The sequence below is a fragment of the Allobosea sp. NPDC055594 genome (assembly GCF_053618995.1).
Genome location: NZ_JBSHIO010000011.1, coordinates 54,687 through 141,541 on the forward strand (window position 1 = coordinate 54,687; position 86,855 = coordinate 141,541).

An 86,855-nucleotide genomic window follows, 5' to 3' on the forward strand; every position below is an offset into this window, starting at 1 on the left:
ATGGCGAGCTGCTCGCCAGGCAGGGTCGAAGCGCCGTGCTGGACCGCGCCGGCCATGTTGTAGTCCTGGCGGCAGATGGTCGAGATCGTCTTGAGCAGCTCGTAATCGACATTGACTGCGGCCAGCGTGCCGTCCGGCAGGACCTTGCCGCCGTGATAGGTGCCGGAATTGATCGAGATCTTGCTGACGATCGGCAGGTCGGCGCCGCGCTTGGCCATCTCCTCGAGATAGACCTTCATGAAGGAGCGCAACTCCTCCGGCGTGGTGTTCTCGTGACCGACCTCGCCGATCTCGGCGCCGAGCGAGATGGTGATGCCCTCCGGCTCGATACCGCGCACGAACTGCGTGAAATGCGCGGTCAGCTCGGCATTGACGCGCTGCTGGTCCTCAACCGTCGCGAGCGAAAGGTCGACCACCGTCGAGGCGTCGATGTCGATGCTGTAGAGCCCGGCCGCGACCTGCTCGCGCATGATGGCCTCGAGCTTCCGCACCTCGGCCTTGGGATCGGCGAGATAGGCCTTGGCGTTGATCTGGTCATGGTCGGCCTGCAGGAAGACCGGGCCGACATGGCCCTCGCGCAGGGCCGCGGCGAGCACGCCGGCGGCATATTCGAGCGGCGGCTGCTGGGCGTAGAGCGCCTCGCCGACGGCCTGTTCGAAGATGAAGAGCTTGGAATCGAGTTCCTTGGCGGCCCGGAACACGGCCCGGCAGGTCTGATAGGTCCAGCCGCGCAGGTTCATCGCCGGCACGGTCTTGCCCGCCCATTTCCCGGCGGCGCAGGCGAGATAGAGCTCCTGCACCGAGGAAGGCACGATGCCGGCGGCGAGCGCCGCCTCGCGGATCGCCCAGATCGCGACCGAACGCGCCTCCGGCTCGGCGATCGCCGCCGTCTCGGCCCAGCGGTCGATCATCGCATCAGGCGGGCGCTGGCTCTTCGAGAAATCGGGGGTCGGGCCCGACAGGTCGACCTTGATCGCCTTCAGGTCCGCGAGGAGTTCGGAGAGCGAGCAACACGCCATGGATCACCATTTCCTTAGCCGGCGACATTCACGATAGTGGACGCGTCGCGGGCCGGATGCCGGGGAGCGTCCCAAGGACTGATCTGTGCCCGGCGACGCCGGCACGCCGAAGACGCACCGGACCAAAGCCGCAGCGGCTGGGCACGAAGCCGCGCGCCCGAAAATCAGCCCGCGCCAGCGTCACACCCGTCGAAGATGAAAGATCGAAAGAGCTGCCTCCCGAGTTTTCTTCTTTTGTGCAAGCATTGATGCACGCACGTTTCGCTATCGCAAGAGATATTTTCGTTTTCGTACATCGACGGCTCTGAACTCCTCTCCGATGCGCGGCCCGGACGCCCCGGGATCAGCATTGCCGAACACCGGAAGCGCGCGCTCGCGAGCGCTGAGCTCACGCCCTCTCAATGCGGGTGGACGGCCCCTGTCGCCAGCATGGTCTCGATCGCCGCGCGGTCGCCCATGCCGTCCCAGCCGCGGCCGCGCTGCGCCTTTACGGCTGCTGCGGCCGAGGCGAAGCGCGCCGCCGCAAGCGGCGGACGTCCCTCGCTCAAGGCCAGCGCATAGGCGCCGTGGAACGTGTCGCCGCAGCCCGTGGTGTCGGCGACAGCGACCTTGAAGGCCGGCACGGCGACGATTTCGCCATCGATCAGCCAGAGGCTCCCGGCGGAGCCTCGGGTCACCGCGACGATCTTGCCTCCGGCACCGGCGCAGTGGCGCAGTTGCTCCGCGGCACCGCCCTCGCCGGCATGGTCACGCAGGCCCTCGCTGGAAAAGACGACATGGTCGGCCCGGTCGATCAGGGCCTGATTGTCGTCGGCCGCGCCGCCATCGGCGTCGAGCACGGTGACGACGCCGGCAGCGCGGGCGCGATCGAGCGCGATCAGCGCCCCGGCCGGCCAGCGGCTGTCGACGAGGACGGCTCCGGCAGCATCGAGCGGATCGTTCGGCAGCACCGAGCCATCCAGGGACAGGCCGTGCCGGTCCGAGACGATGCTGCGCTCGCCATGATTGTCGACCATCACGATGGCGCGCAGCGTCCGGCCTTCCGACAGGACCGCGACACCGCTGCAATCGACGCCGTGCCCGCTCAGCGCGGCGATCCCGGCCTCGCCGGCAGCGTCGTTGGCGACGCGCCCCCAATAGGCGGCCGCGCCGCCGAGGCGGCAGATCGCTACCGCCGCCGTCGCCGCCGGGCCGCCATAGCGCTTCTCATAGCCGAGCACCCCGGTCTTGATGCCGGAAGCCGGCAAGGAGGCAACCTGGAAGACCTCGTCGAGGACGAGGTTTCCGACGCAGACGATCTTGCGCTTCATCGAACCGGCTTTCCGCTTGCGGCGACCGCCGGGCCGGCGCCGGCCAATCCCGGATGCTCGACGGACAGGTCGACCAGAGTGGCGACGGCCGCGGATGATGCAGCAATCTTTCCTTTTCGCAACAGAGATATTCGAAAACGCGCATTCCACTTGACGCCGGGCACAGATGTGCTCCTTAGGCCAGCCATGGCCCAATTGAGCAAACGCCACAGCGAGATTCTCGATATCCTCTCCCGGCGCGGCTATGCCGCGATCGAGGAGCTGGCGGCGACGTTCAACGTCACGCCGCAGACCCTGCGGCGCGATCTGCAGGATCTTTCCGATCGCGGCTTCCTGCGCCGGCACCATGGCGGAGCGAGTGCCAATCTCAGCACCGTCAACGCCGATTACGACCTGCGCCATGTCGAGACCGCCTCCGAGAAAGCGGCGATCGCGCGCGCCGCAGCTCAACTGGTGACCCCAGGCAGCTCGCTGTTCCTGACACCGGGCACGACGGTCGACGCACTCGCCAAGGCGATCGCCGAGCGCCGCCCCCGCGGCCTGCGCGTCGTCACCAACTCGACCGCGGCTGCCTCGATCCTCGACAAATGCCCGGAGATCTCGATCCTGATCACCGGCGGACACTGGCTCGGCCAGAACCGGGCGATGGGCGGAATGCACGCCGCCGCCTTCATCGAGAATTATCGCTGCGACCTGCACATGACCAGCATCGGCGGCATCGATACCGAGGGGAATCTGCTCGAATACCGCGACGACGAGGCGGTCGTCGGGCGGGCCATGCTGCGCAATGCGCGGCGCGCCGTGCTGCTCGCCGACCACAGCAAGTTCAGCCGCGCCGCTATGTCCAGGCTGGGGCATCTCAGAGAGTTCAATACGCTCGTCACCGACCGCCGACCGGCGGGCGGGACGATGCAGATGATCCGCGAAGCCGGCTGCGAATTGATCGTCGCCTCCGAAACATGAAGACCTGCGGCTGCAAGCGCAGCCGGTCAGGCGAGGAAAGGTCCAAAACCCCGGTGTACAAGCTCGCGATCATCGATTTCGACGGCACGATCTGCAGCACGCATGATGCGGTCCGCCATGTCATCGACCTGACCTTCGCGTCCTTCGACCGCCCGGCGCCCGACGCGACCAAGGTCGAAAGCGCGATCGGCAGCGGCGCTGTCGCCAGCGATCTCTTCGGCGGCCTGCTCGGGCTGGAGCCGGACGATCCCGAGCGCGCCGCCTGGGCAGGCCGCTATCGCGAAATCTACAATGGCGGCGAGGGCCTCGCCCTCACCGAACTATTCCCCGGCGTGCGGGAGGGGCTGGAGAGCCTTGCAGCCGCCGGCTGCCGCAGCATCGTGCTCTCCAACAAGGGCGAGACCTCGCTCGCGCCGGCCCTGCGCCATTTCGGCATAGACGAGCATTTCGAGATGGTGATCGGCGATGCGCCCGGTTTCGTCAGAAAACCGCGCCCCGACAGCTATCACACGCTTATCGCGCCGCGCTTTCCAGATATCCGTCCCGAGCAGACCTTCATGCTCGGGGATACCGAGACCGATATCCGCTTCGCCCGCAATATCGGCGTGCCCGCCTTCTGGGCCCGCTACGGCTTCGGCAATGCCGAAACCTGCGAGGCGCTGAAGCCGGAGCGGACGCTCGACGCGTTCAACGAAGCGGCGGATTTCGCGACGGCCGCGAGCTGAAGCCTTTTCAGCGCCGCCCGGCCGCAAGCACCGCGTCGATTTCGGCCGCCGTCGGCAGGGCGGCGCCGCGGCGCGAGACGGTGATCGCCGCCGCCCCGGCAGCATAGCCCAGCAGTTCCTCGATCTCCGACAGCTCGAGCGCCGCGATCGCCTCGCGACGCAGCCTTCCGCTGCGCGAAAGCTGTGCCAGCAGCGCCGCGTGGAAACTGTCGCCGGCGCCGACCGTGTCGCGCACCGCAGCGGGCCGCGGCGTGACAGCGATGCTGCCGGCGCAAGAGAAGCCGAGCGCCCCTTCGGCGCCGCAGGTGATCACCACCAGCGCCGCACCGCAAGCGAGCCAGTATTGCGCGGCATCGGCGAGCGAGAAACGGCCTTTCCAGGCGAGCCGGACATCTTCATCGCTGGCCTTGACGATGGTGGCGCTGCGATAAAAGCGTTCGCCCATGGCGCGCCAGCGTGCCATGTCGGGCTCGACACCAGGGCGCAGATTGGGATCGACGCTGATGACGCGCCGCCCCGCCTCGCGTTCTGCGAGGGTGGCAAAAGCCGAAGCTCCGGGCTCGGCGACCATCGAATAGGAACCGAAGGTCAGAGCCTCGACCTCGGCAGACAGGGATTGCGGCAGCTCGGCCGGCATGAGCGAACGGTCGGCTGCGCCCTCGCCATGAAAGGCGTAGCTTGGCTGGCCATCGGCGCCGGTGGCAACGACCGAGATCGTCGACAGCCGCTCGCTGCGAACGAGGAAGCCTGTGTCGACGCCCTCCTTAGCGAGGCGCCCGGCCAGCATCTGCCCGAAATGATCCCGCGACAGGCCGCCGAGGAAGCCGGCCGCCACGCCGAGCCGCGCGAGGCCGATCGCGACATTGAAAGGCGAACCGCCAGCGACGGCGCGGGCCGGCATCTCGCCTTCTTGCGGTGCATCGACGAAGAGATCGACCAGCGCCTCACCACAGACCAGAATCATCGTAGCCCTCGCTTCGTCACGCTACCGCTCGATCCTCGTCGACAGAATGATCGAGGACATGGTGCGCTCGACGCCGTCGAGCGCACCGATCCGGTCGATCAGCGCGTCGAGCTCGCCGATGGACGGGGCGACGACGACGGCGATCATGTCGAAATGACCGCTGACGGAGTGCAGCGTGCGCACTTCGGGGATCCGGCGCAGCTCGGCCTCGACCCTGGCGGCGAGCTTGGTCACCGCCGTGATCAGGATATGCGCCTTGACCTGCCCCTTCTCGTAATCCTCCGACAGCCGCGCCGTGTAGCCGCCGATGACGCCCCGGCGCTCCAGCCGCTCGATCCGGCTCTGCACCGTCGTGCGGGAGAGGCCGAGCTTGCGGCCGAGCTCGGCCACGGGCGCGCGGGCGTTCTCGGTCAGCAGGATCAGAAGCTGTCGGTCGGTCTGGTCGATCGGCATAATGTCTAAAGCTTACGGCGTATCGCCGAAAAAACCTATATGAATCGTCGCGAAGCCTACTTCTATCTGACGAAGGCACCGGCCAAGCTTGGTACCGAAATTCGTCAGGAGAAGTCTCATGAAGAACGTCGTCGTCATCGGCGCCGGCAAGATCGGCGCGACCATCGCCGACCTGCTGGTCGCCACCGGAGATTACCGGGTCACCGTGGCGGACCGTTCCGAGGAACAGCTCGCGGCGATCCCGGCCGGCGCCGCGCTCGCGACCCGCAAGCTCGACATCACCGATCCCGCCGCCCTGCGGCAGGCGCTCGCCGGCCAGTTCGCCGTGCTCAGCGCCGCCCCCTACGATCTGACGACGCGGATCGCCGAAGCGGCGGCCGAGCTCGGCGTGCACTATCTCGACCTGACCGAGGACGTCGCCTCGACGCGCCGCGTCAAGGAGCTCGCGGTCGATGCCAAGGCGGCGCTGATCCCGCAATGCGGACTGGCACCGGGCTTCATCTCGATCGTCGCCGCCGATCTCGCCCGCGATTTCGAACAGCTCGACAGTCTGCGCCTTCGTGTCGGCGCCCTGCCGCAATACCCGTCCAACGCGCTGAACTACAATCTGACCTGGAGCACGGACGGGGTCATCAACGAGTATTGCGAGCCCTGCGAGGCAATCGTCAACGGCGAGCGCATCCTGGTGCCGGCAATGGAGGAACGCGAGGAGTTCTCGCTCGACGGCGTCACCTATGAGGCCTTCAACACCTCCGGCGGGCTCGGCACGCTCTGCGACACGCTGGCCGGCAAGGTCCGCACGCTGAACTATCGTACCATCCGCTATCCCGGCCATTGCGCGATCATGAAGGCGCTGCTGCAGGACCTGCGCCTCGCCGACCGCCGCGACGTGCTGAAGGACATTTTCGAGAACGCCCTGCCGAGCACGCTGCAGGACGTGGTCGTGATCTTCGTCACCGTCAGCGGCAGGATGAACGGCCGGCTGACCCAGCAGACCTATGCCAACAAGGTCTATAGCGGCGTGGTCGGCGGCAAGATGCGCTCCGCCATCCAGATCACCACCGCTTCGGGCATCTGCGCCGTGCTCGACCTGCTCGCCCAGGGCAAGCTGCCGCAGAAGGGCTTCGTCAGGCAGGAGGATATCGGCCTCGACGCCTTCCTCGCCAACCGCTTCGGCCGCGCCTATGCCCGGCCCGAGGATGCCGGCCAGCAACTCGACGCGGCCTGCGCCGCCTGAAGCGCGCGCAGCAGGATCGGCGCAGACCCACCAGCGGGGCAACGCTGGGGAAACATCACGGGTTCGGGCTGGCAACGGCCCGGACCCACGCTACAAAAAAGAAAATCGGTCCAGGGGGGACGAAGCCGGAATGGCCAAGCGCGTTCTGATCGCGGAGTTCATGCACGAGACGAACACGTTCAGTGTTCAGCTCACGGATGAGGCGGTGTTCCGCCATCACGGCGTCTTCCGCGACAATGAGGTGCCGACCGCCTTCCAGGGCACGCGGACTGCGATGGGCGCGGCCTTCGAGGCCGCCGAGAAGTTCGGCTGGAGCCTCGTCCACCCGCTCGTCACCGGAGCCAATCCCTCAGGCCGTGTCACCGACGCGGCCTTCGATGTCTTTGCCGGGATGATCCTTTCCGCCTGCGAGCGGCTCGACGGCGTGCTGCTGCACCTGCACGGCGCGATGGCGACCGAAAGCTCCGACGATGGCGAGGGCGAGCTGCTGAAGCGCATCCGCGCCAGGGTCGGCGAGGATGTGCCGATCGTCTCGGTGCTCGATCTGCACGCGACACTGACGCAAGCCATGGCCGACAACGCCAATGCGCTGATTTCCTACCGGACCTATCCGCATATCGACCAGTATGAGCGGAGCTGGCAGGGCGCCGAACTGCTGGAACGGGCGATGCAGGGCGAGATCCGGCCGCGCGTCGCAGTGGCGCGCCGGCCGATCCTCTACGCGCTCGATGGCGGGCGCACGACCTCGCCGCCGTTCATGGAGCTGCTACGCCGCGGCGACGCGCTGGAGGCCGCCGGGGAGGCGCTCGTGGTCAGTGTCCAGGCCGGCTTCTCCTCGGCCGATGTCCACGATATCGGCCCCTCCATCGCCGTCACCCATGACGATCGCGGCAAGGCGCAGGCCATCGCCGAGGAGCTGATGGATTATGCCTGGGAGCAGCGCCGCTTCTCCTCGATCCACTTCACCCCGCTCAAGGAGGCCATGGCCAGCGCCAAGGCAGGCGAAGGTACGCTCGGGCCGGAAGCCGGTGGCAAGCCGCTGGTGATCTCCGACTATTCGGACAATCCGGGCTCGGGCGCCTATGGCGACGCGACAAATCTGCTACGGGCCGTGCTCGACGCTGGGCTCAAGAATGTCGGCTTCCACGCGATCCGCGATCCGGAAGCCGCGCTTGCGGCGGAGGCGGCCGGCGTCGGCAACCGGGTGAAGCTCAAGCTCGGCGGCAAGGTCGATCCGACGACGGGCGGCGGTCCGCTCGACCTCGACGCCCATGTCGTGGCGCTGACCGACGGGCATTTCATCTGCTACGGGCCGATGGGTGGCGGCGTCTGGCGCAATTACGGGCTCTCGGCCCTGCTGCGCGTCGACGATGTCGAGATCATCGTCATCACCCATAACGGCCAGGCGACCGATACGGCGCAGTTCACCTCGCTCGGCGTCGAGCCGACGCGGAAGTCGACCCTGATCGTCAAGTCGATGCAGCATTTCCGCGCCGCCTTCGAGCCGATCGCGCGCGAGGTGATCGAGGTCGACACAGGCGCGCTCTCGACCAAGAATTTCAAGGAGCGGCCTTATCGCAAGGTGCGCCGGCCGATCTTCCCGCTGGACGACATCTGAGCAGGCTGCAAGGTTTCGTGCCGACCGGCCGCAAAGCGCCGGCGGCGACAGGACGGAGGAACGCATGAAGGCAATCGGGAGCAGGCTGGCGGCGGGAGCTGACGCATGAGCGTCAAGGCCGATATCGTGCTGCGCGGCGGGCCGATCTGGTGCGGCCGGGAGGAAGGCGTGGTCGAGGCGCTGGCGATCTGGGGCGACAAGGTGCTCGCCGCCGGCAGCGAAGCCGAGATCGCCGGCCTCACCGGAGCGCAGACCAGGATCATCGACCTCGCCGGCCGGCTGGCGACGCCGGGGCTGAACGATTCCCATCTGCACCTGATCTCGCTCGGCATGACCATGGACTGGGTCGATGCCCGCCCGGCCAATGCGCCGACGCTGGCAGCCCTGCTCGGCGAGATCGCGACACGCGCCGCGAGGCTGAAGCCCGGCGAATGGGTGCTGGCGCGCGGCTACGACCAGACCAAGCTCGACACCGGCCGCCATCCCTATCGCGAGGAGCTCGACCGAGCCTCGCCGGACAATCCGGTGATGCTGGTGCGAACCTGCGGCCATATCTCGATCTGCAACTCGCTGGCGCTCAAGCTCGCCGGCATCGACGAGACCTCGCCGACGCCGCCCGGCGGGCTGATCGAGCAGGCGAACGGCAAGCTCACCGGCCTGCTCGCCGAGAATGCCCGCGCTCCGGTCAGCGCCGTGATCCCGCCGCCGACCGAGGAGGCCCTCGTCTCCGGCATCGAGCGCGGCGGCAACTACCTGCTCTCGCTCGGCATCACCTCCTGCATGGACGCCGCCGTCGGCCAGAAGGGCGGCTTCGGCGAGATTGCCGCCTATCATCGCGCCAAGTGCGATGGGCGCCTGCCGGTCAGGACCTGGCTCGCCTTGCTCGGCGACGAGGGCCGCTCGATCGTGCCGCAATGCCATGAAGCCGGTCTGATCTCCGGCACCGGCGACGAGATGCTGATGGTCGGCGCGGTCAAGATCTTCCTTGACGGCTCGGCCGGTGGGCGTACCGCCTGGATGAGCGAGCCCTATCTCGGTGAGGACCGGACCACGGGCGTGCAGATGCTCTCGAACGAGGATCTCGAGCGCCAGGTGATGGACGCCCATGCCAAGGGCTACCAGCTCGCCTGCCATGCGATCGGCGATGCGGCGATCGAGCAATTGATCACCGCCTATGAGAAGGCTCTGGCGGCCCATCCCGATCCCGACCGGCGCCACCGTATCGAGCATTGCGGATTCTCGACACCGCAGCAGCATGAGCGGATGCTCAAGGCCGGGATCTATCCCTGCCCGCAGCAGGTCTTCATCCATGATTTCGGCGACGCCTATGTCAAGGTGCTCGGCGAGGAACGGGCGCTGCCGAGCTATCCGTTCCGGACCTGGTTCGACCTCGGCCTGAAGCCGGCGACTGGCAGCGACGCACCGGTCTGCGACCCGAACCCGTTCCCGAATTTCCACACCATGCTGACCCGGCAGACCTGGCGCGGCACGGTGATGGATGAGCGCCAGCGCGTCTCGATCGAGGAAGCCCTGCAGGCCTACACCGAATACGGCGCCTTCTCGCAGAAGCAGGAGGGCGTAAAGGGCAAGCTCGCTCCGGGCTTCCTCGCCGATGTCGCGGTGTTCTCACGCGATCTCCTGACGGCTTCACCCGAGGAGATCCTGGAGGATACGCGCTGCGACCTCACCATCCGCGGCGGCAAGGTCGTCTACGACCGGGCAAGCGCCAACTGACGGCACTCCGCAAAGAGAAGGGGGAGACAGCGGCCGAAAGCCAGCTATGGTTCGTACACAAATGGTTCGTGCAAGAAGCGGGCACCAAGCCGGACAAACCGGCAAGCCCGACGCGATTTCAACCGGAATTTGGGAGGATTTTACGTGTTGAACAAATGGTTTCTGACGACCGCGCTGACGCTGGCGGCCTTCACCGTGCAGGCCCAGGAACAGCCGCGCCGGGGTGGCACGATCCGCTTCACCGCGCCCTATGCGACCTCGTTCACCAGCAATGACAGCCATGTCTCGCCGCAGATCCAGGACGAGATCTACACCTATGCGCTGCACCGTTCGCTCTATCGCTGGAACGCGGCCGAGAACAAGCCGGAGCTGGAACTCGCGACCGCCGTCAGCAAGTCGGCGGACGGGCTGACCTGGACCTTCAAGCTGCGTGACGACGCGCTCTTCCACAATGGCCGCAAGATGACGGCCGACGACATCATCTGGACCTATACGCGGCTGATGGACGGCTCCAAGAGCTTCCCCGGCGCGCGTTATATCCGCCGCATCAAGGGGGCGATCGAGGTCGAGAAGGGCCAGGCCAAGGAGATCTCGGGCCTGAAGAAGATCGACGACCAGACGTTCGAGATGACCCTGGCCGAGAAGGCCGATCCCGGCTTCTTCCTCTATTATGGCCAGACCTCGATCTATCCGGCCAAGGAGGCGCAGGAGCCCGATTTCTTCAACAAGCCGATCGGCCTCGGCCCGTTCAAATTCGTTGAGCATGTGCCGGGCTCGCGCATGGTGCTGGAGCGCTGGGAGAAGTACTTCAAAGCCGGCAAGCCCTATGCCGACAAGGTGGTGATCTCGCCGATGGGTGAGGCCGCGTCGCGCGACATCGCCTTCCGCAACAAGGAGATCGACGTCTCGATCCTCGGGCCGACGCAATATGTCGCCTACCTGGCCGATCCGAACCTGTCGAAGGGCATCTTCGAGGTCGCCGAGGTCTTCACCCGCAATATGGGCATGAATCCGACCTTCAAGCCCTTCTCCGACAAGCGCGTGCGCCAGGCGATCAACCACGCGATCGATTCCGATCTGATCATCAAGCGCCTCGTCCGCGACAAGGCCTATCGCGCCACCGGCTGGCTGCCGCTCTCCTCACCGGCCTATGACAAGAACATGAAGCCCTATGCCTTCGACCAGGAGAAGGCCAAGAAGCTTCTGACCGAGGCCGGCTATCCCGATGGCTTCGAGTTCGAATGGACGGCGACCCCGAACGAGAGCTGGGGCGTGCCGATCGTCGAAGCGGTCATCCCGATGCTCGCCAAGGTCGGCATCAAAGTGAAGATCAAGCCGATCGAGGGCTCGGCGCTCGGCGCAACCGCCCAGAAGGGTGACTTCCAGGCCTATATCTGGTCGAACCTGACCGGGCCGGACCCGCTGACAATCCTGAAGTGCTTCCACTCGGCGACGCCGCAGAGCGCCTGCAACTACACGACCTACAAGAATCCGGAAGTCGACAAGCTGATCGACGAGGCCGGCAATACCGACGATCCGGCCAAGCGGATCGAGCTGCTGAAGAAGGCCAATGCGATCATCTATGAGGACGCGCCGGTCTGGTTCTTCAACTACAACAAGGCGGTGATGGCCTATCAGCCCTGGCTGAAGGGCCTGCAGCCGAACGCGACCGAGCTCGCCTTGCAGCAATATGACGAGCTCTGGGTCGACGCCTCCTCGCCCGCGGCGAAATAGGCCGAACCTGCACGCGCCAAGTCCGGCGGCTTGCATGCCGCCGGAGCCCCGCCAGAGAGCGCCTCGTCGCTCAGATCGCTCGATCTGAGCGGATCCGGCTCCAGGAACCCGGCATGCTGCAATTCGTCTTCCGGCGCCTGCTGCAGGCGATTCCGATCCTGCTCGCCGTCGCGGGCCTGATCTTCCTGCTGTTCAGCGTCATTCCCGGCAATTTCGCCTCGACCCAGATCTCCGATGGCCGCGCCGTCATGGACGCCGAAGCGGTCGAGCGGATGAACCGGCAGTTCGGCCTCGACCAGCCGCTGGCGACGCGCTTCGCGACCTATGTCGGCAAGCTCGCGACGCTCGATCTCGGCACCTCCTTCCGCACCCGCCAGCCGGTCTGGCATCTGATCGGCGAGCGGCTCTGGCCGACCATGCAGCTCGCCTTCGCCTCGATGATGTTCGCGATCCTGATCGGCGTGCCGCTCGGCTTCCTCGCCGCGCTGCGGCCGGGCGGCGTCGTCGACACAGTCTCGATGGTGACGGCGGTCTCCGGCCTCTCCTTGCCGAAATTCTGGCTCGGCCTGATGCTGATGTACCTGTTCGCACTGCAGCTCGGCTGGCTGCCGAGCTTCGGCTATGGCGACGGTGCCTTGCGCAATCTGATCCTGCCCTCGATCGCTCTCGGGGTCGCGCCGCTGGCGCTGCTCGCCCGCACCACCCGCGCCGCCGTGCTCGAGATCATGAACGCCGATTTCGTCCGCACCGCCCGCGCCAAGGGCATGAGCGAGCGCCGCGTCGTGCAATGGCATCTCGCCCGCAACGCGCTTGTCATCGTGCTGACCACGGTCGGCCTGCAGTTCGGCTCGGTGATCGGCCAGGCGGTTGTGATCGAGAAGCTCTTCGCCTGGCCGGGGCTGGGCTCGCTCCTGGTCGACAGCGTCTCGCTGCGCGACATCCCGGTGGTCCAGGGCTGCATCCTGGTGATCGTGCTGTTCTTCCTGGTCGTGAACATGCTGGTCGACGTGCTCGCCGCGATCATCGACCCCCGCATCCGCTATAGCTGAGGCCTGCGATGAAGCTCAGAGCCAATCTCGTGATCGGGGGAGCGCTGTTCGCGACCGTGGTCGTCGCCGGCGCCCTCGCTCCTTTCCTCGCCCATACCGACCCGGTGATGGACGCCAATCTGATGAATGCCGAGGTCGCGCCCGGCAGCGAGTTCTGGTTCGGAACCGATGCGCAGGGGCGCGACATCTACAGCCGCGTGCTCTATGGCGCGCGCATCTCGCTGACCGTCGGCATCGTCTCGCAACTGATCAACACGGTGATCGGCGTCTGCCTTGGCCTCTCCGCCGCCTATTGGGGCGGCTGGTGGGATGATTTCGTCAACGGCCTGACCAATCTGATGCTCGCCATCCCCTCGCTGATCTTCGCGCTGGCGATCATGGCGATCCTGACGCCGGGGCTGACCAGCCTTCTGATCGCGCTCGGCCTGACCAACTGGTCCTATACCTGCCGGCTGTCGCGGGCCTCGGCGCTCTCGCTCAAGAGCCAGGGCTATGTCCAGGCCGCCAAGGTGCTGGGCTATGGCGACATCCGGATCATGCTGACCCAGATCCTGCCGAACATCCTCGGGCCGATCATCGTCATCGGCACGCTCGGAATGGGTGGCGCCGTGCTGGCCGAGGCCTCGCTCTCCTTCCTCGGCCTCGGCATCCGCCCGCCCTTCCCGAGCTGGGGCTCGATGCTCTCGGACGCCCGCGACCAGATCACCACGGCGCCCTGGATCTCGATCTTCCCGGGGCTCGCCATCTTCATGACCGTGCTCGGCCTCAACCTGCTCGGCGATGGCCTGCGCGACATCCTCGATCCCCAGTCGCGGGCGCGCACGGCATGAGCGGCGAGGCACTCCTCCAGGTCGAGAACCTCCGGCTCGATCTCGTCGTCGGCAGCCGCCGCTTCGGTGCGGTCAAGGATGTCAGCTTCAGCATCGGCCGCGGCGAGACCTTCGGCCTGGTCGGCGAATCCGGCTGCGGCAAGAGCATTACGGCGCTCGCCCTGATCGGCCTGCTGCGCCGACCGCTGGCATTCGGCGGCGGACGCATCCTGTTCAAGGGCCGCGAGATCCAGAACCTGCCGGGCAGCGAGATGCGCAAGCTGCGCGGCAATGCGATCTCGATGATCTTCCAGGAACCGATGACGGCACTCAATCCGCTCTCGCCGGTCGGCCGCCAGATCGCCGAGATGTTCGTACTGCACAAAGGCGCGACCTGGCACGAGGCCGAGCGCAAGGCTGTCGAGGCCCTCGCCGATGTCCGCGTGCCCGCCCCCGACCGGCGGGTGAAGGACTACCCGCACCAGCTCTCCGGCGGCATGCGCCAGCGCGTGATGATCGCGATCGCCCTCGCCTGCCGGCCTGACCTCCTGCTCGCCGACGAGCCGACGACGGCGCTCGACGTCACCGTGCAGGCCGAGATCCTGGAACTGATCCGCGACCTCTCGGCAGCGCAGGGCACGGCCGTGTTGATGATCAGCCATGATCTCGGCCTGATCGCCAATATGTGCGCCCGAGTCGGCGTGATGTATGCCGGGCGCCTGGTCGAGGAGCGGGCGGCGCAGGAGGTCTTCCGCGCCCCGAGCCATCCCTATACCGGCGGGCTCGTCGCCTCGCTGCCTTTGCTCGGTGCCAGGGCGAGCCATGGCCGCAGCCGGCTGAAGGAGATTTCCGGCGTCGTGCCGGCGGTCACCGCCTTCCCCGAGGGCTGCCGCTTCAATCCGCGCTGCCAGGCGCGGACCGAGATCTGCATCGCAGAGGACCCCGAAGAGACCGCGCTGCCGCGCGGCGGCAGGGTGAGGTGCCACCACCATGCCTGAGACCGACCAGATGATCCTCAGGGTCGAGGACCTCGCCGTGCATTTCCCGCTCGGCGGCGGGCTGCTCGGCGGCAAGCGGCGGACCGTCCATGCGGTCGACGGTGTCGATCTCCACCTCAGGAAGGGCGAATGCCTCGGGCTGGTCGGCGAATCCGGCTGCGGGAAGTCGACGCTCGCGCTCTCGATCCTCGGCCTGCAGGAGCCGACGCGCGGCCGCGTCCTGCTCGACGGGGTCGACATCGCCGCGCCCGGTGTCGACCGCAAGGCGCGCGCTCGCATCGTGCAGATGGTCTTCCAAGACCCCTACTCCTCGCTCAATCCGCGCCAGACCGTGCGCCGGACGCTGGAAGACCCGCTGCGGCTGCACGGGATCACGGACAAGTCCGAGGTCGACGGCCGGATCGAGGAGATGCTGCGCCATGTCGGCCTGCGGCCCGAGCAGGCGGCGCGCTATCCGCATGAATTCTCCGGCGGCCAGCGCCAGCGCATCGGCATCGCCCGGGCGCTGATCCTGAAGCCGAAGATCGTGGTGCTCGACGAGCCGGTCTCGGCGCTCGACGTCTCGATCCGGGCGCAGATCATCAATCTGCTGCTCGAATTGAAGGAGACGATGGAGCTCTCCTACATCATGATCAGCCATGATCTCGGCGTGGTCGAGCATATGAGCGACCGGGTCGCGGTGATGTATCTCGGCCGTATCGTCGAGACCGGCGATTGGCATTCGATCTTCACCGCCCCGCGCCATCCCTATACGCGCGCTTTGATCGCGGCGATCCCTGACCCGTTCGGCGAGCGGCCGGGCGTCAAGATCTCCGGCGAACTGCCGAACCCGCTGGAGCCGCCATCGGGCTGCCGCTTCCACCCGCGCTGCCCGGAGGTCCGCGACATCTGCCGCAAGCCGCCGACGCCGGCGCTCGGCGAGGTCGCGCCCGAGCACGAGGTACGCTGCCTGCGCGCCGCGGAGTTGGCGTGATGGGCCAACCGCTTAGAACGAGAGACCGACCTTGACTGCCATCGACCTCGACGACGGGCCGCTCGAAAGCGTGCGCTTCACCGGGCTGAAACCCGGCCCGAAGCTGATCGTGCTCGGAGCCGTTCACGGCAACGAGCCCTGCGGCCCCACCGCGATCCTGCGCGCCGTCGACGATTGCCGCGCCGGGCGGCTCAAGATCCTGCGCGGCGAGGTCACCTTCGTGCCGGTCGCCAATCCCAAGGCCTTTCGGCAGAAGACACGCGAGGGCGACCGCAACCTCAACCGCGACCTGCGCGAGAAGCCCCTCGCCAACGATTACGAGGACCGGATCGGCAACCCGCTCTGCGCGCTGCTGCGCCAGCACGATGCGCTGCTCGACATCCACTCCTTCCGCGGCGAGGGCGAGCCCTTTGTCTTCTTCGGGCCGCAGAACAATCGCGGCGAGCTCGAACCCTTCGCGCGCGCCGAGGAGGAGGCGGCGCTCGCCGGCTGCCTCGGCGTCGCCATCGGCATCCATGGCTGGCTCGACAACTATGCCAGGCTGCTCGCGATCCGCGCCCGCCTCGACGTGCCCCGCCTCGCGGTGACCGAGGGCTATGGCACCACCGAGTTCATGCGCTTCTGTGGCGGCTATGCGGTGACGCTCGAATGCGGCTCGCATGACGATCCCGAGGCTGGTGAGATCGGCTATGCCGCGATCCGCAACACGCTGGCGCAGTTGCAGTTGATCGACGCCGCCATGCCGGCCCTCGCCCTCAAGGACGTGATCGAAATGGTCGACGTCCTGCTCTGCGAGACGCAAGGGGACGCGGCCGAAGGGCCGTGGCGGACCGGCGATGCCGTGCCGGCCGGCGCGATCATCGCCCGCCGCGCCGACGGCACGCCTGTCACCGCGCCACGCGACGGCTTCGTGATCTTCCCGAACAAGGCGCCGAAGCTCGGCGAGGCGATCTGCCATTTCGGCATTCCCGGCAGCCGCGCCCCGGCCGCCTGACGCCGGCTCCTACCCACAGAACAGGCCGCTGTTCAGCGGGGCGGGAGCTCGGCGAAATCGTCGCCGTCCCAGCTCAGGCGCTTATGACAGGGCTGGTAGCCGGCGCGGTCGCAGAAGCTGCCGTGCAGGTTCAGCACGAGGACGGGCTTGCCGCCGGCGCGCGCGATGGACCAGGAGCGGACATTGTCGCCATAGACCTGGCGATAGCCATCGGCGCCCGACATGAAGATGTCGAGCGTGCAGCCGCCTGAGCCGCAGAAGCGGTTGACCTTGCTGCCCTCGACGCAGACGACCGCACCGTAATCGAGCAGATAGTCGGGCCGGCCATCGCCGTTCAGATCGGCCTCGCTCTGGAAATGCGGCTTGAAGCGGGCCTTTCCGCCGCATTGCTCCAGAAGCGCTTCGCGGACCGCGGCCACCTCGGCCGGGACCGTGGCAGTCTGGGCCATGGCCCCGCCACCCGCCAGCAGCATCGCGGCGAGCGACAGGACGACGAATCGCACGGGCATGGAAGACTCAAACTGGGAGAGGAAGACCGGCTCATCTTGCCGCTCGCCGGACCGAAGACAAGGAGCGGCGAGCGGTTGTCCGCAGGACGAATGTCGCAGGTGGCTGATCCGCGAGAGCGCCGTTTCATGGCCGCTTCGGGATCTCCAGACCGCGCTGGACGGCCGGCCGCGCCAGGCCTCGCTCGAGCCAGGCCGGAACACGCTCGAGCTTGTCGTATTCGACGAGCTCGCCGGCGCCGTAGAAGCCGACGAGATTGCGGACCCAGCCGAGGGTCGCGACATCGGCGATGCTGTATTCGCTGCCCATCAGCCAATCGCGGCCGGCGAGTCTGGTCTCGAGCACGCCGAGCAGGCGCTTGCTCTCGTTCGCGTAGCGGTCGCGCGGGCGCTTATCCTCATATTCGCGCCCGGCGAACTTATGGAAGAAGCCGAGCTGGCCGAAAATCGGGCCGATCGCCGCCATCTGGAAGAACACCCATTGCAGGGTTTCATAGCGCTGCGCTGGATCCTTGGGCAGCAGCTTGCCGGTCTTCTCGGCGAGATAGACCAGGATCGCGCCGGATTCGAACAGAGCCAGCGGCTTGCCGCCGGGACCGTCGGGATCGAGGATCGCCGGGATCTTGCCATTGGGGTTGAGGGAAAGGAATTCCGGCGTCCAGGTCTCGTTCTTGCCGATGTCGATGGTGTGTGGCTCGTAGGGCAGGCCGATTTCCTCGAGCATGATCGAGACCTTGACGCCGTTCGGCGTCGGCAGGGAGTAGAGCTGCAGGCGGTCGGGATGCTGCGCCGGCCAGCGCTGCACGATCGGGAAGGCGGAGAGATCGGACATCGGGGAATTCCTCGGAAGGCAGATGGCGGGCATGGCGGCCGCGCGGGCAGGATACCGCGGAGACGAGCCGCGGCCCCGCCGTCAGCTTGGTTCGGCCGCGAGAGCAGCGCAACCGCCATCACCGTGCAGAAATGCCAGCGCCTGCCGGCATGAACGAGAACGCCGCGCCTCGGCGACGCTCCAGGGCGTAGTAAACGCCGAGAGCGACGCGTTAACCGGCGCTTAACGCCAGCGCCAAACTTAATCCGGCCGTGACTTCCCGGCCGCAGCCGGTCAATAAACCGTTCATCCAACGCCTCGCATTTGAATGGTCATGCGTCGCGTTCATCTCGCCCTTCTCACGCTTGGCGTCATCGGTGTCGGACTTGCCGGCTGCGGCAAGTTCCAGAAGCCCCAGCGTGCCGCCTGGCGTGACCAGGCCGAAGCCCAGTGCCTAGCCTCGCGCCAGGTCCAGTTCTCCTCCTATGTCAGCCTGCGCGAGAAGGCGATCGACGGCCCCGGCACCTGCGGCATGGAAAAGCCGATCAAGGTCGCGGCCTTCAGCAATGGCGGCATCGGCCTGACCAGCAATGCGACGCTGGCCTGCCCGATCGTCGCCACCACCGACAAATGGCTGGCGGAGGTGGTGCAGCCGGCGGCGATGAACGTGCTCGGCGCGCAGGTGATCGAGCTGCGGGCCGGCTCCTATTCCTGCCGGGCGATGAACAACGGCACCGGCACAAGGCGCACCTCCGAACACGCCTTCGGCAACGCCGTCGACGTGTTCTCCTTCCGGCTGAACGACGGCCGCAACATCACCGTCAAGGATGGCTGGCGCGGCGCGCCCGAGGAGCAGGCCTTCCTGCGCGAGGTCTTCGTCGGCGCCTGCCAGATGTATTCGACCGTGCTCGGCCCCGGCGCCGACGCCTTCCACTACGACCATTTCCACATCGACCTGGCGCGCCACTCCAAGGGCCGGCAGATCTGCAAGCCGGTCATCAAGTACACGCCGAATTACGACCTGCCGCCGCCCGACCCGGCGCGGCCGGACCGCATGGCACTGCAACAGCAGCAGCCTTCCTCGCGCCATGCGCTGCCCCCGCCAATGGTGGCGAGCAGCTCGGGTGGGCTGCTGCGCCAGCCGAGCACGGGCCTGCGTCCGCCCGGATCCGTCAATGGCGGCTATTCCGTCGCCCATGGCCAGGGCCAGGGCGGGCTCGAGGCGCAACGGCGCTATATCGAGGAGCGGCCGCAGCAACCGCGCTCACCCTACCAGCCGCCGCCGACTCCGAGTCAGATGGGCGGACCGCTGATGCTGCCGGGTTCGATGCCGCCGACCGAGGAGGTGATCCTCGGCGACGAAGAGGGCAACGGCGTGCTCGACGAGATGCAGCAGGGCGAAGGCGAGACGGGGATCACCCCGCGAAACGACCCGTTCGCCTACCGGCCGGGACAGCAGACCGGCTCGATCCGGCGCTAAAGGGCAGGCCTGGGCTCAGCCGTAGCGCCAGGCCCTTCTGGCGCTATGGAGCATCCGTTCACGGGCAGCAGAACCCGACGCTCTTCCACGAAGTTCAGCGCGAGACCAGCACCTGCCGGCACTCCTGCGGCAGCGCATCGAGCGACATGGGCGGCTTGGGCTTCGGCTTCGGGCCGGGCTTCGGCTTGGGCGGGTTGAATATCGCCTTGTGCTGACGCTCGATCCAGCCGGCGAGCTCCTCGCCGCAACCATCACCGAAATTCGGCGGCTCCTGGCCGGCGCAACCCTCGACGCCCGGCGGGCAACTCATCCTGATGTGGAAGTGGTAATTGTGCCCCCAGATCGGCCTGACCTTGTTGAGCCAGCTCCGGTCCGAGCCGGCCTCGCGGCAGAGCGCGACCTTCAGCGCCGGATTGACGAAAATGCGCTCGACCCGCGGCTCGCTGGCGGCCGCCTTGATCAGCCTCGTATGCGCCGGCGTCCAGTTCTTCGGATCGACGTCGCGCCAGTCGGCCCGGGCCATGTTGACTGCCGGCATGTTCTCGCGGTCGTCGGCATCGAGACGCTTCCTCGGCATCGGCGTCAGCCAGATATCGGCATCGAGGCCGATCTGATGCGAGGCATGGCCGGTCAGCATCGGCCCGCCGCGGGCCTGCGAGATGTCGCCGACCAGCAGCCCGGCCCAGCCGGTGAGCTTCGGCACCTCGCGCGCGAAGCTTTCAAGATAGTCGATCAGCTCCGGGTGGCCCCAATTGCGGTTGCGGGCCCGGCGCATCACCTGCCAGCTCTCGCCATCAGGGGCCAGCGCCTTCCCTCCCGCGAGGCAGCCACGCGCATAGGAACCGATGGCGCGAGCCTTCATCGCCGCAGCCGGGGTGGTCTTCTGGCCAAAATGGGCGCGGGCGGCATCGGGGAAAGCGGCGATGTTAGCGGCGCGGCGCCTGGCCTCGTCCTCAGCGGTGGACTGAGCACGCGCCGCTCCCGCCAGCAAGGCGAGCGGCAGCAGAATCAGCAGGGCGATACGAGAGGAGCGTGACATCGGCGCAGACTCGCAAGCTCCGCGAGGAAAGGTCAAGCGCGCCGCTTGCAGCCAGGCGCTGCCGAGGCGTCAAGGTCCCGGTGCCCCGCCCTCGCACCGGAGACGGAACCTCCTCCGCGCGCCTGACGTTCTTCGACTGCGCTCCCGTCGAATGGCGACGGTGCCGCGCTGATCCGAAGGAGGCGCATCATGTCCACCGTCCTGATCATCGTTTTGCTGATCGTCCTGCTCGGCGGCGGGTATTACGGCCATCGCAGCTATGGCGGCGCCGGCCTCGGCGGCGTCCTCGGCCTGGTGCTGGCGATCGTCCTCGTGCTCTGGCTGCTCGGCGCGCTCGGCGGTGCACCGGTGCGCGTCTAGATCACCGCGCGCCCGTTCGGACGCGGTCACGGGAATCTATCTCAGTGTTATCGCGTCGGAGTTTTCCGAAAAGCGGAGTCCATTTTTCGGTCCGATGCTATAGGCGTCGGCGCCCGACGCTCACGGAAGGCGTAGCCCGCCTTCCGCCGCTAGCCCGGCAAGCCGGACAGGCGTTCAGTTGGCGAGCTGCCAGACCAGGATGGCTGCGGCCAGATCTTCGAGCGCCGTCCCCACCGACTTGAACAGGGTGACGTCGTCGCGCTCGGCAGCGGTCTCGTATTCGTCGCTGCAGAGCCCGGTCAGCGTGCCGGCGACCTGCTCGGCCCGATAGGCGCCGGCCTTGATCGCGACGGCGACATCGCCGCCTTCATGCAGGGCCGCCTCGGTATCGATGAAGACATGGGCGCGCTGCAGCGCCTCGTCATCGGCCTCGCGCATCGCCATGTTGAAGGCGCCGACCAGATCGAGATGAGCGGTGCGCTTCAGCCAACGCCCCTGAATGATCGGCTCGCGCGACAGCGTGGCGCAGGAGATCAGATCGGCCTGGCGCGCCTCGGCCTCGAGATCCTCGGCGACGCGCGCCGCGATGCCATCCGCAGCCAGCTCGGCGACGATCTCGGCCGCGGCTTCCGGCCGGCGGGCCCAGATCGCGACGTCCTCGAAACTGCGGACGCTGCGATGCGCCTTGACCAGGAAGGGCGACAGCGCACCGGCCCCGACCATCAGCATGCGCTTGCTGTCCGGTCGCTCCAGCATGCGCGAGGCGAGCGCCGAGGCGGCGGCGGTGCGCCACAAGGTCAGGCGCGTGCCGTCGAGCGCCGCCAGCGGCTTGCCGGTGGCGCCGTCCATCAGGAGATAGGTGCCCATCACGCTGGGCAGGCCCTTGCTGGCATTGCCGGGATAGACCGTCGCGACCTTGGTGCCGAGATAGGCCGGGGAGATCTCGGGCCCGGTCCAGGCCGGCATCAGCAGGAGCGTACCGGTCGCGTCCGGGCGCGCGACTTCATGATGATGCCGGACGGGGGTGACGATATCGCCGCGAAAGGCGGCGCCCAGGGCATCGACGAGCGCAGGAAAGGTGAGCAGGCCGTCGATCTCGGCGGCGGAAAAGAATCGCATAGGAAGAATCAGACTCGGCTGGTCAGCGCAGGCAGCGCGGAATCGGGAACGGCGGCGCGCAATGATTGCGCCTCGCCGCGCAACTTCTCGGCCTCGCGCCGGTTGACGCGGGCCGCCTTGCGGTGCTTGCCCTGCGTCAGCCAGGAGGCGCAGCCGCCGATCAGCACGCCGAGGGCTATGGCCGCCAGGATCACGGCAAAGAGCGGCACGTCGAAGGCCAGAACCGGCAGGTCCCGGCTGATCGGATCGAAGGAGACGCGAACCGGCGCGCGGTTCGCGACCGAGAACAGGACGATCAGCAGCGCCACCGGGACGAGCACGAGCGCCTTGAAGAAAGCCTTCATTCGGTAACCTCCGCTCGTGCCGCTCAGGCCTTGCCGTTCAGCCGCAGGCGCAGCTCCTTGCCGGTCTTGAAGACCGGAACGAGCTTCTGGTCGACCTCGACGGAATCGCCGGTGCGCGGGTTGCGGCCGACCCTGGCCTCGCGCTGCTTGGTCGAGAAGGCGCCGAAGCCGCGCAACTCGACCCGGTCACCGCGCGCCAGCGCTTTGACGATCTCGTCGAGGATCGAGCCGACGATATTCTCAATGTCGCGCTGATACAAATGGGTGTTGCGCTCGGCAATGCGCTGGACGAGTTCAGATTTTATCATGGCGCCAATATAACCGCTTGTAAGATCGTCATTTTTCGCCGGCAGGCTGCCAGAGCGCCAAGGGCGCGTCAAGCCGCAGGCCGGTGGGCTGCTCCGCGGCCCGGGCGATCAGCACGGCCAGGCTCTCCAGCCCCGCCGCGCGCGCCAGAGCCTCGCCCGCGCTCCAGATTCCGAAGGAGGAGCTCTCGCTGCGGCGGCGCCAATCGCGCACCGGCAAGGACTTGCCGACGCCCTTCTCGCGCTCGAGCCAGGCGATGGCCTCGCTTTCACCGCCGATCTCGTCGATCAGCTTGAGCCCGACCGCCTGGCGGCCAGAATGGACCCGGCCATCGGAGACCGCGGCGAGCTCGGGATCGTTCAGATGGCGGCGGTCGCGCACCAGCCGCTTGAACCAGTCGTAATTGTCCTCGACCACGCGGCGGAGTGCGGCGATCGCCTCCGGCGAAGCCGGTTCAAAGGCATTGGGCGCTGCCTTGAGCGGGCTCGATTTCACCTCCTCGACCTTGACGCCGATCGTGTCCATCAGCTTGGCGAGGTTGGGGAACTGGAAGAGCACGCCGATCGAGCCGACGAGCGAGGTCTGGCGGGCGACGATGCGGTCGCTGCCGAGCGCGACGATGTAGCCGCCGGACGCGGCGAGCCCGTCGACCACGGCGACCACCGGCTTCTTGGCGGCGAGCTTGCGCACCGCCTCATGCACCGCTTCCGAGCCGGTCGTGGTGCCACCGGGGCTGTCGATCCGCAGCATCACCGCGCTGGCGCGGCTGTCCTCCAGCGATTTGAGCAGGTCGAGGGTGCGCCTGTCGCCGGAGATGAAGCCGGAAATGGTGACGCGGGCGATATGGGCCTGAGCGGTGCTGCCGGGCAGGCGCCCGCTCCAGGCGAGCGCGGCGCCGACGAGCATGACGACGCCCCCCGCCAGCGCCAGCAGGCGCCAGAGCGACAGCTTGCGTCTCAGGCTGCGGCGGTCGGCGAGCAGATCGGCGTCAGTCGACATGTCGGCGGCTCCGGTAGGCAAGGCCAGTGGTGTAGCCGCGCCATGGCAGGCGGGCAAGGCGGCAAATGCCGCATGGCCGGCAAGGATCGGTTCAGGCGGCGATCTCGGCCCGGTGCCGGTCGAGCGCATACAGGGCGAGCCCGCTCGCCACCGAGCGGAAGGCATCGCCGATATGGATGCGCTGCGCCCCGAAGCGCCGGTCGAACAGCGCCCTGACCGCGGGGACATGCGAGGTGCCACCGGTCATGAACACCGCCTCGATGCTTCCGGCCTCGATGCCGGCCTTGGCCAGCGCCTCGTCGAGTGCCTGCTCGATCGCCGCGACATCCTCGGCGATCCAGCCCTCGAAGGCGGCACGCGTCACGCTGCGATCGATCTCGACACCCATCTGGCTGAAGCTCAGCCGCGTTTCGTCCTGGCTCGACAGGGCGATCTTGGTGGCGGAGACGGCGCGGTAGAGCTCGTAGCCGAGATCGTATTCGATCACCGTCATCAGATCCTCAAGCCGGCCCGGCTCGACCGCGTCGCGGATCAGGGCCTTGAGCTCGGCCATGGTCTCGCGGCTCTTCATCAGCGAGAGCCGGTGCCATTGCGCGAAGGCGGCGTGATAGTGCGCCGGAATCGGCAGGCGCTTGCCGAAAGACAGATAATCCGTGCCCTTGCCGAGGCGTGGCGACACCGCATGCTCGATGATGCGATAGTCGAAGGTGTCGCCGGCGACGCCGACACCGGAATGCGAGAGCGGGATGGCCTCGAGGCGCCCCGTTCCGCCGGGCTCGAAGCGCATCACCGAGAAATCGCTGGTGCCGCCGCCGAAATCGGCGACCAGCATGGTCTGCGCCTGCTTCAGCTCGCGCGCATACCAATAGGCGGCGCCGAGGGGCTCGAAGGCGAAGTCGACGCGCGGCATGCCGGCCTTGGCATAGGCGGCCGAAAGCCGGCCGAGCGCCAGCTCCTCGTCCGGGCGCTCGCCGGCGAAGACCACAGGGCGGCCGGAGATCAGCGGGCGCTCGGCGAGTCCGTCGAGCCCGGCCGAGAGATCGCTCAGGAAGACCGCGATCAGGTCCTCGAGCTTGAAGAGCTTGCCGAAGAGCCGGGTCTCCTGGAAGGCGCGGCTGGAGAGATGGGTCTTCAGCGACTGCAGGAAGCGGTGCTCAGTCGTCATGCCAAGCGCCATGTCGAGCGCGTCGGGACCGCTGACATGGGCGACATGGGTGTTGGGCGGCCGCCCCTCGCGCCAGAACATCAGCGCCGAGCGATAGGCGTCGACCGCGCCCTGCTTCGTCGCGAAGCTGCGGGTCGAGACGCTGCCATCGGCGCGCGCGAGGGCGACCACGCTGTTGGTGGTGCCGAAGTCGATGCCGATCGCCGCGTGGTCCATGGTCGCTTCCTTATCAAGCTGACTGCCAGCCCTGTCTCGAACCCTCGGCGTCATCACGGACCAGCCGCGTTTGCGGAGCGCCGGGATGGCGGCGGAGATTCGGGCCGTGGGCTCGGCCGAAACAAAAGCCCGCGCGGATCTCTCCGCGCGGGCCGGTGGTCTGGTCAGGCCGCGAAACGCGGCCCGAGGATCACTTCTTCTCGGTGTTGGCCTTCTTGAGGGCCGCGCCGAGGATGTCGCCGAGCGAGGCACCGGAATCGGCGGAGCCGTACTGGGCCATCGCCTCCTTCTCCTCGGCCATTTCCAGGGCCTTGATCGAGACCTGGATCTTGCGGGCCTTCTTGTCGAAGAGGATGACGCGGGCGTCGACCTTCTCGCCGGCGGCGAAGCGCTCAGGGCGCTGCTCGGCACGATCACGCGCGATTTCGGCGCGCTTGATGAAGGTGGTCATGTCCGTGCCGGCGATCTTGACGTCGAGACCGCCTTCCTTGACGTCGATGACCTCGCAGGTCACGACCTGGCCCTTCTTGAACTCACCGGCATCCACGAAGGGATCGCCGCCGAGCTGCTTCAGGCCGAGCGAGATACGCTCCTTCTCGACGTCGACATCGAGAACGACAGCCTGGAGCATGTCGCCCTTCTTGTACTCCTCGATCACCTGCTCGCCCGGACGGTTCCAGTCCAGGTCCGACAGATGGATCATGCCGTCGATGTCGCCTTCCAGGCCCAGGAACAGGCCGAACTCGGTCTTGTTCTTGACCTCGCCCTCGACCACCGAACCGGACGGATGCTGCTCGGCGAAGACCTCCCACGGATTGCGGAGGGTCTGCTTGAGGCCGAGCGAGATGCGGCGCTTGACCTGGTCGACCTCGAGGATCGCGACGTCGACTTCCTGGGAGGTCGAGACGATCTTGCCGGGGTGGACGTTCTTCTTGGTCCAGGACATCTCGGAGACGTGGATGAGGCCTTCGATGCCCGGCTCCACTTCGACGAACGCGCCGTAGTCCGTGATGTTGGTGACGCGGCCCTTGAGGCGCGCACCGACCGGGTAACGGGCGGCGATGCCATCCCACGGATCGGCCAGCAGTTGCTTGATGCCGAGCGAGATGCGGTGCGTCTCCTGGTTGATCTTGATGATCTTGACCTTGACCGACTGGCCGATGGTCACGACCTCAGACGGATGGTTGACGCGGCGCCAGGCCATGTCGGTGACATGGAGCAGGCCGTCAATGCCGCCGAGATCGACGAACGCACCGTATTCGGTGATGTTCTTGACGACGCCGTCGATGACCTGGCCCTCTTCGAGCGAGGCGACGAGCTCGGAGCGAGCCTCGGCGCGGGTCTCTTCGAGGACGGTGCGGCGCGAGACGACGATGTTGCCGCGGCGACGATCCATCTTGAGGATCTCGAAGGGCTGCGGCTGACCCATCAGCGGGCCGACGTCGCGGATCGGGCGGATGTCGACCTGCGAACGCGGCAGGAAGGCGACGGCGCCGTCGAGATCGACGGTGTAGCCACCCTTGACCGTGTTGAAGATGTTGCCCATGACCTTCTCACGGGCCTCGAACGCCTTCTCGAGCTTGACCCAGCTCTCTTCACGGCGGGCCTTGTCGCGCGAGATGACGGCTTCGCCGAGCGCGTTCTCGATCCGGTCGAGATAGACCTCAACTTCGTCGCCGACCTTCAGCTCCTGGTCGCGACCAGGGCCGGTGAATTCCTTCAGGGCGACGCGACCTTCGGTCTTCAGACCGACGTCGATGATCGCCATGTCCTTCTCAATGGCAACGACCTTGCCCTTGATGACGGTACCTTCGAGGGCCTCGTTCCGGGTGAACGATTCCTCGAGCAGAGCGGCGAAATCCTCGCGGCCCGCGTGATAGCTTTCGACAGCTGACATAAGTGCTCCTGAACGCCGGCCGCGTATCCCGCGGATGTCCGGCTGGGCGCCGATTGGGTTGGTGTTGCGATCCGGATCGAACCGCGCGGTGCTCCGCTCACGGAGCTTGCCGACCTTTTCAAGGACGGCGGCGCCTGGCCGCAGGGGCCGATCCGCATCCAAGAGGCCGCGCCAAACGCAAAACGGGAGCTGGCCGGTTCGACCGCCCCCGGCTGTGATCGATCACGGCCCTTCGGACGAGCCGGATTTAGTCGATCCCTGGTCTCGGGACAAGAGCCGACAGGGCCTTTCAGCCCGGAAAAACCGCATCGCGGCGGCGAATCCCCCTTGCCGACCCGAGGTACCCCGTTCGGATCAGGCCGCCTGCTTGCCGCTAGGTCATCCGCATGTCAATAAACCGGCCTTGACGCGCGGCTCGCCAGCCGCCCGTCACTGCCGCCCGTCGTCGCGAATACTGCTCTGAGCTCGCCATCCGTCGTGATCGGCCGCGCCCCTTGCGTGCGCCAGACCAGGAGTCATCGTCGATGCATAGCCCCCTCCCCCGTCTCGCCTTCCTCGCCGCCGCCCTGTTCGCAGCAGCGACCAGCGCCAGTGCCGACAGCGCCCCGCCGAAAGAAAGGGTCCAGCGCGGCGAATACCTCGCCGGAATCATGGATTGCGGCGGCTGCCATACGCCCGGCGTCTTCCTCGGCAAGCCGGACAAGGCGCGCAGCTTCGCCGGCTCCGAGGTCGGCTTCCAGATTCCCGGCCTCGGCACCTTCTACCCACCCAATCTGACGCCCGATCCGGAGACCGGTCTCGGCAAATGGAGTGAGCTCGACATCATCAAGGCCGTGCGTACCGGCGTCAGGCCCGACGGGCGGATGCTGTCGCCGGCCATGCCCTATGAAAGCTACCGCAAGCTGAACGATGCCGACGCGCTCGCGCTCGCGACCTATTTCAAGAGCCTGAAGCCGGTGAAGAACGCGGTTCCCGCGCTCGCCGGCCCGAGCGAGAAGCCGAGCGCGCCCTATCTCGCAGTCGTCTCGCCGCAATAGGGCGCAGCACCGCCCCTCGCCGGGAGCCGGTCGCTCATGCGTGCCGGCGCCCTTGCACGGGCGCGCCGCGGAGCCAATCTGCAGAGCGAATGCCGGCTGGCCCGGCGCGCTCAAGGGATCGGCCGCATGCTTCCCCTCTCCATCCTCGACCTCGCCTTCATCACCGAAGGCGCGACGGCCGCCGACGCGCTGCACAATAGTCGCGATCTCGCCCGTCATGCCGAAAAACTCGGCTACACCCGCTTCTGGCTGGCCGAGCACCACAACATGACCGGCATCGCCAGCGCCGCGACCTCGGTCGCGATCGGCTATGTCGCCGAGGGTACTTCGACAATCCGCGTCGGCGCCGGCGGCATCATGCTCCCCAACCATTCGCCGCTGGTGATCGCCGAGCAGTTCGGCACGCTTGAGGCGCTCTATCCCGGCCGCATCGATCTCGGCCTCGGCCGCGCGCCGGGTACCGACCAGCGTACCTGGCGGGCGCTGCGGCGCGAGGCCGATTCAGCCGAGCGCTTCCCCCAGGACGTGCTCGAGCTGCAGGCTCTGCTCGGCCCGCTCCAGCCCGACCAGGTGATCCAGGCGGTCCCCGGTACCGACAGCAATGTGCCGCTCTGGATCCTCGGCTCGAGCCTGTTCGGCTCGCAGCTCGCGGCGATGCTCGGCCTGCCCTATGCCTTCGCCTCGCATTTCTCGCCGGATGCGCTGATGGACGCGCTTTCCGTCTATCGCGAGCGTTTCCAGCCCTCGGCCCAGATCGACAAGCCCCATGCCATGGTCGGCTGCAATGTCGTCGTCGCCGAGACCGATGCCGAGGCGCGATACCTGTTCACCTCCGTGCAGCAGCGCTTCGCCGACATGCTGCGCGGCAAGCGCGGCCTGCTGGCGAAGCCGATCGACGATATCGAGAGCTACTGGTCCGGCCCGGAGAAGGCGCAGGCCCAGCGCATGCTCGCCTGCTCCTTCGTCGGCTCGCGCACGACCGTTCAGGCGCAGCTGCAGGCCTTCGTCGAGAAGACCAGGGCGGACGAGCTGATCGTCGCCTCGGCGATCTTCGATCACGCGGCCCGCAAGCGCTCCTATGAGATGCTCGCAGAAATCCAGCCCGCGCTCGGCCCCGCGATGGCCCAGACCTAGATCGCCGCGCGTCCGTTCGGGCGCAGTCATAGCGATCTATCTTATTGTTATAGCATCTATTTTTTCCGAAAAATGGATTCCACTTTTCGGTCCGATGCTATAGCCTCGGCAGGACAGGCGCGCCCTGGCTACCGGCCGACCACGCGGTGGGCGAAACCTCGCCAGACACCGACAATGCGCTGCCGGTGAATTCGGCCGGCTGCTTCCCCTGCATCGGCCTTCATGCGAGGTTGCGCCAGTTTCGCCGGCGCCGGAGGAGAACGCCATGGGTTGGGCCGTCCTGGGACTGATCGTCGTCGTCGTGATCTATCTGATCATGACCTATAACGGGCTCGTGGCGATGCGGCAGCGCGTCAACCAGGCCTTCGCCGACATCGACGTGCAGCTGAAGCAGCGGCATGACCTGATTCCCAATCTGGTCGAGACCGTGAAGGGCTATGCCAGCCACGAGAAGGAAACCTTCGACGCCGTCATCAAGGCCCGTAACCAGGCCCAGGCCGCGGCCGGCCCGCATGACCAGGCCGTGGCCGAACAGCAGCTCACCGGCGCCGTCGGCCGGCTGCTCGCGCTCGGCGAGGCCTATCCCGACCTGAAGGCGAGCGCGAACTTCCAGCAGCTCCAGCAGGATCTCGGCAATGTCGAGGACAAGCTGGCCGCGGCGCGGCGCTTCTTCAACAATGCCGTCAGCGAGTTCAACACCGCGATCCAGGCCTTCCCGGCGGTGTTCTTCGCGCCGCAGATGGGCTTCACCCCGCGCGAGTTCTTCGATGTCGGCGAGCAGACCAGGGCACAGATCGAAGTCGCCCCGAGCGTGAAGTTCTGACGAGGCGCGCGAGCGCGGAGCCGCTGTGATGCCGGGGGAAGCTTTCGGGCTCTACACCCACCAGCGCAACAACCGGATCAGGTCGAATTTCCTGCTCGTCGGGCTGTTCCTGCTGGTCTACCTGACCGTCTGGGGCCTGCTGCTGGTCGCCTACGGCTATGGCGGCGTGCCGCGCGGCCACAGCGCCTTCAGCGAAGCGGGACGAACCTTCCTGTCCTGGCTGCCGGTGATCACGCTCGCCACGGCCGCCTGGATCTTCATCGGCTTCCGGATCAATGTCGCGCTGATCGGCGCGGTGTCCGGCGCCAGTGGGATCAGCCGTGAGGAGAATCCCAAGCTCTACCGGATGCTTGAGAACCTCTGCATCTCGCGCGGCATGGTGACGCCGAAGCTCGCGATCATCCAGAGCGACGCGCTCAACGCCTTCGCCAGCGGCGTCAACGACAAGCAGTTCACGGTGACGCTGACCACCGGGCTGATCGAGCAGCTCAACGATGCCGAGCTCGAAGCGGTGATCGCCCATGAGCTCACCCATATCCGCAATGGCGACGTCCGGCTGATGGTGATCGCGATCGTCATCGCCGGCGTGATCTCCTTCGTAGGCGAGGTGATGTTCCGCGGCCTCACCCGGCGCAGCATCCGCTATTCCTCCTCGTCCTCCGACGACAAGAAGGGCGGCGGCATCGCGATCCTGATCGGCATCGCCGTGATCGCGATCTCCTGGTTCCTGGCGATCGTGGTCCGGCTATCGCTGTCCCGGGCGCGCGAATATCTCGCCGATGCCGGCGCGGTCGAGCTCACCAAGAATCCGGACGCGATGATCTCGGCCCTGCTCAAGATCTCCGGCCGCGCCGATATCGAGGGCGTGCCGTCGGGGGTGATGGACATGTGCTTCGAGAACGACCCCGATGATTTCGCCGATTTGTTCTCGACCCATCCTTCGGTGACCAAGCGGGTGCAGGCGCTGGTGCAGACGGCCGGCGGTCGCATGCCGCTCGAGGCGCCGCTCGGCCCGCCCAAAGTCGCCGAGCGCCAGCCTCTGCCGGAAATCGCCGAGACCTCGGCCGCTCACGGGCCGTGGAGCCGCAAGCCGCCGGGCTGAAGCCCCGCCTCGGCTCAGCGGCCGTCCTTCGCCCAGGTCAGCGCTTCCTCGAGCCGGTCGTCGCCCCAGAACAATTCACCATCTTCAGTGACGAAGGTCGGCGCGCCGAAAATGCCCAGCGATTTCGCCAGCTCGGTCTCGGCCTTCAGCCGGCCCTTGACCTCCTCGCTGCGTGCCAGCGGGAAGGCGAGCGAGGGATCGGCTCCGGCAGCGCGCAGCGCGGCGGTCAAGACCGCCTCCTCGGCGATGTTGCGACCCTCGCAGAACTCGGCCCGGAACAACGCCCTGGTGAAGCCCGGCAGCCAACCGGCATCGCGGCCGGCAAGTGCCAGTCTCGCAGCGACCAGCGAGTTCTGCGGAAAAGCCTCCGGCTTGACGATGCTGAGCCCAGCTCGGCCGGCGCGGCGCGCCACATCGCGCCACATATAGCGGCCCTTGCTGGGGTAGAGGTTGAAGGGTGAGCTGTTCCAGCCCTGCGCCGCGAAGATCGGCGCGAGCAGGAAGGGGCGCCAGCGCAGATCGACCCCGGCGGCCTCGGCAGCGGCCTCGATCCTGAGGGCAGTCAGACAGGAATAGGTCGAGGCGAACTCGAACCAGAAATCCAGAACAGGACGTTTCGTCATCAGCCCCCCCGGCGGTCCGAAGCCGGTCCGCCACATCCACCACGGCGCGGGCGGCACGCCCGTCGATCATCATGCCGGTCCCCCGGCCCGGACCGGCCGGAGCCGATCCATCACCGGAAGACGCCACATCGATCAGAAGGTTCCGATTGCGTCGCCCGTAGCCCTGCGATAGTGCGCCCTTACGTCCGAAATGCGGCCGCCGCGGCCGCATCCGTCTCTCAGGCATGAGCGTGTCTCATGCAGCCTCAGCAGGAAGATCAGCCGATGGCCGAAAAGCGCGTGAACAAGGTCGTACTCGCCTATTCCGGCGGCCTCGACACCTCGATCATCCTGAAATGGCTGCAGACCACCTATAATTGCGAGGTCGTGACCTTCACCGCCGATCTCGGCCAGGGCGAGGAGCTCGGACCGGCGCGCGACAAGGCGCTGCTGCTCGGCATCAAGCCCGAAAACATCTTCATCGAGGACCTGCGCGAGGAATTCGTGCGCGACTACGTCTTCCCGATGTTCCGCGCCAATGCCGCCTATGAAGGCGTCTATCTGCTCGGCACCTCGATCGCCCGGCCGCTGATCGGCAAGAAGCTGATCGAGATCGCCGAGAAGGTCGGCGCCGATGCCGTCTCGCACGGCGCTACCGGCAAGGGCAACGACCAGGTCCGCTTCGAGCTGACCGCCTATGCGCTGAAGCCGGACGTTCATGTCATCGCGCCCTGGCGCGAATGGGATCTGCGCTCGCGCGAGCAGCTGATCGCCTTCGCCGAGCAACACCAGATTCCGATCGCCAAGGACAAGCGCGGCGAGGCGCCGTTCTCGGTCGACGCCAACCTGCTGCACGCCTCCTCGGAGGGCAAGGTGCTGGAGGACCCGGCCGTCGAAGTGCCGGACTATGTCTATTCGCGTACGATTTCGCCGGAGGACGCGCCCGACAAGCCGACCGTGATCACCATCGATTTCGAGCAGGGCGACGCGGTCGCAATCGACGGCCAGAAGCTCTCGCCGGCGACGCTGCTGGCCAAGCTCAACGAGCTCGGTCGCGACAATGGCATCGGCCGGCTCGACCTGGTCGAGAACCGCTTCGTCGGCATGAAGAGCCGCGGCATGTACGAGACGCCCGGCGGCACGATCCTGCTCTCGGCGCACCGCGCCATCGAGTCGATCACGCTCGACCGCGGCGCCGCCCATCTCAAGGACCAGATCATGCCGCAATATGCCGAGCTGATCTATAACGGCTTCTGGTTCTCGCCGGAGCGCGAGATGCTGCAGGCGCTGATCGACAAGAGCCAGGAATTCGTCACCGGCCAGGTGCGGCTCAAGCTCTACAAGGGCGGCGTCCACGTCATCGGCCGCTCGAGCCCGTATTCGCTCTACGACCAGGACCTCGTCACCTTCGAGGAAGGCGCCGTCGCCTATGACCACCGCGACGCGGCGGGCTTCATCAAGCTGAACGCGCTGCGCCTGCGCACGCTCGGCCAGCGCAAGAAGAAGCTGGGGCTGTGAGAGGTTCAAGGCGGCTGAGCCGCAACGGCTAACCTTCTCCCGGGTCGGAGGAGGTGGTGCGGAGCGCCTGATCAGGGCCCGCCCTCACCCACAGAATGGCGCTGCATCGCCCTCACGATCAGCGGCAGTCCCTCACCCCCTACCCCTCTCCGATCCGGGAGAGGGGTTTTTTGTGTCTACTCAGTACGCCGCCCGGCTTACTTCACGAGCTTGCCGAGGACGAAGAACTGGGTCTCGCCGGAGGAGTCGTCGACACCGTCATTATCGGTGACGACGAAGAGCTCACCGGCCTTGTCGAGCGCCATGCCCTCGACCTTGTCGAGCCCGTAGCCGCCGCGCTTCATCAGCTCCGGCGTCAGGTCGCGCAGCAGCGTCTTCTCGACCGTCGGGATGTCGGAAGCGCCGAGCGGCGCCGGCTTCATCCCTCTCACCGAGAAGCTCTGCAGCGTCTTCACCGCCCCGGCACCGAACTGGTTGTCACGCTCGATCACAGCGAAGCGGTCCTCGCCGAGATAGGTCAGCTCCGAAAGCCCCATCCAGGCACCGGCAGCCGGCGCGCTCAGCGGATAGTGCAGCACCCCCCAGCTCTTGTCGGCGGGCCTGTAGCTCAGGATCTTGGCCTTGCCCTTGGGATCGTCCTTCCATTCGCGCTGGACAGCGAGCCAGACGGTTTCGTCCGCGCCCGTGCCGGTGACAGCGACGCCCTCGAAGCCGAAGCGCGTGGCCTGCTTCTCCAGCGCCTCCGGCAGGAAGATTTCCTCCTCGACCTCGCCCTTGGCGGAAACGCGCAGCAGGATGTTCTTTGTCGGCTTCTCCTTGTGCTCGGGATTGCCTTCCGAGGCGAGCCAGAAGCCGCCACCAGGACGCGTTGCGATGCCTTCGAGGTCGTAGGCGGCGGGCTTGCCGTCCTTGCCGAGCGTCAGCGCGCCGGTGATCGTCGCCGGCTTCGCCGTCGCGTCGATTTCGAGGATGCGGGAGGGCGAATAGGCGCTGTCGGTGACGGCGAAGAGCCGGCCGGTCAGGCTCGGATGGGCCGCGAGGCCCGAGAGCGCCCCCCAGCCGAGCGGCACGCCACCGACATCGGCGGACTGAATGGCCGGATAGGCGGCCTGGGCCGCGCTGCGCTCGTAGATCGTCACCGCCGAGCGCGGCCCGCCCTTGGCACCGAGATCGGCCTCGGAGGCCGAGACGAAGAGGTTGCGCTGCGGGATGGCGAGCAGGCCCTCGGGAGCGATCCCGCCCGGCAGCGCCTGGAGATAGCGCGGGGCACGGCCAGCGCCCTCGTCCTTGAAGACGAGCACGAGGGAGGCCCGCTCCAGCCCGACGAAGATCAGCTGGTCCTCGCCATAGGTTCCGACCTCGATGCCCTCGGGCTCGCTGCCCTTGGCCGCCGAGCGGCGCTCCGGATAGTGTCCGAGCCTGATGGCGATATGGTCGACCAGTGCGCCGGAATCGAACTCGACCGTGCCGTCCTTGCGGAAGATGGTGAAGCCGCGCGAGCCGCCCTTCCAGTCGCCCTCATTGGCGGTGACGAAGCGGTCATTGTCGAGCCAGCGCACGGCATCGGGCTCGCGCGCCACCCCTTTCAGCTCCTCGACCGGACTGATCTGGCCGTCGCGGGTCTTGTCGATGCTCTTCAGATCGACCGCACCGGCCGGAAAATGGGCAACGAGCTTGCCGGTCCCGGTGTCGACGATGGCGAGGTGGTTGTTCTCCTGCAGCGTCACCACGGCGAGTCCGTCCTGGTTGACGTCGACGAATTCGGGCTCGGGGTCGGTTGGCTCGACGGCGGTGATGCCGGTGAGGTCGACGACTTGCTTCGAGGCACAATCAGCTTCGCCGTCCTTGAGGCCGATCAGGGTGAGGTTGCCGGCCGGCAGCTGCGGCAGCGCCCCCTTGTCCAGTTTCTCGTCACGCTCGTTCTCGATGGCGATGACTATCTTGCGCTTGTCCTTGCTCAGCGCGATCGAATCCGGCTGGCCGCCGAGCTCGCATTTCGCCGTGACCTGCTTCGTCTTCAGATCGATGGTGGCGAGATGCCCGGTCGGTTCCTTGAAATTGTCGCCGGAGGTGACGATCGCGGCGAAGGCCCGGTCACCGAGGACGACCACCGAGGTCGGCTCGCCTTCGACGGACACGAAGCCCGCCGGCTTCGGCGCGCTGGCGGCGGCGATGTCGATCAGGCCGATGCCCTTCTGCTCGGCATCGGTATAGGCGAGCAGCGTGCCGGCCTCGTTGGCGGCGATGATCTCGGCGACGGTCTTCTGCTTGGGGTCGCGGCCGGCGGGGAGATTGCTGGGCACGGAGAAGGTCGCGATACGGTTGAACATCGGTTCGGCCAGAGCCGTACCGCCGAGCAGGACGGTCGCGAGGGCAGCGAAGGCGAGCGGTTTGCGCATCGGACGGGTCCTGTTCCGCAAGGCTTGAGAGAACGGCGGACCCTTCGGCTAATCAGTGCGGGCAACAGTTTCGTGACAGCTGAAACGAGATCGCCCCGCTTCCGGCTCGCCGGAAGCGGGGCGATCTCTGCCGGGGCATTCAAAGCCGGAGGGCAGCGGCCTCAACCTCGACCGGCGTCGACTTTTTGAGCCCGATCACCTCCAGCTCGGTGACGACCGCGACCACCGCGGCCTGAGCCAGGACGAAGGCGATGCCGAGCGCGGTCGGCTGAAACCAGCCGGAGACCAGGATCAGGATGCTGTCGGCGACCCAGAGGATGTTGATGCCGATCACCGGATGGCAAGCCGCGGCAGACGCACCCGACTGGCGAGGAAGGCGAGCACCGCGGCGCAGGGCAGCAGCACGATCCCGGCGCCGCGCAGGAACTCGGCCGGGAAGCCGAGCAGGCCGGCAAGCGCTCCGGCTCCGAAGCTGAGCAGCAGGCCGGTGGCGGCACAGGCGGCGGCATCGAGGACGAGGACGTTGCGCAGGAAGCTGGAGGACTGGATGTAGGCCATGGCTGTTCTCCGGTTTGGCCACCGTTCCGGGCGGCGCCGTTGTTGATGGTGGCCATGCTGACGGATGCCCGGAGGTCGGTCGATTAAGCCGGAGGTAATTGGAAGCCGGTCCGACCGGCGCTAGCTTGCCCCACATGAACCAGCACCAGAAACCTACGGTCGGCCATCTCATCCGCGACTGGCGCCAGCTTCGCCGGCTCAGCCAGCTCGACCTCGCCCTCGAGGCCGAGATCTCCCAGAAGCATCTCAGCTTCATCGAAAGCGGCCGCTCGGCACCGAGCCGGGACATGGTCCTGCACCTCGCCGAAAATCTCGGCGTGCCCCTGCGCGAGCGCAATGCGCTCCTGCTCGCCGCCGGCTATGCGCCGGTCTATCTCGAACGCTCGCTCGAGGATCCCGGCCTGCAGGCGGCCCGCAGTGCGATCGACCTCTTGCTGAAGGGGCACGAGCCCTATCCGGCGCTGGCGGTCGACCGGCACTGGACGCTGCTCGCCGCCAACGCCGCGGTGGCGCCGCTGCTCGCAGGCGTGACCGAAGCGGAGCTGCTGCGTCCGCCGGTTAATGTGCTGAGGCTCAGCCTGCATCCCGGCGGCCTCGCACCGGCGATCGTCAACTTCGCCGAATGGCGCAGCCATCTGATCGCCCGGCTGCGCCAGCAGATCCGCGCCACCGCCGACCCGGCGCTCGCCGAACTGCTGGCGGAGCTGTTGGGATATCCCACGCCGGACCTGCCGGCGCGCAAGGGCAAGGCTGGCGAAGACAGCGAGCCGCCGGTCGTCGTGCCGCTGCAAATGCGTTTCGGCGACAAGATCCTCTCCTTGATCTCGGCGACGACGGTGTTCGGCACGCCGGTCGACGTCACCTTGTCGGAACTCGCGCTCGAAACCTTCTTCCCGGCCGATCAGGCGACGGCGGAAGCACTGAGGGCGATAGCCGGCTCGTAGCGCGCAGCGTGCCGGGAACCTTCTTCGCGCCCGGCCGTTCCTTCGTCATCGCCGCTACGGCGGCACATGTTCGAGCGAGGAAACGACCGATGGGCAGCACAGCCGACAAGATCAAGGGCATGGCCAACGAGGCCGCCGGCAACATCAAGCAGGCCGCCGGCAAGGCGCTGAACAAGCCCGGCCTCGAGGCCGAGGGCTTCGCGCAGGAGCGCAAGGGCGAGGCCCAGCAAGCCGTCGGCAATGCCAAGGATGCGGTCAAGAAAGTGATCGACAAGGCCTGATCATCGCATCAGGTCCCGATCAAGAAGCGGGCGCCGAAAGGCGCCCGCTTTTTCGTATCCAGATCATTCGGCCGCAGCGACGCGTAAGGCCGGAATGGGGCTGCCAGCAGGGCGCCTCAGGCGGCGCCGCCGAGGCCGCCGAGGAAGTCCTTGACCCGGCCGAAGAAGCCGGCGCTTTCCGGATGGGTCGCGCCGGAGCTCTCGCGCTCGAATTCGAGCAGCAATTCGCGCTGACGGGCGGTGAGCTTCTGCGGCGTCTCGACCAGGACCTGGATGTAGAGGTCGCCGGAATCGCGCGAGCGCAGCACGCTCATGCCCTTGCCCTTGAGGCGGAACTGCTTGCCGGTCTGCGTGCCCTCCGGGATCTTCACCCTGGCCTTCTCGCCATTGAGGGTCGGCACCTCGATCTCGCCACCGAGCGCCGCCGAGGTCAGGCCGATCGGCACCCGGCAGAACAGGTCGGCGCCGTCGCGCTGGAAGATGGCGTGCGGCTTGATCGAGAGGAAGATGTAGAGATCCCCCGCCGGACCGCCGCGCAGGCCGGCCTCTCCCTCACCGGCGAGGCGAATGCGTGTGCCGTCCTCGACACCGGCCGGGATGTTGACCGAGAGCGTGCGCTCGCGGGTGACGCGGCCGGAACCATGGCAGCCATTGCAGGGATCGTCGATGACCTCGCCACGGCCGCCGCAGGTCGGGCAGGTGCGCTCGACCGAGAAGAAGCCCTGATTGGCACGAACACGCCCATGGCCGCCGCAGGTCGCGCATTGCCGCGATTTCGAGCCGGCCTTGGCGCCGGTGCCGCTGCAGACCTCGCAGACCACCGAGGTCGGCACGCGAATGGTCGCGTTCTTGCCGGCATAGGCCTCCTCGAGGCCGATCTCGAGGTTGTAGCGCAGATCGGCGCCGCGCTCGCGGGCATTGGCGCCGCGCGGACCACCACGGCCGCGACCGTCGCCGAAGAAGGATTCGAAGATGTCCGACATGAAGTCGGACATGTCGGCCGGACCGCCTCCGCCGCCCTGCTCGAAGGCCTGATGGCCGTAGCGGTCATAGGCGCCGCGCTTCTGGCCGTCGGAGAGGACCTGATAGGCCTCGTTCAATTCCTTGAACTTGGTCTCGGCCGCCTTGTCGCCAGGATGCCGATCCGGATGGCACTGCATGGCGAGCTTGCGGAAGGCGCTCTTCAGCTCCGCTTCGCTGGCGGTCTTCTGCACGCCGAGAATTTCGTAGTAGTCGCGCTTGGACATCAAACAGCAGCCCTTGCGCCCTCCTGCACCTCGCGGCGCAGGAGGGCGAGCTTTCCCTTCACAGGCCATTCCGCGAATGCAATGGCCGGGTCAAGCCCGGCCATCACGTTCTGCGGGGCGGCGAACGCGCTCAGGCGCTCTTCTTCTTGTCGCCCTTGTCGTCGCTGACATCCTTGAAGTCGGCGTCGATGACGTCGTCCTTCTTGGCGTCGGCTTCGTCGGCGGCGCCATCGGCGGCCCCGGCCTCGGCCTGGCTGGCGGCATACATCGCCTCGCCGAGCTTCATCGAGGCCTGCATCAGCTCATTGGTCCGCGAGGCGATGGCCTCGGAATCATCGCCGGCCAGCGCCGTCTTCAGAGCGTCGAGCGCCGTCTCGATCGCGGTCTTGTCGGCGGCCGAAACCTTGTCGCCATAATCCTTCAGCGACTTCTCGGTCGAGTGCACGAGGCTCTCGCCCTGGTTCTTGGCCTCGACCAGCTCGCGGCGCTTCTTGTCCTCGGCAGCGTTGGACTCGGCGTCCTTGACCATCTTCTGGATCTCGGCCTCGGAGAGACCACCGGAAGCCTGGATGCGGATCTGCTGCTCCTTGGCGGTCGCCTTGTCCTTGGCGGTGACCGAGACGATGCCGTTGGCGTCGATGTCGAAGGTCACCTCGATCTGCGGCATGCCGCGCGGGGACGGCGGGATGCCCATCAGGTCGAACTGGCCGAGCATCTTGTTGTCGGCAGCCATCTCGCGCTCGCCCTGGAAAACCCGGATCGTCACCGCCTGCTGGTTGTCCTCGGCGGTCGAGAAGACCTGGCTCTTCTTGGTCGGGATCGTGGTGTTGCGGTCGATCAGGCGGGTGAACACGCCGCCCAGCGTCTCGATGCCGAGCGAGAGCGGAGTCACGTCGAGCAGCAGCACGTCCTTGACGTCGCCCTGCAGCACGCCGGCCTGGACCGCGGCGCCGATGGCGACGACCTCGTCCGGGTTGACGCCCTTGTGGGGTTCCTTGCCGAAGAACTGCTTCACGACCTCCTGGACCTTCGGCATGCGGGTCATGCCGCCGACCAGGACGACCTCGTCGATGTCACCGGCCGAGAGGCCGGCATCCTTGAGGGCCTTGCGGCAAGGCTCGATCGTGCGCTGCACGAGATCGTCGACCAGACTCTCGAACTTGGCGCGCGAGAGCTTGATGGCGAGATGCTTCGGACCCGAGGCATCGGCCGTGATGTAGGGCAGGTTGATCTCGGTCTGGGCCGTGGTCGAAAGCTCGATCTTGGCCTTTTCAGCAGCCTCCTTCAGACGCTGGAGAGCGAGCTTGTCCTTCTTCAGGTCGATGCCCTGCTCGCGCTTGAACTCGTCCGCCAGATACTCGACCAGGCGCATGTCGAAGTCCTCGCCGCCGAGGAAGGTGTCGCCATTGGTCGACTTCACCTCGAAGACGCCGTCGCCGATCTCGAGGATCGAGACGTCGAAGGTGCCGCCGCCGAGGTCGTAGACCGCGATGGTGCCGGTCGACTTCTTGTCGAGGCCATAGGCGAGCGCAGCCGCGGTCGGCTCGTTGATGATGCGCAGCACCTCGAGGCCGGCGATACGGCCGGCATCCTTGGTGGCCTGGCGCTGGGCGTCGTTGAAATAGGCGGGAACGGTGATGACCGCCTGCGTGACCGGCTGGCCGAGATAGGCCTCCGCCGTCTCCTTCATCTTCGTCAGCGTGAAGGCGGAGATCTGCGAGGGCGAGTAATCCTTGCCGTCGGCCTCGACCCAGGCGTCGCCCGAGGGCGCCTTCTTGATCTTGTAGGGGACGAGATCGATGTCCTTCTTGGTCATCGGATCGTCGAAGGTGCGGCCGATCAGGCGCTTGATCGCGAAGAAGGTGCGCTCCGGATTGGTGACGGCCTGGCGCTTGGCCGGCTGGCCGACAAGCCGCTCGCCGTCATCGGTGATGGCGACGATCGAAGGCGTGGTGCGCGCGCCTTCCGAATTCTCGATGACCTTGGGCGTCGAGCCCTCCATCACTGCAACGCAGGAATTGGTCGTGCCGAGGTCGATGCCAATAACTTTACCCATGGAAGGGATCCCTTTCGATTTAGCAGATCGCCGGACTGCCGCGCCGTGGCGCGGCCCTCCGGCCCATGGCCCCGACCCGTCCCCACCTTCTGCGGCGAACGAATGCGGGATATCCACGTCTGGCAGGCGCTTCCGGATCCTGGGCTTGCGCCCGGGCCCGGCCATCGTCCGCCGGTTCAATAAAGCGAACCGGGAATCCGCCAAGAGCTTGGGAGCCATGGCATTCCGGTTCCGGCCGTGGCGAAAACCACCGCTTCGCGGCGTATATAGGGAGGGTGCCGCCCCCCTTGCAAGGCGCGAAGCCGGAATAAGAGCCAGCTCCCCGCCGCGCCCGGCGCGGTCTTCGTCGCCCGGCATGATTAACGCCTGGTGTTGCTCCCGCGCCCTTGCGCGCGGGGCCGTGTCATTCCATTCAGAAAGACCGTCCATCGCCGAAAAGGACCCGCCGTGACGCCGACCCGCCGCTACGCCGCAAGCCGCCTCGCCGTCACCGGCGCCGCGCTGGCCTGGTTCGGCTGCACGGCCGCGGCGCAGCCTCTGCAACTGCCCGGCGCCCAGCCGTTCAGCGCGCCCGGCACACAGTATTCACCACCGGCATCGAGCGCACCGGCGGCGCCGCGCCCGCGGACGATGCCGGCCATCAAGATCCCCGGCGAGGAATCGCTGCTCGGCAAGACGGTACGGCGCAATGGTGGGGCCGGCGAGGCCGTGCTGGAAAAGACCGCGACCGGCTATGGGCTGAAGCTCCGGGCCGAGGGCTTCCAGGCCCAGAACCTGGTCGAGCCCTGCGCCATCTCCTTCGGCGACACGGCTGTGCCACTGACCTTTCTCGGCAAGCCTGCCGGCCTGCCGCGCTACAAGCTCGAGGCCTCGGTCTGTCCGATCGTGTTCGACGTATTGGAAGGCGGCTTCCTGGTGGTCGAGCCTGCCGAGCCCTGCGTGATCGAGGCGGCCGCCTGCCGGATCGACCCCCGAGGCGTCTGGGGGCCGGATGCGCGCACGCTGGCCGCCCACGCCAAGGAGATCGAGGCCGAGCGCGGCAAGGCCGAGAACGCTGTGCGCGAAGGCTACCGGGCGCTGTCGGCCAAGGCCGAGCTTCCGGAGCAGCGCAGCATCGCCCGCGAGCAGGCGGCGTTCTCCTCCGAGCGCGCCCAGATCTGCCGCGATTTCCAGAGCGAGGGCAGCCACGGCTTCTGCGGCGCGCGCATCACCGAGGGCCGCGCCGCCTCGATCCGCGCCCGGCTGGGCCTGCCCGAACCGAAGCCGGAAGCGACCAAGCCGCGGCCGGCCACGGCGAAGCGGACAGCTCCCCCCGCGGCGCCGCCCACCCAGGCGATCCAGTAATATCGGCTGCGATTGTCACCAGTGCCGTCGTTCCGGGGCGCTGTGCAGCAACGAGCCCGGAACGCGTGAACCTGACGGGCAGAGAACATGAAGGCCGAGAGCCGCTCCCTCCGTTGCGACTTCGGTGTTCGTGGGGTCCGGACCTTCGCTGTGCGAAGTCCTGGAATCACGACGGCGCATCCACCGCGCCCCTTCGTGCCTGCTCAGATCGCCTGACCGCCCGATACCTGCCCGGCTTCCCAGCCAAGGATCGCGCGCTTACGCGTCAGCCCCCAATGATAGCCGGTGAGCGCGCCGGACTTGCCGATGACGCGATGACAGGGCACGACGAAAGAGATCGGATTCTTGCCGACCGCCGCCCCGACCGCACGCGCCGCCGAGGGCTTGCCGATATGGTCGGCGACATCGCCATAGGTGGTGGCGCAACCGACCGGAATCCTCAGCAGCGTCTCCCAGACGCGCACCTCGAAATCGGTGCCGATCAACACGACACGCAACGGCGTCTGCGCCGACCAGCGCTCCGGCTCGAAGATGCGGCCCGCATAGGGCTTGGTCGCCTGTGGATCGAAGCGGTAATCGGCATGCGGCCAGCGCCGCATCATGTCGGCGAGCGCCTCGGCCCGGCCGCCGACGACCGTGCCGCCATCCTGGCCGTTCGAGACCCAGCCGAGCCCGGCGAGGCCGCGCTCGGTGACCACGATCAGAGCCTCGCCAAAGGGTGAGGGGTGGAAGCCGTAGGAGAGCCGCAGGCCCTCGCCGCCGGTCTTCCATTCGCCGGGCGACATCGCCTCATGGGTGACGAAGAGGTCGTGCAGCCGGCCGGGGCCGGAAAGCCCGACCTCGTAGCTGGTGTCCAGGATGCTGGCCGAGGAGGCCAGCAGCCCCTTGGCATTGTCGAGCGTGATCGCCTGCAGGAAGGCTTTCGGCGTCAGCCCGCACCAGCGCCGGAACAGATGATGGACATCGGTCGGCGTCGTGCCTGCGGCTTCGGCGATCTGCTCGATCGTCGGCTGCTGCCGCCAGTGCTCCGTGATATAGGCGAGGATGCGCCGCACCGTATCATAATCCGAGCCAGGCGCCGGCGCCGGAAAATCGGCCTCCGAGGGAATGGCCTCGGTTGCGCGGGCCAGTACGGCATTGGAGAGATTGATCGGTTTCATCGCAGTTCGGAAGCCGGAATGAGCATTCATCGTTCTATCCTCGCGATCTGATCTCATGTCCGCGAAGCTACTCATGCCAGCATGCCTATCCCACCCGAAAGCTGGCAAGCTCGCTCTCCCCGACGCCGCCATCTAGAATCCAGCGGATGACCGATTCTGCCGCCGCGATCGTCTCGCTCTATGAGCGCCATGCCGCCGCCTACGATGCGCTGCGCGGCCGAAAGCTGATGGAGGTGGCCTGGCTCGAGCGATTCTGCGCGCTGCTGCCGGCCGCGCCGTCGGTCCTCGACATCGGCTGCGGCATGGGCGAGCCGATCGCCCGGCATCTGATCGAGCGCGGCTGCGCCGTAACCGGCGTCGATTCCTCCGGGCCGCTGATCGGGCTCTGCCGCGAGCGCTTCCCGGAGCAGTCCTGGCAGGTCGCGGACATGCGCGATCTCGCGCTCGGCAGGCGTTTCGACGGGCTGATCGCCTGGGACAGCTTCTTCCATCTTCGCCATGACGACCAGCGCCTGATGTTCCCGCTCTTCCGGCAGCATGCGGCGGAAAGCGCCGCCCTGCTCTTCACCAGCGGCCCCGGCCATGGCGAGGCGATCGGGACGTTCGAGGGCGAGCCGCTCTACCATGCCAGCCTGGCACCGGAGGAATATCGCCGCCTGCTCGGCGAGAACGGCTTCGTCGTCATCGACCATGTCGTCGAGGACGCGGCCTGCGGCGGCCACACGGTCTGGCTGGCGCAGCGGCACTGACGCCTCAGGCCAGGATCGGCCCCGAGAGGAAGCGCCGCAGCTTCTCGCGCGTCAGACGCTGATTGTTGCGATGCCATTCGTCGTTGGTGGCGAAGACCGGCGAGGTCTCGTCCCAGCCGCTGCAACTGAAATCCGATTGCTCGGCGAAGAAGGCGACGAACTCTTCCTTCGACGCCCATTCTGCGATCGCCTGGCCGCCGTGATAGCCGTCCAGGATGTCGCAGAGCTTGATCCCGGCCCCAGTGCGGATCAGGCCATGGCCGCAGAAATCGCGGTGGAATTCGTGGATCAGGCCGCGGTCGACGGGGTGCTGCATCAGCTTGTCCCAGACCTCTCCCGCCAGCACGGGCCCGAACAGGGCGTGATCGAGCCGGTCGCGCAGCTGGAGCGCATAGGCGCGGCGCGAGGCTTCGCCGCCATCCTGCGGCGGCAGCTTGCCGCGCGGGCCGCGATTGGCACGCATGGCGGCGACGAGCACGAAGATGATGACGGCCAGCGCGATCAGCGGAATGATCGTCGCGGCCATGCGCGTCAGGCGGGCTCGAAATCGGGGCCGCGCCGGGCTTTGGCCAGCGCGGCGGAGAGCGCCGACGCGAAGCCTTCGCGCTCTTGCGGCGACAACGCCGCGGCGACCGGCACCTTGCGGCCGCGCGAGACCAGCGCCAGCCGCAGCAGCCCGTAATCCTCGTCGTCTTCACGCTCGAGGCGGGTCCAGGCCGGGTTGGAGCGCCAGATCGCCTCCTTGCCGCGATGCGAAACCTGGCGCAGCAGGACTTCGAGCGGCGTCACCACGATGCGCTCGAAGGCGCGCGCGGCCTTGAAATTGACCTTGAAGGCGATGAACAGCGCCAGGATGTCGAGACCGAAGAAGCCGGCCACCGGCCAGGCCCCGAGCAGCAGGAAAGGCACGGAGGTCACGAGGCTCGTCAGGCAGACCAGCGTCATCACCAGCCGGAACCCATCCGCGCCGAGCGAGCGATGGGGCGTGATGGTGGCGTCGAAGACCGGCCTTTCCGCAACGATACCGGCGGCTGCGGCGGCGCTCTCAGGGGCGGGCTTGCTCAGGCTCATACGCACAGTATAACGCCGCGATGAGCCCGCCGAACAGTGGCAAGACGCGCGCACCCACGCGCCGACAGCCTGCCGTCCCCAAAGCCCGAAACGCTGCCGAGATCCGCGAGATTTTCACGCGTTTCCGAACGGCCCGGCCGGAGCCGAAGGGCGAGCTCGACTATGTCAACGCCTTCACGCTGCTCGTCGCGGTTCTGCTCTCGGCGCAGGCGACCGATGTCGGCGTCAACAAGGCGACGAAGCGGCTGTTCGAACTCGCCGACACGCCCGAAAAGATGCTGGCGCTCGGCGAGGATCAGGTGCGTGAGCTAGTCAAGACGATCGGGCTCTACCGCACCAAGGCGAAGAACGTCATCGCGCTCTGCGAAAGGCTGATCGCCGACTTCGGCAGCGCCGTGCCGACCTCGCGCGAGGCGTTGGAGAGCCTACCCGGCGTCGGCCGCAAGACCGCCAATGTCGTGCTCAACATCGCCTTCGGCGAGATCACCCACGCCGTCGACACCCATGTCTTCCGCGTCGCCAACCGCCTGCGCATCGCGCCTGGCAAGAACGTGCTGCAGGTCGAGCTCGGGCTGGAGAAGGCGATCCCGGCCGAGTTCGGCCGGCATGCCCATCACTGGCTGATCCTGCACGGGCGCTATACCTGCAAGGCCCTGCGCCCGGCCTGCGAGAGCTGCATCGTCGCCGATCTCTGCGACTCCGCGGACAAGCGGATCGCCTGAGCGCGCCTCAGCCGAAGACCCAGAGCCCGGCAAGCCCGGCCGAGCCGACCACGATCCGCCACCAGGCGAAGGGCGTGAAGCCGCGCTTCGAGACGAAATCGAGGAAGGAGCGAACGACGATCAGCGCCGAGAGGAAGGCGGTGACGAAGCCGATGCCGATCAGCAGCGTGTCGCTGGCGGTGAGATCCTTGTAGTTCTTCATCAGATCATAGGCGAAGGCGCCAGCCATGGTCGGCATGGCCAGGAAGAAGGAGAACTCGGCCGCGGCACGCTTGTCGGCGCCGAGCAGCATGGCGCCGACGATGGTCGAGCCCGAGCGCGAGACGCCCGGGATCATGGCGAGGCACTGGATCAGGCCGATCTTGAAATACATCGTCAGCGGGAAAGCCGTGGCGTCGTGGTGCTTCACCTCGAGTTCCATTTCGTCGACGACGAGCAGGACCAGCCCGCCGGCGATCAGGGTGGTGCAGACCAGGAAGGGGTTGAACAGCACGCCCTTGATGAAGCCATGGGCGAGCGCGCCGATCACCGCCGCCGGCAGGAAGGCGACGAGCACGCCGATGACGAAGCGGCGCGCCGCCGGGTCGGTGCGCAGGCGCCGGGCGATGTCGAGCAGCCGATGGAAATAGACCAGCAGGATCGCCAGGATCGCGCCGAGCTGGACCAGGATCTCGAAGGATTTACCCTTGGATTCGAAGCCGAGGAAATGGCCGAGCAGCAAGAGATGCCCGGTCGAGGAGACCGGTAGAAATTCGGTCAGCCCCTCGACGACGCCGAGAATGGCGGCCACCAACAGGTCACTCATCGGAAGGTCCTTCTCAGCCGGCAGGCGCGACGCAACCAAGCGGCGCCGCGGGCGTTAAAGCTATGGCGCAGGCTCTTTGCGAATTGGTTACCAATTGGCGAAGGAAACGCGCCGAATCCGCCGCATGCCCGATAGCCGGGTTGTTAGCCACCGCAGCCGAGCCTATACGGATTTTGCCTCCGCAAGGCCCGCGACCGCGCTTCAGGCCGCATTTCCAGCCCAATTCTCCGTTTCAAGCGACCGATGGCAACCCTTCACCATTATCCGCTCTGCCCGCATTCGCGCTTCGTCCGGCTGGTGCTGGGCGAATTCGGCCTCGACGCCGCGATGGTCGAGGAGCGGATATGGGAGCGCCGCCGCGAATTCCTCGAGCTCAATCCGGCCGGGACGACACCGGTGCTGCGCGAGGATAGCAGGCTCGTCATCCCCGGCCCCGGACCCATCGCCGAATATCTCGACGAGACGCGCGGCCTGGCCCTCGGCGAGCGCCGGCTGCTGCCGGAGGGCCCCGGCGAGCGCATCGAGGTGCGCCGGCTGCTCGACTGGTTCAACATCAAGTTCAACGAGGAAATCACCGCGCCGCTCGTGCTGGAAAAGGTGATGAAGCGCTTCATGAGCCGCGACGAAGGCGGCGGCCCGCCAGAAATGAGCGCGATCCGTGCCGCCCGCGGCAATGTCCGCTATCATCTGCGCTATATCGCCTGGCTGACGGCGAAGCGGAACTGGCTCGCGGGCCCGGTTCTGAGCTATGCCGATCTCGCCGCCGCGGCGCATCTCTCCTGCGTCGACTATCTCGGCGACGTGCCCTGGGAAGAGGACGAGGCCGCCCGCGCATGGTACGCCATGATCAAGTCCAGACCGAGCTTCCGGCCGCTGCTCAGCGACCGGATTCCGGGCATGGCGCCGTCGGCCCATTACGACGATCTGGACTTCTGAGCGGCGAGAAGCTCAAGAAAGTCGTGCTGGCCCGGGCGGAAAGCGAAGGCTTCTCTGCCGTGCGCGTCGCCTCGGTCGATTCGATCCCGCAGGCGCCGGCGCGCCTCGCCGGCTGGCTCGACGCCGGCAATCATGGCGACATGGCCTGGATGACCGAGCGCACCGCCGAACGCGCCGCGCCGGGCGTGCTCTGGCCCGAGGCCCGCTCCGTCGTGATGCTCGGCATGAGCTATGCGGGCGAAGGCGACCCGCTGGCGGTTCTGGGGCAGCGCGACCGCGGCGCGATCTCGCTCTATGCCCGAAGGCGCGACTATCACGACGTCATCAAGGGCAAGCTGAAGAGCGTCGCCGGCGTGCTGGCAGCGCGCGGCGAGGTCGACGTCAAGGTCTTCGTCGACACCGCACCGGTGATGGAGAAGCCGTTGGCACAGGCCGCCGGACTCGGCTGGCAGGGCAAGCACACCGTGCTGGTCTCGCGCACCCACGGCTCCTGGCTCTTTCTCGGGGCAATCTACACCACCGCCGAACTGCCGCCTGACGCGCCCGAGCACGACCATTGCGGCTCCTGCACGCGCTGTCTCGACATCTGCCCGACCGCCGCCTTCCCCGCCCCCTACCAGCTCGATGCGCGGCGCTGCATCGCCTATCTGACGATCGAGCATCAGGGCCATATCGGCACCGAATTCCGCGAAGGCATCGGCAACCGCATCTTCGGCTGCGACGACTGCCTCGCCGTCTGCCCCTGGAACAAGTTCGCGCAGGCGGCAAAGGAAACCCGCCTCGCGCTCAAACAGGAGCTCGAGGCCCTGCCGCTCGCCGAGCTCGCGGCGCTCGACGACGCCGCCTTCCGCAAGCTCTTCGCCGGCACGCCGATGAAGCGCACCGGCCGCGACCGCTTCATCCGCAATGTGCTGATCGCGATCGGCAACAGCGGCGAGCCGACTCTCGCTGCAAGCGCGGAAGCGCTGCTCGACGATCCCTCACCCCTGGTGCGGGCGATGGCGGCCTGGGCGCTGCTGCGGCTCGTCCCGGCGCGGGCAGCGGCACTCGCGCCGGCCAGGCTTGCCTGCGAGCCCGATGCCGACGTCAGGGCCGAATGGACGCATCCCGATCTCGGAAAGCTGGAACCCGCATGAAGCTCGTCATCCTCGGTCTCGGCTATTCCGCCGGTTTCTTCGCGCGCGCCGCGCTGGCACAGGGCTGGGAGGTCACCGGCACGGTGCGTTCGGCCGAGAAGGCCGCGAGCCTGAGTCGGGACGGCCTGCGCACGCTCGTCTTCGGCGGCTTCGCCGTGTCATCGCCGCTGGCCGCCGCGCTGGCGGAAGCCGATGCCCTGCTCGTCTCGGTCCAGCCCGACGAAGACGGTGATCCGGTGCTGCGGACGCTGGCCGACAAGCTCGCAGCCGTCCCCAATCTGCGCTGGATCGGCTATCTCTCGACGATCGGCATCTATGGCGATCATGGCGGCGCCTGGATCGACGAGACTGCCGAGGCACGTCCGACCAACCGGCGCTCGCGCCAGCGCCTCGAAATCGAGCGCGATTGGCTCGCGCTCGGCGAGCGCAGCGGTAAACCGGTGCAGATCTTCCGCCTCTCCGGCATTTACGGGCCGGGCCGCAACGCCATCACCAAATTGCGCGCCGGCACCGCCAACCGGCTGATCAAGCCCGGCCAGGTCTTCAACCGCATCCATGTCGACGACATCGCCGGCGTGCTGCTGGCCTCGCTGGGCAAGCCGCAGCCTGGTGCGGTCTACAATGTCACCGATGACGAGCCGGCGCCGCCGCAGGACGTGATCAGCTTCGCCGCCGAACTCGTCGGGCTGGCGCCACCGCCGGAAACGCCCTTCGACGCAAGCAAGCTCTCGCCGATGGCGGCGAGCTTCTACAGCGAGAACAAGCGGGTCTCGAACGCCCTGGTGAAACGCGAGCTCGGCTACGCCTTCCGCTATCCGGACTACCGGCAGGCGCTGCGCGACCTCGCCGCGAGCGGCGAATAGCGCAGGCTCAGGCGGCGTAGCGCTCGCCCTCGCCACCGAGATAGTCGAGATAGCGCTGGTCGATCGCGGTAACCGGCACGATCACCAGCACATCGGTCGTGCCGAACTGCCGGTCGATCACGGCCCCGGCGCCGAAGCGGGCGCCGAGGCGCAGATAGCCCTTCACCAGCGGCGGCAGGCTCTTCAGCGCCGCCTTGGCGTCGATCATGCCGGCCGGCAGCCGGTCCATGGCGACATGGCGCTCCGGCTTGGCGGTGACGCGCCATTCACCCTGCGCCGTGGCGTGGTGGTGCAGGAAGGAGAGCGGCAGCGCCAACAGGTCCGGCTCCGTACCGTCGAAGCTGGCGCAACCGAACATCGCATCGATGCGGTGATGGCGGACATAGGCCCAGATGCCGTGCCAGAGCAGCTCGACCGTCTTCTTGGTGCGATAGGGCTTGAGCACGCAGGAGCGGCCGAGCTCGAGGAAGCGCAGCTCGGGATGGCGCGCGATCATCGGCTCGATGTCGAATTCCGACTGGCTGTAGAAGCCGCCGAGCCGCCAGGCGGCCTGCTCGCGCATCAGCCGGTAGGTGCCGACGACCTTGGGCTTGATGCCACCGAAGCGGCCGCGCGCAGCGTGGTCGATGACCAGGAGATGGTCGCAGGAAGCATCGAACCGGTCGGCATCGCGCCGGAACATCCGCGAGACGACATCGGGCTTGGCCGACATCTCCTGATAGAAGACGCGGTAGCGCAGGCGCTGCGCCCGCCAGATCTCGCGCGGGCCACGGGCCAGACGAACCTCGAGCGAGCCGGAGCGCCCGAGCGTTCCGGACAGCGCGTCGGGCCCCGGATAGGCGAAGACGCCGCGCGGCCCGGCGCCGACCATCAGCCCGAAGGGCGAGAAGCGCGGGCGCTGCGACAAGGCTCCCAGCTTCTGCTTTGCCGGCTGTCTGAGACCTAGGAGAACGTCGAACGCCATTTGCGGTCTTATCCCTGTGAGGCCTCGGCCAGGCGCATGACACCACTGCGCCGAACGTCTTACGGGATCGCGACAGAACTACGACAGAGATATGACCAAGAGATAGCCGATCGGCCGCGCGATGGCGAGCCCCTTCAGGCATGGCGATCCGCGGCGGACAGCCTCAGGCGGAGCGCGCGGCGGTCTTTGCCGCGCCGGCAAGCCTTTCCACCCAGACCCGCAAGGCATCGCGCGAAAGCGGCTTAGCCAGGCAATCATCCATCCCGCCTGCGAGCGCCGCGCGCCGATCCTCCTGCGAGGTGTTCGCGGTCACGGCCAGAAGCGGCAGACGCGCGGCACCACGCGCCTGCTCTTCCGCTCGAATGCGCCGCGCCACGGCGATGCCGTCGAGCTCCGGCATGCGGATATCCAGCAAGGCGAGGGCAAAGGCGGGCCGCTGCCCGGCCAGCGCCGCCTCGACCAGGCGAACCGCCTCGCCGCCATCGCGCGCCCAGACCGGCACGCAACCGAGGCGCTCCAGCGTCCGCGTCGCCAGCAGGGCATTGATCTCGTTGTCCTCGGCCACCAGCACGTGCAGGCCGGCCCCGACCGCCGGCGGCGGCGCAGCACTCTCCACCTCGGCGGAAACGGCCGGGTGCCTGTCTCCCTCAAAGCGTTGCTGCAGCGAGCGCCCGCGCACCGGCTTGACCAGGAAGCCGGTGAAGCCGGCTGCGAAGGGAGAGCCATAGCCGCGCCGCTCGGCCGGCGAGAGCATGATGACGATCTCGGAGACACCGGCCTGCCGGGCCGCCGCCGCCAGACCTTCGACATCGCCACCCGGCAGCGCCCGGTCGACGAGCAGCGCCGTCAGCGAACCCGCCTCCCGCAGGCAGGCGAGCGCCGCCTGCCGATCGGCGGCCAGCAACACCTCGGCGCCGCGGCGCCGTGCCTGCTCGGCGAGATGGCCGGCACTGAAAGGCGTGCCGCTGGCGATCAGCAGGCGCTTGCCCGACCAGTCGAGTCCCGGGTCGGCAGCCGCCGCTCCGGCAGCGGCCCGAAGCGGCAGGCGAAGCCGGAAGATGGCGCCCTGCCCTGCCGGGCTTTCGACGGAGATCGTCCCGCCCATCGCCAGCGCGAGTCGACGTGCGATCGCAAGGCCGAGACCGGTCCCGCCGGAAGTCGACATGTTCGGGGTCTCGACCTGCTCGAACTCCTCGAAAATGCTCTCCAGGCGCTCGGCCGGGATGCCCGGCCCGGTATCGGCGACCGCGACGAGGATCGCCTCGCCGTCACGCTCCGCCCGGATGCCGACGCCGCCCCGTTCGGTGAACTTCACGGCATTGCCGATCAGATTCAGCAGGATCTGGCGCAGGCGCTCGGCATCGCCGCGGATGAGCGCCGGCAGGTCGGCGGCGAGCAGCGCCGAGACCTCGATGCCCTTGGCCTGGGCGCGCGGCGCCATCAGTTCGGTGACGTCCTCGACCAGCAGGGCAAGATCGAAGGGTTCGTCGACGAGTTCGAGCTTGCCGGCCTCGACCTTGGCGAAGTCGAGGATGCCGTCGACCAGGCCGAGCAGCGCCTCGCCCGAGGTCCGCAGGGCGCGCACATAGGTCGCCTGCTCCGGGTCGAGCCTTGTGTCGCCAAGGAGATCGGCCATGCCGAGAATGCCGTTGAGCGGCGTACGGAACTCATGGCTGACGGTTGCGAGGAAGCGCGATTTGGCGGCGCTGGCTTCCTCCGCCCGGCTGCGCGCCTCCTCCAGCGCGCGCTCGCCCGCCATGCGGGCGCTGATGTCACGACCGACCCGCTGCAGCACGGCCTGACCGACCACGACAGGCACGACCGTCTCGACCCAGGCGATCCAGCGCTCGCCGTCGGCGGTCTCGATGCATTCGTCGAAGACGCGGGCGCCGTCGGCCAGCGCCTGAACCGGCCGCGTGACCCGGACCTGCGGCATGCGCAGGCTGCCGACGACCTGCCCTTCGGCAAGACCGAGCAAGGCCGCATAGGCGCCGTTGGCATAGACGATCCGCCCCTCGCTGCGGCGGACAATGAGATCACCCTGCGCCTCGATCAGACTGCGGTAGCGCTCCTCGCTGTCGGCGAGTTCCCAGAGCCGGTCGTTCAGGCGCTCGACATCGCCGGCGATCGAAGTCGCCTGCCGCAGGACGCGGCCGCGCTCGCGCAGCAGCCAGAACGTCGCCAGGCCGCAAAGCGCGGCGAGCAGCGAGGTCGCGATCGCAATGAGGACAGGCGGGGAAGGCCAGAGCTCCATGGTCCTGTCATAGCACGCCGAGATTGAGGAAAGGTTCGCAGCACTGCGGCCATGGCGTCGTGATTTGAATGATCTTGTTAACCTCCCGGCATGGATCTGCGGGCCTCCTCCGGCAGGAACGCCCCGAACCTACGCCGCCTGCGCTGCCTGATCGATGCGCGAGCGATAGGATAGCGCCTCGGCGAGATGGATGCGCCCGAGCTGCTCCTCGCCGTCGAGATCGGCGAGCGTGCGTGCCACCTTGAGCACGCGATGATAGCCGCGCGCGGTCAGCCGCATCGCCTCGGCCGCATTGCGCAACAGGGCAAGCCCGGCTGCATCCGGGCGGGCGACCTCGTCGAGCGCCGATGAGGGGCAGCCGGCATTGGTCGTGACGCCGGCGAGACCAAGCCGCTCGAAACGCGCGACCTGCCGCGCTCGCGCCTGCGCGACCCGCCGCGCCACCTCGACAGAACCTTCCGCCGCCGCTGGCAGGATCAGATCGGAGGCGGTGACCGGCGGCACGTCGATGGTGATGTCGATCCGATCGAGCATCGGGCCGGAGATGCCGGCCTGGTATTGCGCCATGCAGCGCTCGTTCGGCTGGCGCCGGCAGGCATAGCCGGGCTCCGTCGCCCTGCCGCAGCGACAGGGATTCATCGCCGCGACCAGCTGGAAGCGCGCCGGGTAGACGGCCCGGTGATTGGCCCGCGAGATCAGCACCTCGCCGGTCTCCATGGGCTGGCGCAGCGCGTCGAGCGCCTGCGGCTGGAACTCCGGCAATTCGTCGAGAAAGAGCACGCCATGATGGGCGAGCGAAACTTCACCCGGCGTCGCCTTGATGCCGCCGCCGACCAGCGCCGCCATCGAGGCCGAATGATGCGGCGCCCGAAACGGCCGCCGGTCGGTCAGCGCCCCGTCGGCCAGCTGTCCGGCGACGGAGAGCACCATCGAGAGCTCAAGCAGTTCGCGCGGGTTGAGCGGCGGCAGGATCGAGGGCAGTCGGCTCGCCAGCATCGACTTGCCGGCTCCGGGTGGGCCGTTCATCAGCAGATTGTGCCCGCCGGCAGCGGCGATCTCGAGCACGCGCTTGGCGCTTTCCTGGCCCTTGATCTCGGCGAGATCCGGCAGCGGACCGCTCTGACGCGCGACGGAAGGCTGTGGCCGCGCCATCACCTGCGTGCCCTTGAAATGATTGGCGAGCTGGATCAGCGAGCGCGGCGCGAGGATGTCGAGATCCTGCGCCGCCCAGGCCGCCTCCGCCCCCGAGGCTGCCGGACAGATCAGGCCCTGGCCGCGGGCATCGGCGGCGATCGCCGCCGGCAGCACGCCCGCGACCGGGCTGATCGAGCCATCGAGGGCGAGCTCGCCGAGTACCGTGTAGCCGGCGAGCGCGTCGGCCGGGATGGCGCCGATCGCCGCCATGACGCCGAGCGCGATCGGCAGATCGTAATGGCTGCCTTCCTTGGGCAGGTCGGCCGGAGCGAGATTCACCGTGATGCGCTTGGCCGGCAGCGCAAGGCCGGAGGCGATCAGGGCGGCGCGAACGCGCTCCTTGCTCTCGCCCACCGCCTTGTCGGGCAGGCCGACCAGGATGAAGGCGACGCCGCCAGGCGTGACCTGGACCTGAACGTCGACGGCGCGCGCCTCGATGCCCTCGAACGCCACCGTCGCGACCCGCGTCACCATTTCGCGCCACCCCAGTTCCCGCACCGTGAAGCTAGTGGAATCGCGTCAAGGTTGCAAGAACATACCGGGAACTATCAAGCTGGAGCGACCGCCGCCCTGCGCGCCAGCAGCTGCCGCAGCAGCACTGGCGCGGCGATGGCGAGACCGGCGCCGACGCTCATCGGCGTCGCCAGGATCATCGGCAAGGCGGCGAGCGCGAGGAGCCAGCGCTCCCATATCGCCAATGGCGCCAGAAGCCAGCCGGCGAAGGCGGCCGAAAGCAGCGTGATGCTGGCGAAGCAGGAGGCGGTCGAGCCGATCAGCTCCGTCCAGGTGAAGCCCGGCGCCATGATCAGCATGGAGGGCGAGAACACGAAGACGAAGGGCACCAGCACCTTGCCGAGCGCCAACCGGAAGGCGGTATTGCCGGTCTTGAACGGATCGGCGCCGGCCATGCTCGCGCCGGCATAGGCGGCGATCGCGACCGGCGGCGTCACATCGGCGAGCACCCCGTAATAGAACACGAAGAAATGCGCCACGAGCGGGTTGACGCCGAGCATGCCGAGCGCCGGCGCCGCCACCGTCACCATGATGATGTAGTTCGCCGTGGTCGGCACGCCGCAGCCGAGCAGGATGCAGACCACGCCGGTCAGCAGCAGCGTGAAGAACAGAGTCGCGCTCTTTATGTCGAAGGGCAGGAACGGCACCAAGCCGAGCAAGCCATTGGCCCATTGATCGGCCAGCGAGGTGACGATCCAGGAGATCTTGAAGCCGACGCCGGTCAGCGTGACCACGCCAACGATGATGCCGACGGTCGCCGCCGCCGCGCCGACGCCGATGGCGTATTTGGCACCGAGCACGAAGGCGTCGACCATGTCGTTGACGCGTCTGCGGCCTTCTTCCGAGCGCAGCAGCACGCCATGGAACATGACGGCGAAGGCAGCCAGGGTCAGGCCAAGATTGACGCCGGGCACGCGCAGGAACTCGGTCGGCGCCGCCACGCCGATCGCCAGGGCGAAGACGAGCGCGGCACCGGCGCGGTAATGCGCGAGGCCGACCAGCATGCAGCCGGTGATGCCCCAGAAGGCGGCGAGATAGGGGGTGTAGCCGGTGAAGAGCACGACGATCAGGCCGAAGAGCGGCGCCAGCGTCGGCCAGTCGCGGGCGAAGACCTCCCGCAGATTCGGCGCCTCGGCATCGGTCATGCCGCGCATGCCATTGCGCTTGGCCTCGAAATGCACCTGCATCAGCACGCCGAAGAAGTGCATGCAGGCGGGAATGATCGCCGCGATGACGATCGTCGCATAGGGCAGGTTGAGGAACTCGACCATCAGGAAGGCGGCCGCGCCCATGATCGGCGGGGTGATCTGCCCACCCGTCGCCGCAGTCGATTCGACCGCGGCCGCGAAGTGCCGCTGATAGCCGAGCCGGATCATCATCGGGATGGTCAGCGAGCCGACCGTGACGGTGTTGGCGACCGAGGAGCCCGAGATCATGCCGAACAGGGCCGAGCCGAAGATCGAGACCTTGGCCGGCCCGCCGGCGAAACGCCCTGCCACCGCCGCCGCGACGCCGAGGAAGAGCCGGCCGAGCCCAACCCGCGTCGCCAGCACGCCGAACAGCACGAAATGGAAGACATAGGTCGCGACGACGCCGAGCGCGACGCCATAGACGCCCTGGCTGGTCAAATAGAGATGGTTGACGAGGTTCGACCAGGTCGCGCCCGGATGCAGGAAGATGCCCGGGAACCAAGTCCCGAAGATCGCATAGACGATGGCGAAGAGCGCGATCAGCGGCAGGCCCCAGCCGATCGCCCGGCGCGTCGCTTCGATCATCAGGATGATGGTGATCGAACCCATGACGACGTCGAGCGTCGAGGGATTGCCGACCCGGAACACCAGGTCCTCGAAGACATAGGGCACATAGAGGCTGGCGAAGGCGACCGCGACGGCAAAGAGCCAGTCATAAATCGGCACGCCGCCGGGACGCAGCATGGTCGAAGGGTGAACCGTGCCGGCGTCGCTCTTGCGCCCGGAGAAGACGAGGAAGATCAGGCCGAGCACGAAAGCGAGATGGATGCCGCGATGCGTCGTCTCGCGCATCAGACCGAAGCCCGCCGTGTAGTAGTGGAAGGCCGAGAGCGCGAGCAGCAACGCGCCGATCAGCAGCGCGGTGCCGTGAGGCACCTTGCGGAACTGCATTTCGGGATCGAGCTCTTCCTCGAGCTTGGCGAGTTCGGCAGCGGAGGGCTGGGTCGTCATCTCTCGTCCTCGGCGTCGCGTCCGGCGGCGGAGCCTGCCAGGTCGGTCTGGAAAAAGCCTCGCCGCCGCAGCGCGGCGAAAGCGCCTCCGGGACCGCCCGGCAGGCAAAAGCGCCTGCCGCTCGATCCCGGAGCATCCTTCGGCCGCGCGCGATGGCGGCGTTGCTGGTCTGGCTAGGCGCGCTTACTTCAGCAGCCCGGCTTCCTTGTAGAACTTCTCGGCACCCGGATGCAGCGGCACGCCCTGCAGGCCGGAAAGCGCAGTCGCCTTCTGGATCGCCTTGCCCTTGGCGTGGCCGGCGTCGAGCGCGGCGCGGGTCTTGTCGCTCCAGAGCGCCTTGGTCACGGCGTAGACCGTGTCGGGCGAGATCTTGGCCGAGGTCATCCAGTGGGCGCCGACCGCGACGGTCTTGACCGCGCCGACATCCTTGTAGGTGCCGGCCGGAATCTCGTCCGCGGCGAAGAAGGGCGATTCCTTGGCGAGCTTCTCGGCGGGAGCGCCGGTGATCGGCAGGATGTCGATGCCCGAGCCGGTCGAGGCCAGCTCGGAGATCGCCGCGGCCGGGTAGCCGCCGGTGAAGAAGAACGCGTCGACCGAGCCGTCCTTCATCTTCTCGGCCGCCTGGTTGGGCTTGAGATATTCGGCCGTGATGTCCTTCTCTGTGACCCCGAAGGCGGCGAGGATCGCCTTGGCGTTGAGCAGCGTGCCGGAGCCCGGCTCGTCGAGCGAGACCTTCTTGCCCTTGAGGTCGGCGACACCCTTCACATTCGCCGCCTTGCGCACGACGAGATGGACGCTCTCCGGATAGAGATTGGCGATCGAACGCAGATCTGCGACCTTCGGCTTGCCCTCATAGACACCGGTACCGGAATAGGCCCAGAAGGCGACGTCGGCCTGGACGAAGCCGGATTCGGCCGCGCCACCGACGATGGCGTTGACGTTGGCGACCGAGCCATTGCTCGCGACCGCCGTCGAGACCAGCTGCGGCGGCGCCGAGATCGCGTTCGCGATCAGCCCGCCGATCGGGTAATAGGTGCCGGCCGTGCCGCCCGTGCCGATGCGGAAGAAGGCCGGCGCCTGCGCCAGCGCGACACCGGCGGCCAGCGCGATCGCGCCGAGGCCGAGGCCGATCCCACCGAGGCGCTTCTTAAGCTTCGAGTTCATAGCAAATCTCCGGTTCAAGCCGCCGACCCTCGGAGAGTTTGCGCCGGGGATCAAGAGGCCCTGAACCGAATTATGTTCGAATTGCGGCACCTCCCGACAGGCCGACATGGTGGGGACCGACGAAAAGCGCCTGATCGAACGGGCCGGATCCCGATTTGCGGGCTGGTCGCAGAGCGCGGACCGCCTTGTTTTTGCTGCACCTTTTTGCTGCACCGTATTCCCGGCCGAGGCCAGGCACTGCCGGCAACTCAACGCCAGGCAGGCGCAGGCTCCGCGGTGAAAGCGGCCGGCTGCCGGTGGCGAAACACCCAGTCCGATCTGCGAACGATCACCCGGCAGACCCGCGAGGCGCCGGCGTCGCCCTCACCTTCGTGTGACGATCCCGATCAGCGGCTTGGGCTCGCTGCCGAGCCAGAGCAGCAGGAAGCCGAGCGCGAGCCCGGCGAGAGCGGTCGGCACGAGCAGGACATGCACCAAGACAGGATCCCAGAGCAGCGGATGCAGATTGCGTTCGATTCCCGGCTGCAGCTGGCGGAAACGATCCCCCAGCAGGGCCGCCATGGTTTCGCCAAGCGCGGTGAAGCGCAGCGCGGAATTGGCGATCGAGCGTGCGCCGTCGGTCAGCAGCACAATGAAGCCGCCCGCGACCAGAAGATAGCCGAGAACCCTGACCAGAAAGCGCAAGCCATCCCCCAAATCCCGCCGGCAGCGCCAGCGCAGGCCGGTTTTCGGCCCCGCTGCGCGCGCCTGCTCCGCCACCGCCCGCCGATGCGCTCGATGTGCGCCCGCACCCGCGTCATTGCAACGCCAAACGCGATTTTGCCGCAACCCGCATAATCGTCAGTTTCGGCACTTGAAAGAAGTGGGCCCGGAGGTCATAAGCAGCGCGCCGGACAGGTGGCCGAGTGGTTGAAGGCGCACGCCTGGAAAGTGTGTATACGGGAAACCGTATCGCGGGTTCGAATCCCGCCCTGTCCGCCATTTCATTATTTAATCCCTTGTTTTGCAAGGGTTTTTTCTTTGCCTACGCGCGCGGCATGCGAATTGACCCACAAACTTGATCTCCGTTCGCAGGTCTGATTCTTTTTGCTCCGAACTCGCGTTCGACGGGGCAGGCGATTCGGCCAGCGCGCTCTGCGGCTGCCTTTAGTGCGCGAGCAGGCGAATTGAAGTAGACGCTGATTTATGCGCCCGTTGAGGCTAATTTATAATGCAATAATTGACTTGGTGTAATTCCTGCACAAATCAGGCAGATTGCGCGGCCCGTTACTGCAATTATATAAGTATTGACATTTTTTTAATACTGATATATTATTATTTTGCGCCATCTAGAATTGCGCAACATTCTTCCCTTGGAGATTTTCATGCTTGGGCGTCAAGCTAAGACGCTGTCGGCTGCTATGTTGGGCAGGGCGATGGCGCGGGCGCGCTTGTCGGCTTGGCCAGAGCGTGACCAGACGATTGTATTGTTGTCGGTCTATGCTGGCCTGCGGGCAGGCGAGATCGCCAAGCTGCGCTGGGGCATGGTGCTGCGTGCCGATGGCCGCATCGGCGATCTGATCTGCCTCGAGGCGGCGATCAGCAAATATGCCGGCGGCCGCCGGATTCCGCTCCATCGCGACCTGCGGCTGGCGTTGGTCGGGCTTCGGCGGTCGCTGCCGGCTGGAGGCGGCGCGCCCGATCAGCCGGTGATCCGGTCGTTTCGCGGCGCAGCGATGCGGGCAAACAGCATCGTCAACTGGTTCACCGCGTTCTATCGCGAGGTCGGCCTGGAAGGCTGCTCGTCACATTCAGGACGACGGACCTTCGTCACCACGGCGGCTCGCAAGGCACATAAGGCCGGAGCCTCGCTGCGCGATGTACAATTGCTTGCCGGCCATCGCTCGATCGAGACGACCCAGCGCTACATCGACGGCGACAGTGACGCGCAGCGCAAGCTGATTAGCCTGCTGTAGGTGGGGCGCTAAGCCGGCGGTCTCGACCGCGGATCGCGCAGCAGCTCTTCCGGCGCCACGCCGAGCGCCTTTGCGATCCAATAGAGATTGTCGATCGAGATCGCGTGCAGCTCGCGTTCGAGCTTGCTGACATTGGTCCGATGGAGTGCGGCCCGGTCCGCCAGCTCCTCCTGGCTGATTTCGCGCAGCTGCCGCAGTCGCCGGACATTTTCGGCGACGACCTTTCGCAGTGGGCTTTCACGCGTTCTCTTCACACACGCAAGACGCCGTCTTGACGCGTTTTTGACTACAGCGTTTATGGTTCAAAAATGGAGATCCAGCATGACAGAGACGCCTTCGCCAGCGCCCGCTTTGCAACCCAGCAAGATGCCTTGGTATCGACGATTCTGGATAGCGCTCGCCCTATGGGTAATTGCGCTCCTGCTGCTTGGCGTCGAGTTCTGGCTCGGCGCCGGGCTCTGTGTCCTGTTCCTTGTTTTGATCTGGAGTGGCCCGATCGGCGCTATCGGCCAAGGCACGATGACAAACAGCCGCAAGGCCTTCATCACCGTGTTCGGCCTCATCCTGCTCGGCTGGAACGGGCTGCATCAACTCGAAGGAAGGACAGCCCGTCCAGAGCTCGCCGAAGATGGTTTTCCAGTCTGCGATAGCAGCTTCATGAAGCGCGCCGTACGCGAGGCCCTCAACAACAGTCCAGCCGCCCGGCGTGGCGGGTTCGAGGCTATCGAGGTGCTCGATGGCACATCTTATGCCGAGATGCCCGTCTATCGTCAGCTGACCGATGAGTTCTCCAAGCTGGTGCTCCAGGGCAAGTGCCAGCACACAGTTCTGACCAACCAGGGCCAGCTCGGCTACACGTCGAGCTTTCAATGGCTCGACAAGGATGCCGGCCGCTATTTCATCGAGGTCCAGTGACCTGGTCTGGTATGGCGGCGCAGTCCGTCTAGCCTCTGCCGCGATCTATGCTTTCTGACGCCCCGGTCCCAGTCCGCGGCGCTTTCTTCCGACAATTGGAGCCTAGCCGACATGATCAATGATCATGAACGCGGCCGCATGTCTGCGGCTCGCGACGTTGCGCCATTGCATATTGTCACGGTCTGCGTTCGCGGCCGCGACACCTATCCGATGCCGCGTATGAGCAAGCGCATCCTGCTGCTCGATCGCCTGATCGAGGCATTGGCGCAGCAATCGACCTGGCCTGAGGTCGATGCCATCCTCCTGCCCGGCGGGTTCTTTCGCCTGGCTGCTCCGATCGGACGCCATTCGCCGGCCGATCGCCGGGCGATGCTGATGACGCAAGATGCCGGATTGGGCGGAGCTGCGGCATCGCGGCTTCTCGATCGCCGATGGCCAGGTGTCACCCTCATCGTCGGCATCGACAGCGAGCCGATCGACACAAGTTTGGCCGGAGATCAGCTGGTTGCCGCTTGGCAGCATGGCGAGCTCGTGGGCCTCGCCCGAAAGGCCTTCCCCGTCGCCAGCGAGACCAGGGGCGAGGATCCGGTGTTCTGGGCTAACTTGGACGATGCCGATGAGCCCGGCCGCATCGTCACCTTGCGACACGGTCAGCGTGCCCTCCTGTTGGCATGCTATGATGCCTTTGCCGTTCGCGCGCTCCACGGTTCGCGCTTTGCCGCGCTGTCGGCGCTGCGGCTGGTCAGTGACGCCAAGGGGCGCATTCGGCCCCTGCGGCAAGCCGAGCGACAGGAGCACCTGCGTCGCTGGCTCGCCATGCTCCAGGTGAGCCCTCCCGATCTCGGCCTGATCGCCATTCATGAGTTCGACCGTCCTGGGCGCGACGGCTATTGGCAGCGCCATGGCATCGCGGGCGCCAGCGCCGCGCTGGATGGCGCTCCGATCCTGGCTGCTGCGCATTTTCGTCGCAACCTGCCGGCCTCATTCGCCAGCAGCTCGCTGGCAGCCCGGCAGGTGCCCCTGCTGCATCTCGAGCAAGGCCAGCGCCGCCTGGCGCACCGGCTCATCCCTCACGACGGCTTTGTGCTGCCCGGCGGCAACGCCAAGTCAAGTCTCCTCGTTCGCCTCTTCATTCTCGATGCACAAAGGAACATTTCATGAACAATCGAATCGAAGCCGCTGACGAAAAGATCACGGCCATCATCCGGCGCCTCAACGACGAATTGCGCCAGACGTTCGTCGGCGGCGCCATCAGGGTCACGCCCAGCGTGATCGCGCTCGGCAGCAAAGCTCAAAAGGCCATCGTGGGCAAGGTGCGCGGGTTCGGCGCCTTCGACGAAAGAAACGACCCTTTTGGCGAACACGACTTCGGTGCATTCGACCTCGATGGCGAAAAAGTGTTCTTCAAGATCGATTACTACAATCGCGAGATGACCGCGGGATCGGAAAATCCAGCCGATCAAACCGTTACCACACGCGTGCTGACAATTATGTTAGCAGAAGATTATTGAATCAGAGTGATCCACCCCCGTTGAATTGGTTCAGCCTGAAGCATGATGATGTGGAACGGCTCCGCTTTGCGGCAGCGCTGATCGGGATTTATGTTCCGGAGTGATGGTTATCGCCGAGGGGATTTTCCATGTCGCAGATTCAGGTTGTTGGCCTCGACTTGGTGAAGCAGGTTTTTCAGGTCCACGCGATCGCCGCAGACGGCTCGGTCGTCGTGAAGCGGCAGTTGCGTCGATCGCAAGTCCTGACGTTTTTCTCGAAGTTCGAGCCCTGTCTCGTCGGTATGGAGGCGTGTGGCAGGGCACATTTCTGGGCCCGCGAGATCGCTGCGTTTGGGCTCCGCGTGCGGCTGATGCCGCCAGCTTACGTCAAGCCGTATGTCAAGCGTGGCAAGACCGACTCTGGCGATGCGGAGGCGATCTGCGAAGTTGTCTGTAGGCCAAGCATGCGCTTCGTTCCGGTGAAGACGGCAGCACAACAGTCGGAGGCCATGGTTCTCAAAATCCGGAATCTGATCGTCCGCCAGCGCAACCAGACCATCAACGCGTTGCGAGCGCATCTGTCCGAGTTTGGCATTGTCGCCGGAGTGGGGATCAGTAGGGGCGCGGATCTGATCACGGTCGTGCGCGATCCGGACGACACACTTTGCCGGGTGAAGCACGGGCTGTGTTGGCTGGCCTGATCTCGGCCTTCTCGGATGCGGGATATCTCATGTGTCGTCTTCCCCATCCGCCAGCATGCTTTTTTTGAGCAGGCGGTTTCCAGGGTCAGATCGGCCACGGCCTCCTTCAGCGCCTGTGCCTCAACGCAGCTCCTTGACCTCGTCGGGGGTTGCCGCGCGCGCCGTGTCGCCCGCGAGGCGCCGCTTGCCGGCTTCCAGGAACTCCTTCGACCAGCCGTAATACATCGAGGAGGCGATGCCTTCGCGCCGGCATAGCTCGGCGATGCTCTCCTCGCCACGCACGCCTTCCAGAACGATGCGGATCTTCTCTTCGGCCGAAAATTGCCGGCGGGTCGCTCGCCGGATGTCCTTCACGACCTGCTCTGCCGGTGCTTTCTCCGGCCCGGAGTTCTGTCTCATCTGCGCTCCATAATGGCTGCGATGATCCAGAAATCCTCCCTTCCCGAAAACCCCTAATCTGCATCAAGGGCCCTGACGGCGGCGGACACGCCCGGCCGCAGCGGGGCGCCAAGCAAAAGCGGCGCTCCGGCTTCGACCGGAGCGCCGCCATGTTGCGTCGCGGAAAGCCTTGCCGGACAGGCTCAGAGCTCGGCGCGCGGATCGTGCCTGGCGAGGCGGGCGAGCAGGTAATCGACCTCGGCCTTGGCCGCGGCGGACAGGGCGGAACCCGGCTTGCGCTGCGCGTCATGGGCGAGGATGCCGCGCTTCATCATGGTGTATTTGCGCACGGCAAGGCCGACGCCCTGCTGCTGCTCGTAGCGCATCAGCGGCAGATGCGCGTCGAAGATGTCATGCGCCTCGTCGCGCTTGCCGGCCTTGCTCAGCCTGACGACGTCGATCAGCAGCTCCGGGAAGGCATAGCCGGTATTGGCACCGTCGACACCGCGCTCCATCTCGAAATCGAGAAAGATGCCGCCATTGCCGGTGACGATCGAGACATGGCGCAGGCTGCCCTCGGCCTCGAACTTGCGCAGGGCCGAGATCTTCTCAAGCCCCGGCCAATCCTCGTGCTTCAGCATCACGCAGGAGGGGTTGTCCTGGATGATCTTGCGGATGACGGCGGGCGTCATCACCACCGAGAGCGTCAGCGGATAGTCCTGGATGACGAAGGGGATGTCGGTGCCGATCGCCTCGACGGCCTGGGCGTAATAGCCGGTGATCTGGTCATCGGTGCGCAGGCTCGGCGGCGGCGCGATCATCACGCCACCGGCGCCGAGGTCCATGACCTGGCGGGCGAGCGAGCGCATCGCGGCGAAGCCCGGAGCCGAAACGCCGACGATGATCGGCTTGCCGCACATCTTGGCGACGGCACGCTTGACGAGGCCGACCGATTCCTCCGGCTCGAGCTTGGGCGCCTCGCCCATGATGCCGAGCACGGTGACGCCGTCCGAGCCGATATCGGCATAGAACTCGAAGAGCTTGTCGGCCGAGTTCCAGTCGACAGTGCCGTCGGGCATGAACGGGGTCGGGGCGATCGGGAAGACGCCGCCGGCTTCAGTGGTCAAAGTCATGGCCTGCCTTTCAAATGCCGGCGACCAGATCGCTCGGCTAAGCTGCGCACTACCGGTGGCCGGCAATGGTGATGCCGGCGGCCTCAAGCGTTGCGCGCAATGTCCTTGCCGCAGCGACGGCATTCGGGTTGTCGCCATGCAGACAGATCGAATCGATCGCGACGGGGAGCTTCTTGCCGGTAACGGAGATGACAGCGCCGGACTCCAGCATGCGCATCACATGCTGCGTGGCGGATGCCGGATCATGAATGACAGCGTCTGGCTTCGAGCGATCCGTCAGGTTGAAGTTGTCATCGTAGGTCCGGTCAGCGTAGATCTCGCGGAAATAGGAGAGCCCCAAACGTTCGGCCGCCCTCTCGGTCGGCATGCCGGGCATGACCAGGAACAAGGCTGAAGGGGTAGCTGCCTTGATCCCGCGCCCGACGGCGAGAGCGAGGCTCTCATCCTCGTTGCACATGTTGCCGAGGGCGCCGTGCGTCTTCACATGTGTCATGCGATGCCCGCCGAGTTCTGCGACCGCGGCGAATGCGCCGACCTGATAGGCGATCAGGTTTTCCAGCTCGCGCGTCGTCAGCCCTGGCATGCGTCGGCGGCCGAAATTCGCTAGGTCAGCGAAACCCGGATGGGCGCCGACGGCAACGCTCTTGCCTAGTGCAAGCTCGACCGTCGCGCGCATGACCTGGGGGTCACCGGCATGAAAGCCACAGGCGACGTTCGCCGTCGTCACGATGTCGAACATGGCGGCGTCGTCGCCCATCGTCCAAGGGCCGAAGCTTTCGCCGACATCCGCATTGAGATCGATCTTCATCATGATCCGCTCCTGAGGATCGGCCCGAGCACCTCGTCGTGATAGGCCAGAGCTTAATTGTCCTGAAGAGATGGTCCCGGTCAGGAGCCGTCGCCGGTGACGATATCTATGATGGTCGGCCGTGATGCGCCAAGCGCGGCCGCCAGAGCCGGCCCGAGAGCTGAAATCTCCGCGATGCGGCTATAGCCGGCATTGTAGCCCCGAGCGAGCGCGGCAAAATCCGGAGGCTGGATCTCGACCCCCAGACGTGGAATGGCGCGAAGATCCATGTCATCGGCGATCTGGCCCAGCCCGCCATTGTTCCAGACGATCAGTGGCAAGTTGAGACCCAGATCCGACGCGGTCGCCAGCTCCGACAAGGTGAAGCCGACGCCATAGTCCCCCGCGAGCGCCACGACGGGCCTGTCGGGTAAGGCCAGCTTGACGCCGATCGCCGCCGGCAGACCGTAGCCGAGGGTGCCGAAGCCCACCGGGTGAAGCCAGCTGCTAGGCCTGCCGGAGGGGTAGTAGCCATTGCCGGTATAGGCGAGCTGGGTCATATCGGTCGCAACGACCGTGTCTTCGGGCAACTCCCGATACAGCACGTCCAGTATGGCGGTATGCTGTGGATGGCTCCGACGCAGCTCCGCCCGTCGCGCCTCTCGAAGGGCGGCGCAATCAGCGCGCCAGCAGGGGCGGGCGGGCGCGTCGCCCAGAGCCTGTTCGATCTGATCGAGTGCCGTGCGCGCATCCGCGAGCATGGCGATTCTCACGGGATAGTCGCGGCCGAGCACCTCGGCGTCGAGGTCGATCCGGATCATCGCCGCCTCGATCGGCATGAAATCCATGAAGTGATCCGGGCTCGAGAGTTCGGAGCCGACCACGACGACCAGATCGGCCTCGTCGAGAACGCGCCGGGTCGGCGCGTGATTCAGGCCGGCGCCGAGGCTGTAGCCGGCGGTTTCCGGCACGACGCCCTTGCCGGCGATCGTCGTCATCACGACCGCGCCGAGGCGTTGCGCCAGGCGATCCAGAACATCGCTGGCCCCGACTGCGCCACCTCCGGCGACGAAGACGATCCGCTCGGAAGCCTTCAGGATCGCCGCCGAGCCGGTGATAGCTTCCGGCGCCGCCGCCGGCGGCCACAGGCTTGCCGAGTCCCGCGAGGCGCCGTCGGCCGGGCATGGCTCTGCGGCGATATCGAGTGGGATCTCGATATAGGCCGGGCGCGGACGGCCGACGGCCTGGCGTGCGGTCATCGCATGAACCAGCGCACGTGCCTGCGACGGATGGCTGATGCGGCGAGCCTGGTCCCGGAGCATGCCGGTCAGAGTCGCGAGCTGGTCGGGCATGTCATGCAGCCGACCCCGGCCCAGACCGAGATCGGCCCTGCCGACCACCGTCGCGAGCACAAGCATGGGAATGCTGTCGGAATAGGCCTGACCGATGGCCGTGGCAGCGTTCAGCAATCCCGGGCCCGAGATCAGCACGCAAAGCGCGGTACGGCCGCTGGCGCGGGCATAGCCGTCGGCCATGAAGGCCGCGCCCTGTTCGTGCCGCGGCGTGACGTGGCGCATGCCGCTGTTCGCCAACGCCCGGTAGAGTTCGAGCGTATGGACGCCGGGGATGCCGAAGACCGTGTCGACGCCCTTACCGGCGATCGCGTCGATCACCGCCTGCGCACAAGACAATTCCATCGCTCAATTCCTGCCAGATGCCGACCTGTGGCGCGCACGCCCCCGCGAGCCAAGGCGTGCCAGGGAGATCACACGGATCACGCTCCTACTGCCCCGCCATCGGTCGACATGTAGTCGTAGATCGTGAGCAGGTGCGTCTTGACCACCGACATCCATTCTTCGATGTCGACATGCTCGTCCGGCATGGCGACATTGGTTGCCGTCGTCCCGTAGCTGTAGGCGGGGATGCCGGCATAGCGCCAAAGCCGCGCATCGGTTCCGGCGAGGCTGGTGATCGGCAGGACGTCGCGCCCGGCAACGGCCTTTGCGTTCTGCTGGACGTAGCGGACGATCTCATGGTCCGGGCTGGACCAGGCCGGGATGGCCGTGTCCATCACGACCTCCATGGTGACCTCGGGATAGTTCTTCAGGATATGGCCGATCAGCTCGTAGACAGGCTCCTTCGTCATGCCGAAGGGCAACCGGATATCGGCGTCGAACCGGCATTGCCCGGGAAGCATGTTCACCATCGAACCGCCCTCGAACATGCCGATGTTGAGGGTGAACTTGCGCATCACTTCGGCAGCGCCGGGCAGATGGACACGGTCAATCTCCGCACTGCCGGCGTCGAGTGCTGCGGCGACCTGCGGCGGCAAGTCGACGGACAGGTCTCCGATCTGCTCGAGCTCCGCGATGAGCCGGGCGGCGATCTTGGTCGCGCTCTCGCTCTTGTGGGTATAGGCGGCATGAGCGCCTGGCGTCTTCACCGTGAAGGTCAACCACATCGGGGCCTTCTCACCGATGCGCACGGTCGTTGGGGCGCCGGGTTCCGTATTGAAGCAGCAATCACCGTGAATCTCGGGACAATGGTCCATGAGATAGCGAGCGCCCCAGGGACCGAAGGTTTCCTCGTCCGAGACGGCCGTCAGGGTGAGGCGCCCCTTCAAGCGGTCGCGCAACTTGTGGAGATAGGCATAGGCGAACAGGATCGAAGCGGTACCCTGCTTCATGTCGCAGGAGCCGACGCCCCAGATCTTGCCGTCGCTGACCTCGCCGCCCCATGGATCATGCGTCCAGCCGTCGGAGCGCGGCAGGGGGAACACGTCGATATGCCCGTTGAGAACGAGGTGGCGCCCCGGAGCACCGGCATCGAATGCCGCGATGACGTTCGGCATCTCCGCATGCGGCGAGACGATCCTGTAGTCGAGTCCGCGCGCCTCCAGGAAGCGCGTGACGCAGGCCGCCGCGTCCCGGGTATCTCCCGGCGGGTTGGGACTCTTGGCGCGGACGAATTCGCTGAGGAACGCGATCATCATGTCGCGATCGCGGTCCACCTGCGCGATCAGCTCGGCCTTGACGATGTCTTCCATGATCTCACCCTCTCGCCAGCAGGCCATACGCGGACAAGGCGTGGACCTTCACGACATTCACCCACTCCTCGATCAGCGTGTGCTCATCCGCCATCGCGACGTTGGTCGCGGTCGTCCCGTAAGTGAATGAAGGAACTCCGGCCGCCCGCCAGTGCCGGGCATCGGTCGCGCCCAAACTCGTGACGACGGCGACATCGCCGCCGATGATGCGCTCGCAGCCCGTCTTCATGGCTTCGAGCAGCGGATGGTCCGGATCGGACCAGCTGGCCTCATCGCTGGCGAGTAGCGACATCTCGACTTCGGGAAAGCGCGCGGCGATCTCGGCAGCCTTGGCCTGTGCCTGAGCGATCGATCCGCCGATCGGAATGCGGATGTCGACGTCGCAATCGCAGGCGGCCGGGAGCATGTTCATCTTCACGCCACCCTTCACAACGCCCACGTTCACGGTGTACTCGCCGAGCACCCTCGCGGCGCCGGCACCGTGGACCCGGTCGAATTCCGGAGACGCGTGCGTCAGCATGCGGCGAATATTGTCACTGGTCGCAGCCGGCAGCTCGGTGATCTCTTCGAGGCCAGCGATCAGGCCGGCCGCGAGCTTGTTCGCGCTCTTACTCTTATGAGTATAGGCGCCGTGGCACCCCAGCGTGCGAACGCCGAAACGGAGCTTGAGCGATCCCTTTTCGCCGAAGCGGATCGTCGTGGGCGCGCCGGGCTCGGCGTTGAGCAGGCAATCGCCAACGACGTCGCAATGGTCAATCAGGTATTTCGCGCCCCAGCGCCCGCCGGTTTCCTCATCGGAAACCGCGGTGAAGGTGAGCCGCCCGTTCAACTGATCCTTCAGCCGCGCAAGGTAGCCAAAGGCAATGGTGATGGCGGCGGTGCCGGCCTTCATGTCGCTGGCTCCGCGCCCGTAGATCCGGCCGTCGGCGATGTCGCCGCCGAACGGCGCCCTGCTCCAGTCCTCGGGATCGTCGCAGGGATAGGTGTCAAGATGGCCGTTCAGCACGAGGTGCCTGCCGCCGCTACCCGCCGTGAAGGAAGAGACGATGTTGGGCGCGCTCTTGAGCGGTTCCACGGCCTGATATTCGAGTCCCTGCGCCTTGAGATAGCGCGAGATCACGCCTGCGGCCTCGACGGTGTCGCCGGGTGGGTTTGGGCTGCGGGCCCTGATCAGGTCCCGCAGGAAGTTCACCAGCTGGTCGCGATCCCGGTCGATCCAGGACGTGAGTGTTTCTGCGCTCATGAGAGTGCTTTCGACTAACCCAAAATGATGTTTTCTGGAGCGTTCCCGGGAACGCTGGCGTGCACGGCCCGCGATCAGAACTCGCTGCGGATCGGTTCCTTGGGATGCGGGCTGTAGCCGATGATGTCGCTCGTCATCTTCTGGTAGGTACCATCCGCAAGCATGTCCGACAGTGCCTTGTTCAGCGCCTTGGCGAGGTTCGGCTTGTCCTTGCGGATGGCAAAACCTTTCTGCACATGGCTGAGATAGCCTTCGGTCGCCTTGATCGGCAGCGCCGACTTCTGGATGCCCCAGGCACCAACGATCGCGTCGGTGATCATGCCGTCGATGTTGCCGTTGACTAGATCGCGCAGGGCGTCGACCTCGACCTTGTAGTACTTCGTTTCCTTGGCGTTCAGCTTCTCCGCCAGCTTGGCCCATGTCGAGCTCGCCAGCACGCCGATGACGCCGTTGAACTCTTCGGGCTTTGAGATCTTCGCATCTTTCGACACGAGCAGGCGCCCGCCGGATTCGAGCCAGCCATCCAGGAATCGGACCTGCTTCTGGCGCTCTGCGGTGATGTCCAGGACGTTGCAGAGCACATCGTATTGATTGCTCATCAACCCGACGAGAGCAGAGTCGAACTTGACGACGACCGGCGCGTATTCGAGGCTGACGCGGCGCGCCATCTCCTTCATCACGCGGACTTCAAGCCCGTCGAACTCGCCCTTCTCATTGGTGAACGAAAAGGGCGGGTAGCCGCCATCGGCGCCACAGCTCAGCTTACCAGGCTGCAGAAGCTCGAGCTGGCCCTGTGTTTGAGAAGCCGCGGGAAGGATCATCGCCATCAGAGCAATGGCGCAGCCGAATACTTGTTTCCTGATCATGCGTGACTCCCCATTTTTGTACCAATCTCAGTAACGGAGCGAGTACCTGTTCTCGACTTGGCGAAGAGCAGTAAGACAAACCGTCGTCATCAGCAGATAGATGATCGCCGCCGCGATATAGAACTCGAACGGCTTGAAGGTTGTCGCAACGATCACCTCCGTTTGAAGCGTGAGCTCCATCAACGTGATCGTCGAAAGCAGGGAGGTATTCTTGATTGACGAAGCGACTTCGTTCGAGATCGGCGGAATGATAACGCGTACGACCTGCGGCAGGATGATGCGACGCATGGCGTCGCTATGAGTCAGGCCCAGCGCAAGCGCCGACTCGCCCTGTCCGCGCGGGATGCTGAGAAGGCCGCCACGGATGGTTTCGGCCACATAGGCCGCACTGTTGAGCCCCAGGGCGATCGTACCGGCCACGAAAGGCGACAGCCTCAGCCCGAACTGGGGAAGACCGAAATACACGATGAAGATCTGAACGAGCGCCGGGGTGCCTCGGATGAACCAGATGTAGAAGCGCGCCGGCCACTGAAGAAAGCGCGACTTTGACGACCTCATCAGGGCGATAGCCAATCCTAGCACCCAGGAGAGCAGGATGACGACCGCCGTGACCTGAACGACCAGCCAGCTCGCCTTGGCCAGAAGCGGGAGATAGCCTTGGATGACGCCCCACCAGCTGGTGATGACAGCGAAGCCCGTCACGATGTCTTCCTCGATTTGAGATCGGGATGGAGAATCCGCTTGAGGAAACGCTGGGCCTGCTCACTGCGTGGGGCTCCGAGCACCTGCGCCGAAGGCCCCTCTTCCTCGACGACCCCCTGGTGCAGGAAGATCGTGCGGTGGCTTACATCGCGCGCGAAGGCGATTTCGTGAGTGACTACCAGCATCGTCACGCCTTCGTCGGCGAGCTGCGCGATCAGCTCGAGAACTTCCCCGACGAGCTCGGGGTCGAGCGCCGACGTCACCTCGTCGAGCAGCAAGATCTTCGGCGACATCGCAAGTGCACGAATGATGGCGACGCGCTGCTGCTGGCCGCCCGAGAGCCTGCTCGGATACTCGTTGCGCTTCTCGTAGAGGCCGATCTTGGCCAACAAGCTTTCGGCCTTTTGGCGGGTTTCGGGCGGCGTTCCGCGACCGGTCCGAATTGGAGCTTCGACGACATTCTCCAGAACCGACATGTGCGGCCAGAGATTGTAGCTCTGGAAAACCATGCCGACATCGCGCCGAAGCTGGCGGAGGATTCTGTTCCGCTTCCAGAAATAGAGATGAGGCCCGTACTCGATCTTCTCATCGTTGAAGACGATATCGCCGGCGCTCGGCTCCTCGAACAGGTTCACACATCTCAGCAGCGTGCTCTTGCCCGAGCCGCTGGCGCCAATGATCGATAGCGCCTCGCCGGTTCGCACCGAAAATGAGACCCCTTTCAGGACCTCCAGCGCGCCGAAGCGCTTCCGGATGTTATCCAATCGTAGGATCGGGTCACGGCAGTGCTCATCCCGCATCGGAGCCAGCCCGCTTGAATCCTGCGCCTGCACGACGGCCTCAGATTGATGCAGGCGGGCGGCAACGCGAAGGATGAGCCCTCATTGCTGTCGACTGTCCATCAATCGGCAACGGGCGGGACCGAGCTAACGACACCGGCATTTTCGTTCTCCCGTGGCGACGTTTCACTGCGCCATTGCCCGTACGATATGGTTTGGTATACCATCAGTCAACCATTGGAATTCCGATTTGCCGAAAAGCCCTTCCAGCCATACCTCGGCACTTCGACGCCCAGCCCCCCTCGTGATAGAAGTGCGATGATTCAGTCCCCTACCGACCGACCCGCTGCACAAATGCTGCCCGTCCCCGAGAAACGCCTCGCGCTTCAGGCCTATGAGCAAGTGCTCGATCTCATCATGTCGCGACAGATCGCGCCGGGGACGCTTCTTCAGGAGCGCCGTCTGGCCGACCATCTGCAGATGTCGCGAACGCCGTTACGAGACGCTCTCCTGATGCTCGAGAGCGAAGGATTGCTCATCCGGCAAGGCTCGAAAGGGCTGCAGGTCAAGACGATGGACATCCACGACTTCATCGAGAACCTGGCGATCAGAAAATTGCTGGAGCCGGAAGCGACGCGGCTTGCCTGCGGCCGTATCGACCGCAGCCTGCTGACGTCTATCGCAGACCGGCTCAATCAGCTCATCACCCAGGCCGTAGGCGGCAACCGCGCGCCGGACCGCAGCGACGTGCGCGCCGTGGACGATGCGTTGCACACGGCGATTTCCGAAGGCGCGCAGAACACCCAGATGGGGTCGATCATCCGCAATCTGCGGCATCAAACTCAGATATTCGACCTACGTAGCGTACCCGAGCGGTTTGAGGCGACGTGTCGGGAGCACCTGGCGATCGTGCAGGCGCTGCTGGACGCAAAGCCGGAGCAAGCGGCCGATGCCATGCGCGCACATCTTGATGGTGTCCGACAGAGCATTATTGCGAGGCTTGGCCATGTCTGAGAGGCGGGCCGGGCCGCCGGAGCTGGCTGCGACCGTGGCCCGGCCGACGCCAGATATCGCGCTTGCGGAACGCCTCTTCCAGGAGTTGCGCCAGCGCACCGCAGCCGAGGAAGGAGTGACGCGGGCCTCCTATGGCGAGGGTGAGGAATATGCCCACGCGATGGTCCGGCGGGAGGCCGAACAGCTAGACTTTGAAATCGCGATCGACGGCGCCGCAAATCTCTATGTGACGATGCCCGGCACCGAGCGCGGCCGTCCGGTTATCATCGGCTCCCATCTCGATTCCGTGCCACGCGGCGGAAACTTCGATGGGGCCGCGGGCGTGCTGATGGGTTTGGCTGTCCTCGCCGGCTACCGCCGCAGCGGGTTCGTTCCGCTGCACGACGTCACGGTCATGGCAATCCGCGCTGAGGAAAGCACTTGGTTCAGCTCTTCCTATATCGGCAGCCGAGGAGCTTTCGGCCGCCTGCGCCAGGAAGAACTGGATACCGTCGCCCGCAACGGCGATGGGCAACTCCTCGGTGAGTGCATCGCTGCTTGTGGGGGCGACCCCGCGGCCCTGGCCCGCGGGACGGCTTATCTGGATCCCTCCCGCATCGCGGCTTTCATCGAGCCGCATATCGAACAAGCCGATGTACTGCTCGAACGCAATGAACCTTTCGCCATCGTCACCGGCATCCGCGGCGCGTTCCGCTATCGAGAGGCGCGGTGCCTAGGCATTTATGCCCATTCCGGTGCGACCATGCGCGAGATGCGCCGCGACGCGGTAACGGCAGGCTCCGATCTGGTCATCGCGATGAACGCTCTTTGGCAGAAGCGTGAGGCAATGGGCGAGGACCTCGCCGTCACCTTTGGCCAGTTCGCGACCGATCCGCGCGAGCACGCCTTCAGCAAGGTCGCCGGTCGCGTCGATTTCGCGCTCGATGTCCGCAGCCAATCGCAGGAAACGCTGGCCTCGGTTCGACGCGACGTCGACGCCATCGTCGAGCGGGTCGCTCGTGACCATGGGGTTGCATTCGAACTCGGCCCCCTGACGGAAACCGAGCCGGCCCTGATGGATCCGCGGGTGATGGATGCGTTTCAGCTCGCGGCCGAAACGCGTGGGTATTGCCCCCCGCATATGCCGTGTGGCGCCGGCCATGATGCCGCGGTGTTCAGCCGGATGGGGGTCCCGACCGGCATGCTCTTCATCCGCAACCGTAACGGCAGCCACAATCCTCGCGAGCACATGGCGATGGCCGATTTCGCTGCCGCTGCCGACGTCTTGTCCGAGGTCTGTCTGTCCGGCAGGCTGCGGCAATGAGCGATTGCGTCATCGTGCAGCCGATCCACGATGCGGGCCTGGTTGCGTTGCGCGAAGCTGGGTTCTCCATCCACGTCGCCGCTTCCCCTCGGTTTGAGGTGCTGAGGCCGCACCTCGCTCGAGCCCGCGCCGTCATCACCCGCAATGCCGGGTTCACCGATGCCGAGATGCAGGCCGCGCCCATGCTGGAGGTGATCGGCAGCCACGGGGCGGGCGTCGACGCGATAGACCTGCCGGCAGCGCGAGAACGCGGCATTGCCGTTGTGAATACCCCGGGTGCCAATGCGCAATCGGTGTGCGAGCTGACCTTCGCGCTCATCTTCGCCTGCGCGAAATCCATCATCGCAGCCGACCGGGCGGTACGCAGCGGCGACTTTGATTTCCGCTACGAACAGAAGAGTTTCGAGCTCCAGGGCCGGACCTTGGGTATTGTCGGCTTCGGCCAGATCGGCCAGCGCGTCGCCCGGATGGCACGGGCTATCGACATGAACGTAGTGGTATGCTCGGGTGCTGAAGCGTCCCTTCTGGCCGCGCACGGAGTCGGCCGCGCTAATCTCGACGAGCTCTGCGCACGCGCAGACATCGTCTCGCTGCACACTACGCCGGAGCGTGGCGTGCGGATCGATCGCGAGCGCCTTTCCGCGATGAAACGCGGCTCAGTCCTGATCAATACCGCGCGCGGTGCGCTGGTCGACCAGGCTGCATTGGCTGCGGCGCTCCGCAGCGGACATCTCGCCGCTGCTGGCCTCGACGTGTTCGCGCCCGAGCCTCCTACCGCGGGCGAGCCTCTCTTCGTCGCTCCCAATCTTGTGTTGGCCCCGCATATTGGCGGTTCGACCGGAGAAGCGCTGGCGCGAACCGCCCGCGATGTATCCGAGGACGTTGTCCGGGTTCTGCGTGGAGAGAAGCCTCGCAATCCGGTCGTGGAGCGAAGGCCGTGAGCGGGCCGCCATATCTTGCACCGCGTCTTCTTGCTTGCGGCGATGCGGCGCTGTCGGTGGAGTTCGGCAACCAGATTGACAAAGGCCTCAACGACCGTGTGCTCGCGCTCGACGCGGCACTCACCAAGGCGGCGATCCCCGGCCTCGTCGAGATGGTTCCGACCTATCGCTCGCTGCTGGTCTGCTATGACCCGATCGAAACGGACATAGAAGATCTGAAGCAGCGGATTCTGGCACTCAGCGAGAGTGTGGCGGATCATCCTCGACGCGTGCGGCGGTGGCGCGTGCCGGTGGTCTACGGCGACGCGTTCGGCCCTGATCTGAAGGCGGTTGCCGAGCGTCACGGCATGACGCCCGACGAGGTGATCGCACTGCATGCGGGTGCGACCTATCGTGTCTACATGATCGGCTTCATGCCCGGCTTCGCCTATCTCGGCGGGCTTGATGTTCGCCTCGAAACGCCGCGGCGATTGCAGCCACGTCTCAAGACGCCGGCACAATCCGTTTCGATAGGCGGCGCTCAGGCGGCCATCAGCTCCGTCGAGGCGCCGAGCGGATGGCATCTCCTCGGACGCACACCGGCAAGATCTTTTATGCCGGGCCGCGATCCAGCCTTCCTGTTTGCAGCCGGCGACGAAATCCGGTTCGAGCCGATCTCACCGCAACATTGGGACGAGCTTGACGCCGCCGCGGCGCGCGGAGAGCCGATTATCGGCTGCGAGATAGCATGAGCGAACTTCTCGTCGAGGCCTGTGGAGCGCTGACGACGGTGCAGGACGCCGGCCGCTTCGGCTTGCGACGCTTCGGCGTCTCCCCCGCAGGGGCCATGGATGCGACCGCCCTCGCACGGGCCAACGCGCTCGTGGGTAATGCGCCCGATACGGCAGCGATCGAGTTTTGCCTGATGGGAGGCCGGTTTCGCCTCGAGGGCGGTCCGGTTTTGATCGCTTTCTCGGGAAAGAGCGCCAACGCAACGGCCGGAGGCCGCGCCCTCGATGCAGATAGCTCCATCCTGCTCGAAAGCAGCGAACGTCTCATCATTGGCCCTATGCGCGAGGGCGTCTACGCCTATCTCGCCTTCGCAGGAGGAATCCGACTCGCGCCCGACATGGGCAGCCTGTCAGCGCATCGGCGATCGGGGATCGGGGGGCGCCCGCTGTTCCAAGGCGATCGGTTGCCGCTGGCCGACGGCTCGGGCGACGCACGACCGCGACGTCTCCCTCCAGCCGAGACGCTGGGGAACGCCCCAATCCGGCTAATGCTGGGGCCGCAGGACGACCTGTTCACGGAACGAGGGCTCAAGGCGCTGTTTCGTGAGGAGTTCGCGATCAGCGCCCAGGTCGACCGTATGGGGTGTCGCCTTGAGGGCCCGAAGATCGAACACGCCGGCGGCTTCAACATAATCTCGGACGGCATCGTGCCAGGAAGTATTCAAGTCCCGGGCGACGGGCAGCCGATCGTGCTGCTGCGCGATGGCCAGACCACCGGTGGATACCCCAAGATTGCTACGGTGATCAGCGCCGATCTCGATCGGTTCGCGCAATTGCCCCCCGGATCTGCCGTTCGCTTTCAGCTTGTCACGCGTGAAGAGGCGCTCGCGGCAGCGAAGTACCGGAAACAGCAACTCACATCGTTCCTCGGAAGTACCGAGCTCCTGGAGCCGGGCTCACCAGCAAATTCACTTTTCTCAAGCAATCTGATTAGCGGCGTCACCAACGCTTTCGACTTCGATTACGACGCCGGTTCAGAGGCTGCTTTGGACCCTAAGATCTTCAGCTGAGCCTCGAATATCAAAGTTCAATTCCGACTCGCGCCATGGGACTAAGCCGCTCTCGCGGCAGGGTCGGCGCGTGTCGGCCACTCAACGCGAGCCCGAGGTGTTGGACGATATGATCGAGACGATCCGTCCGGCCTGCTCGTGGCGCGAAGATGCGGTCACCAAAGCGCTCCGCGAAAATCTGGCGGCTGCATAGGACCGCACCGCACCTGAAGCGCCCGAGGATCTGGAGTTCGACGCGTCGGCCGCTGGGTGGCAGGTCCCTCTGCTCGCCGGAAATGCGGGCTCTGGATCCGTTGCGAGATGGCCCCACAATCAGGACATGGGCAAGCGCTGACGGCGGCCTGGACTCGGAAGAGAAGACGACCGCTTTCGATCGCGATTCCATCGACGATCAATCCTGCGGGGACCAAGCTGGCTGTCCCAAATCGCTGAAGCGGCGAGAAGCGCAATGGACCGCGACAGGGAGCACCCGGTTTCTCAAGGGCGGGCAGCGCGAGCTCTCGTACTTCAAGGAGAAGACTCGGAGATTACGGGTCGAGTTCGAGGTGGTTCTTGAGCAGCCTGGCGCGCACGCCGATAGCGTGACTGTTCGCATCCTCCAGCTGTTGGCGACGACGAAGCTCTTCTTGAAGAAGACCACGAACGCCAAATTCCGGGTCATCCTAAATGCCGCTAGGGCCGATTGATGGGGCGACAGGCCCCTTGCGCCAACTGCAGACATTGGTGTTGTAGCCCCCAAAAGCCCGGACATTTCTCACGATGCTGCATGGGCCGCGATGAACTCGCGGGGTGAACGATATCCGAGCGCCCGATGAGGGTGAAGCTCGTTGTAATGGGCGAACCATTCCGGCAGGGCGAGCATGACGGTTCTGGCATCCGGGACGGGATTCACCGCGACGTAATCGCGCTTGAAGGTGCGCACGAAGGCTTCGGCCATGCCGTTGCTCTGCGGGCTCTGGACCGGGGTGGTCAGCGGCCCCAGGCCGATCTCGCGGGCAAAGCGCCGGGTCGGACCAGCGATGAAGCAGGAGCCATTATCGGTTAGCCATTCGATGGTCTGCGGCAGGCGATTGACCTTGCCGAAGCGGTGCTCGACGACGGTGACCATGAGGTCGCAGACATCCTCGCCCTTGATGCCCTCAGTGGTGGCGACATGGCCCATGGCTTCCCGGTCGCAGCAATCGAGCGCGAAGGCGACGCGAACCTTTTCGCCGTTGTCGCAGCCGATCTCGAAGCCGTCGGAGCACCAATGCAAATTGGAGCGCGCGACAACGATGCGGCCGTCGTGACGGCGCTCGACCCCGCCAGCATGGCGTTCGAGCAGAAGGCCATGGACCTTCATCGCCCGATAGACCCGCTTGCGGTTGGCGGGCGCACGGGCCTTGGCCATGGCTTTGCGACGCAACCTGGCCCAGACGCGGGCATAGCCGTCGCTCGGCATGTCGTCGATGACTGCCTCAATCTCGGCCAGCAGCGCCTCTTCCGGCAGGGGCGGACGGCCTCTGCGCTGGGGAGAGCGCCCGGCCGTCCGCTGCGCCACCCGCGCGGCGAGATGCGAACGGGCCACGTCCAGCGTCGCGGCGACGGCGTTCATGGCAAACCGTCCTTGGGCAGCGACAGCGACCGCAATCTCCGTTTTTTATATCCTCCGCCAGTTCGAGGCCATCCTTCAGGATTTCCACCTCAAGGGTCTTCTTGCCCAGGAGGCGCTGCAACTCGCGTATCTGCTCCTGCTGAGCCCGGAAGGCCGACGCCGGGCCAACCTCCTCCTCGGCCGCCGTCGCCGTCAGCGCACCTTGCTCGGCAAGCCGCCGCCAGGTGAAAAGCTGGTTCGGCGACACCCCGCACCGACGGGCGACAAGGCTGACCGTGACGCCCGCCTCGTGCGTCTGCGCCACCATCTCCAGCTTCTCCGAAACAGTCCACCGGCGACGCCGCTCGGGGCCGGTCAGAACCTCAACCTTCGGATAAGAACCAGTCATAGACACGACATTACTCCCAACCCTTATTTTAAGGGTGAGACATGTCCGGGGAATTCGGGGGCCGCTTCAATTGGGATGTTGCCGAAAACCGGACATCAGCTACGGCATCTGCGGTCGTCAAGCCCGCTAATTCTGCTGTCGGGCCATATCCGTGGAACGTCCGACAGCGCGCGTCGTACAAAGTCTCTCGATCGGGCGACGCCGATAGGGGTCGGCGGCAATTGCTCAGGCACCCAGCGCATCTCGTATTCAAATGTCAGGTCGCCATCGTAACCCTGTGCCGCGAGTGTCCTTAGGATATCCGCCCATACTACATCGCCCTCACCGACCGGCACTGAACGGCGGCTGGCTTCGTTGGAGCCGCGGCGCGGGGATCCCGGCACAAAGCTGTAGTCCTTGACGTGGACGAGCCGGATCGCCCTGGCCTGGATGTCGAGGCTCTCCGGAAAGTCTTCCTTGCCATCGCGCATCAGGTTGGCCGGATCGTAGACGATTCCGATGATCTCCTCCTCGGCCCGCCGCCAGATCTCGTCTGTCCGGGCAGCCGTATCGGCCATGGTGCCGTCATGGTTTTCGATATTGAGGCCGATACGACGCTCCGCGGCATAGCGGGCCGCGCGCTTCAGGCTCTCGACGAGCCGCTCGACCGCGACGTTCCAGTCAGCATCGGGAACCTCGGCGCCGCCGAAGACCCGGATGCTGGCTGCGCCCAATGCTTCCGCCAGATCGATGGCGTGGATCAGGCTCGCGACAGCCTCTTCGCGTTCGCTGGCGAGCGGACTGTTAAAGCGCTTCTCGTAGGGCGTGAGCGCGCCTATGACGAGGCCGCGCCGGTCGGCCTCCTCGCGAAGCGCCCTTGCGACGTCGAGCGAGGCGTCGGGCGCGATCGCGCAGCGATAGCCCGGCTGGCAGATGAGATCGAGCCCGTCGAGTTGCAGGTCCCTAGCAAGGTCGAGCGCCTCGACGGGGTCGAGCTCGGGTGTCGCCATGGAGTGGAGCAGCAGGCGCATGGCTCAGGCGACTCGCGACAACATCTCGGCCGTCACCGCATGCAGCAGCGGCTTGCCGGCGACGAAACGTTCGATCTCGTCGGCCAGCAATTCGGCCATCCGCCTGGTCTCGTAGCCGGCCGCGCCCGCAATATGCGGGGTGAGAACGACATTGGGCAGGCCGAACAATGGGGAATCCGGTGGCAACGGCTCGGGCTCGGTGACATCGAGGACGGCATCGAGCCGACCCGAGACCAGCTCTTGCGTCAGCGCCGCATGATCGACCAGCGCGCCCCGCGCCGTATTGATCAGCGTTGCCCCGTCGCGCATCGCGGCGAGTTCGGTCCGGCCGATCATGCCTGCAGTCTCAGGCAGCGAGGGCGCGTGCAGGCTGACCACGTCGGAGCGGGCCATCAGCTCCGCCAGTGTGACTTTCTCGATGCTGAGCGCGCGCACCTCCTCGTCCGACAGGAAAGGGTCGCAGACCAGGACGGTCAGGTCGAACGGCTTCAGCAGCGCGAGCAATCGCCGGCCGATGCGCGAGGCGCCGACGATGCCGACGATTGCGCCGTAATTGCCGGGCTCGCCGGGCGCGAGCCATTGCGGCTGCCAGAGATTGCGCTCGCTGCGGAAGCGCTCGCGCACCGGAAAGGCCCGCTTGTTCGCGAGCAGGATCATCGCCAGCGCATATTCCGCGACCGGCACGGCATTGGCGACCGCCGCAGCGGTGACGGCGATGCCGGCCTGCCAGATGTTCGGCGCTGCGACCGGTTTCACTGCGCTGCCGGCATGAGCGATGAGGCGCAGGCGCGTCGCGATCCTCAGAGCCGCAGCATCGACCCGGGCCGCGCCCCAGCCGGTGAATAGGATGTCCGCCCGGGCGAGCAGCGCCCGGGCCTCCCCCGTGTCATAGCCCCGCAGCGGCTCTCGGTTCAGCAGCGTGCAGGAACGGGTCAGCCGCTCGCGCAGCGCCGGCGTGATCAGGTCAGGCGTCACGTCGGGGTTCATGGCGAAGACGAGGTTAGGCTTTTCGGTCACGGCTCAGCTCTTGACGGCACCGGCGGTCAACCCGCCGACCAGGCGACGCTGGATGAAGAGGAACAGAAGCAATGTGGGCAGCATGGTCAGGCTCGTCGCCGCCATCATCTCACCCCACTGGGCAAACTCGCCGCCTACGAAGTTATAGAGGCCGACCGGCAGGGTGCGCTTCTCGCCGCCGCCGAGGATGACGAGCCCGTAGAGGAACTCGTTCCACGCGTTGATAAAGGAGAAGATCGCGACCGTGACGATGCCGGGTGCTGCCAGAGGCAGCACAAGACGGCGGAAGATGGTGAAGTTGCTGGCGCCATCCATGCGCCCGGCCTCCTCGATCTCGATCGGCACCTTGGCGAAATAAGCCGTCAGCATCCAGGTCGAGAACGGGAAGGTGAAGGTGACATAGGCGAGGATCAGGCCGAGATAAGTGTTCGCGAGGCCGAGCTTCGCGATCGCCGTGAACAGCGGCAGGACGATCAGCGCCTGTGGGAAGAGATAGGCCAGCAGCACGGTGTTCAGGATCAGCCACTGGCCGCGGAAGCGGGCCCGCGCCAGCGACCAGCCGGCCATCGCCGCAATCAGCACGCTGATCAGTGTCGAGACGACCGAGACGATCAGGCTGTTGGCGAGGAACTGCGGGAACGGCGAGGAGAGCAGCACCTTCTCGTAGTAGTGCGGCCCCAGGGTCGACAGGTTGAAGGATGGCGGGAAGTTGTAGAGCTCCTCATAGGGCTTCAGCGACGAGAAGATCATCCAGAACAGCGGCGCCAGCGCGAAGATCGCGAAGAGCGCGCAGCCGGCATAGGCAGTGAAGGTCCAGCCGCGACTGCGCATGCTCATTCTCCCCCGGTTTTCTTCTGGAGGCTGAGGAGCCTGAAATAGACGGCGAGGATGAAGCCGAGGATCACCATCATGATTAGGGCAACCGCCGCCATGCGGCCGAGGTCGTATTGCTGCCAGCCGGCATTATAGGCGTAGACCGGCAGCGTCGTGGTGGCGTCGATCGGCCCGCCGCCGGTGGTCAGGAAGACGAAGTCGAAATTGTTGAAGACCCAGATCGTGCGCAGGATCACCACGGTCGCGATGACCTGCCAGAGCGCCGGCAGGGTGACGTACCAGAACTTCTGCCAGGCGCCGGCTCCGTCGATATCGGCGGCCTCGTAGAGTTCCTGCGGGATGGTCTGCAATCCTGCAACGATCGCAACCATCATGAAGGGAAAGCCGAACCAGATGTTCATGACGATGACCGTCGGCATCGCCAGTGTCGGCGAGCCCAGCCATTGCTGCGGCGCGTCGATCAGGCCGAGCGACATCAGCAGGAAGTTCAATACGCCGTAGAGTGGATCAAGCATGTAGCGCCAGGCGAAGGCCATCACGATCGACGGGAAAGCCCAGGGCACGATCAGGGCGAGCCGCAGCGTGGTGCGACCGACCGTGACCTGCTCCAGCGCCAGCGCTGCGACCAGCCCGAGCAGCAATTGCCCGGCGACGGAGAATGCGGTCCAGACCAGCGTGTTCAGCGTCGCCCGCCAGAAGAGCGGGTCGGCCAGCGTCGCCTCGAAATTGGCGGTGCCGACAAAGCGCCAGCCCGGGAACATCAGGCTGGCATTGGTGAACCCGACGACCGCGTTGTAGGCGACGGGATAGAGGATGACGGCCGAGAGGCAGGCTAGGCCGGGAATCAGGAACAGGATCGCCAGCCGCTCGTCGAGCCAGGCAGTGAGCCCGCCGCCCGAAGAGCGTGCCGGGCGCAATGCATCGGCCTTCGCTGCAAGTGCAGTCATAGGCATCAACCCCGGTCGAAGCGTGTTCGCACGTCGCCGACGACCTTCTCGATCTGCTTCGCCGTAGCACTCACCGCCTGTTCGATCGGCTCGTTCCGCAGCAGGATGCGCTGGAACATGTCCTCGACCGCATAGCTGTTCATCACCGGTCCGGCATAAGGGTTGAGCCCGTGCTCCATGCCGGCGAGGCTAGTGTCCTCCAGCCCCTTCAAGGTAACGTCGACGACGTTGCGGAAGCGCTTGATCGTCGGGTTGTCGAAGAAGGCTGGACCCTCAGCTCGGCGCAGGCTCGGGAACATGAAGAGCGGGATCGTCAGCAGGAAGGGCGTATAGTTCTCCTCAGCGAAGAGGAATTTCGCGAACTCCTTGCCATCGGCCGGATTCTTGCCTTTCGGCAGAGCGACGGAAATGCCGCCGAGCAAGTTTCCGACTCGCTCGCGCCTCGGCATGAAGGTGGCGTCGAGCTGCTCGGCGACGGTCGGCGCATCCTTGGCGGCGCCGGCAACGATCGCCGCGGAATCCTCCGCCAAGCTGGTCTTGCCGCTGTTCACCAGGCTGAAATTGTCGTTGATCTTGTAGTCGGTGACGCCGGGGCCGCCGGCCTTGCGCGCCAACTCGACGATAAAGGCAGTGGCATCCTTCACAGGCGCGCTGTCGAACGAAACCTTGCCGTCCTTGTCGAAGAAGGAACCGTTGGCCGAGCGCGCCATCATCCAGAGCAGGAAGCCGCCACCGGTGTCGCCCTTTGCGAGCTTGGGGATCCAGCCGAAATGTTCGGGCGCCTTGGTGGTCGCGATCGCGACCTTGAGCGCATCGTCCCAGGTCACCGGCGGCCGGAGCCCAGCCTCCGCTAGGCGGTCCTTCCGATAAACCAGCAGGCGATTATGGACGTAGTGCGGGATCGAGACGTACTGGCCGCGGAAGAAGCCCGTCGTCCGGGCGATGTCGCCCTTGAAGGCTTCGGGCCCACCCAGCGCCTTGACGACGTCGTCCATCGGGTTGAGCGCGCCGGCGAGCGCCATCGGCACGGCGTTCTCAGCGAGCAGGATCGTGACGTCCGGCAAGGTTCCCGCGGCCATCGCGGCCGGCCATTTCTGCGCGAAGGCAGGCCAGGGCACGATCTCAATATCGACCTTGACCCCGGGATTGGCTTTTTCGAAACGGTCCGCCACCTGACGCATGAAGTCGGAGCGCTCCTTCTGGGAATAGCTGTGCCAGAAGACGATGCGCCGCGGCGCCTGGGCGTGGACGAATGGCGCCGGCAATGTCGAGGCGGCTGCGAGCGTCGCTGCGCCGCCGACAAGACTGCGCCGGGTGATGTTTGTCTCGACCATGGCTTCCTCCCTCCGGCCCGGATCGTTGTCCGGGCGTTATGTCGTTCAGATGAGGCCCGCAGCCCGCGCCAAGCGCGCGAGCTCGCGCTTTTCAGCATCGGGGATGCCGAGCTGGGGCCGGCGGACGGCGCCGTCGGCGATCAGGCCCTGCAGCCGCAGGATCTCCTTCATGCGCGGGCGGAAATCACGGATCGGTGCGCGCCAGCAATAGCGGGCGATCGGCGCGAGCCGCTCCCAGATCTCGCGGCCCTTCTGCGCGTCGCCGTTCTGTGCCGCCTCGTTCATCGCCATGAGCTCGGCCACGGCCGTGCCGGCGAAACCGATCAGGGCGCCGTCGCAGCCCATCAGGATCGCCTCGTAGATGAAGGTGTCGCTGCCGGTCAGGATGCCGATCGGGTCGGGCAGCGCCTTGACGCTCTGCACCGACTGGATGGTCTGGTTGGCGTCGAAGGACGATTCCTTGATCGCTATCACCTGCGGGATCGAGGCGAGCGCGTCGAGCATCTCGCCGGAATAGTCCGGCCCCCAACCGCGCGGGAACTGGAAGGCGATCAGAGGCAGGCCAAGCGCATCGGCGATATCGGCATGGAAGCGCCGGATCATCTCGGGCGGGATCGGGGCACCCATGAAGACCGGGAAGGGCGGGAAGACGCAAAAGCCCTCCGCTCCGGCCACAACCAGATCGCGGCCATGGGCGATCATCTGGTCGGTCGAGCCGCCGATCAGCCCGCAGATCAGCGGAACCCGGCCGGCGACGACCTCGGCGCAGACCCGCATCACCTCGACGCGCTCGGCATTGCTCAGCGCCGGCGCCTCGGCTGCATCCATGTTGACCGCGATCGCGCTCGGATACTGAACGGCGATCCAATCCATATAGTGCCGAAGCGAGGCCCAATCGATCTCGCCATCGCCCTGCATCGGCATGAATGGCGCCGAGATCACGCCTTTGAACGGGCGCGCCAGCACGGCTTTCCGGATCGGAGCGGGCGCGCGCGCGGGCGCCGTCAGAACGGTCATGGCAGAGATCCTCTCGAGGCTTTGTTCAGCCGGCCGCCCGGGCGGTGGCCTTATCGGTGAAAAGCTCAGAGCCGGCGCTGGCCGCCGACAGCTCCTTCGCCGCGGCGAGCAACAATGGGGCGAGCCGCCCAGCGTGATCGGGCGTCAGCCGGGACGAAGGCCCGGCGATGCTGACGGTGCCGATCGCCACGCCCGTCCGGGGCTGGAAGATCGCGGCGGAGAGGGCCGAAGTCCCGGCCGCTGCGGCCTGGTCGACATAGGCATAGCCCTTCGCGCGGGCCCGGCTGAGCGCCTCGACGAAGGCCGAGATCGTGCGCGGCGCGTTCGGCCCGTGCTCGTCGAGCTTGCCGAAGCCATGCCTGGCGACGCGCGCGATAGCCTCGTCATCGTCGAAGCTCGCCAGCCAGGCCTGTCCGGTCGCGGTGCAGAACAGGACGGGATGCCCACCCATCTCGGGGTCATAGCGCAGGCCGGACCGGGCGCCTTGCGCCTTCGCGACCCAGGTCAGATCGTCACCGTCGACCACGGTCATGCGGACCAGCTCACCGCTCTCGTGGGCCAGGCGGTCGAGGATCGGTTGTGAGATGTCGGTAATGCCGCTCGCCGAGAGATAGGCGAGGCCGATCGAGATCAGGCGCGTGGTGAGGTGGTAACGCTCCGTCTCCGGATCCTGCCGGACATAGCCGAGGCGGATTAGGTCGGCGAGCAGGCGATGGGCGCCGCTCTTCGGAAGCCCGATGTCCTCAGCGATCAAGGTGACGCTGACGCCGCCCGGCCGGGTGGACATCAGCTCCAGCGTGTTCAACGCGCGATCGAGAAGTGAAGCAGCCATCGATTTTTCCTGAACTCTGTTCTTTTTAGAACTGAGTTCAGCTTTCGCGTCAAGCCTGAATTCTCCCACTCCTAGGCGAACTCACCGGCTCGTCGGGAGGGAACCGTGCAGACCTAGGAGGTCGGGGCCAATCTAGGAAGTGAGGCCAAATCGCCCAGGAGCGGACTGTGGACGGCTTGGCGCCGATCCAGTTGAAAAAGTCGGTCTGCGGGCGAGGGGATCACGGGCGGCGATTTGCTCGCGAGCGTCTTCGCCTGCCACGCGGCCCTGATCTGAGGTCCATTCGGGCGGAGCTTGGCGAGCTTCCTGAGGTTCTGGGCTGCTGCGGCGCGGTGGAACTTGTCTCTGGCGCCGTTTGGACCGCGTAACCGAAGCCGATCGAGCTTCAGGATGCGCTTGAGGTGGGCGAAGAGCGTCGCGACCTTCTTCCGCTCGCGCCGTGATCGCTTGCGAGGTACGTAAGTGACGCCGAAAGCGTTGCTTTTTCGCGCCACTGGAACATCGCTGGCTATCCAGAAGATGTCTGGTGCGGCAGATAAGGATCGAGATCTCGCACCTACGGCTTCAGGGCCTTTTGCGACAAAGGCCCTATCGCAACCTTGCAACGTATAGCTGCTACCAACAGAATACTCGGCGCATCGCAGCCGCTTTCGCCCTCGTCGCAGAGTTGCGGGTGCAAGATCCGTAGGGGCCGGTTCGACCACAAGATCGACCAGTTTCACTTGGAGGGCCGCGGTCAGCCTGTCCAGGGTCGCCATGGAGGGATTTTCCCTTCCTCTCTCCAACCGGCCTATGAACGACCGATCGAGGCCAGCATCGACCGCGAGAGCTTCCTGGCTCAAACCGCGCTCAACCCGCAACCGCCGTAAATTCCAAGCAACTAAGGCCGCGCCATCCATTGCGGGATTGGGCGGCTTTGCGGATCATGAAACCACGGCTTATAAAGCCCATTTAGAGCGGCTTGGCGCAGCTGTATCGATTCGCGCGTACGGGGAAGCAGAGCATGAATTTGCGAGCGGATGACCGATCATCGATCCGCAGTAGATTGCTTCAAAAAACGAGGAAACTAATCTTCTCTGGGCCGATTGCTGCAGCGGTGCTTTTTGTGTTCGTCGGGTTCATCCCGGGGGTAGCGCAGAAAAGCGACGAGCTCGTTTGTGTGCACGGCGGTGAGAAAACCATCCAGTGGAGCGCCGGCGTTTGTGCCGGCGCGGGCGGCGTAAAAGTCGGCCACTGGATAGGCTGACCCC

Annotated in this window: 83 protein-coding genes, 1 tRNA gene and 4 pseudogenes (1 of these 88 only partly in view); 38 read left to right on the forward strand and 50 right to left on the reverse strand. The window is 66.2% G+C overall.

What is annotated here, in order from left to right; translation table 11 throughout:
- On the reverse strand, nucleotides 1-1,019 hold the 5' portion of the coding sequence (locus tag ACWGRX_RS20325) for a hypothetical protein (protein WP_452119007.1). The gene continues 388 nt to the left of window position 1, outside the view; the window shows 1,019 of its 1,407 coding nt (coding positions 1-1,019); it begins with the start codon at nucleotides 1,017-1,019; its stop codon lies beyond the left edge, outside the window.
- 398 nt (nucleotides 1,020-1,417) lie between these two features.
- Nucleotides 1,418-2,329, reverse strand: a complete 912-nt coding sequence (locus tag ACWGRX_RS20330) for a PfkB family carbohydrate kinase (RefSeq protein WP_291633558.1) — start codon at nucleotides 2,327-2,329, stop codon at nucleotides 1,418-1,420.
- A gap of 186 nt (nucleotides 2,330-2,515) precedes the next feature.
- Between ACWGRX_RS20330 and ACWGRX_RS20335 the strand changes: the two genes are divergently transcribed.
- Both ACWGRX_RS20335 and ACWGRX_RS20340 read left to right on the forward strand, forming a co-directional pair.
- Nucleotides 2,516-3,292: a DeoR/GlpR family DNA-binding transcription regulator gene (locus ACWGRX_RS20335; RefSeq protein ID WP_452119008.1), complete on the forward strand. Its 777-nt coding sequence runs from the start codon at nucleotides 2,516-2,518 to the stop codon at nucleotides 3,290-3,292.
- Between the two features lie 53 nt (nucleotides 3,293-3,345).
- Nucleotides 3,346-4,017: an HAD family hydrolase gene (locus ACWGRX_RS20340; RefSeq protein WP_452119009.1), complete on the forward strand. Its 672-nt coding sequence runs from the start codon at nucleotides 3,346-3,348 to the stop codon at nucleotides 4,015-4,017.
- Nucleotides 4,018-4,024: 7 nt separating this feature from the next.
- Here the strand turns inward: ACWGRX_RS20340 and ACWGRX_RS20345 are convergent, their stop codons facing one another.
- Nucleotides 4,025-4,981: a carbohydrate kinase family protein gene (locus tag ACWGRX_RS20345; protein ID WP_452119010.1), complete on the reverse strand. Its 957-nt coding sequence runs from the start codon at nucleotides 4,979-4,981 to the stop codon at nucleotides 4,025-4,027.
- A gap of 21 nt (nucleotides 4,982-5,002) precedes the next feature.
- Entirely contained in the window at nucleotides 5,003-5,434 is a 432-nt protein-coding gene (locus ACWGRX_RS20350) for an Lrp/AsnC family transcriptional regulator (RefSeq protein ID WP_291633550.1), read from the reverse strand.
- Between the two features lie 118 nt (nucleotides 5,435-5,552).
- Between ACWGRX_RS20350 and ACWGRX_RS20355 the strand changes: the two genes are divergently transcribed.
- The 9 genes from ACWGRX_RS20355 (at nucleotide 5,553) to ACWGRX_RS20395 (ending at nucleotide 16,580) form a co-directional block, all read left to right on the forward strand.
- Nucleotides 5,553-6,671: a saccharopine dehydrogenase family protein gene (locus tag ACWGRX_RS20355; RefSeq protein WP_452119011.1), complete on the forward strand. Its 1,119-nt coding sequence runs from the start codon at nucleotides 5,553-5,555 to the stop codon at nucleotides 6,669-6,671.
- 130 nt (nucleotides 6,672-6,801) lie between these two features.
- Nucleotides 6,802-8,289, forward strand: coding sequence for a M81 family metallopeptidase (locus ACWGRX_RS20360; protein WP_452119012.1), 1,488 nt, complete (start codon nucleotides 6,802-6,804; stop codon nucleotides 8,287-8,289).
- Between the two features lie 105 nt (nucleotides 8,290-8,394).
- Complete coding sequence (locus ACWGRX_RS20365) at nucleotides 8,395-10,023, forward strand: amidohydrolase (RefSeq protein ID WP_452119013.1); 1,629 nt, start codon at nucleotides 8,395-8,397, stop codon at nucleotides 10,021-10,023.
- Between the two features lie 147 nt (nucleotides 10,024-10,170).
- On the forward strand, nucleotides 10,171-11,757 hold the full coding sequence (locus ACWGRX_RS20370) for an ABC transporter substrate-binding protein (protein WP_452119014.1): 1,587 nt from the start codon (nucleotides 10,171-10,173) through the stop codon (nucleotides 11,755-11,757).
- 113 nt (nucleotides 11,758-11,870) lie between these two features.
- Complete coding sequence (locus ACWGRX_RS20375; protein WP_452119015.1) at nucleotides 11,871-12,806, forward strand: ABC transporter permease; 936 nt, start codon at nucleotides 11,871-11,873, stop codon at nucleotides 12,804-12,806.
- Nucleotides 12,807-12,814: 8 nt separating this feature from the next.
- Nucleotides 12,815-13,636: an ABC transporter permease gene (locus tag ACWGRX_RS20380; RefSeq protein WP_291633538.1), complete on the forward strand. Its 822-nt coding sequence runs from the start codon at nucleotides 12,815-12,817 to the stop codon at nucleotides 13,634-13,636.
- Nucleotides 13,633-14,613 carry an ABC transporter ATP-binding protein gene (locus ACWGRX_RS20385; protein ID WP_452119016.1) on the forward strand — a complete coding sequence of 327 codons (981 nt, stop codon included), beginning with the start codon at nucleotides 13,633-13,635 and terminating at the stop codon, nucleotides 14,611-14,613. Before ACWGRX_RS20380 ends, ACWGRX_RS20385 begins: the two co-directional genes overlap by 4 nt.
- Nucleotides 14,606-15,586: an ABC transporter ATP-binding protein gene (locus ACWGRX_RS20390; protein WP_452119017.1), complete on the forward strand. Its 981-nt coding sequence runs from the start codon at nucleotides 14,606-14,608 to the stop codon at nucleotides 15,584-15,586. The genes ACWGRX_RS20385 and ACWGRX_RS20390 overlap by 8 nt, the downstream gene beginning before the upstream one ends.
- A 31-nt stretch (nucleotides 15,587-15,617) precedes the next feature.
- Nucleotides 15,618-16,580, forward strand: coding sequence for a M14 family metallopeptidase (locus ACWGRX_RS20395; RefSeq protein WP_452119018.1), 963 nt, complete (start codon nucleotides 15,618-15,620; stop codon nucleotides 16,578-16,580).
- A gap of 32 nt (nucleotides 16,581-16,612) precedes the next feature.
- Here the strand turns inward: ACWGRX_RS20395 and ACWGRX_RS20400 are convergent, their stop codons facing one another.
- Both ACWGRX_RS20400 and ACWGRX_RS20405 read right to left on the reverse strand, forming a co-directional pair.
- On the reverse strand, nucleotides 16,613-17,089 hold the full coding sequence (locus ACWGRX_RS20400) for a hypothetical protein (RefSeq protein WP_452119019.1): 477 nt from the start codon (nucleotides 17,087-17,089) through the stop codon (nucleotides 16,613-16,615).
- Between the two features lie 124 nt (nucleotides 17,090-17,213).
- Complete coding sequence (locus tag ACWGRX_RS20405) at nucleotides 17,214-17,918, reverse strand: glutathione S-transferase N-terminal domain-containing protein (RefSeq protein ID WP_452119020.1); 705 nt, start codon at nucleotides 17,916-17,918, stop codon at nucleotides 17,214-17,216.
- 313 nt (nucleotides 17,919-18,231) lie between these two features.
- Here ACWGRX_RS20405 and ACWGRX_RS20410 point away from each other — a divergent pair, with 313 nt between their 5' ends.
- Nucleotides 18,232-19,377 (forward strand): extensin-like domain-containing protein, encoded by a 1,146-nt coding sequence (locus ACWGRX_RS20410; protein WP_452119021.1) that lies wholly within the window; start codon nucleotides 18,232-18,234, stop codon nucleotides 19,375-19,377.
- Between the two features lie 94 nt (nucleotides 19,378-19,471).
- Here ACWGRX_RS20410 and mepA read toward each other — a convergent pair whose 3' ends face one another.
- A complete protein-coding gene (mepA, locus tag ACWGRX_RS20415) occupies nucleotides 19,472-20,416 on the reverse strand; it encodes a penicillin-insensitive murein endopeptidase (protein WP_452119022.1) in 945 nt (314 codons plus the stop codon).
- 189 nt (nucleotides 20,417-20,605) lie between these two features.
- On the opposite strand from mepA, the gene ACWGRX_RS20420 reads away from it, so the two are divergent.
- Nucleotides 20,606-20,776: a DUF3309 family protein gene (locus tag ACWGRX_RS20420; protein WP_291646294.1), complete on the forward strand. Its 171-nt coding sequence runs from the start codon at nucleotides 20,606-20,608 to the stop codon at nucleotides 20,774-20,776.
- 174 nt (nucleotides 20,777-20,950) lie between these two features.
- Here ACWGRX_RS20420 and lhpI read toward each other — a convergent pair whose 3' ends face one another.
- The 6 genes from lhpI to rpsA form a co-directional block, all read right to left on the reverse strand.
- The gene (lhpI, locus tag ACWGRX_RS20425; protein WP_452119023.1) at nucleotides 20,951-21,895 is read right to left on the reverse strand and encodes a bifunctional Delta(1)-pyrroline-2-carboxylate/Delta(1)-piperideine-2-carboxylate reductase; all 945 of its coding nucleotides are present in this window, start codon (nucleotides 21,893-21,895) and stop codon (nucleotides 20,951-20,953) included.
- Nucleotides 21,896-21,903: 8 nt separating this feature from the next.
- Nucleotides 21,904-22,239, reverse strand: coding sequence for a LapA family protein (locus ACWGRX_RS20430; protein WP_291633518.1), 336 nt, complete (start codon nucleotides 22,237-22,239; stop codon nucleotides 21,904-21,906).
- Nucleotides 22,240-22,262: 23 nt separating this feature from the next.
- Complete coding sequence (gene ihfB / locus ACWGRX_RS20435; RefSeq protein ID WP_291633516.1) at nucleotides 22,263-22,547, reverse strand: integration host factor subunit beta; 285 nt, start codon at nucleotides 22,545-22,547, stop codon at nucleotides 22,263-22,265.
- Between the two features lie 28 nt (nucleotides 22,548-22,575).
- The gene (gene sppA, locus ACWGRX_RS20440) at nucleotides 22,576-23,544 is read right to left on the reverse strand and encodes a signal peptide peptidase SppA (RefSeq protein ID WP_452119024.1); all 969 of its coding nucleotides are present in this window, start codon (nucleotides 23,542-23,544) and stop codon (nucleotides 22,576-22,578) included.
- 91 nt (nucleotides 23,545-23,635) lie between these two features.
- On the reverse strand, nucleotides 23,636-24,925 hold the full coding sequence (locus tag ACWGRX_RS20445; protein ID WP_452119025.1) for an Hsp70 family protein: 1,290 nt from the start codon (nucleotides 24,923-24,925) through the stop codon (nucleotides 23,636-23,638).
- A 190-nt stretch (nucleotides 24,926-25,115) separates the two neighbouring features.
- Nucleotides 25,116-26,822, reverse strand: a complete 1,707-nt coding sequence (gene rpsA, locus ACWGRX_RS20450) for a 30S ribosomal protein S1 (protein ID WP_291646289.1) — start codon at nucleotides 26,820-26,822, stop codon at nucleotides 25,116-25,118.
- Between the two features lie 524 nt (nucleotides 26,823-27,346).
- Between rpsA and ACWGRX_RS20455 the strand changes: the two genes are divergently transcribed.
- The 4 genes from ACWGRX_RS20455 to ACWGRX_RS20470 all read left to right on the forward strand — a co-directional run bounded on the left by ACWGRX_RS20455 (nucleotide 27,347) and on the right by ACWGRX_RS20470 (nucleotide 30,918).
- Nucleotides 27,347-27,859: a c-type cytochrome gene (locus tag ACWGRX_RS20455; RefSeq protein WP_452119026.1), complete on the forward strand. Its 513-nt coding sequence runs from the start codon at nucleotides 27,347-27,349 to the stop codon at nucleotides 27,857-27,859.
- A gap of 126 nt (nucleotides 27,860-27,985) precedes the next feature.
- On the forward strand, nucleotides 27,986-28,993 hold the full coding sequence (locus ACWGRX_RS20460) for an LLM class flavin-dependent oxidoreductase (protein ID WP_452119027.1): 1,008 nt from the start codon (nucleotides 27,986-27,988) through the stop codon (nucleotides 28,991-28,993).
- A gap of 265 nt (nucleotides 28,994-29,258) precedes the next feature.
- Nucleotides 29,259-29,816 carry a LemA family protein gene (locus tag ACWGRX_RS20465; RefSeq protein WP_291633503.1) on the forward strand — a complete coding sequence of 186 codons (558 nt, stop codon included), beginning with the start codon at nucleotides 29,259-29,261 and terminating at the stop codon, nucleotides 29,814-29,816.
- Nucleotides 29,817-29,844: 28 nt separating this feature from the next.
- On the forward strand, nucleotides 29,845-30,918 hold the full coding sequence (locus ACWGRX_RS20470; protein ID WP_452119028.1) for a M48 family metallopeptidase: 1,074 nt from the start codon (nucleotides 29,845-29,847) through the stop codon (nucleotides 30,916-30,918).
- A 14-nt stretch (nucleotides 30,919-30,932) separates the two neighbouring features.
- Here ACWGRX_RS20470 and ACWGRX_RS20475 read toward each other — a convergent pair whose 3' ends face one another.
- Complete coding sequence (locus ACWGRX_RS20475; protein ID WP_291646285.1) at nucleotides 30,933-31,541, reverse strand: 2-hydroxychromene-2-carboxylate isomerase; 609 nt, start codon at nucleotides 31,539-31,541, stop codon at nucleotides 30,933-30,935.
- Between the two features lie 264 nt (nucleotides 31,542-31,805).
- Between ACWGRX_RS20475 and ACWGRX_RS20480 the strand changes: the two genes are divergently transcribed.
- Nucleotides 31,806-33,038: an argininosuccinate synthase gene (locus ACWGRX_RS20480; protein WP_452119029.1), complete on the forward strand. Its 1,233-nt coding sequence runs from the start codon at nucleotides 31,806-31,808 to the stop codon at nucleotides 33,036-33,038.
- 197 nt (nucleotides 33,039-33,235) lie between these two features.
- Here ACWGRX_RS20480 and ACWGRX_RS20485 read toward each other — a convergent pair whose 3' ends face one another.
- The 3 genes from ACWGRX_RS20485 to ACWGRX_RS20495 form a co-directional block, all read right to left on the reverse strand.
- Nucleotides 33,236-35,437, reverse strand: a complete 2,202-nt coding sequence (locus ACWGRX_RS20485; RefSeq protein ID WP_452119030.1) for an esterase-like activity of phytase family protein — start codon at nucleotides 35,435-35,437, stop codon at nucleotides 33,236-33,238.
- 139 nt (nucleotides 35,438-35,576) lie between these two features.
- On the reverse strand, nucleotides 35,577-35,771 hold the full coding sequence (locus ACWGRX_RS20490) for a hypothetical protein (protein ID WP_452119031.1): 195 nt from the start codon (nucleotides 35,769-35,771) through the stop codon (nucleotides 35,577-35,579).
- Nucleotides 35,768-35,995, reverse strand: coding sequence for a hypothetical protein (locus ACWGRX_RS20495; protein WP_452119032.1), 228 nt, complete (start codon nucleotides 35,993-35,995; stop codon nucleotides 35,768-35,770). Before ACWGRX_RS20495 ends, ACWGRX_RS20490 begins: the two co-directional genes overlap by 4 nt.
- Before the next feature lie 134 nt (nucleotides 35,996-36,129).
- Between ACWGRX_RS20495 and ACWGRX_RS20500 the strand changes: the two genes are divergently transcribed.
- Nucleotides 36,130-36,939 (forward strand): helix-turn-helix domain-containing protein, encoded by an 810-nt coding sequence (locus tag ACWGRX_RS20500; RefSeq protein ID WP_452119033.1) that lies wholly within the window; start codon nucleotides 36,130-36,132, stop codon nucleotides 36,937-36,939.
- An 89-nt stretch (nucleotides 36,940-37,028) separates the two neighbouring features.
- A complete protein-coding gene (locus ACWGRX_RS20505) occupies nucleotides 37,029-37,220 on the forward strand; it encodes a CsbD family protein (RefSeq protein WP_452119034.1) in 192 nt (63 codons plus the stop codon).
- A 116-nt stretch (nucleotides 37,221-37,336) separates the two neighbouring features.
- On the opposite strand, the gene dnaJ is transcribed toward ACWGRX_RS20505, so the two are convergent.
- Nucleotides 37,337-38,467, reverse strand: a complete 1,131-nt coding sequence (gene dnaJ, locus ACWGRX_RS20510; protein WP_452119035.1) for a molecular chaperone DnaJ — start codon at nucleotides 38,465-38,467, stop codon at nucleotides 37,337-37,339.
- 130 nt (nucleotides 38,468-38,597) lie between these two features.
- On the reverse strand, nucleotides 38,598-40,523 hold the full coding sequence (gene dnaK, locus ACWGRX_RS20515; RefSeq protein ID WP_452119036.1) for a molecular chaperone DnaK: 1,926 nt from the start codon (nucleotides 40,521-40,523) through the stop codon (nucleotides 38,598-38,600).
- Between the two features lie 447 nt (nucleotides 40,524-40,970).
- Between dnaK and ACWGRX_RS20520 the strand changes: the two genes are divergently transcribed.
- Nucleotides 40,971-41,867, forward strand: a complete 897-nt coding sequence (locus tag ACWGRX_RS20520; RefSeq protein WP_452119037.1) for a hypothetical protein — start codon at nucleotides 40,971-40,973, stop codon at nucleotides 41,865-41,867.
- Nucleotides 41,868-42,070: 203 nt separating this feature from the next.
- On the opposite strand, the gene ACWGRX_RS20525 is transcribed toward ACWGRX_RS20520, so the two are convergent.
- Entirely contained in the window at nucleotides 42,071-43,057 is a 987-nt protein-coding gene (locus ACWGRX_RS20525; RefSeq protein ID WP_452119038.1) for a methylated-DNA--[protein]-cysteine S-methyltransferase, read from the reverse strand.
- Between the two features lie 116 nt (nucleotides 43,058-43,173).
- On the opposite strand from ACWGRX_RS20525, the gene ACWGRX_RS20530 reads away from it, so the two are divergent.
- A complete protein-coding gene (locus ACWGRX_RS20530) occupies nucleotides 43,174-43,776 on the forward strand; it encodes a class I SAM-dependent DNA methyltransferase (RefSeq protein WP_452119039.1) in 603 nt (200 codons plus the stop codon).
- Nucleotides 43,777-43,780: 4 nt separating this feature from the next.
- On the opposite strand, the gene ACWGRX_RS20535 is transcribed toward ACWGRX_RS20530, so the two are convergent.
- Both ACWGRX_RS20535 and ACWGRX_RS20540 read right to left on the reverse strand, forming a co-directional pair.
- On the reverse strand, nucleotides 43,781-44,302 hold the full coding sequence (locus tag ACWGRX_RS20535; protein WP_452119040.1) for a hypothetical protein: 522 nt from the start codon (nucleotides 44,300-44,302) through the stop codon (nucleotides 43,781-43,783).
- Between the two features lie 5 nt (nucleotides 44,303-44,307).
- On the reverse strand, nucleotides 44,308-44,847 hold the full coding sequence (locus tag ACWGRX_RS20540; RefSeq protein WP_291633475.1) for a DUF2244 domain-containing protein: 540 nt from the start codon (nucleotides 44,845-44,847) through the stop codon (nucleotides 44,308-44,310).
- A gap of 20 nt (nucleotides 44,848-44,867) precedes the next feature.
- Between ACWGRX_RS20540 and nth the strand changes: the two genes are divergently transcribed.
- Entirely contained in the window at nucleotides 44,868-45,569 is a 702-nt protein-coding gene (nth, locus tag ACWGRX_RS20545; protein ID WP_452119041.1) for an endonuclease III, read from the forward strand.
- Between the two features lie 7 nt (nucleotides 45,570-45,576).
- Here the strand turns inward: nth and ACWGRX_RS20550 are convergent, their stop codons facing one another.
- The gene (locus ACWGRX_RS20550) at nucleotides 45,577-46,374 is read right to left on the reverse strand and encodes an undecaprenyl-diphosphate phosphatase (protein ID WP_452119042.1); all 798 of its coding nucleotides are present in this window, start codon (nucleotides 46,372-46,374) and stop codon (nucleotides 45,577-45,579) included.
- Nucleotides 46,375-46,617: 243 nt separating this feature from the next.
- On the opposite strand from ACWGRX_RS20550, the gene ACWGRX_RS20555 reads away from it, so the two are divergent.
- The 3 genes from ACWGRX_RS20555 to ACWGRX_RS20565 are packed head-to-tail and all read left to right on the forward strand — an operon-like array spanning nucleotide 46,618 to nucleotide 49,309.
- The gene (locus tag ACWGRX_RS20555) at nucleotides 46,618-47,310 is read left to right on the forward strand and encodes a glutathione S-transferase family protein (RefSeq protein WP_452119043.1); all 693 of its coding nucleotides are present in this window, start codon (nucleotides 46,618-46,620) and stop codon (nucleotides 47,308-47,310) included.
- A complete protein-coding gene (queG, locus tag ACWGRX_RS20560) occupies nucleotides 47,208-48,446 on the forward strand; it encodes a tRNA epoxyqueuosine(34) reductase QueG (protein ID WP_452119044.1) in 1,239 nt (412 codons plus the stop codon). Before ACWGRX_RS20555 ends, queG begins: the two co-directional genes overlap by 103 nt.
- Nucleotides 48,443-49,309 (forward strand): SDR family oxidoreductase, encoded by an 867-nt coding sequence (locus ACWGRX_RS20565; protein WP_452119045.1) that lies wholly within the window; start codon nucleotides 48,443-48,445, stop codon nucleotides 49,307-49,309. The genes queG and ACWGRX_RS20565 overlap by 4 nt, the downstream gene beginning before the upstream one ends.
- Before the next feature lie 7 nt (nucleotides 49,310-49,316).
- Here ACWGRX_RS20565 and olsB read toward each other — a convergent pair whose 3' ends face one another.
- From olsB to ACWGRX_RS20595, 6 genes are all read right to left on the reverse strand, one after another.
- On the reverse strand, nucleotides 49,317-50,180 hold the full coding sequence (olsB, locus tag ACWGRX_RS20570; protein WP_452119080.1) for a l-ornithine N(alpha)-acyltransferase: 864 nt from the start codon (nucleotides 50,178-50,180) through the stop codon (nucleotides 49,317-49,319).
- A gap of 256 nt (nucleotides 50,181-50,436) precedes the next feature.
- Complete coding sequence (locus ACWGRX_RS20575; RefSeq protein ID WP_452119046.1) at nucleotides 50,437-52,527, reverse strand: ATP-binding protein; 2,091 nt, start codon at nucleotides 52,525-52,527, stop codon at nucleotides 50,437-50,439.
- Between the two features lie 129 nt (nucleotides 52,528-52,656).
- The gene (locus ACWGRX_RS20580) at nucleotides 52,657-54,195 is read right to left on the reverse strand and encodes a YifB family Mg chelatase-like AAA ATPase (protein ID WP_452119047.1); all 1,539 of its coding nucleotides are present in this window, start codon (nucleotides 54,193-54,195) and stop codon (nucleotides 52,657-52,659) included.
- Nucleotides 54,196-54,269: 74 nt separating this feature from the next.
- Nucleotides 54,270-56,435 (reverse strand): TRAP transporter permease, encoded by a 2,166-nt coding sequence (locus tag ACWGRX_RS20585; RefSeq protein ID WP_452119048.1) that lies wholly within the window; start codon nucleotides 56,433-56,435, stop codon nucleotides 54,270-54,272.
- Between the two features lie 183 nt (nucleotides 56,436-56,618).
- Nucleotides 56,619-57,599: a TAXI family TRAP transporter solute-binding subunit gene (locus tag ACWGRX_RS20590; protein ID WP_291638951.1), complete on the reverse strand. Its 981-nt coding sequence runs from the start codon at nucleotides 57,597-57,599 to the stop codon at nucleotides 56,619-56,621.
- A 363-nt stretch (nucleotides 57,600-57,962) separates the two neighbouring features.
- On the reverse strand, nucleotides 57,963-58,427 hold the full coding sequence (locus ACWGRX_RS20595; RefSeq protein ID WP_452119049.1) for a hypothetical protein: 465 nt from the start codon (nucleotides 58,425-58,427) through the stop codon (nucleotides 57,963-57,965).
- Nucleotides 58,428-58,490: 63 nt separating this feature from the next.
- Between ACWGRX_RS20595 and ACWGRX_RS20600 the strand changes: the two genes are divergently transcribed.
- Both ACWGRX_RS20600 and ACWGRX_RS20605 read left to right on the forward strand, forming a co-directional pair.
- Nucleotides 58,491-58,580, forward strand: a tRNA-Ser gene (locus tag ACWGRX_RS20600).
- Between the two features lie 434 nt (nucleotides 58,581-59,014).
- Nucleotides 59,015-59,554: a tyrosine-type recombinase/integrase gene (locus tag ACWGRX_RS20605; protein ID WP_452119050.1), complete on the forward strand. Its 540-nt coding sequence runs from the start codon at nucleotides 59,015-59,017 to the stop codon at nucleotides 59,552-59,554.
- 8 nt (nucleotides 59,555-59,562) lie between these two features.
- On the opposite strand, the gene ACWGRX_RS20610 is transcribed toward ACWGRX_RS20605, so the two are convergent.
- Nucleotides 59,563-59,808, reverse strand: coding sequence for a helix-turn-helix domain-containing protein (locus ACWGRX_RS20610; RefSeq protein ID WP_452119051.1), 246 nt, complete (start codon nucleotides 59,806-59,808; stop codon nucleotides 59,563-59,565).
- A 67-nt stretch (nucleotides 59,809-59,875) separates the two neighbouring features.
- Between ACWGRX_RS20610 and ACWGRX_RS20615 the strand changes: the two genes are divergently transcribed.
- From ACWGRX_RS20615 to ACWGRX_RS20630, 4 genes and pseudogenes are all read left to right on the forward strand, one after another.
- On the forward strand, nucleotides 59,876-60,469 hold the full coding sequence (locus ACWGRX_RS20615) for a hypothetical protein (protein WP_452119052.1): 594 nt from the start codon (nucleotides 59,876-59,878) through the stop codon (nucleotides 60,467-60,469).
- A gap of 111 nt (nucleotides 60,470-60,580) precedes the next feature.
- Nucleotides 60,581-61,630, forward strand: a complete 1,050-nt coding sequence (locus ACWGRX_RS20620; protein ID WP_452119053.1) for a hypothetical protein — start codon at nucleotides 60,581-60,583, stop codon at nucleotides 61,628-61,630.
- Entirely contained in the window at nucleotides 61,627-61,980 is a 354-nt protein-coding gene (locus tag ACWGRX_RS20625; protein ID WP_452119054.1) for a DUF3768 domain-containing protein, read from the forward strand. The genes ACWGRX_RS20620 and ACWGRX_RS20625 overlap by 4 nt, the downstream gene beginning before the upstream one ends.
- A 128-nt stretch (nucleotides 61,981-62,108) precedes the next feature.
- A pseudogene (locus tag ACWGRX_RS20630) lies at nucleotides 62,109-62,573 on the forward strand (IS110 family RNA-guided transposase); the annotation flags it as partial.
- An 85-nt stretch (nucleotides 62,574-62,658) separates the two neighbouring features.
- Here the strand turns inward: ACWGRX_RS20630 and ACWGRX_RS20635 are convergent.
- From ACWGRX_RS20635 to ACWGRX_RS20675, 9 genes and pseudogenes are all read right to left on the reverse strand, one after another.
- Nucleotides 62,659-63,059 (reverse strand): annotated as a pseudogene (locus ACWGRX_RS20635) (transposase); the annotation flags it as partial.
- A 182-nt stretch (nucleotides 63,060-63,241) separates the two neighbouring features.
- Nucleotides 63,242-64,171, reverse strand: coding sequence for a dihydrodipicolinate synthase family protein (locus tag ACWGRX_RS20640; RefSeq protein ID WP_452119055.1), 930 nt, complete (start codon nucleotides 64,169-64,171; stop codon nucleotides 63,242-63,244).
- A gap of 49 nt (nucleotides 64,172-64,220) precedes the next feature.
- A complete protein-coding gene (locus ACWGRX_RS20645) occupies nucleotides 64,221-64,979 on the reverse strand; it encodes a LamB/YcsF family protein (protein ID WP_452119081.1) in 759 nt (252 codons plus the stop codon).
- 80 nt (nucleotides 64,980-65,059) lie between these two features.
- Complete coding sequence (locus ACWGRX_RS20650) at nucleotides 65,060-66,655, reverse strand: 5-guanidino-2-oxopentanoate decarboxylase (protein WP_452119056.1); 1,596 nt, start codon at nucleotides 66,653-66,655, stop codon at nucleotides 65,060-65,062.
- 77 nt (nucleotides 66,656-66,732) lie between these two features.
- The gene (locus ACWGRX_RS20655) at nucleotides 66,733-68,004 is read right to left on the reverse strand and encodes a M20/M25/M40 family metallo-hydrolase (RefSeq protein WP_452119057.1); all 1,272 of its coding nucleotides are present in this window, start codon (nucleotides 68,002-68,004) and stop codon (nucleotides 66,733-66,735) included.
- Between the two features lie 4 nt (nucleotides 68,005-68,008).
- Nucleotides 68,009-69,247, reverse strand: a complete 1,239-nt coding sequence (locus tag ACWGRX_RS20660) for a M20/M25/M40 family metallo-hydrolase (RefSeq protein WP_452119058.1) — start codon at nucleotides 69,245-69,247, stop codon at nucleotides 68,009-68,011.
- 74 nt (nucleotides 69,248-69,321) lie between these two features.
- Nucleotides 69,322-70,113: a transporter substrate-binding domain-containing protein gene (locus tag ACWGRX_RS20665; RefSeq protein ID WP_452119059.1), complete on the reverse strand. Its 792-nt coding sequence runs from the start codon at nucleotides 70,111-70,113 to the stop codon at nucleotides 69,322-69,324.
- Between the two features lie 27 nt (nucleotides 70,114-70,140).
- A complete protein-coding gene (locus ACWGRX_RS20670) occupies nucleotides 70,141-70,815 on the reverse strand; it encodes an amino acid ABC transporter permease (protein ID WP_452119060.1) in 675 nt (224 codons plus the stop codon).
- The gene (locus tag ACWGRX_RS20675) at nucleotides 70,812-71,615 is read right to left on the reverse strand and encodes an amino acid ABC transporter ATP-binding protein (protein ID WP_452119082.1); all 804 of its coding nucleotides are present in this window, start codon (nucleotides 71,613-71,615) and stop codon (nucleotides 70,812-70,814) included. Before ACWGRX_RS20675 ends, ACWGRX_RS20670 begins: the two co-directional genes overlap by 4 nt.
- Before the next feature lie 333 nt (nucleotides 71,616-71,948).
- Between ACWGRX_RS20675 and ACWGRX_RS20680 the strand changes: the two genes are divergently transcribed.
- The 6 genes from ACWGRX_RS20680 to ACWGRX_RS20705 all read left to right on the forward strand — a co-directional run bounded on the left by ACWGRX_RS20680 (nucleotide 71,949) and on the right by ACWGRX_RS20705 (nucleotide 77,318).
- A complete protein-coding gene (locus ACWGRX_RS20680; protein WP_452119061.1) occupies nucleotides 71,949-72,608 on the forward strand; it encodes a GntR family transcriptional regulator in 660 nt (219 codons plus the stop codon).
- Entirely contained in the window at nucleotides 72,601-73,911 is a 1,311-nt protein-coding gene (locus ACWGRX_RS20685) for a hydantoinase/carbamoylase family amidase (protein WP_452119062.1), read from the forward strand. The genes ACWGRX_RS20680 and ACWGRX_RS20685 overlap by 8 nt, the downstream gene beginning before the upstream one ends.
- On the forward strand, nucleotides 73,908-74,852 hold the full coding sequence (locus ACWGRX_RS20690) for a hydroxyacid dehydrogenase (protein ID WP_452119063.1): 945 nt from the start codon (nucleotides 73,908-73,910) through the stop codon (nucleotides 74,850-74,852). The genes ACWGRX_RS20685 and ACWGRX_RS20690 overlap by 4 nt, the downstream gene beginning before the upstream one ends.
- A complete protein-coding gene (gene pxpB / locus ACWGRX_RS20695) occupies nucleotides 74,849-75,583 on the forward strand; it encodes a 5-oxoprolinase subunit PxpB (RefSeq protein WP_452119064.1) in 735 nt (244 codons plus the stop codon). Before ACWGRX_RS20690 ends, pxpB begins: the two co-directional genes overlap by 4 nt.
- Nucleotides 75,580-76,632 carry a 5-oxoprolinase subunit C family protein gene (locus tag ACWGRX_RS20700; RefSeq protein WP_452119065.1) on the forward strand — a complete coding sequence of 351 codons (1,053 nt, stop codon included), beginning with the start codon at nucleotides 75,580-75,582 and terminating at the stop codon, nucleotides 76,630-76,632. The genes pxpB and ACWGRX_RS20700 overlap by 4 nt, the downstream gene beginning before the upstream one ends.
- A 275-nt stretch (nucleotides 76,633-76,907) precedes the next feature.
- A complete protein-coding gene (locus ACWGRX_RS20705) occupies nucleotides 76,908-77,318 on the forward strand; it encodes a hypothetical protein (RefSeq protein ID WP_452119066.1) in 411 nt (136 codons plus the stop codon).
- Between the two features lie 68 nt (nucleotides 77,319-77,386).
- On the opposite strand, the gene ACWGRX_RS20710 is transcribed toward ACWGRX_RS20705, so the two are convergent.
- The 11 genes and pseudogenes from ACWGRX_RS20710 to ACWGRX_RS20760 form a co-directional block, all read right to left on the reverse strand.
- Nucleotides 77,387-78,614, reverse strand: a protein-coding gene (locus ACWGRX_RS20710; RefSeq protein ID WP_452119067.1) for an IS3 family transposase whose coding sequence is annotated in 2 segments (ribosomal slippage) — nucleotides 77,387-78,272 and nucleotides 78,271-78,614 — 1,230 coding nt in all. Because the reading frame shifts where the segments join, the coding sequence is not laid out codon by codon here.
- Nucleotides 78,615-78,709: 95 nt separating this feature from the next.
- On the reverse strand, nucleotides 78,710-79,624 hold the full coding sequence (locus ACWGRX_RS20715; RefSeq protein WP_452119068.1) for a sugar phosphate isomerase/epimerase family protein: 915 nt from the start codon (nucleotides 79,622-79,624) through the stop codon (nucleotides 78,710-78,712).
- 3 nt (nucleotides 79,625-79,627) lie between these two features.
- Entirely contained in the window at nucleotides 79,628-80,611 is a 984-nt protein-coding gene (locus ACWGRX_RS20720) for a hydroxyacid dehydrogenase (protein WP_452119083.1), read from the reverse strand.
- A gap of 33 nt (nucleotides 80,612-80,644) precedes the next feature.
- Nucleotides 80,645-81,478: a carbohydrate ABC transporter permease gene (locus ACWGRX_RS20725; RefSeq protein WP_452119069.1), complete on the reverse strand. Its 834-nt coding sequence runs from the start codon at nucleotides 81,476-81,478 to the stop codon at nucleotides 80,645-80,647.
- Nucleotides 81,475-82,422 carry a carbohydrate ABC transporter permease gene (locus ACWGRX_RS20730; RefSeq protein WP_452119070.1) on the reverse strand — a complete coding sequence of 316 codons (948 nt, stop codon included), beginning with the start codon at nucleotides 82,420-82,422 and terminating at the stop codon, nucleotides 81,475-81,477. The genes ACWGRX_RS20725 and ACWGRX_RS20730 overlap by 4 nt, the downstream gene beginning before the upstream one ends.
- 5 nt (nucleotides 82,423-82,427) lie before the next feature.
- On the reverse strand, nucleotides 82,428-83,756 hold the full coding sequence (locus tag ACWGRX_RS20735; RefSeq protein WP_452119071.1) for an ABC transporter substrate-binding protein: 1,329 nt from the start codon (nucleotides 83,754-83,756) through the stop codon (nucleotides 82,428-82,430).
- A 45-nt stretch (nucleotides 83,757-83,801) separates the two neighbouring features.
- Nucleotides 83,802-84,773: a dihydrodipicolinate synthase family protein gene (locus ACWGRX_RS20740; protein ID WP_452119072.1), complete on the reverse strand. Its 972-nt coding sequence runs from the start codon at nucleotides 84,771-84,773 to the stop codon at nucleotides 83,802-83,804.
- A gap of 25 nt (nucleotides 84,774-84,798) precedes the next feature.
- Nucleotides 84,799-85,605 carry an IclR family transcriptional regulator gene (locus ACWGRX_RS20745; protein WP_452119073.1) on the reverse strand — a complete coding sequence of 269 codons (807 nt, stop codon included), beginning with the start codon at nucleotides 85,603-85,605 and terminating at the stop codon, nucleotides 84,799-84,801.
- A gap of 278 nt (nucleotides 85,606-85,883) precedes the next feature.
- Nucleotides 85,884-86,048: pseudogene (locus tag ACWGRX_RS20750) on the reverse strand (transposase); the annotation flags it as partial.
- A gap of 270 nt (nucleotides 86,049-86,318) precedes the next feature.
- A pseudogene (locus tag ACWGRX_RS20755) lies at nucleotides 86,319-86,504 on the reverse strand (helix-turn-helix domain-containing protein); the annotation flags it as partial.
- 167 nt (nucleotides 86,505-86,671) lie between these two features.
- Nucleotides 86,672-86,855, reverse strand: a 184-nt coding sequence (locus ACWGRX_RS20760; protein ID WP_452119074.1) for a hypothetical protein, incomplete at its 5' end; no start/stop codon positions are given.

Excerpts from the sequence above, each read along its gene's own strand:
- ACWGRX_RS20330 (WP_291633558.1), bottom strand. The coding sequence starts at position 2,329 with ATGAAGCGCAAGATCGTCTGCGTCGGAAACCTCGTCCTCGACGAGGTC.
- ACWGRX_RS20335 (WP_452119008.1), top strand. The coding sequence starts at position 2,516 with ATGGCCCAATTGAGCAAACGCCACAGCGAGATTCTCGATATCCTCTCC.
- ACWGRX_RS20345 (WP_452119010.1), bottom strand. The coding sequence starts at position 4,981 with ATGATTCTGGTCTGTGGTGAGGCGCTGGTCGATCTCTTCGTCGATGCA.
- ACWGRX_RS20350 (WP_291633550.1), bottom strand. The coding sequence starts at position 5,434 with ATGCCGATCGACCAGACCGACCGACAGCTTCTGATCCTGCTGACCGAG.
- ACWGRX_RS20355 (WP_452119011.1), top strand. The coding sequence starts at position 5,553 with ATGAAGAACGTCGTCGTCATCGGCGCCGGCAAGATCGGCGCGACCATC.
- ACWGRX_RS20360 (WP_452119012.1), top strand. The coding sequence starts at position 6,802 with ATGGCCAAGCGCGTTCTGATCGCGGAGTTCATGCACGAGACGAACACG.
- ACWGRX_RS20365 (WP_452119013.1), top strand. The coding sequence starts at position 8,395 with ATGAGCGTCAAGGCCGATATCGTGCTGCGCGGCGGGCCGATCTGGTGC.
- ACWGRX_RS20375 (WP_452119015.1), top strand. The coding sequence starts at position 11,871 with ATGCTGCAATTCGTCTTCCGGCGCCTGCTGCAGGCGATTCCGATCCTG.
- ACWGRX_RS20380 (WP_291633538.1), top strand. The coding sequence starts at position 12,815 with ATGAAGCTCAGAGCCAATCTCGTGATCGGGGGAGCGCTGTTCGCGACC.
- ACWGRX_RS20385 (WP_452119016.1), top strand. The coding sequence starts at position 13,633 with ATGAGCGGCGAGGCACTCCTCCAGGTCGAGAACCTCCGGCTCGATCTC.
- ACWGRX_RS20390 (WP_452119017.1), top strand. The coding sequence starts at position 14,606 with ATGCCTGAGACCGACCAGATGATCCTCAGGGTCGAGGACCTCGCCGTG.
- ACWGRX_RS20400 (WP_452119019.1), bottom strand. The coding sequence starts at position 17,089 with ATGCCCGTGCGATTCGTCGTCCTGTCGCTCGCCGCGATGCTGCTGGCG.
- ACWGRX_RS20405 (WP_452119020.1), bottom strand. The coding sequence starts at position 17,918 with ATGTCCGATCTCTCCGCCTTCCCGATCGTGCAGCGCTGGCCGGCGCAG.
- ACWGRX_RS20410 (WP_452119021.1), top strand. The coding sequence starts at position 18,232 with ATGCGTCGCGTTCATCTCGCCCTTCTCACGCTTGGCGTCATCGGTGTC.
- mepA (WP_452119022.1), bottom strand. The coding sequence starts at position 20,416 with ATGTCACGCTCCTCTCGTATCGCCCTGCTGATTCTGCTGCCGCTCGCC.
- ACWGRX_RS20420 (WP_291646294.1), top strand. The coding sequence starts at position 20,606 with ATGTCCACCGTCCTGATCATCGTTTTGCTGATCGTCCTGCTCGGCGGC.
- lhpI (WP_452119023.1), bottom strand. The coding sequence starts at position 21,895 with ATGCGATTCTTTTCCGCCGCCGAGATCGACGGCCTGCTCACCTTTCCT.
- ACWGRX_RS20430 (WP_291633518.1), bottom strand. The coding sequence starts at position 22,239 with ATGAAGGCTTTCTTCAAGGCGCTCGTGCTCGTCCCGGTGGCGCTGCTG.
- ihfB (WP_291633516.1), bottom strand. The coding sequence starts at position 22,547 with ATGATAAAATCTGAACTCGTCCAGCGCATTGCCGAGCGCAACACCCAT.
- sppA (WP_452119024.1), bottom strand. The coding sequence starts at position 23,544 with ATGTCGACTGACGCCGATCTGCTCGCCGACCGCCGCAGCCTGAGACGC.
- ACWGRX_RS20445 (WP_452119025.1), bottom strand. The coding sequence starts at position 24,925 with ATGGACCACGCGGCGATCGGCATCGACTTCGGCACCACCAACAGCGTG.
- rpsA (WP_291646289.1), bottom strand. The coding sequence starts at position 26,822 with ATGTCAGCTGTCGAAAGCTATCACGCGGGCCGCGAGGATTTCGCCGCT.
- ACWGRX_RS20455 (WP_452119026.1), top strand. The coding sequence starts at position 27,347 with ATGCATAGCCCCCTCCCCCGTCTCGCCTTCCTCGCCGCCGCCCTGTTC.
- ACWGRX_RS20460 (WP_452119027.1), top strand. The coding sequence starts at position 27,986 with ATGCTTCCCCTCTCCATCCTCGACCTCGCCTTCATCACCGAAGGCGCG.
- ACWGRX_RS20465 (WP_291633503.1), top strand. The coding sequence starts at position 29,259 with ATGGGTTGGGCCGTCCTGGGACTGATCGTCGTCGTCGTGATCTATCTG.
- ACWGRX_RS20470 (WP_452119028.1), top strand. The coding sequence starts at position 29,845 with ATGCCGGGGGAAGCTTTCGGGCTCTACACCCACCAGCGCAACAACCGG.
- ACWGRX_RS20475 (WP_291646285.1), bottom strand. The coding sequence starts at position 31,541 with ATGACGAAACGTCCTGTTCTGGATTTCTGGTTCGAGTTCGCCTCGACC.
- ACWGRX_RS20480 (WP_452119029.1), top strand. The coding sequence starts at position 31,806 with ATGGCCGAAAAGCGCGTGAACAAGGTCGTACTCGCCTATTCCGGCGGC.
- ACWGRX_RS20485 (WP_452119030.1), bottom strand. The coding sequence starts at position 35,437 with ATGCGCAAACCGCTCGCCTTCGCTGCCCTCGCGACCGTCCTGCTCGGC.
- ACWGRX_RS20495 (WP_452119032.1), bottom strand. The coding sequence starts at position 35,995 with ATGGCCTACATCCAGTCCTCCAGCTTCCTGCGCAACGTCCTCGTCCTC.
- ACWGRX_RS20500 (WP_452119033.1), top strand. The coding sequence starts at position 36,130 with ATGAACCAGCACCAGAAACCTACGGTCGGCCATCTCATCCGCGACTGG.
- ACWGRX_RS20505 (WP_452119034.1), top strand. The coding sequence starts at position 37,029 with ATGGGCAGCACAGCCGACAAGATCAAGGGCATGGCCAACGAGGCCGCC.
- dnaJ (WP_452119035.1), bottom strand. The coding sequence starts at position 38,467 with ATGTCCAAGCGCGACTACTACGAAATTCTCGGCGTGCAGAAGACCGCC.
- dnaK (WP_452119036.1), bottom strand. The coding sequence starts at position 40,523 with ATGGGTAAAGTTATTGGCATCGACCTCGGCACGACCAATTCCTGCGTT.
- ACWGRX_RS20525 (WP_452119038.1), bottom strand. The coding sequence starts at position 43,057 with ATGAATGCTCATTCCGGCTTCCGAACTGCGATGAAACCGATCAATCTC.
- ACWGRX_RS20530 (WP_452119039.1), top strand. The coding sequence starts at position 43,174 with ATGACCGATTCTGCCGCCGCGATCGTCTCGCTCTATGAGCGCCATGCC.
- ACWGRX_RS20535 (WP_452119040.1), bottom strand. The coding sequence starts at position 44,302 with ATGGCCGCGACGATCATTCCGCTGATCGCGCTGGCCGTCATCATCTTC.
- ACWGRX_RS20540 (WP_291633475.1), bottom strand. The coding sequence starts at position 44,847 with ATGAGCCTGAGCAAGCCCGCCCCTGAGAGCGCCGCCGCAGCCGCCGGT.
- nth (WP_452119041.1), top strand. The coding sequence starts at position 44,868 with ATGAGCCCGCCGAACAGTGGCAAGACGCGCGCACCCACGCGCCGACAG.
- ACWGRX_RS20550 (WP_452119042.1), bottom strand. The coding sequence starts at position 46,374 with ATGAGTGACCTGTTGGTGGCCGCCATTCTCGGCGTCGTCGAGGGGCTG.
- ACWGRX_RS20555 (WP_452119043.1), top strand. The coding sequence starts at position 46,618 with ATGGCAACCCTTCACCATTATCCGCTCTGCCCGCATTCGCGCTTCGTC.
- queG (WP_452119044.1), top strand. The coding sequence starts at position 47,208 with ATGGTACGCCATGATCAAGTCCAGACCGAGCTTCCGGCCGCTGCTCAG.
- ACWGRX_RS20565 (WP_452119045.1), top strand. The coding sequence starts at position 48,443 with ATGAAGCTCGTCATCCTCGGTCTCGGCTATTCCGCCGGTTTCTTCGCG.
- olsB (WP_452119080.1), bottom strand. The coding sequence starts at position 50,180 with ATGGTCGGCGCCGGGCCGCGCGGCGTCTTCGCCTATCCGGGGCCCGAC.
- ACWGRX_RS20575 (WP_452119046.1), bottom strand. The coding sequence starts at position 52,527 with ATGGAGCTCTGGCCTTCCCCGCCTGTCCTCATTGCGATCGCGACCTCG.
- ACWGRX_RS20580 (WP_452119047.1), bottom strand. The coding sequence starts at position 54,195 with ATGGTGACGCGGGTCGCGACGGTGGCGTTCGAGGGCATCGAGGCGCGC.
- ACWGRX_RS20585 (WP_452119048.1), bottom strand. The coding sequence starts at position 56,435 with ATGACGACCCAGCCCTCCGCTGCCGAACTCGCCAAGCTCGAGGAAGAG.
- ACWGRX_RS20590 (WP_291638951.1), bottom strand. The coding sequence starts at position 57,599 with ATGAACTCGAAGCTTAAGAAGCGCCTCGGTGGGATCGGCCTCGGCCTC.
- ACWGRX_RS20605 (WP_452119050.1), top strand. The coding sequence starts at position 59,015 with ATGGCGCGGGCGCGCTTGTCGGCTTGGCCAGAGCGTGACCAGACGATT.
- ACWGRX_RS20615 (WP_452119052.1), top strand. The coding sequence starts at position 59,876 with ATGACAGAGACGCCTTCGCCAGCGCCCGCTTTGCAACCCAGCAAGATG.
- ACWGRX_RS20620 (WP_452119053.1), top strand. The coding sequence starts at position 60,581 with ATGATCAATGATCATGAACGCGGCCGCATGTCTGCGGCTCGCGACGTT.
- ACWGRX_RS20625 (WP_452119054.1), top strand. The coding sequence starts at position 61,627 with ATGAACAATCGAATCGAAGCCGCTGACGAAAAGATCACGGCCATCATC.
- ACWGRX_RS20640 (WP_452119055.1), bottom strand. The coding sequence starts at position 64,171 with ATGACTTTGACCACTGAAGCCGGCGGCGTCTTCCCGATCGCCCCGACC.
- ACWGRX_RS20645 (WP_452119081.1), bottom strand. The coding sequence starts at position 64,979 with ATGAAGATCGATCTCAATGCGGATGTCGGCGAAAGCTTCGGCCCTTGG.
- ACWGRX_RS20650 (WP_452119056.1), bottom strand. The coding sequence starts at position 66,655 with ATGGAATTGTCTTGTGCGCAGGCGGTGATCGACGCGATCGCCGGTAAG.
- ACWGRX_RS20655 (WP_452119057.1), bottom strand. The coding sequence starts at position 68,004 with ATGGAAGACATCGTCAAGGCCGAGCTGATCGCGCAGGTGGACCGCGAT.
- ACWGRX_RS20660 (WP_452119058.1), bottom strand. The coding sequence starts at position 69,247 with ATGAGCGCAGAAACACTCACGTCCTGGATCGACCGGGATCGCGACCAG.
- ACWGRX_RS20665 (WP_452119059.1), bottom strand. The coding sequence starts at position 70,113 with ATGATCAGGAAACAAGTATTCGGCTGCGCCATTGCTCTGATGGCGATG.
- ACWGRX_RS20675 (WP_452119082.1), bottom strand. The coding sequence starts at position 71,615 with ATGCGGGATGAGCACTGCCGTGACCCGATCCTACGATTGGATAACATC.
- ACWGRX_RS20680 (WP_452119061.1), top strand. The coding sequence starts at position 71,949 with ATGCTGCCCGTCCCCGAGAAACGCCTCGCGCTTCAGGCCTATGAGCAA.
- ACWGRX_RS20685 (WP_452119062.1), top strand. The coding sequence starts at position 72,601 with ATGTCTGAGAGGCGGGCCGGGCCGCCGGAGCTGGCTGCGACCGTGGCC.
- ACWGRX_RS20690 (WP_452119063.1), top strand. The coding sequence starts at position 73,908 with ATGAGCGATTGCGTCATCGTGCAGCCGATCCACGATGCGGGCCTGGTT.
- ACWGRX_RS20700 (WP_452119065.1), top strand. The coding sequence starts at position 75,580 with ATGAGCGAACTTCTCGTCGAGGCCTGTGGAGCGCTGACGACGGTGCAG.
- ACWGRX_RS20705 (WP_452119066.1), top strand. The coding sequence starts at position 76,908 with ATGCGGGCTCTGGATCCGTTGCGAGATGGCCCCACAATCAGGACATGG.
- ACWGRX_RS20715 (WP_452119068.1), bottom strand. The coding sequence starts at position 79,624 with ATGCGCCTGCTGCTCCACTCCATGGCGACACCCGAGCTCGACCCCGTC.
- ACWGRX_RS20720 (WP_452119083.1), bottom strand. The coding sequence starts at position 80,611 with ATGAACCCCGACGTGACGCCTGACCTGATCACGCCGGCGCTGCGCGAG.
- ACWGRX_RS20725 (WP_452119069.1), bottom strand. The coding sequence starts at position 81,478 with ATGAGCATGCGCAGTCGCGGCTGGACCTTCACTGCCTATGCCGGCTGC.
- ACWGRX_RS20730 (WP_452119070.1), bottom strand. The coding sequence starts at position 82,422 with ATGACTGCACTTGCAGCGAAGGCCGATGCATTGCGCCCGGCACGCTCT.
- ACWGRX_RS20735 (WP_452119071.1), bottom strand. The coding sequence starts at position 83,756 with ATGGTCGAGACAAACATCACCCGGCGCAGTCTTGTCGGCGGCGCAGCG.
- ACWGRX_RS20740 (WP_452119072.1), bottom strand. The coding sequence starts at position 84,773 with ATGACCGTTCTGACGGCGCCCGCGCGCGCGCCCGCTCCGATCCGGAAA.
- ACWGRX_RS20745 (WP_452119073.1), bottom strand. The coding sequence starts at position 85,605 with ATGGCTGCTTCACTTCTCGATCGCGCGTTGAACACGCTGGAGCTGATG.